Raw genomic sequence first — 115,343 nt, 5'->3', positions numbered from 1 at the left:
AATTCCAGAACTTTGCATGAGATGACGGATTGTTTTTTTTCTTGACTTTAAAATTCGAATTTCCTTTAAGAGCAAAATTAAAGAGTCTTGAAATTTTTTATATTGATTATGATATTCCTTTTTAAGAGATAGGGATTCTTCTATGATGTTTTCCATAAATTTATAATCCTTCTTCTCAATCAAACCAATAGCTCGAACGCAAACCTCGAGATATGGATGCTTTTCTTGAAAGATGAGCCAATTCCTGTCACCTTCATCAGATAATATCTTATGTTTTGGATGTTCTTGATGATATCGAATTAAGGATGGTTCTACAACAAAATTTGCATCAGCTTTATAAAGCCTATAAGCAAATTCAGCATCTTCTGGGCCCCAGCCCTTAAAAGCCTCTTCATAACCTCTGACCCTGTCAAAAAAAGATCTCCTTATCGACAGGTTCCCTAAACAAGCCAGCCATACAAGGGGACTTTTTTCCAAATTATGATCTAAATACGTTAATAAATCATACTCGTTATAACTTCTTTTTACAGTAAATGGCTTTAATTTTCGGAAGCTGTAGATGTCCTCTTTACTAAGCAATTGAATCGGACGCATGAACGTTTTTATTGTTGACCCTATCATTTCACTTATTACCTTTTTGTTAATACTTTTTTCGATCCTTTCCTTTACCACAGGTCTTTTTCTTATTAATCGGGCAATATCCTTCATTTGTTTCTTCCCAAACTCAGGAAAAAGACAGGTGTAAAGTTTCCCGGTAGGTTTTCCCCCTATTACCACAGCATTCTCGCTTTTCAAATGATGGCGGTAGCGATTACGAATATAATTAGGATCAACAATCATTTCAGCGTCTAAAAAAACAATTACTTTTCCTTTTGACATTTTTACTCCTAGGTTTCTTGCCGCCGCAATCCCTATGTTTCGCCTTGTTTTAATATAAATAAATCGGTAAGGAGGTCGATAATTTTTTAAGTCTTCAGTTTGATCTGTCGATGCATCATCAATCAAAATGACTTCCATTTTGGATAAATCAAATGTCTGATTTTCTAACGAATGAAGACTCAAAAGATTAAGGGGATAGCGGTTATACGACGGCATGATAATACTAACTTCCATAATCACACCCCTTCCTTTATTCATATCCAACGGGAAAGATGGATGGAAATAACCTTGCTTTCGTTATTTATTGGTAAGGATGTCAAACAATTTAATTAAATTTGGATACTTACCTAATGATTCGACTTGATCTCGTTCCTTAAATATTTGCTCTCTTTTCAGGGGATTATTTTGAATCCCTGAATGTTTCAATACATTTTTCACCTTCTTATTTTCCGATTTTAGAATGTAAATTTGTTGAAGCATTAAGACAATTGCACGTTTAAACTCTTCAAACTGCCCAGGAAAATCACTGAAAAGAGTATGATCTTCCTGGACAATTTTATTTAAAAAGTCGTAATCTAGTTTTTGAATATATTTTAATGCTCTAATTGAAACATTTAATTCAGGATGCTTTTTTTGTAAAAGGAGCTTATTTGTTTTGCCTTCCTTTTTTTTATTTGACGATTCTAGATGTTCTTGATGATATCTTTTTAAATCTTTATCAACGATAAATAAAGCCCCTTCTTTATACAGACGATACGCAAAATCCCTATCCTCTTCTCCCCATTTTTTAAAGTCAGCATCAAACCCTCCTACTTTTTTTACTAGACTCTTTCTTAGAGAAAGATTTCCAAAACAGGCCATCCATGCAATTGGACTTTTTTCAAAATCAGGTCCTAATTGGGATAATATCCTTGTCAAATCTTTTTTTGGGGTAGAAAACGCCCTTAAGCTTGAAAAATGTTGAATATCTCTTTTGTCCAATATTTGAAGAGGGTGTTTTAAATGATTCACAATGGGACTGATATCCTCTAATTTTGTGTTTTTATCCACCATTGTGGATAGACGTTTTTTAACAATAGCTCTCTTTATTAGAAGGCTATTAACCTCTTTTATTTGTCTCTCGTTAAACCCGGGACAAATAAAAGTATATAGTCTTCTAACTTTGTCCCCTATGACAACAGAATTTTTATTTTTCAAGTGATGGCGATAATTATTTCTTACATAATTCGGATCTACAAGCATTTCTGCATCTAAGAAAATGATGACTCTCCCCTTCGCATTTTCAAGGCCTCTATTTCGTGTTGCAGCTAAACCTGCATTTTTTTTATTTCGTATATATTTAAATGCGTAAGGGGGGTCATAATATTTTAAGAATGGGGTTTGGTCTGAAGATGCATCATCGACTAAAATAACTTCCATTTTGGATAAATCAAAATTCTGATTCTCCAGAGCATAAAGGCTATAAAGAATAAACGGATATCGGTTATATGATGCTAGAATAATACTAACAAGCACTTGAATTCACCTTTCTTTTCATTAAGCGTTTGGACTTTTTCTGGTGATGGGTTTTGCTGGTACACCAGCCACGGTTTCATTTGGATTGACATCCCTAATGACAGCTGCTCCCATACCAACAAGTGCATTCTCGCCAATTGATACCCCCTGCTTTAGAACGACTCCAGGAGCAATCCAGCTATGGCTATTAATTTTTGTGTTTCCTCCAATATGTGTCAGATGTGTAATTATTGCATTTTCATCAATAAATACATCATGCGAAATATGCGATAAATTACCTATCTTTACGTTATTTTTAATCACTGTATCTATTAATTTTCCTCTAACAATGCAGGAGTTAGTGCCAACCTCTACATGATCTTCAATGATTACTCCAGCAATATGCGGTAATTTAAAGATGGAGCCATCCGTATCGTTGTGATAGCCGAATCCATCTTCACCAATTACCACTCCGCTATGAATAATACAATTAGATCCAATAGAAGTAGAATCATGAATCGTCACATTATGATGTATTTGCGTATTGTCCCCTATTTTCACATTATTTCCGATCACAGCATGATGACCTATATAAATATTATTTCCTAATTCACAATTCTCTCCGATCACCGCTGTTTCAGAAATTCCAAAAAGTGAATCTTGCGGATAAAATTTATTCATGACAATAGCAAATGTATCCCTCGGGTTCTCTACTGGAATAAATATGATGCCGGTATTTTCAGGTAAAACAGCATTTCTTGCACAAATAACGACAGAAGATTGAATGGTTGACCAGTCAAACGATTGGTTTTTCATCCATGATAGGGTATTAGGTTTCGAATGAAAGATAGAGGAAAAGCCTTTTATTACGGTCCCTTTAGCGGTTTTATCAATGATATCCGGATGATAAAGCTTTTTTTCTATTAAAAAATCAAGAAGATCATCGAGTTTTAAATGGATATTCATATACTCACTCCCTAGGTTAAATAATAATGATTCAGAACTCCCCTTATTTCAGCCCTAATATTTTTCTAGCATCTGTTGGCGTTGCTATTTCTCTATTTAATTCAGAGGCATATGCAGCAAGTCTTTGTACTAATTGAGCGTTGCTTTTCGCCAGCTCCCGATATTTATAATAGACATTGTCTTCTAGCCCTGTTCGAATATGACCACCCAAAATAATTCCAAGTAGATTCATAGGCAACTGGTCTTTACCGACTGCTGCAATAGACCATGTACTGCCTTGAGGAATACTTTCTGTTAGATGCAGAAAATTTTTCGAATTAGCAGGAATTCCACCAGGTACACCTAAAACAAACTGAAAGTGTAATGGTGCTTTTAAAAATCCTTGCTTTGCTAATTTCACAGCTTGATCAATCATTCCAAAGTCAAAAATTTCAATTTCAGGTTTTACCCCATTTTCATTTGTTTTTTCGGCAAGCTTACGAACAAATGTAGGATGATTAATCATGACGCTATCTTTGCGGTTCATAGAGCCTGGTGTAAAGGTAGACATTTCTGGTTTAGATACGAGATGATTCCATCGGTCTTCTTCTTTCCCGCTCTGCCCCCATCCAGTAGTTGTTAAATTTATGATAATATCGCAACGTTCACGAATTTTAGAGACAATCTCCTGATAAAGTTCTACTCGCTGACTCGGGCTCCCATCATTTTCCCGTGCATGAATATGAGCAATCGATGCACCTGCATTCCAACAATCATAAACCTCCTGAGCAATCTCATCTGGAGTAATGGGCAGATTGGGGTTGTCTTTCCTTGATGTAACTCCTCCTGTGACGGCGGCAGTAATGATAAGCTTTTCCAACTTTTTAGCACCTCAACTTCCTATTAGTATGTTTTTTTCTAAAGTAGTTCATTTCCATACTCTCCTGATGATTTCAAAGGCTTCTCCATACTCGAAACCAACAGTCATCCCTCTTACCCTTGCTAAATATTCCACTCCTTCATATGAACGCGGATGCGGAAACATCCTCATTTCGACATCATATGCAAGGAGTGCATGCTGTTTTTGATCAATCGTGTCACTAATATCCACAAAATAATTAGGTTTAAATGTTTTATCACTCGTATGCTGTGTCCATTCGCTTGAAGACAAGGTTTCAAAACAAATCAATTCAATTGGTTTTTTCCCCGCAATTGGCCGAATAGCAGTCAAAACTGCCTGATAAGTGATTTGATGATCTCGATTTAAATCTCCATAGTGATGAGTAAAAATCATTTCGGGTTTATATTTTTCTATTAATTTTTCAATTTCTTTCGTAATTTTATGAAGTGGAATGGTTTCCATTTCTAGATTAGGATATTGTAGAAAGATTACTTCCTTTACCCCTAACAAATGATTAGCCTTTAGAATATTCTTATGCATATTCAGTTCTTCTTCCTTGCGACCCTTAGCAGTAATGACCGTTATGACTTGATGTCCATTTTCTATTAGTTTTTTAATCGTACCTCCACATCCTAAAATTTCATCATCAGGATGGGAGGCGATAATTAATACATTTTTACTCATAATTTCACCTCATTTGATAGCCTTCAAATATTTATATGAGCGTCATTAATTAATGGAAATGGACAGAAGTGGATTTTGGTAGAATTCGTTTATAGATTTAGAGGAATTAAGAAGCTTTGAATTAGAATGATTTTTTCTATTAGGAATTCCTAAAATTTTATACGTCAACTCGGAAGTATTGATAAACCCATTTTTTAAGATTTTCTCCTTTGGCTTTATATTTTTTTGCAGAAACGAGGTTGCTTTTTTTCCCCTTTAATACGCTCGTATTGTCGCCGTGGCCAAGGACATATGTGACCAATGGATAGTGAACGGTTTTATAGTCCTTATTAATATTTGCTAAGTTTTGCGGAACCTTTTGGTGATTCATGATAGACAAACCAAAGAGCTTCCTTTCTGCATCTTCCAACTTAGAAGTTTTCGGAAAATCTTCGTTTGAAAAATAATACAATGCACTGCTTCCGCATCCGATATAAAATCGGTTTCTTAGCCAAATCTCTTCTAGACTTTGATTAATCATTATCCCTTTCTTAATAAGAAACGCATTGGAGATTGGTTGTGAGCGGATAAATTCTACGAATCTATAGTGTATCCAGTCATCGGCATCGAGGGGCATAAAGTACCCAGAAAACCCAATCTTTCTTAAATATGCGCCTATCACTCTGCGTTTGTGCTTTTTATCTTCAGTAAATTCCGGACCGCTTCCAGGGGGAGGCGGTGGTGGGAAATCGACAGATAACCAGGTAACATGGCTATGATGAAGTTCATCTATATCGGGTTTTTCATGGCCGGCAATAATAATACGAAAGTTTTGATCCGTATTTCTCAGAATTGATTTCAGTGTATAGGATAAATTAGCCTGAACCTGTTCCCAATCACGAGAGAGAGTTCTGCTTTTAAGCGATATGGCAAATGCTATTTCTTTTTTATCTTTCTCTTCATTTGTTTTTTCTGAGACATTCAACTCTAACTCTTTAAAATATTTATCAATTCTTTTCAACTCTTTTCTGACAAGGGAAGAAGAGCCAGTTTTTTTCTTTTTTTTCTTGTCCTTTTGCAAATAAATTTCCTCCTTTTCATCCATTTTCCTTACCTCTTCTTATATTCACCTAGTCCTAAATTCCAATAAGGACGCACCCCATCATACGGGAAAAATCTTGGTTTTACACTGTATTTTGAGTTCGGAAATTGATCAGTCATTCCTTTCCTGAATGAGCGTCGAGGGATAGAAAACCAAATTGGGAAATACCGTTCTAAATCAAACTCATCGGCCTGCTTATATGGCCACTCCTTTCCTGAATGAGACAGCAGCCATTTTGCTCCATTCATCAAACTAGAGCCATTAGAAGCTTTATAAGACCATAAATCCATTCCCCAGCGATTTGCAATTTCACAGAGATAAATCCACCCTTGGAAATTAAAAAAACAATAGTGGGCAGTTGTATTTCGCTTCAGTTCTTTCGGCTGTGAACCATCCTTTGCAAACTGCTCTCGAATTCTCGCCTTTGAACGAGCTAATGTTTTATATAATAGTGAACGATTATTTAGAAATTCTGCTATGGCTGCAACTTGAAGATCATAAAATGTGCCATGATTATTGCTTGATTTTTGTTCCTTCTCCCCTTGAGCCGAATGGACAAGCCATTCTAAATAGCTAGATAACCACTTTTTAAAATCGATTAATGTTTCCTCATCCATACAGCCCGCAGCATGGAAAAGCCGGATAGCATCAAGATAGTAATACATATCCTTCATTTCAATGATGCCAGAATGGGAACCTTTGTTATTGTTTCTTCCTAGCCTAACTTGAGCATATTTTAAGTGAGGTGTCATTCGAGTCTTGGGATTTATAAAGAATCTTTCCAGGATTCGCACACCATGCATTGCGTATTTCTTTTCTTTTGTGAAATACCATGCTAATGCAAGAGTAATAGAGTCATCAAATACATACTGAAGACGGGTTCGATCATACTTTTCACTCTCCAGTTCATACATACGTGTTCCGGGAACCCGTTTGCCATCTCGACGAATATAAGGCATTCCATCCTTCGTCTTTGGGTTAGGCCACCAATATGGAGCTGGATGCCAATAATCGTTGGCATTATGACTAGGCGGAAGCGTCGTTTTATCAATAACTGAATAAGGGCCTTGTGTTAAAGCCTCTTCAGCATCAGCTATGAGTTGATCAATGGGGGCTATTTTTTTTCCAGATTCATATTGGTTTAACTCCTCTTTAAGAACTTCAGTCCTAAAAAATGATAGCATGATGTCTGATCCGCTATCATTCAGGTCCATATTTCGATCAGCATTTATTTCCTTTCGCACTAATTTTTTCCTTGATTTATCCTTTCTTTCCATTAGATTCGAATCACCAACCTTTATACAATAAAGTGAAACTTCCATCAGTGGGGGTTTTCCGACGCACAGGACGTGCTAGTGCCGACGTTGACACAGGACGTGGCGTTCTTAGTCGGCTTTCATCCCCCACTGATGGTTAGTTGCGGCCCACAGGAAGTGGGTCACGCAGACGTTGCCACACGATGTGGCGCTTTTAGTCTGTGTTCATTTTATGGGCCTTTACGGGCAGTTGATCCCCCACTTAGGTTTCTTTAATTCTCTCGCAACCTTTAGTGGGGGTCTTACTGCCCGTTAATCTGCGATGAACTGACTTTACCAATAGGTATGAAGCAGTTGAAATGCTGGTCTATGTTTTGTATATAACGAAATATTTTTATTTTGTATTTTTCAAAAATTGTTTATAGCTTTTTTCCATTCTCTCTAATCTTTTCTGCCACTTAAGACCACAATGGTGCATGATCACCGGACTTTCAGCAACATCTTTACGATTAGGTCTGCTATTCCATTTGAGATCTAATTGACCAATTAGGGGCGTATATTGGGTTGGACCATCATAGGCTCTTATTCTGACATTATGGTTATGGAAGCCTAAAAGATTCAAGAACGCTTGCTGATCCCACCACCCCCTCTTCCGTTGCCTATAATTCCACACCTTTTCTAGAATTTCCATTGATTTTGGATCCCGCTTTACAACAATCACACCTGAATTCGGAAAGAGTGGATCCCTTCCAAAATAACTAGTCATGTACATGACATGATCTGAATTTAGTTCATGACGAATATCTTCCTGGGGATTAACGATGATTGTATCTGAATCCATCCACATCACAATCTCGTAATATTTTAATAGATTAGCAAGTAAAAAAACTTTATTTCTCTTAGCTAGCTTGTTCGGCAAAAAACTTTCGGTAAAAAACAAAGTATCAATATTATGAAGCTTCCCGTAATATGTAACGGTAGGTTTCATAATATTCAGGGCAGCCTCATGGTCCTCACCAGTTCCTAAGCAACAAATAACCATATTACTTTTGGGTGTGATTAAAAAATCATGGGATGGAATCAAATCCTTGCTCCTTTCTATTTTTTAATGGAAAGCATTCTTTGGTTTTTGCTATTTTTAATAAATGCTGTCCATAATCTGTTTTCAGCAGTGGCTCTGCTAGGAATATTAATTGTTCTTTTGTGATTAATCCTTTTTTGAAAGCAATCTCTTCAATGCATCCAATTTTTATTTTTTTTTGTTTTTCTATTTCTTTAATAAAGTTTGCTGCTTCGATTAAAGATAAATGGGTACCTGTATCCATCCAGGAAAATCCATTACCTAATTGCTCTACATGTAATTCACCTTTATTTAGGTACACCTTGTTAATGTCAGTGATTTCTAATTCCCCTCGTTCGGATCGTTCAAGATTTTTTGCTATTTCTATCACTTGATTATCATAGAAATATAACCCTGTTACTGCATGATTTGACTTAGAAATTAAAGGCTTCTCTTCAAGAGAAATAGCCCTCCCATCATGGCTAATACTCACAACGCCAAACCGTTCTGGGGCATCAACAACATAACTAAAGATTGTAGCACCTTCTTTTCTTTCAGATGCTCTATACAAAAGTGAAGTCATTCCCTCGCCATAAAAAATATTGTCACCAAGTATTAAGGCTACCGGACCACTGCCGATAAACTTTTCACCGATGATAAACGCTTGGCCAATTCCTTGCGGTTCTGGCTCCACTTCATAGCTCAACGATATCCCTATTTGTGACCCATCTCCTAATAGCTTGATAAACCGCCCCTTATCCTGAGGGGTGGTAATGATTAGTATTTCATTAATTCCAGCTTGCATCAAAATAGAAAGCGGGTAATAAATCATAGGCTTGTCATAAACCGGCAACAAAGATTTTGATATCATTTTCGTTAATGGTCTAAGTCTTATACCTTTTCCTCCCGCGATTATAATTCCTTTCACTTTCTCCCTCCTCTTTCTTTAAAGTTCTCCGCTCTTTGATAAAGTGAAACTTCCATCAGTGGGGGTTTTTCTTCATCCCCCACTGATGGTTAGTTGAACTAATCGGGCATTTACGGGCAGTTGATCCCCACTTACTCTTCTTTGCATTCGCGAATCCTTGAAGCGGGGGTCTTACTGCCCGTTAATCTGCGATAACACTTTCATGTACATATCTTTTAGCTTTTTCTTGGCCCCTTATACACACGATTTAAAGAGGCTATTTGTCCTATATTATTCTAAATGCGAAATATTGCTTAGGTGTTTACCAGCATTTTTCATCGATAATAGACCATTTTTATAGAAACAAATTAGCCGCAATTAGAGAACTTACACGAATGCACACTCATGTATTGGAATTTCCCATAAGATAAAGAAAATATAAAAAAAGGATGTGATAATTATGAAAGTAATAGTCACTGGAGGAGCAGGCTTTATCGGTTCCTTTGTTGCTGAATTATTAATGCAGACAGGCTATGACGTTGTCATTATTGATACACGTAAAATCATAAAAGAACACGAAGAAAAAAAGATAAAATATTACCCTATTAATATTTTGTCTCCAGAGATTGAAGATGTGTTTATTAAAGAAAAACCAGATATCGTTATTCATCTTGCTGCACAAGTTGATGTAAATGAATCGATTAAATCACCTGTAAAAGATGCAGAAACAAATATTATGGGGACACTTAATCTTCTAAATTACTCTAATAAATATAAGGTGAAAAAATTTATTTTCTCTTCGTCTTCCGCTGTCTATTCCGATATAGAAAAAACGGAAGAAATTACAGAAGAGCATTCCATAAACCCTAGTTCATTCTATGGTCTTGCGAAGTACATTTCTGAATTACACATTCGTATGTTTAATGAAATGTTTGGATTGCCTTTTACTATTTTCCGTTATGGAAATGTTTTTGGCCCTCGTTCCTCAGGAGGAGATGTAATATCCATTTTTTTAAATCAATTCAAGCTTGGAAATGAGATCACGATTTATGGGGATGGGGAGCAAACGAGAGATTTTGTATATGTAAAAGATATAGCAAGAGCTAATTTATTAGCAATCACGAAAGGGGATAATGAAATTCTTAATTTAGGGACTAATTCTAGTATCAGTATTAGTAGCTTATGTACCAACTTAAAAAGTATCTATCAAAAGGATATTCCCATTATTTATAAACCAAATCGTCAAGGTGAGATTAGGAATAGTAAATTGAATGCACAAAAGGCAAAATCGATTTTAAATTGGACCCCAGAATATGAGCTTCAAGCGGCTTTAAAAGAAATCGTATCTGATGCCAATTAACTTTACCTATCCATCATTCAATAAAGTGAAACTTCCATCAGTGGGGGTTTTTCGACGCACAGGGCGTGCTAGTGCCTACGTTGCCACAGGAAATGGCGTTCTTAGTCGGCTTTCATCCCCCACTGATGGTTAGTTGCGGCCCACAGGAAGTGGGTCACGCAGACGTTGCCACACGATGTGGCGCTTTTAGTCTGTGTTCATTTTATGGGCCTTTACGGGCAGTTGATCCCCCACTAGGTTTCTTGATTCTCTCGCAACCTTGTAGTGGGGGTCTTACTGCCCGTTAATCTGCGATAAAAATATTTTTAGTGGGGTGAAAAAGTGGTTTCAATTGTTGCTTGTACGATTAGAGACGACATGATGGACAATGTGTTTAATAATTACTTACGGCAATTATGGCCGGATAAAGAGCTAATTATTATATTGAATAATGACAATATGAAAATGGAAAAATGGCAAGAAAAAGCGGAGAAGTATGAAAATGTTTCGATTTACCAGCTCTCCGAAGATAAAACATTAGGAGAGTGCTTAAACTTCGGAACTGAAAAAGCAAAATATGATATTGTAGCAAAATTTGATGATGATGATTACTATTCGCCTTATTATTTTTCAGAAGCAATGGAGATTTTTCAAACAACTGATGCACAGTTAGTCGGCAAAGGCGTTTCTTTTATGTATTTTGAAAAAAATAAGCTATTAACATTGAGGAAGATTGGAAGTGAAAATAAAGCAGGAAAAAGCAGTCTTAAAGGAGGAACACTCATTTTTAGAAAGGAAATTTATCCAAAAATTAAATTCCCTTCACATATAGGTTCAGGAACTGATGCTAAATTTGTTAGAAAATGCAGAAAAAAAAATATAAAAATATATTCTACTAGCAAATACAATTATGTTTATGTTCGAAGAGCAGATAAAAATTCTCACACATATAAGCAATCCAATGCAAAGCTAAAAAAGAAAAGCAAATTTAAAAAGAAAATGGAAAATTTCGAATCTTATGTAACAAAAGAGTTTGGAAGCTAATACATCCCTACAAGCTAAAATTAATTCACTCCTTCTAGGCAGGAAACTCACTCAAAAAAAAGTGCTCGACCATATGCTGATTCTGACTATATATTCTAAGGAGTGAAAATCATGGGTATGTGTAGCAAGCGCAAAAAGAAAGATCATCACAAAAAGCATGATCATGATAAACATTGGGATGATCACGGCAAAGACGATCATCCTAACCACCATGAAGACCATCATATGAAGCATAAAAAGGATAATTGCAAAGATGACCACCATGAGGATCATCATAAGAAACATAAAAAGGATAAACACAAAGATGATCATCATGATCACCACAAGGACCATTGTAAGAAGAAGAAAAAGGATAAACGCAAAGATGATCATCATGACCATCATGAAGACCATCATAAAAAGCATAAAAAGAAAAAATGCAAAGATCATCATCACAAAGAAAATTGTGTGGAAGAAGTTTTAGAAGCAATTTTAAAAGCACAAAAGAAAGCCAAAAGAGATGACGAATGCAAAGTTTCATGCAAGGAATCCATTAAAGAGCTATTAGGAGAAGAAAAAAAGCCGAAGAAAAATACAATACCTTTCATTCTTTATTGTGATTGTGAACCGTTTAAAGGCACTGGAGTGACGACATTTACTACCCATTCGAAAAAGAAAAAGTTCGCTTGTATTTCTACTTTCATTTTTAAAATCAAGGACCTCGATGATAATTGTGCCGTTCTTGAACTTTTAACATTTAAACCTAAAAAGAGCTGTCATGAAGATTCGGGTAAGAAATGTGACCATAAAGAGCCTTCGTCACCTTGCCGTCAAATCGATCATAAAGATGTAGATGATTTAATGAGAACCGGAATTTGTATCACTGTTGATCTCTCTTGCTTCTGTGCGATCACCTGCTTGCCTGCCATAAAATTATAAATTCGATATAGACCATTCCTAGCCTAGCAACAAAGGCTAGGACTATCAAAATTATATTCTAAATTAAAGGTGAACCCGATTTTTGAGTTCACCATAAATACATATTGCTATCCGCCAAAGACTTCTAGGACGTCCTCTAGGTCTTTCATATCCAAAATATTTGTTGATCCTTGTTTATTATTCAATGGAGCTAATCCTTGGAAATTGTTGATTGGAGGGTAACCATGCTGCATCATTTTTTTAATTTCTGCTAATTGAAATAATATTTCTTCAGTCCCTCCATTAGCCCCCTTGGGATGAAAGTAACTATTAAGGGCTGATAACAATAGGTGTATAAGTGTATTGTTATTTGCATGATATTCTATTTGTTCTTGGATTTTTGATGAAACCAAAAGTGAATCACCCGTTTTTACATCAATGAAACGATCAGGAAGAGTTAAGGCAATATTATTGATGTAATCTGTATATATTCTAGACATTTCCATCATCCTTTAACTTTTTGCACTTATGAGATCATTTGTTTTTTCTTGATCTTTTTTTAATTGCTTCATTTTTGCAAGAACCATCAACCCAAGGACATTCAGTTTTTCCATATTCTCCGGGAATGTTAAATTAATTGGCCTCCCTCTTTCAGACCATCTGACTGCAGCTTCTTGAATCTGCTTTTGGGCCATTTTCGCTGCTCCCCCAACTGCAATATACCGGGTTGCACCCTTTATCTCATTGGAGCTTGAGCGGACACGATCAAAGTGCTCAAGATATTTAATAGCCATTGATTTTAACTGAGGAATAATATACTTACTAATGTCCTTTTTTACTCCAGCAAATGGTTCAACATACCACTCCGAAGGTCCACCCGCTAGTTTTTCTTCTAGCTCTGAACGTGAATCGAATTTATACAATTCATTCTTACTAACCTTTTGAATGATATTATCGAGAAATTGATTGATTCCAAAAGTTTCTCCCTCAACAGAAGCAACAGGTTTATTATTCTTAATACCTACAAAATCTACTGAGTCTCCCCCAAGGTCGCCAATAATAATCCCTTTCCTCGATTCATTTACAAGGGCTTCATCCTTTATTCCTAACGTATCCTGATCACGAGTAAGGCCTAAATATGCACAAGCCCCTTCTGCACCAATAATTACATCCTCTACATGTAATTTAACAACTAATTCTTTTGGTTCTGGGATTCCCGGCACCTTATGAAAGATTACGGTATGTGTACCTATTAATCGCTCTCTAAATCGTTTTTTCTTTACTTTATATTGTGTCGTCGGCAATGAAACAGCTAATTGATCAATAGTAAAATGCAGCTCTGTTTCTCCGGGATTTAAGAATAAAGCATGAAAAGCCGCTAAGCCAAAAAGCAGAATATATGTGCGATCTTCGTCAACCTTTTGATTATTAAAAGCGGTTAAGCTCACATCACGCTGTTTTGCAGCTGCTTTTCCTATATAATATATTTCCCTTTTATCAAGTATTGCCTGACTTTTTACTTCAACAATTAGAGTTTCCTCAAAGTCGACATCATCGTCTTCGTAAGGCTTTTCATAAAACTCCTCATCGAATAGGGCGATTGCATTAGGAATTTGATATTCGCATTCTACCCATTGGTCAGAAGCTATCGCCTTATACCAGCTGTTACCTATATCAACGGCAAGAAAATTTTGTCTCTCCATTTATTCCTCACTCCTCCTTTTGAATCCTATGCAGGATAGGCACTCATTTGTGCTGGTCCATTTCTATATTAATTTGTCTAAGTATCTCCTTAAATTCCACGATTGTACCAATGCATTTATCCTATTGTCCGCATACGATAAATTGAACCTAAAACTTAAGGAGGAAAAAAAATGAACAAAGATAAAAACTGTGTAGATGTAGATATATCCGCCCATGTGGGAGAATGTGAGAATACGCCAACATCTCCAACTACTACACCGGCAGGTCGAAGAATAATCAGAGTACCTGTTACACTGGCGGAATTAACTGTAAGAACGAACTTGGTTGCTAAAATTCATTTTCCTGACCCTGTTCTTGAAATCAAAGATATTAAAAAGAGGGTTAAAATTGTTCAATGTAGACTTCTTCTTCCTGGAGTGGCGGCAGGCTCAGATCCATTCGCAGCAACTGATTTGCGATTATTCTTAAAAGGGTTTGTTCGCAAAAACATCCAATATGCAACCCCTTGTCCTCATTCTACAGCCCAATGCGTATCTTCTGAATTACGATCTCTTACAGCCGATGTGCCTTTTGAATGTGTGACGACAATTGCCGCAGCAGACTTTCTTACTCCGCCAGAGCTGCCGCTATTAAACACTCGTTCTGAATTCGACTTCTTTAGAGCTCAAGATTTAGGTCATGGTTTCCCTGAAAAGGATCACCTGCTTTCAAGTGATCTTTCCCAATTCCATCAAGTAAGCACACAGTTCTACAATCAGCTTCCTTTCTGTGAGTTAATATCAAGTAATATTATTGAATGGGATGAGGCTGTAGACAGGATGCCATTGCCTGGCAATAAGCCTTTTGAAGAGGGAATATTCGAAAATGTAGTTGAAAAGATGTTTTTAGAGTTTACGATTAAAGTATTACAAAACCAGCAAGTTCGTGTTGATGCACATTAATATAATTTTGAATCCTACTTAACTTTGGCGAGTGACGATAGGATTTTAGCGAAGGCAATATCTTAGCAATTCCTTTTGGAGAGCATGGTATTGTCTTTTCCATTTTCTAAATATACCCCTCTCGTAACTATACATATTCGATTTCTTATAAATTGACAGTATTAATAAATATATATTTGTTTTTTCCTATCAATCACTATAGTTACTTACTTCCTTGTCAATTGTCCCATGATATAGACAGAATAATTTTTTTTGTTGATTTCATTGAATCCTCAATGTTTTTAGGCAATCATCATTCTTTTTTACAAATTTCAATAGGCAGAGGCCCAAACATAGACGTATATCCCGCATAGGATGCATTATCTGTTTTTTAAGGAGGAGCCCAAATGTCAGATAAAAATAAAAAAAAGAATGAAGGTAAAGTTTCAACAAACCAAAACGAGTGTGATAGTTATCAGCATCATCCAAATGTAAGCATTGGAAAAATCATTACAAAGGTTCCAGTCGTATTAGCCGAGCTAACGATACAAGTAAATGTAGATGCATTAATTGAATTTCCAGAACCCGTATTAGAAATAAAAGATATAAAAAAGCATGTGAAATTAGTTCAGTGCAGATTGCTTTTACCAACAAACAAATTATTTATTAAAGGATTTGTTCGCAAAAATATTCAGTATGCGAGTCCAAGTATGGAAATAGATCAAAGTACATCAACAACAGTTGCGTCAGATTTGCATTCTCTCACGGTTGATATTCCATTTCAAACTGTAACGGAAATCAAGCGCTTCTTAACAAAACCAGTGAACCCAGAAGTAAACAAACGCAATGAGTTTGACTTCTTCGTATCGAAATCATTACCAACAGGTTTTCCGGAAAAAGATGAATTTCAATCGAGTGACCTTTCACAGTTTCATCAAGAAAGTACCCAGCATTATAATGAACTTCCGTTTTGTGAACTAATTTCTAGTAAAATTATCGAATGGGACGAAGCAATCGATAGAGTTCCCTTCCCTGATTCTGCACCTTTAGGTGAAGGAATCTTTACGAAAATCGAAGAAAAAATGGTGCTTGATATCACCTTAAAGGTTCTCCAAAATCAGCAAATACGTGTTTCTTCTACGACGAATGATGATTGTTATCATGATTGTGATGAGTCTTGTTAGAGCGACCTAAATCAAATAATAGGCAAAGAGCATCTCAAAAACGCAGATCTGCAGCAAGTAATATAGGTGAACAAATATTATCAATGCCTATCATTTTTACTCCACCAAGGGTAGAAGCACAACAGATTAATTCAATGAAAATTATAGAGCAATCTTTGGAATATGAAGATAGGGAAGAAAGAGTTAATTCAATGATGCAGCATTTTTCTTCAATGCTTGAAGATGCTCCTTCTTTGATGGAAGAGTCTTCATCCTCACATGATAAGTCCACTTCTACACTTGAGGAAACTGAGGTCCTTTCAGAGGAAATTCCTCCTCTACCTGAAGAATCCGACTTCCTTCAGGCAGAGGGTACCTCAATGAAGACGGATGACTTTTTAAAACAGGAGGAGTTTAGTTTCTTACTAGAGGAAGCCTCCCCTCTTCAGAGCGAGGAGTCTTCTATCGACGAGGATACATCACTTATGATTGAGTCTTCTTCTATACGGACGGATGATTATTCTAATCAGGATAGATCTTCTTCTAGCTTTGAGAAAGCCGCTTCCTTTCAAGAAGAGGAGTCTTCTATTCACGTGAATCCATCACTTATGAATGAGATTTCCTCTATACTGTCGGATGATTATTTTTATCAAGAGGAGTCTTCTTCTATTCTTGAGAAAGCCGCTTCTCTTCAAGAAGAGGAGTCTTCGATTCTCGAGAATACATCACTTATGAATGAGATTTCCTCTATACTGTCGGATGATCATTTGTATCAAGAGGAGTCTTCTTCTATTCTTGAGAAAGCTGCTTCCCTTCAAGAAGAGGAGTCTTCTTCTGGTTTTGTAGAATCTTCTACCTATGAGAATGCCTTTTTTTCAATACTTGAGGAGTCTTCTCCCTTTCAGAGTGAGTTTTCTACTTTGCTTGCTGAAGCATATTCCAAACGGGAAGAATCCTCTTCACTCCAGGAGGAGATTCATTCTACAATAGTGCCTGCTTATTCCGTAAAGGATGAATCAATGACAGAGGAATCCTCTTCACTCCAGGAGGAGATTCATTCTACACCAGTGGCTGCTTATTCCGTAAAGGATGAATCAGTGACAGAGGAATCCTCTTCACTCCAGGAGGAAATTCATTCTACACCAGTGGCTGCTTATTCCGTAAAGGATGAATCAGTGACAGTGGAATCCTCTTCACTCCAGGAGGAAATTCATTCTACACCAGTGGCTGCTTATTCCGTAAAGGATGAATCAATGACAGAGGAATCCTCTTCACTCCAGGAGGAGATTCATTCTACAATTGTGGCTGCTTATTCCGTAAAAGAGGAATCAATGACAGAGGAATCCTCTTCCTCCCATGAGGAGATGGACTCTATTCTAGAGGATGACTTCTCCATAGAAGATGAATCTTCGTTTGAGGAATCCTCTTCCTCCCATGAGGAGATGGATTCTATTCTAGAGGATGACTTCTCCGTTGAAGATGAATCTTCGTTTGAGGAATCCTCCTCCCATGAAGAGATGGATTCTATTCTGGAGGATGACTTCTCCGTTGAAGATGAATCTTCGTTTGAGGAATCCTCTTCCTCCCATGAGGAGATGGACCCTATTCTAGAGGATGACTTCTCCGTTGAAGATGAATCTTCGTTTGAGGAATCCTCTTCCTCCCACGAGGAGATGGATTCTATTCTGGAGGATGATTTCTCCACAGAAGATGAATCTTCGTTCGAGGAATCCTCTTCCTCCCATGAGGAGATGGATTCTATTCTGGAGGATGACTTCTCCGTTGAAGACGAATCCTCATTCGAGGAATCCTCTTCCTCCCATGAGGAGATGGATTCTATTCTGGAGGATGACTTCTCCGCAGAAGATGAATCTTCGTTCGAGGAATCCTCTTCATTCCAAGAAGAGATGGATTCTATTCTGGAGGATGACTTCTCCGTTGAAGATGAATCTTCATTTGAGGAATCCTCTTCATTCCAAAGTGAGTTTCAATCTCTACTATCAGATGACTTCTCCGTTGAAGATGAATCTTCGTTTGAGGAATCCTCTTCATTCCAAAGTGAGTTTCAATCTCTACTAGCGGATGCCTTTTCCGTGGAAAAGGAATCTTTGATTGATGAATCCTCTTCATTCCAGGAGGAGTCTTCTTCTGAAGAAAGTGGTTTTAAAAGAGAATGGTTCAATGAAAAAGAGAATGAAGACTGTTATCACGATCCTTCCTATACGTATAACATTTCTGATGATTGCCTAAAAAAGAATCATAACCCAATAGTAAAGCTTTCTGTTTTGCTTGCTAAAGTGAACATTGATATCGATATCATTGATTCATTCAATTTGTTTAGTGCATTGAAGAATGTGGAAAAAATTGATTTGTCCCTTCACTCTTTAGATTGCCGTGTACTTCTACCTTCAACGACTGTATTTTTTAAAGGTGTAATGTTAGCAGAAGTTGAATTTATAAACGAATCCAATACTCTTCACACAGTAAAAATCCCTGTTCCATGGCAAAAAGTAACCAATATTCACTGGCTTTTCCCTCCTGTCTTATCAAACAGCAGTCAAAAAGAGTTCATGTTCCAATCACATGACGACAGAGGGACCATTTCACACCACGAATATTATCAGTCACTGGTGAATCAAATTGAGCATCATTTACGCAGTATCAATTTTATATGGCATAAGGAGCAAAATTTGAATGGAAACATCCCTCAGCTTCATATTCAAGGAAGAGCCAATTTATCTATTGATCTACTGCAGCCGCAATATATTGACCTTCAATCCGCAGGACTTTTCCTATAAGCACAAAGACCTTTAATCCTTTACCTTGAAAAAAGAAAGGGTGCCTCCTATTATGAGACACCCTTTCACTGATTTATTAGCCAATCATACCCCTGAATCTGTCAAAAATAGTTTCCTTCTTTTCATGTCCCATAAATCCATGATGAGATTCATGGTCAACAGCTTCAGGTTCAGGGCATTGCTGTTTTTGGAACAATTTAATACCAAGTACTACATCCATTTTTTCAGTGATTTTTCTGAATCTGCCAAAGCTATCGTGTTTTTTGAAAATATCCCATTCATCGATTACAGCAAATAGCAATTTACATTCAACTGGTTCAGTAAATACTTCAAAAGTCAATGAGCCAGTAATACAATCATCAGCACCATGACCATCTTTAGCAATCTCTTTTCTTTCAAGTACGTTTTTCTTAATACTAAACTCTCCAAACGGGAATTGAGCAGGCTTATTAAGATGTACCTTTTTGAAACATCTAAATGGGACACTAACAGAAAAGTCTCTTACCTTATCATCGCAAGACTCAACAAATTGAATGTTTTTATGAACAACACCTTCAATAAATAACTTTACAGACATATGAGTCGGATCGAAGGAATTTTTGACCACTTTACATTGTTTCAGTTTTACATTTTTCTTAACAAGCTTAAGATCTTTTGCGTGCGCTGGAAGCGTAATATCTGCTTCTACTGGAATTTGTATAATTAAATCATTTAATACTACTGTTTGTTCAATTTCACCTGGCGAAAAGAAATCTTCACTCTTACATTCACCAGACACAGATTTTACTGTTCTACACTCCATTTGCGGAGGACAGTGATCGTGACCATGGCAGCCACAAGTATTTTTTCTCATTCATTTTCTCTCCTTTAATATAGTTTCAACAGCAAAGCGCATATCCGTTATTTACGGTTTATGACTTCTTTACTTTTGATACTTATATATATGTCTTAAAGGAGTAACCCGAATGGACAAGTGTCGGTGGACAATAGCCTTTTTATTATATGTTCTTAACCATTTTCCTTTTTACCTTGCCAGATAGTTAATTTAAAAATCCTCCCTTTGCTTAGGTTTACCGTCTACTCATTTTTGTTAATAAAGTCATACACTAAAGTAAAAATCATTTGTTACTAACAAGAAGTTAGCCTATGTAGTAGGACAAATTATTTTTTAAAAAGAAAAGGAGAATGATAAATGAAGATCAATCATTATCCACCTTCTAAAAATCCGAAACCTAAGCATAATCACGATCCCGGCCATGATCGCGAGCACCATCCTTGCCCGCATTGCCATGATCACAAGCACCATCCTTGTCCATTCTGCCATGAGGATCGCCATTGCCGGAAATTTATTTGCGATGATAACTTTAAAATACGATTAGCTGGTTTACGAGAGGGGCTTAATTTCCGCTTGCGTCAGCTGCTTGGGTGTGAAGTGGAAATAGAGTTGGATAACGGGAATAAAGTGAAAGGGACTATCGGCAATGTCGGATCCAATTTTGTTGAAATGCTTGTAGAAAAATACTTACCGCCAGCAAGTAGGAACGCACCGGAAGAGCATATAGACGAGCCTGACAAAGAAGAATCTTCCGAAGAAGATTTGGAAAAAGATTCAGTACAAAAACAACCTGAAGATGAAGAACTTTGTCAAGAGTGTCGAGGAAAGAAACATAAAAATTGCCACATATTAATTTTTCCCATCGATAAAATAGCAAATGTTGAAGTAAAAAGTTCTAATATTCGTCCGTTAGAAGGTATAGGCTAGTTGTTCCCCCCTCTTTTATTGATTCAAAACGATTATGAGGATAAAGAAAACTCGCTAATTGGCGAGCCTTAGAAAGGCGAAGACAGAGGAGTAGTTGCACTTATCGCGCTCATACATGCCATGTCCTCCCAAAAGCTTCTCTTTTGGTTGTGCGATGTTAATCGCTACCTAAGCCTTCCTTGTCCTGTCCGTCGTACTTAATTCCTAAAATTAGCAACTACGTCGAATCATCTTCTGCGCTGGCAATATATACTTTCTTAGAAATAAAAATAAAGTCAGCTCCAATGGCTGACTTTATTTTTTTATTTTATAGCTTTATTGTTATAAGTGTAATCTTATCAAATGATATTATTTGCGATTCTCTTCCTACTTTTAAAACGATTGTTTCTTTATCCACATCTGTTACGAGCCCTTCAACTGTTAAATCGGCCACTTTAACTTGAATACGTTTTGCCTCTAAATATAGTAAATATATATTTAATGGAGTTCTGAAAAATAAGTGTATTAATTCTGGAAATGAAGAAACGACATCACCGAAATGAAATGTTAAATCCCGGCGAAAGCAAGGATCAATGTCAGTTAATTGAGGCTCATGATCAGGCTCTGTAAATCGTCCAAAAGGGTTAATGGTGTCAATTTGACTGAAAGGCAAGATATTCTCTATATGTCCTTCCCTAAGGACGACAAAATTAGATCCTGTCATCATAACTTTTCCTTCGATCGTTTCTCCTAAATGATTTTTGATTTTTACTCGCAAGCCAGCTAATCCGTCTAAAACCTTTTGAAATGTTTCATTTGGCGGCCGGTCATCGGCTAATGCAAGATCAAGAAGCAGTTTATTTGCTTTAATAATGTCTTTTTGAGTTTTTTCAAAAATGTCTGGCGGCTGACAGCCCGTTGGTGAGGGGAGTTGAGGTGAAGGAAATCGGTCTGGACAACATCGCTCTGGTATACAAAAATCAATGATTTGTTTTTGTTTTTGGACTCTCTCATGTTCTTTTTCCAATTTCATCACCACCTTTCTTAAAAGATTAATAGAGAAGAAAAGAAAGTTCTTTTCCTCTCTTCTTTCATCATTTCTTTAGCGGAGGTAAATGGCTTTTCTTATCACCATGCACTCTCATAATCCCCCACATGCCTTGCTCGATGTCCCATTGAATATTTCCTGAACGGTACATAAAATCTCCAAAGAATCCCCCGTAAGCTCCCGCTCCGCCCAGCAATTCTAAATTCCGTTTACCACCGGCAACGTTGAAGCCAACGAATGATTCTGTACGTGAATTGATATCTTTCGAATCAAAACGCCAGCGGTGACCATGCAAATGGAAAGTATGTGATCTGCGTCTCTCTGCCGGTGTCACTAAACGTATCGTTACTGGATCTCCTATATAGCTTTCAAATAGCGGGGTAGCCGGATCACCGAAAACTTGAGAGCTGAATAAATCATGTAGAAATGGATGCTTTTGATAACGGTTGATCAAGCGTTCGCTTCGATAATTAAAGCCCCGAGACCCTTGATCATACGTATCAACCTCATCTTCATTCACATCTGGTGGCGGCAGCAAAATTCCTGCAATTGGATCGTTAATAACTTTTTCATCTTTATCAAGCAATCTCACTCCATCATGCATAACCAAAACAAATTCTCTTATATCCGGTAAAAAAGGGTTGCGCAAAATGACATTCGCTCCCGTTTGAACCGGCTTTAGTGTATAGGGATCCAAATATTTAGTTCCCCTTGGTTCTGCTATAAACGCTCCGAAAGCTCCCTGAGATTTATGGTTACGAATATCCGCCATATCCCACATGCCGCATGCCCCTACTTGAGCATCTACAAACCAGCGGTATGTTCTTTTTTCACCTGGTCCTACGGTTTGATCGCCATTGAATCCGACTGTCTCACCTGAGGAGGTTTTTACATCATAATCAATTAATTGCGGGTGCAGTGAGATTCTTAGAGATGGTGGATAAAAAGCCTGCTCTTTTACAACTGGATACGGATAAATTCCATCTTTAAAAGGGAATAATTCAAATTTCAACAAGCTTGTTAACGTCACTTCTACAGTGTCTCCAACATTTGCCCGAATGATTAACGGCTCAGGCTTCTTTGTTCCTTTTAAAATGGCATCCATATCCTTCCGGAGTGCAAATATAATCGCGTGTGGATCTTGATCTTTAAAGTCATTGTAGATGATTGGAAGTTGAAAAGCGACAATATCAAAATAGCGGACTGGTCCCTTTTCAACAGGAACAGAAGTGGGGTCATCCGCTGGCGGCGGCTTTGTTCCGGTACATTCAGGCAATGGTCGAGTTCGCTTTAACGGCTCTGGGCGATCTGATAAAGGGATTAAATCTGGAACCTTTTCATCATATGCCCGAATCAGCCCCCAAAGTCCGTTCCACAAATCTTCTTCCGTTTCAAACGCCCACAAATAATCTCCAGACCTCGGAATATAGGTTTCCATTGTAAAAGATTCTGAAATACCGATATGCTGCTGACATTCAACCCTAGAATTCAGATCTCCGCGCTCATTCAGCCACCTTAGCCCATGAACATTAAAGCTGTGGGATTCTTCCTGTGATCCTTGAAGCACACGAATGCGAATCGGATCTCCTTCATACGCTCTCAATATGGGGGTGCATGGATCCCCTTTCACGAATGAACTGAAGGTGTAAGCAGGATCGCAATCCGGACCTAAACGGAATTGCAGCGGTTCGTTTTTATAATTCACTCCAAATAAACCTGGGTCATCTTGAGAACCTGGAAATGGAGGCGGCTGCAGCGGTTTTCCATCCTTATCAAATAAAAGGGAGAAATCTTGAACAAATAACGCAAAATCACGATAATCAGGAATCAATGGATTGTTTGCAGTAATTTGCGTTCCGCGAACGACTTTTTCTCCCGATTTTGAGTCGAAAAATTTCGTAAAACGAGGATGAACAACACCCGATCCAAAGACGCCATGATGCTGATGAGAGCCTGGGAATAGATGATCATGAAAGTACCATGCTTTTAATTCGACATCAGCATAATGGGAGTACCGTATCGTTTCACCTGGTAAAACGGAAGAATCATAATTCCACCCGACATTCGCTCCATCATTAACAAGGACATCAAATTTAACAAAGTGGATATGGAAGCCAGCTTCATACGTTCTTGTGACGAGTTGGAACGCATCGCCATCGAGAATATGAGGCAGTCGATTCGTAAGATTAATATGAAAACAAGTATGCGCTGGGGCATGGAATACGAAAGGCTCTGGTTCTTTTTTTCCCGAACAAACGGCTTCTATATCATCATCCAGAATAAACATCCTCCCCTTTGGATCATGCCAGCCTTGTTTGTTGTAGGTGATTGGCAGTTCAATTAAAGAAATGTTAAACTCTCTTACCGTCGCACCCTCAAGACAAGGATCAGTAAAGACTGCACCAGGCCTCGGATTCGCGATCGCTGCATGTCTTTCCAGCTCGGTCATTTCTCTTCCTCCGACAATACCAAGCGGCGGACGCGGCGCCTTGTTTCCTACTTTACCAGGAATAAAATTCGGGAATCCCGGTTTTAGTTTTGTTGGCTTTGGCGGCGGTTCCCTGTCTGGCAATGGCTGCAGAGCTTCAATAGGAACCCCATTCGGATAGCACTGGCTTCCGTCTTGAAGCGTATTAAAAATCCGGTTCAACCCCCACATTCCAGCCACAAAATGCGGGTAAAGATGGCAGTGAACAATCGCATCTCCAAAAGAGCCTTGCAAACTTCCTAAACCGTAAAGCGGCTCAATCGTGTAATGTGCTTGAGGGCTGACCGCTTGAGCATCAAGGATTTCAGACTCGAGGTCTTGCGGATCACTTAACCATTGATGAACATGATAATGAAAGACGTGCGTTTCCTTAACCCCGCCATGAAAGACGCGGATTTTTGCAGGATCACCAACATATCCCCGCAAGATTGGTGTGGATGGATCTCCAAATACCCATGAATCATGGTGGACTTCTTCTCCTTGACAAGTCGGACAAACGACCCCTTCTGCAATGAGCTGAGCGCGCCTGTTTTCCGGTTCAAACCGGTAATTAGCGCCATGAAAAGATTCCTCTTCCTGGTTAGAGATATGATTGATTGGGCGATTCCCCGTTAAATCATCCACCTCCATTTCATCATGAAACATCCAGACATACTCCCGGAAAGAAGGTAAAAGAGGATGATGGACATCAGCATACACTCCACTGTTCATCACCTTCCCTGTTTCGGGATCCGTCCACCATGAAAAACGCTTCTCGACACATAATGCTCCGATCAGACCATTCGAATTGGAACCTTTTTCACTGCTTGAAGGATTGCCTAAATCAGAAAAGAAATAGTTTCCTTCATTTACAGCATGTATTTCGTACTTAATACATTTAAAAGGAGCTGCCGTACTATCTTTGTTTAATCCAACCTTCGCACCATCTGCTTGAGATACATCGTACTCTGCTTCTTGAAAATGAATGCCAGTGTGAAAGGGTAATTTATTCTCAAACAGTATTTCTACCGTGTCTCCTTCATTTGCTCGGATAACAAGCGGCTGAACGAGATCCACTGGAGAGTACGGATTTTTTTTCACCAATTCCTTTACCTTCTGTTCATTTTCCTTTAACACGTACATCATTCCATTTGGATTATGATCACCAAATGAGTTCAAAACGATTCGAATTGGAATAGCAACTACATGATAACTTCTTTTCATGGAGTTTCCTCTTTTCTATTAATCTTTCAAATCAGGTATTTTCGGACCAATACCTGTTTCAATGTAAAAAACTTCAATAGCGTCGATATGCAGGATCCATTCTTTTCCTTCTAAAGCAGGGACAGATGTCGTTTGCACATCCAATACAGCTGTATCATCCAATACTTCTTTAATTTTCCCGATAAACATAAATGGAAAAGATTCCGTTAGTATAAACACTTTTTTGTCTTTATTTTTTCTAAAATGAGTGACAATAGCTTCCTCTCTAATATCATTAATTGCTTTAAATTCACTCTGTTGATTCATTCACATTTCCCCCTCAATTATGCTAATGGAAACACTGCATCACATGGGACTTCTTTTGAAAAAGATACAATTTGCTCAAGAGGAATACTAAGTGGAATAGGGAATTTATAAAATGGAGCATTAACCATTTTAATTATGACTGGTGAGAGTGTTATATGCCCTTTTTGCACTTCCGAAACCGTACCACAAAAAACAGGCCGAAATACTTGACCTAATAAGTCAAGCTGAACAGCCCGTGTAATCACAAGCAATTGTTCCCCTTCCAGCTTTTTTAATTCCCGAAAGAAGTCGTCATCTTTGTGAGCCATCAAAATGCCTCCCTTTTATAAGTAATTTCATGTTTTATTTATTCGAAGAGTCAAACATTAATTTCAGTATTTTTTTCCATAACGGAAACAGCCCCACCGTAGACACATACCGTATGTCGTTAAATGGGATTTTAATATTTTTCTTAAAAAGCTGAAGGATTAGCTCATCTTTTGTCGATTCCGTTATTTTTCCGAAAAATATTTTCTCAGCTGTTTTTACTTCTACCCACATTTCTCTCCATGAATGAAGATTTGTTCGGAGAGTTTCTTCAAAAAACTGACGAACCAGCTCTTCTTTTTTAGCCACTGTCTCACCAAATTTAAGCATCAGCTTTTGCTGCAGTTGATTATCATATATATGATGTTGATGGGGGTTGGAATAAGTAGGAAAACCAAAGGGGATTGTAGCAGATTCAATGGCTATATAAGGAATCCAGATTCGATTCTGTAAATTAGTTACCATAACAAAATCTCTTCCAATTGCTGCGACTTTTCCCTCTGTCTTCACAGTTACATCTTTTTCGATAACAGAGGAAATCACCACTTCTTGATTTCGTTTCATCTTGAAAAATTTCTTAAGTGTAAGGGGCTTCCGGAGTGATTTTTCTTGACTAATTATCTTGAACAAATTTTGCTGATCAATATATTCGGAAAGAATTCTAGTCTCTTCTAAGGACACTGCACTTGTTGGTGAAGAAAATGATTGAGTAGGCTTCGATTTCTGTTCTATTTTTCTCTCCTTCGCCAATTCCTCTAACTCTTTCTGCATGATTGCTATCCTCCAAATAACTCCTTTTTTCCAATCTATGAAAATTAGATAATTTTGTTAATAAGCAAAAAACACAATCTTGTTTCCGTTAATCCATTAGCTGTATTAAATGATCTGCAATTTTCTTGATATTCACTCGTTGATCACCTGTCGCCATATCATGAATGGCTCTTATTTGTTCATTCGAATCCACCACATACATAGTTGTGGAATGAACAACAAACCCATCTTGATTTTTTTCATATATCATATTGAAGTTTTGAGCAAATTTCTTTGTTTCTTCTTCAGAGCCTCTCAAGAACAGCCAATTGGAGCTCGAAATTTCAAAAGCATTTTTATACTCTAAAATTCTCTCTTTCGTATCGTATTCCGGGTCCAATGTCACTGCTAGAATAAGATACTGATCATCAGATATTCCTTTTTCCTTCATTAATTTTTGTAGTTTTTTTAAGTCAATTATTGTGGTAGGACAAACGTCTGGACAATTTGTAAAGAAGAAAGTAATAAGTTTTGGTTTTTTCTGTTTGGAAAATTCCTTTCCGCTCACTTCAGTAAGTGCCGAATCCTTCACATGGCCAATTTTCGGTAAATCTAATGATTGGGGCCAAAAGAAATAGAAAGCCATAAATCCCGCAACCAATAAGATGGCAACAACAAATACCCTCATTTTCTTCTCCTCCTTCATGACGGATTAAGAATTACCTTACACCTTAAAGGAATAACGAATAAAATGAATCACAAGTGTATGAAGGAAGGTAGTAAAGAGAGCAAGACTATACATATTCGTCGCAATCATTGCTTCTGACTCGATCGGTATATTGCATAGCGCAGGATTTTGAAGCACAGCACCGAGCATTGTTCCCATAATTCCTCCCATTGTGCCATTATAGATACTGGTTAGCAGAGCTGGAGCTTTTATGAGTGAACCGAATTTCCAGCCGATTAGTAATCCAAGTATAATCGGGATTAGAAATAGAGCCTTTAGAGAGGAAGGAAGCAATAGTTCAATGTGAAGTGCTAAGATAAAAGAAGAGGTCATTGTTATGGCCATACACATCGTCATCGAAAATCGATCATCAAATAACAAATGTTTCTTTTTGAAAATCCTGTATACAAAACCTAATCCAATAAGATTCCAACTAAATAACATAATGATTAGCACAGTTTACTTCACGACCTTTTAATTGAAATAAGAATAGTGAGTAAACACAAAGCAAAAAAAAGATGAACAAACCATACAAATACCGAGGTCATTTCTAAAACTGTTCCAATCATCGGTGCCATCAATCCAACGATCATTCCATTCGTTAAACCCGTCACAAACGTTTGATAATCGAATAACCGTCCAAACAATGCCCCCGTCACTAACCCTGCTAATGTGGAGATAATCGTTATCCACGTGAAATGAAACGGATATTGCAGTATGAGTAATACACCAAATAGTAAAGCGGTCATTCCTCCCATTACAACACTAATATTCATCCCTAATTGAAACCCGATTAGCTTTTTCATTCTGAATAAATAAACATAGAGTCCAAGAACTATACATACATCCGTGTACATAAAAAGAAGGAATGTAATTTTATCCATAACACCACCTCAGGTTATCATATGAAACAGCTGTTACCCTAAACCCTATCCATTGAAAAAATGATCGAAACTACATAAAGATTATGCAAAATGCTAAGTACCTAGACCAGGAAACAAGAAGTGACAAACCAAAATTGGATAAAAAATACAATAAAAAAGATAGGGTTGTCCCAAAAGCAAAGGTGTCAGGCACCACGAACAATATCTAGTATCAATAAGCGAGTGAGATTCTAGATAAAGTGTATTGTGTGGATGCCAGACACCTTTTGGGGCAACCCCAGGATCTGAAATAATATTTGTTATATTCTTTACTGCTACAAATCAAATTTTCCTACTAATTCATCTAATTCTCCAGCCATTTTATTTAATTTTGTAATGGAGGATGAAATATCAAGAATAAAGTTCTCTTGTTCAACTGTTCGTTCGACAACATATTCTGTCGTTTTAGCTGCTTTATTAGCTAGCATTGTCGTTTCCATAACCCCTGCTGTTATTTCCTCTGAAAAAGCAGACATTTCCTCTGAAGTCAGGGACACATCTTTTATATGAGAAACAACGCTCTGAATGGACTCTAGTATACTTTCAAATGATTTTCCTGCCTCCTCAACAGCTATAATTCCGTCTTCCACATTTCCAGTCACAACATCCATAGACTGAACAGTGCGGTTCGTATCCTCGTTTATTTTAGAAATTAAGATGGATATACTGTTGGCTGATTTCTCTGACTGCTCGGCAAGTTTCCTAACTTCTTCAGCAACCACCGCAAAGCCTTTTCCAGATTCACCCGCTCTAGCCGCTTCAATCGCAGCATTAAGTGCTAGTAAATTCGTTTGTGCAGAGATATCACGAATCATATTAATAATTAATGATATTTCATTTGACTGGCTCTCCAATGTTTTAATCGCATTTGCAGACAATTGGACAGACTGATTAATCACATTCATTTGATGAATTACTTTTTCAATGCTTCTATTTCCTTGGTTTGCATTATCCAAGCTAACAGATGATAATTGCGAAACATTTAAAGATGTTTCTGCAACCTGCTGTATTCCTTTTGACATTTGCTCTAATGTTGCGGCGCTTTCTTCCGAGCTTTTATACTGAGTATAGGCCCCTTCTGAAACTTCTTGAATAGAAGCTGAAATCTGATTACTGACCTCACTTGCTTTTTCACTTTTTATCGATAGTCGTTCAGAAGTCTCGATTAATTGGCTAGAGCTCTTGTTTATTCCTTGTATAACCGTTTTTAATTCGTGAACCATTTGTTGGAAGGTTTTTGTTAATAGACCGATTTCATCCTTTCGATCAGTATCGATAACTACCGTTAAATCTCCTTTTCCAACTTGCTTTACTTGTGATGTTAGTTTTCTTAAAGGCCTCGTTAAATAGTCCGTGAAAAAATAGACGATTATAATTCCTGCTATTAAAACGGCAAGGGTGATAGCAATCATTTTTAATTTATTGGCATCCATTGATTGATAAATTTCCGTAGCATCCATATCTGATCCAATTATCCCGATCACTTCACCTGCATCATTTTTTATCGGTGCATACACAGTAATCAATGCTCCGTATTCTTTATCATTTGATAACTGATATTGGATATGCCCTGTTTCAAATGCCTGCTTCATTTCAGGATAGGAATCAACAAGCTCTTCTTTCTCCCCTAATTTGGATGCCTCATCAGAATCCAATGGCTCCCCGTCAACCATATAATAGTAATCGTACCCTTCACCGTTCTTCACACGTGACATCGTATATAAATAGGTCATACCATTCATTTCTCTGATCGAATTTAATTCTTTGCGTAACTCTCTGTAATAGCCTTCTTCTTTAGAATCAATTGTAAGCTTTTCATAGCGGTCTATATCAATGACCGAAACAGCTTGTTCCACAATATTTGATGCTTGATTACCAACAGCATCCTTTACTAACACTAATGACGATTGATAAATAAGTAAACTAATAATCAAACATGAAACCAAAAGCAAAATTGAAAATACCATTAACATTTGAATCTTTAAGCTTTTTCTCATAGTTGTTCTCCTAAATATTCATTTTTCTACGCAGTTTCTTGCTCTAATCCAATTTTTCCAATAGGAAAATTATATATAATATAGTTTTTTATGTCTATCAATAACCTTTTTTTGGTTAAAAAAAAATACCTAATTCCTATATTGTCTTTTAAGACAGTATTGGGATTAGGTATTTCCATGTTTTGTATACAGATATAATATTAAATTTAATTTGAGGATACTTTAAGCTTCCCTGTTGATTTCCGATGCAGGCACTTAGTGATCGAGGGCGGTCTAGAAGCCTCCTCGTAGCTATCACTCATGCGGGGTCTCCCTTTGACTCTCTTCTCCCGCAGGACATTGAATAAGCTTCCTAGAATAATCACCTCACGAAGAAAATGCGTTAGCATTTTCGAGGAACTCGCGCCTGCATCGAGAATCAACAACTAAATAGCAGTATCAACACTGAGCTTTAACACAGCCTAATTTGAAAATTAATGCTGATTGGTATTGGAAGCGACTGTCTCTTTCAACTGTTCCTCATCCCAACCCTTACAAACATCCACCCACTCTTTAGCAGATGAGTATTCAAATATTTCATCAAGGGTCAACTCAATAGCTGAGTTTGAACTGCCGCAGGCGGGAAAAAGAGTCTCATAGCGTTTCATCGAGATATCTAAATAGACGTCTAATTCATTTGCCAATCCAAATGGACAAACACCGCCAATGATATGACCAGTTTGCTCCACCACTTCATCAGCCGAAAGCATACGCGCTTTTAGGCCAAAAGCTTGGCGGAATTTCTTGTTATCAACCTTGGCATCACCTGCTGCAACTACTAGAATTGCTTGATCGCCCTCACCCTTGAATGATAAAGTTTTTGCAATTCTCGCAGGAATACAGCCAATCGCTTCAGCAGCCAGTTCAACTGTCGCACTTGATGTTTCAAACTCTAAAATGTCTGCCTCACGATTCCATTTTTTAAAATGAGCCTTCACCGTTTCCAAAGACATCGCTTTCTTCCTTTCTTTACATTATTAATAAGATGATAACATCCTTTAATACTGTAAAACAACGAGAACGAATGATTAAGCTAAAAACACCTGTATTCTACCTTGGGCAGTAGATAGCGTTTACTATAAAAATGCCCATATTTTCATAACCTAGCAGCTAAGCGCTGGTTCTTTTTGACGAAGTAGAATGCCAGTTACAGCGAGGGCGCTAACCGCTAATAGAATCAGCATCGTGAAAACTGAATGCAAACTTGATTCTAAAGCATGACCATAAAGTTTATCACTCAACAATAGTCCTGAAACAGCGATCCCAATTGCCTGCCCTAAATTTCTCATTAATGTATGTGAACCCATTGCTGCTCCACGCATATTCCAATCAACAGCTGATTGAACAGCAACGGTAAAGGATGTCATCGCTAAACCGAAACCAAAGCCCAAGATTGCTGTATCTGCCATCATGAACGGAATCGTTGTCCCCGACCTAAAGAAAGTTAATCCAATACATCCGACAATAATTAAAGAGATTCCGATTACAGCCACTCGCCCAATCGGTGATTTTGCAAGCCATCTGCCTGTAAAGACCGCACCAAGCGGCCAAGTAATCGACATAGGCAGCATTGCAATACCAGAATAGGTAGCGTTTAAACCTGTTACACCTTGCACCCATAACGGAATATAAAAGGTGATGGCAACGAGAATAAACCCTAATAAAAAGCCGGCAATATTCGAAATCGTAATAAACTTGATTTTAAATAAGGAAAGCGGCAGCATCGGCTCTTTTCCCTTTGCTTCAATATAGAAAAATAAACAAAAGGTGATCAGTGAAACTGCTAATAAGGCAGAAATACTTGTCGTTAATGATCTATCCTCTTTTAATAATGTTAAAGCGTATAAGAAGGACGACATACAAATCGCAAACGTCGTAATACCTGCATAATCAATAATCTGCTTCTTCTTCTCAAGATTCTCGTGTAAGGATATCGATAATAAAATTAAAGCAATAACTCCAAAAGGCAGGTTCATAAAGAAAATCCAATGCCAAGTAATCGTATCGACGATAAAGCCGCCTGCAAGTGGACCAATTATCCCAGAAATTCCCCAAACACTGCTAATCATGCCTTGAATTTTTGCTCGCTCCTTGAATTCAAACACATCACCGATAATTGTAAACGGAATCGTTGTAAGTGCACCTGCTCCTAGTCCTTGAATCAAACGAAACATGACGAGCTGTTCCATTGTTTGTGAGAGTCCCGAAAGCATTGATCCGATTAGGAAAATAATCGTTCCAATCGTAAACATTCTCTTCCTGCCATATAAATCTGCTAGTTTTCCAAAAATAGGCGTACTAATCACCACAGCTAATAAATAGACAGAAATAACCCATGTATAAAGCTTGCTACCGCCAAGATCCTCTACAATTTTTGGCATCGCCGTGCTGACAATTGTACCTTCGATGGCTGTCAAAAAGGTTGCAATTAATAAGGCGAGAACGACCGATCTCTGTTTTGTTTCTTTTTGCAAATTTTTCACCTCTAATAAGAAAAGCTCAAGTTTAACTATTATAGCATACCATTAACCTGTATACATTGAGAGGTGATAATAGGTGGCACCTGCACATATGGGCAACAGATCGCATATAGTACCTATAAAACGCAGAATAGAAAGGTGTATAATGATGCCTTCGATTGTAATCAATTTATATTATATAAAAGTCAACAGTATTTCGGGTAATGGGTCTATTACGATAGGAGAAGCAACTCATAATAGTCACACGGCCAGTAGCAAATCACAAGGAATTAATTCTTCATATGGTGATACTTCACCGACTGAAGCAATGATGGAAAATATATTTATTGATCCTGATGTGAACGACCAATCTGCAATTGGAAATGCTGATACTGCGAATGTAAATATGCCGGGGCAACCACTGCCACCAATTTAATATAAAGGAGATATTTGACATGCCCAGTGTAATAAATATCTTAAATTTAAAGGTGAATGGAACTACTCAAAACGGAAATATTGATATAGGTCCTACTGTTCATAACAGTCATACTGCTAATAGTAAATTTTTCGGTTCAAACAATTCGTTCGGTGATTTTTCACCAACATGTTCATTTTTAAACACAGGAACTATAGATCCAGATGTTAGTGATCAGGATCAAATAGCTAACCCTTCTTTTCCTATCTCTAATCTATTATAAAGGAGTATTACGATGGACATAGAAAAGATGAGAAAATGGCTAGAGATTACGAATGAATATAGAAATAGTGATTTTTGGTCTAGTGTACTCAAGCAAAAACATCCTGATGAATTTTTTAAAGAAAAGATGCCTAATCCCATATTTGATATGTACCAAAATGAAAACTATAACTTTATTATTTTTGAAATACCGGGAGTGAATCAAGAGGATCTTTCACTCAACTTAATCTCGAATACACATTTAAAAATTAGTGGCAAAATAAATCCTGTATTACCACTAGAAATGGAAATGAAAAGAGAGAGAGTATACGGTGAATTTGAACGAGTCATTGAACTGCCAGAAGCAACACAGGCTCATTTAATGCATATACAAGTTAATAATGGGTTACTTCATATTTCATACCCTCGAAAAGTGGAGTCGATTAGTTTTCCATAAATAATCCTTTAGATTTGAGAATAAAACTATATTATAAGAGATGAAATAAACCTTTTTGCAAGGTGATCAGCCCATTCAAAAAAGGATGCTGGAAACTGTGGTCAAGCCATCGTTTCAAACATCCTTTTCATTTGATTATATTCTTCCAAAGCCTTCTCCAAAAACATCTCGAACATCATGTATAGCAACAAATGCGCTCTTGTCTGCATCGTTAACAATTTTCTTCAGCTTAACGACTTCTTGTTTGCTTATCACAATATATAAAATATCTTTTTGCATTTTTGTATAGTAGCCGCTGCCGGCAAAAACGGTCACACCTCTGTTCATCTTATCATTCACTTGCTGTGCAATTTCGTCCGGCACATCAGATATGATCGTTACAGCCTTTTTAGGATTTAACCCTTCAATAATGAACTCCATGACCTTCGTACCAATATAAAGCATCATAATCGTAAGCATCAGCTTTTCAGCACCGATAATAAAATACGAAGAAAATGCGACAATTAGATCAAAAAATAACAAACCATAGCTTATACTCCAGCCGAGATATTTATGTGTGATTCTTGCTAAGATCGTCGTACCGGCAGTTGTTCCGCCAACACGAATGATTAAGCCTATTCCTATACCTACGAAGAGGCCGCCGAAGATCGCATTCACGACTATTTCATCTGATGGAATGCTCCAGCCCTTCGTTAAATGCAAGAATAGAGAATGAAGTACAACAGCAATAATCGTATAAATCGTTGTCGTTTTACTTAAAAATCTATAGCCAACAATCAACAGAAGTGAATTAAGTACTAAGTTCACTAAACCTGGAGACCATTCAAATAGATAATACGCAATAATGGTGATCCCAGTCACTCCGCCTTCTCCGAGCTCGTTTGGAATAATAAATAGATTAACTCCTAGTGCAAAAATCAATGAGCCTAACGCTATAAAAACAATATCTACTATCCTTTTTTTCATTACACGCCACCCTTTAATATCCAATTATCTGCACATACAGAATCATCCTATTATACTCGTATATTATTCTCGTTTCAACACCACTGAAGAAAGGATTACGGATAAAAGTTTGGTACTATGTGAAAAATATCTTCATCGTGCAAATGTATTTTTCGCATGGATTCAAGTGACAGTCAGTGCCAATACAAGCACAGAGCCTTTTACAATATCAAATGCATTGTCCGCTTATATACAACAATATCCTTCCCTTTTGTCGCTTCATTCCATGAAAATTCCCCCAATAGACTTTTGATATTTTCTATAAATCTTGGATATATAAGAAAAGTTGTCGCAGTCCGGATTTTTGTCACAGAAGAAGGTTGGGTGCCGGTTATTTAGAAAAGCTGGTTTTATATTCTCTTTTTTCAGCTTGTAGTGGTCTCAGGAACTCTTTATGAGACCGCTTTTTCTCTTTTTTCTGCTTGAGATGGTCTCATGAACTCTCTATGAGACCACTTTTTCTCTTTTTTCTGCTTGAGATGGTCTCAGGAACTCACTATGAGACCGCTTTTTCTCTTTTTTCTGCTTGAGATGGTCTCATGGACTCTTTATGAGACCGCTTTTTCTCTTTTTTCTGCTTGTGGTGGTCTCATGAACCCTTTATGAGACCGCTTTTTCTCTTTTTTCAGCTTGAGATAGTCTCATGAGATAGCTGTCGTTACCATTGATTTCCAACTTCGGCTATAACAAAGGAATCTCTATTAACATTTAAGTCTATTAAAGCTCATACAAATGATATAAATTTGTGTCCAAAAGAAAAATGATTAAAATTCATATGAAATAATATGGGAGTTGTCATCATGGCGATTCTTTTTTTTTAGGATTTAAGTTAGAGAAAGTAATAAGAATAGATGGGGGATTTTAATATATGTATATGCAGGAAGAAATTAAGGACAAAAATGGCTCCGCAGGTAGGACTCGAACCTACGACCGATCGGTTAACAGCCGATAGCTCTACCACTGAGCTACTGCGGAATAATTATATAGAAATGGTGGGCCTAAATGGACTCGAACCATCGACCTCACGCTTATCAGGCGTGCGCTCTAACCAGCTGAGCTATAGGCCCACATTATGGAGCGGGTGAAGGGAATCGAACCCTCATCATCAGCTTGGAAGGCTGAGGTTTTACCACTAAACTACACCCGCAAATAAATAATATTCATCTGTATGGAGGCGGCAACCGGATTTGAACCGGTGATAAAGGTTTTGCAGACCTCTGCCTTACCACTTGGCTATGCCGCCAACAAAAAATGGCTGGGCTAGCTGGATTCGAACCAACGCATGACGGAGTCAAAGTCCGTTGCCTTACCGCTTGGCTATAGCCCATTGAAGGTTCATCATGAATATCCTCTTTGAGTTTGCTTCATGAATAATCACCGCAGGAACATTTAATTGCAAATGAATGCGCTACCGTGTAACTACTTCTGTAGTTAAATATTCCGACATCATCTAAATACTTGTACTTATGTCAATAAAAAGTATTATGGGGCGGCTGATGGGAATCGAACCCACGAATGTCGGAACCACAATCCGATGCGTTAACCACTTCGCCACAACCGCCATAATTATTGGCAGGGGTAGTAGGAATCGAACCCACACTGGAGGTTTTGGAGACCTCTGTTCTACCTTTAAACTATACCCCTATAATGGTGGTGGGGGACGGATTCGAACCGCCGAACCCACAGGGAGCGGATTTACAGTCCGCCGCGTTTAGCCACTTCGCTACCCCACCATATTCAGTAAAAAGGTATAAAAATGGTGGCTCAGGACGGAATCGAACCGCCGACACAAGGATTTTCAGTCCTTTGCTCTACCGACTGAGCTACTGAGCCACAAATAAACTATATATCAACAGTAGTTTTTAACTACTGAAAAAAATGGCGGTCCGGACGGGACTCGAACCCGCGACCTCCTGCGTGACAGGCAGGCATTCTAACCAACTGAACTACCGGACCATATTGCGGGGACAGGATTTGAACCTGCGACCTTCGGGTTATGAGCCCGACGAGCTACCGGACTGCTCCACCCCGCGACAATAATATTTATAAGATTTTTCCTATGCTCCTAGAGAGTATTAGGACTGTCCCGATCTCAGAAAGCTGATTCAAGCAGCTACTCGATCGGTACAACTCGCAGTTTATTCAGTGAAGTAACGCTCGTTGCTCCACCCCGCGACAATAATATTTAATAAATGGAGGAGGAAAGGGGATTCGAACCCCTGCGCGGTTTGACCCGCCTGTCGGTTTTCAAGACCGATCCCTTCAGCCGGACTTGGGTATTCCTCCGAATAATAAGATTCTATTAAAGCATGGTAGCGGCAGAGGGGATCGAACCCCCGACCTTACGGGTATGAACCGTACGCTCTAGCCAGCTGAGCTACGCCGCCTAATCAAACTAAAAAGAATTATGTTATATGGTGGAGCCTAGCGGGATCGAACCGCTGACCTCCTGCGTGCAAGGCAGGCGCTCTCCCAGCTGAGCTAAGGCCCCATTATTAAGTAGATAGCATGGTCGGGAAGACAGGATTCGAACCTGCGACCCCTTGGTCCCAAACCAAGTGCTCTACCAAGCTGAGCTACTTCCCGTTTGTAAATGGCGCGCCCGAAAGGAGTCGAACCCATAACCTTCTGATCCGTAGTCAGACGCTCTATCCAATTGAGCTACGGGCGCACGCTTGTATATGTGGTGTCGATGATCTTAAGACCTGTGTCTGTTAGTTCCGCACACCAGCAATAATTGGAGCGGAAGACGGGATTCGAACCCGCGACCCCCACCTTGGCAAGGTGGTGTTCTACCACTGAACTACTTCCGCAAATTATCTGGTGAGCCATGAAGGACTCGAACCTTCGACCCTCTGATTAAAAGTCAGATGCTCTACCGACTGAGCTAATGGCTCGAAAAAAAATGAATTTTCCTAAATTTCGTTTTAAGTCGTAATTGTGCTTCAAATCTCTTTGTGATTTGTCGCAGATTACTACAGCTTACTATTCAAGGATGTATCGCTCTGTACTGCAAGCTTCCGTAATCCTCTACCGACTGAGCTAATGGCTCGTTCTAGAGTGCCGGCCAGAGGACTTGAACCCCCAACCTACTGATTACAAGTCAGTTGCTCTACCAATTGAGCTAGGCCGGCATATAAATTATGGTGGAGGATGACGGGATCGAACCGCCGACCCCCTGCTTGTAAGGCAGGTGCTCTCCCAGCTGAGCTAATCCTCCATATTGGTGACCCGTACGGGATTCGAACCCGTGTTACCGCCGTGAAAGGGCGGTGTCTTAACCGCTTGACCAACGGGCCAACTAATTTTGGCAAAAAAATAACCCTTATTAGGGTTTGGCCTGGCGACGTCCTACTCTCACAAGGGGACAGCCCCTAACTACCATTGGCGCTGAAAAGCTTAACTTCCGTGTTCGGGATGGGAACGGGTGTGACCTTTTCGCTATCGCCACCAGACCATTTTTAGTTAAAAGGATTATTCCTTCAAAACTAGATAACTGACAATCATCATTTAAAATTTTATTGTCCAGCTTCGGCTCCTAACTTCTCGGTCGTTTCGATCCATCTCTACAAATCCAAAACCGGGATTTGCATAGCTGGCTCTCCAACGCCTCTCGAAGCTAAGCAGTCGCCTACGCTTTTCTATTTGGTTAAGTCCTCGACCGATTAGTATTTGTCAGCTCCACGTGTCACCACGCTTCCACCTCAAACCTATCAACCTGATCATCTTTCAGGGGTCTTACTAGCTTGACGCTATGGGAAATCTCATCTCGAGGGGGGCTTCATGCTTAGATGCTTTCAGCACTTATCCCTTCCGCACATAGCTACCCAGCGATGCTCTTGGCAGAACAACTGGTACACCAGCGGTGCGTCCATCCCGGTCCTCTCGTACTAAGGACAGCTCCTCTCAAATTTCCTGCGCCCACGACGGATAGGGACCGAACTGTCTCACGACGTTCTGAACCCAGCTCGCGTACCGCTTTAATGGGCGAACAGCCCAACCCTTGGGACCGACTACAGCCCCAGGATGCGATGAGCCGACATCGAGGTGCCAAACCTCCCCGTCGATGTGGACTCTTGGGGGAGATAAGCCTGTTATCCCCGGGGTAGCTTTTATCCGTTGAGCGATGGCCCTTCCATGCGGAACCACCGGATCACTAAGCCCGACTTTCGTCCCTGCTCGACTTGTAGGTCTCGCAGTCAAGCTCCCTTATGCCTTTACACTCTTCGAATGATTTCCAACCATTCTGAGGGAACCTTTGGGCGCCTCCGTTACTTTTTAGGAGGCGACCGCCCCAGTCAAACTGCCCACCTGACACTGTCTCCCACCCCGATCAGGGGTGCGGGTTAGAATTTCAATACAGCCAGGGTAGTATCCCACCGATGCCTCCACCGAAGCTAGCGCTCCGGCTTCCAAGGCTCCTACCTATCCTGTACAAGCTGTACCGAAATTCAATATCAGGCTACAGTAAAGCTCCACGGGGTCTTTCCGTCCTGTCGCGGGTAACCTGCATCTTCACAGGTACTATAATTTCACCGAGTCTCTCGTTGAGACAGTGCCCAGATCGTTACGCCTTTCGTGCGGGTCGGAACTTACCCGACAAGGAATTTCGCTACCTTAGGACCGTTATAGTTACGGCCGCCGTTTACTGGGGCTTCAATTCAGAGCTTCGCTTGCGCTAACCCCTCCTCTTAACCTTCCAGCACCGGGCAGGCGTCAGCCCCTATACTTCGCCTTACGGCTTCGCAGAGACCTGTGTTTTTGCTAAACAGTCGCCTGGGCCTATTCACTGCGGCTCATCCGGGCTATTCACCCAAATGAGCACCCCTTCTCCCGAAGTTACGGGGTGATTTTGCCGAGTTCCTTAACGAGAGTTCTCTCGCTCACCTTAGGATTCTCTCCTCGCCTACCTGTGTCGGTTTGCGGTACGGGCACCTTTTCCCTCGCTAGAGGCTTTTCTTGGCAGTGTGGATTCAGGAACTTCGGTACTTTATTTCCCTCGCCGTCACAGCTCAGCCTTTATGCAAGCGGGATTTGCCTCGCTTGCAGCCTAACTGCTTGGACGCGCTATTCCAGCAGCGCGCTTACCCTATCCTCCTGCGTCCCCCCATTGCTCAAACGGTAAAGAGGTGGTACAGGAATATCAACCTGTTGTCCATCGCCTACGCTTTTCAGCCTCGGCTTAGGTCCCGACTAACCCTGAGCGGACGAGCCTTCCTCAGGAAACCTTAGGCATTCGGTGGATGGGATTCTCACCCATCTTTCGCTACTCATACCGGCATTCTCACTTCTAAGCGCTCCACCAGTCCTTACGGTCTAGCTTCAACGCCCTTAGAACGCTCTCCTACCACTGACATCGTAGATGTCAATCCACAGCTTCGGTGATACGTTTAGCCCCGGTACATTTTCGGCGCAGAGTCACTCGACCAGTGAGCTATTACGCACTCTTTAAATGGTGGCTGCTTCTAAGCCAACATCCTGGTTGTCTAAGCAACTCCACATCCTTTTCCACTTAACGTATACTTTGGGACCTTAGCTGGTGGTCTGGGCTGTTTCCCTCTTGACTACGGATCTTATCACTCGCAGTCTGACTCCCATGGATAAGTCTTTGGCATTCGGAGTTTGTCTGAATTCGGTAACCCGATGAGGGCCCCTAGTCCAAACAGTGCTCTACCTCCAAGACTCTTACTACATGAGGCTAGCCCTAAAGCTATTTCGGAGAGAACCAGCTATCTCCAAGTTCGATTGGAATTTCTCCGCTACCCACACCTCATCCCCGCACTTTTCAACGTGCGTGGGTTCGGTCCTCCATCCAGTGTTACCTGGACTTCAACCTGGACATGGGTAGGTCACCTGGTTTCGGGTCTACGACCACATACTCATTCGCCCTATTCAGACTCGCTTTCGCTGCGGCTCCGTCTCTTCAACTTAACCTCGCATGTAATCGTAACTCGCCGGTTCATTCTACAAAAGGCACGCCATCACCCGTTAATGGGCTCTGACTACTTGTAGGCACACGGTTTCAGGATCTCTTTCACTCCCCTTCCGGGGTGCTTTTCACCTTTCCCTCACGGTACTGGTTCACTATCGGTCACTAGGGAGTATTTAGCCTTGGGAGATGGTCCTCCCTGCTTCCGACGGGATTTCACGTGTCCCGCCGTACTCAGGATCCACTCTGGAGGGAACGAAGTTTCAACTACAGGGCTTTTACCTTCTATGGCCGGCCTTTCCAGACCTGTTCATTTACCTCGTTCCTTTGTAACTCCGTGTAGAGTGTCCTACAACCCCAAGAGGCAAGCCTCTTGGTTTGGGCTAATCCCGTTTCGCTCGCCGCTACTCAGGGAATCGCGTTTGCTTTCTCTTCCTCCGGGTACTTAGATGTTTCAGTTCCCCGGGTCTGCCTTCAATACCCTATGTATTCAGGTAAAGATCCTATCCCATTACGGATAGGGGGTTCCCCCATTCGGAAATCTCCGGATCAAAGCTTACTTACAGCTCCCCGAAGCATATCGGTGTTAGTCCCGTCCTTCATCGGCTCCTAGTGCCTAGGCATTCACCGTGCGCCCTTTCTAACTTAACCTACTTCGGCCAACGATTAACGTTGTCCTCATGGTTTGTACTCTTACTCAATGAATAAATAAGAGAGAAAACTAAAATGGCGATTACTCGGTTATTCTTCTTCATTTCATTATCTAGTTTTCAAAGAACAAAAGTTTTGAGAGATTATTCTCTCAAAACTGAACGAACAAGAAACGTCTTATTTAAGAAGTATGAAATACTTCTATATATCCTTAGAAAGGAGGTGATCCAGCCGCACCTTCCGATACGGCTACCTTGTTACGACTTCACCCCAATCATCTGTCCCACCTTAGGCGGCTGGCTCCTTACGGTTACCCCACCGACTTCGGGTGTTACAAACTCTCGTGGTGTGACGGGCGGTGTGTACAAGGCCCGGGAACGTATTCACCGCGGCATGCTGATCCGCGATTACTAGCGATTCCGGCTTCATGCAGGCGAGTTGCAGCCTGCAATCCGAACTGAGAATGGTTTTATGGGATTCGCTTAACCTCGCGGTCTCGCAGCCCTTTGTACCATCCATTGTAGCACGTGTGTAGCCCAGGTCATAAGGGGCATGATGATTTGACGTCATCCCCACCTTCCTCCGGTTTGTCACCGGCAGTCACCTTAGAGTGCCCAACTGAATGCTGGCAACTAAGATCAAGGGTTGCGCTCGTTGCGGGACTTAACCCAACATCTCACGACACGAGCTGACGACAACCATGCACCACCTGTCACTCTGTCCCCCGAAGGGGAACGCCCTATCTCTAGGGTTGGCAGAGGATGTCAAGACCTGGTAAGGTTCTTCGCGTTGCTTCGAATTAAACCACATGCTCCACCGCTTGTGCGGGCCCCCGTCAATTCCTTTGAGTTTCAGCCTTGCGGCCGTACTCCCCAGGCGGAGTGCTTAATGCGTTAGCTGCAGCACTAAGGGGCGGAAACCCCCTAACACTTAGCACTCATCGTTTACGGCGTGGACTACCAGGGTATCTAATCCTGTTCGCTCCCCACGCTTTCGCGCCTCAGTGTCAGTTACAGACCAGAAAGTCGCCTTCGCCACTGGTGTTCCTCCACATCTCTACGCATTTCACCGCTACACGTGGAATTCCACTTTCCTCTTCTGCACTCAAGTTCCCCAGTTTCCAATGACCCTCCACGGTTGAGCCGTGGGCTTTCACATCAGACTTAAGGAACCACCTGCGCGCGCTTTACGCCCAATAATTCCGGACAACGCTTGCCACCTACGTATTACCGCGGCTGCTGGCACGTAGTTAGCCGTGGCTTTCTGGTTAGGTACCGTCAAGGTACCGCCCTATTCGAACGGTACTTGTTCTTCCCTAACAACAGAGTTTTACGATCCGAAAACCTTCATCACTCACGCGGCGTTGCTCCGTCAGACTTTCGTCCATTGCGGAAGATTCCCTACTGCTGCCTCCCGTAGGAGTCTGGGCCGTGTCTCAGTCCCAGTGTGGCCGATCACCCTCTCAGGTCGGCTACGCATCGTTGCCTTGGTGAGCCGTTACCTCACCAACTAGCTAATGCGCCGCGGGCCCATCTGTAAGTGATAGCCGAAGCCATCTTTCAGCTTTCCTACATGTGTAGAAAAGAATTATCCGGTATTAGCTCCGGTTTCCCGAAGTTATCCCAGTCTTACAGGCAGGTTGCCCACGTGTTACTCACCCGTCCGCCGCTAACTTGCGAGAGCAAGCTCTCACAAGTCCGCTCGACTTGCATGTATTAGGCACGCCGCCAGCGTTCGTCCTGAGCCAGGATCAAACTCTCCAATAAAGAGTAAGATTAGCTCTTAATAAAATAATAGAATTAACGTTGACGTTTCTGCTTTGTTTAGTTTTCAAAGAACTATTTTTTGAGGATAGGATAATAATATACCATCTCATCTTCAAAGTGTCAAATGCTTTTTTGAAATATCTTCAAAAGCACAGCTGACAAGTTAACACTTTATCAAAAACACTCGCAAAAGTCAACCCTCTGCAAATATTTTTTTAAATAAAATTTTTCTTTTCGCTAATTTTGTTAGCTAGATTTATTATATTACTATATTTTTTTAAAAAGTCAATACCTATTTATACAATAATTTAGACTCTAATAATATTAGATAAAAATAGTTTTAATGCTGAATATCACCGTTATTATCCATTTTTTCTATACCACTAAAGTAGAATAAAAAAACCAGACATTTGTCTCTCATCAGATGCCTTGCTCGTTCCTTGAGATTCGATCTGCAATATAGTCTTTCTATTAATATTTAAGGTGTTTTTCCTTTGTCCCGTTCTGAGGGTCCAGTTTACCCTTTACGGCTGTTTTTTATAAAGTAAACAATTCTTATTTTAAATTGGTATATTTTAGAAAGTATATCAAAACCTATAATCGTAAGTTCTAATATCTATGAAAGGAGTTTTCTGATGGTAAGTGCTTTTGATTTATATGGTTTTGCAGCTATTGTCTTTTATTTTTTTGTTTATTCATTTTTTGGCTGGGTCTTAGAAAACAGCTATAGCCTAGCTACAACGAAGAAATTTTTTAAAGAGGGCTTTTTTCGCGGGCCATTTAAACCGATGTATGGGTTTGCACCTGTCCTACTCGTTTTGCTTATTAGACCAAGTACTCATTGGACAATCATTCTCCTCCTCTGTCTGATCATCCCGACAACTGTGGAATATGCGAGCGGCTTTTTGCTGTATACCTTTTTCCATCGCCGCTGGTGGGACTATTCAAAAATTCCTATGCAGCTCCAAGGGCATATTTGCTTATCATTTTCAGTCTGTTGGGTTCTTCTATCAGTCATTTGTGTAAAATGGATTCATCCATTATTAGCTAGTGGATATGAATTCATTGATTCTTATTGGATTTGGCTCAGTCCCATCGTCATGCTGTACTTCTTCGCTGAGTTGTTTTTTGCCGTTAAAAGACATTCGCCACAGCGTTCTTCGGTAACAAAAGAGCCAAATACTAGTCAGTAGAGCTGAAACCTAGGTCAGAGCCTTATTCAAACGGAGGATATTTTAGAAAAACCTCTTATATAATGTAAGAAGAAATCGGTCCTTTCGCCGATTTCTTCTTACATTTTTCTATATCTAATTCTTGAATTCCATGAAAGCAGTATTTTTAATATCAATAATGCAAGAAGTGCCCCTATTGAATCGATCCCAACATCGATAATGGTTCCTGTTCGGTCCGGAATAAATGCTTGATGGATTTCATCTGTCGCTGCATAAATAGTCGTGCAGAGCCAAGCATATAAAAAACGTCGTTTTTCAAAGCAATTGTAAAACAAAAGGGCCAACACACCAAAGGCTGACAAATGCACAAGCTTCCGAAATACTAAATTAGCTACCTCAGCCTGACTTTCCGATAAATGAAAAAAATCTTTAAGCAGCATTAACGTGTTTCCGCCTGTTGATGAAGGAGAGGCCGTTGTGACAAATATAGCGGCACAATACAACAGAGCTGCCGCGAGCCAAATATGTCGTTTTTTCATATCAGTGTTCCTTTATTAGTTTTCTACTATTATATTCTGTTTACTATTCATTTTCCTAGTGGAATCCCAAATAATCACAATAACTGATTCAAATGAATAATGCCTTTATCAATAGAGGTTTCGATATATCCCACAATCTGTTGAAACGTAAACACTTTGAGTGGTTCCTCCAGATCCTTTTGCTCATATTCCAAATCCTTTAATAAATATGGGATACCTTTATATCCTGATATCTTCCCAGCCATAGACTAACAATGTCAATTGATCATCAGCAATTTTCACCATCGTGCTTTCGACTAATCGAGCTCCCATTGCTTCATAGAAACGACGAGAGTTATTTTCCTCTAACACTTTTACAATAGAAGATCGGAATCCTAAGCTTCTAAATTCCTCAAAGAGTCTGCTTAATAACTCCCTTCCAATTCCTTGTCCTTGACACTTTTCTAAAATATATATACTCGTTACGTCACCATCAAATTCCTGGTATTCTCTCGGTTTTACTCCACTTCCGCTCGTAAAGCCAATAATCTTCCCCTTTTCATCCTCAGCAACAAATACAGAACTATCCTCTCTAGAGATATTATTTGTCCATAGCTTAGTTCTTTGATCATAAGAAAGATTCCTTAGAAATTCTTCTGAGATAATGTCTTTATATGTAGTTCTCCAACAATCCACATGTACCGTTGCTATACCTTCAGCATCAGTAATCCCCGCTTTCCTTATAAGCATCTGCATCTCCCTCATTAAAAAAGATTTCAAGTATTGATTCTATCTCTTCTACCAAATAACCTTCCAATTATGATCGCAGGTCGCATAAATGGTCTTCCTTTGTAAAATGTAATTGGCAATGAGTTCTGTCATGTCGATTTGGATTTCTTTCACAACAGGCTTATTTCTGTACATATTATAATTGCCCCCACCTCCAGCACGGTAGCTGTTCATGACAACCTCATACTCGTGGTCTATTTGAATCAATGTTCCCTGCCTATTTAATTTTACAACCCGTTCACCTATCGGCCTTCTTATATCCAATTCATATTCGATCCCTTCCCACATATCATAGTTATAATGCTGCGGCTTAGGCTCCATGAAAGTAGGATTAACTTGAATGTCGCCATTTTCGTTCAGCATGAAATACGATGCGCATTTCTCGAGGGCATCCTTCATATCCTGGCCTGTTATCCGAATCACCTTTAACGTATTCGGATAAATATAATTGGATACGATGTCTCTCATTGTTACCTGTTCCCGAAAGCCAACTGAATGGTCATCAAATAATGCTGTATTAGAAATCTCAGCTCCTGATGCATCCATCTGCACATAATTAATAAATTCAATGAGTGGATGATCCCCTAATCTAACTTCTCTAGCATCGTGAATCGTCATATCTCCCACAATGGAGCCAATTGGCTGATCAAGCCATACTTGTGTAGCTTTTTCATACACTACTACCTTCTTTAAAATACGATTGTCTGCTATAACTAAATCATTTACCTTCAAAAGCTCCGCAGCCCGGTTCCGAACAGCCCATTTCCCGTCAATCTTTTCAAATTGAACCTCAACTTTCCCTAATGCCTGCCCATTAAACCCAGGTTGAACAACCGTCACACCATTCACAGCATCAGCAATCATACGGTGCTGATGACCTGTTAGCAAAATATCCACGCCCTCTAATTCCTGGCACATTTCATATGCCTGATTTTCGCCAGTTAAATCCTCTTCTGGTTCTCCGGTAGATAAATTCCGTTCAAATCCACCATGATAAGAAACAATCAAAAGATCATATTTTTCATTTGCTTGAATAAACTTAACCCATTTTTTCGCAGTTGCTAATGAATCCTCAAAGGTTAGCCCAACAATATGATTGGGATTTTCCCAATTCGGAATATAATGAGTGGTGATGCCTAAAACAACAACCCGTAGCCCATTGTCGAATTCCTTAATAAAATAAGGAGAACCAAATGCGCAATCCTTTGTTTCTTTATGTAAAATATTGGCCGATAACCAAGGAAATTGTGACTCATTCACTGCCGCTTGTAAAACTTCCATTCCATAATTAAATTCATGATTCCCAATCACAGCACAATCATATTGAAGTTCATTTAAAAGATACACAAGAGGATTGCTTTTTTCTCGAAGGAATTTTGCATAATAATATGTGAAAGGGGTCCCTTGGATGACATCGCCGTTATCAATTAATAAGGAGTATTTATATTTTTCCCTCTCCCTCTTTATCATTGAAGCAATTTTCGCCACCCCACCATTTACTTCTTCATTATCACGATAATTTATCGGAAAAACATGCCCGTGAAGATCACTTGTTTCCAAAATTATTAGCTCACATTGTTCAGGCTTCACTAAACTCACATCCCTCTCTTTGCTATTGTCTTTGATTATAATCGCAATCCTTGTATGTAAACACAATTGACAGTAAACAACATGAAACCTTTACATAATTTAACATTTATTTTACAGAAATATCTATTTACTTTGCTATAATTCGATTCGTAATTCAAATTCATTATCTATTTATTTGGGGGTAAACGAATGTTTAAAAAAATAGCGACTATCGGACTTTCTCTAGCTTTGACGACTAGCATTTTGGGTGCATGTGGCTCGAACAAAGCTTCAGGCGGAGATTATGTACCAGAAAGCTTAACCGTTCAATTCGTACCATCACAAAACGCTGACACTTTAGAAGCGAAGGCAAAGCCTTTAGAAGGTTTACTTAAAGAAGAGCTTGGTATACCTGTGACTGTTAGTGTGTCAACAAACTACAACACCATTGTTGAAGCAATGGCTTCTAAACAGGTTGATGTTGGCTTCTTGCCTCCAACAGCATACGTACAGGCTCATGAAAAAGGCGCAGCGAACGTCATTCTTCAAGCACAACGATTTGGAGTTAACGATGAAACAGGTGCTCCAAATGATCAATTAGTTGATTTCTACAAATCTATGTTCATTGTCAAATCAGATTCAGATATTAAAAGCATTAAAGATTTAAAAGGGAAGAAAATTGCTTTCCAGGATGTGACATCATCAGCAGGCTATGTATGGCCGGCAGCTGCTTTAATGGATGAAAAAATTGACCCACTTACAGATGTTGAGGGAATCACAGTAAAAGGACACGACCAAGCAGTTATTGCCCTATTAAACGGTGATGTGGATGCTGCCGTCACTTTCCAAGATGCACGGAATATTGTTAAAGGAGACTATCCTTCCGTGTTTGAAGATACAAGAGTTCTTCATTTTACTGAACCTATTCCAAACGATACAATTTCAATCCGCTCTGATATGAGCGAGGAATGGGCGAAAAAGATTCAAGATGCATTTATATCCATCGGAAAAGATGAAAAAGGACACGAGATCATTAAAGATATTTACTCTCACGAAGGGTATACACCTTCAGAAGATAAGATGTTCGATATCGTTCGTGATTATGCGGAAAAAGTAAAAACAGAGTAAGAGTTTGTTATGTTTTGAATAAAAACGCCAGCCAGTTAAGGGTTATGAACTGGCTTGGCTTTTTTAATTTGATCTCATTTACATTGATTGAAAAAGACTAATTATAGATGAAAGTTGGAATGTGAGTGATTGAATTTAACAATGTTTCCAAAACCTATCCAAATGGAGTAAAAGGTTTGAATAATATTAATCTAAAAATTGAAGAGGGGGAGTTTGTCGTTATCGTCGGGTTGTCCGGTGCAGGAAAATCAACGCTTTTACGTTCAATCAATCGTTTGATTGAAATCTCTGATGGTGAGATTTTGATTGAGGGTAAATCAATTACAAAGGCGAAAGGCAGCGAACTAAGAAGGATTCGTCGAGATATCGGGATGATTTTTCAAAGCTTTAATTTAGTAAAGCGTTCTTCTGTTCTAAGAAATGTTCTATCCGGCCGTGTCGGCTATCACTCTACGTTGCGCACGATTCTAGGGCTTTTTCCGAAAGAAGATGTGAACTTAGCCTTTGATGCTTTAGAAAGAGTTAATATTCTTGAAAAGGCGTACTCTCGTGCAACAGAGCTTTCAGGCGGACAACAGCAGCGAGTCTCGATTGCACGCGCTTTAGCACAAGAAGCAAAAATCATTTTGGCCGATGAACCTGTTGCCTCGCTAGACCCGTTAACCACGAAGCAAGTAATGAATGACCTCAAGAGAATTAATCAGGAATTAGGGATAACAACGATTGTTAATCTTCATTTTATTGATTTAGCTAGAGAATATGCGACAAGAATTATCGGGCTGCGAGCGGGTGAGGTTGTTTTTGATGGACCTGTTTCAGAAGCGACGGATGAGAAATTCTCTGAAATTTATGGACGCCCGATTATGAAGGATGAGCTGCTAGAGGTAGAAGTATGATGAGCACCCAGCCGCAGAAAAGGGTTATTCCCGATCCTCCTAGTAAACTAAAAACCTATTTTACATTTTTCATTATATTACTGCTCATCTTTGGCAGTGCAATCCAAACAAATACATCTATAACCGAACTAATTATCGGTTTTCCGAATATGATGGATTTGCTCGTACAAATGCTGCCGCCGAACTGGCCCTATTTCGGAAAAATTGTTCCAGCCATGCTTGAAACGATTCGAATGGCCTTATTAGGAACGACATTTGGTGCGATCATCGCAATCCCAATTGCCCTTTTTTCCGCTAGTAATATCGTCAAAAACACTTGGGTATTTTATCCGGTAAGATTTATTCTGAACTTAATTCGGACTATTCCTGATTTACTTTTAGCTGCTATTTTTGTTTCGATTTTTGGCTTAGGACCACTTCCAGGAATACTTGCATTAACGATTTTCTCAATTGGATTAGTTGCAAAATTGACATATGAAGCGATCGAAGCAATTGATCCGGGTCCAATGGAGGCGATGACTTCAGTTGGAGCCAACAAAATCCAATGGATTTTTTTTGGCGTCATTCCGCAAGTATTGCCGCATTATATTTCGTATGTACTTTATACATTTGAGGTCAATATTCGGGCTGCAGCTGTATTAGGATTAGTTGGTGCAGGTGGAATTGGTCTTTATTATGACCGTACCCTTGGATTCTTTGAATACGACAAAACAAGCTCCATCATTATTTTTACATTAGTCGTTGTCTTAATCATCGACTTTATTAGTACAAAATTACGGGAGAAGTTAATATGAGTAATACGACGAGACCTTTGATCAAGCCTAAAAAAAATAAAACCCGTATTTGGCTGATATACATAACATTAGCACTTATTTATATTTGGGCTTTCTCCGGGATGCCTATTGCTGATGTAAAAGAAACAGCTGCACAAGTGTCAAAAGCGATTTTCTCAGGCATCTTTAGCCCTGATTGGGATTATGTGTATTTACCTGATGGTGAAGATTTATTGCGGGGACTCTTAGATACATTAGCGATTGCGATTCTGGGAACATTCATTTCAGCCTTCCTATGCGTACCCTTTGCTTTCTTGGCAGCAACAAATATGAGCAAAGGCAGATCTCTTTCAAATACCGGTAAATTCATCCTTAGCTTAATACGCACATTTCCAGAGATCGTCATGGCCATCATGTTCATTAAAGCCGTTGGTCCAGGATCATTTGCTGGTGTGCTTGCATTAGGCTTACACTCGATCGGTATGCTCGGAAAGCTATTCGCAGAGGAAATTGAAAGCGTGGATCCAGGTCCTTCAGAAGCGTTAACCGCCACAGGGGCAAACCGTTTACAAATCATATGGTTTGCCATCCTGCCACAAGTATTGCCGGGCTTCTTGTCCTATACGCTATATCGTTTTGAAATTAATGTTCGCTCAGCATCGATTCTAGGCGTAATTGGAGCTGGAGGAATTGGAACACCTTTAATTTTTGCATTGAGCTCAAGAGATTGGGATCGAGTAGGAATTATTCTTCTTGGCATTATTGTTATGGTTACCTTTATTGATCTATTATCAGGATATATCCGTAAGAAGATTGTTTAGATATTAATAGAAGCGATGGAGTAAAAGCTCCATCGCTTAATTATTATTCTCTTTCCCTAATAAACACTTGAATACATTTATGGAATTAAAAAATTCCTCATTATAATTGCCGCTTTCCTCAAAGGACCAGCATGTCGCTAGTACAGCATGCGAAAATCCCCAAGACAATACTCTATGCTTATTTAAATGAAGTTCCTTCTCCAAAATATTTATCCGCTTTTCTAGTATTTCTTCTATATTTTCTTTTGGCAATTTATTTAATAAAAATTGGATAACATCGTATTCTCTATCTCCAATCAATCCCTTAGGATCAATAGCCAGCCAGGATTCTCCATTTAGTAAAATATTGTATTGATGCAGGTCACCATGGAGCATGAACGGTGTACCTAGCGTATGATTCATTTCAGTAAAAATCTCCGTTGCTTCTCGTAGAGTTTCTTTCGTTACAGGACCTACACCTTCCGGATATTCATAATAAATCCTTTTCAGTTCTGTTTCCCTATCAAATGTTGTTTGAAAAAGATCAGAGCTTTGCACTGGCTTCCATAATTTCTTCATGATCTGCGCAGCAATGTAAGTAGCTTCTTCATCATTCGTTAATGTAGCTAGTGTGATGCCTGGAACTAATCGTTCGAAAATAAGAATGCCTTTTTCATAATCAACATCCATTATTTTGACCATACCATTCCCATTAAAGACCCGTAGTGCCTCTACTTCCGAATAAAATTCTATACTCGGAATAGCCAGCTTTATGACAACTTCAGATCCATCTCTGCGTAGGGCAGGAGCAACAAAATGATACGATAACTCATATGGGGACAAAATGTTCATTTGCCAGCGCTGTTCACATTCATCTATAAGTCTATCAAAATCCTCCAGCCATTTTTCAGCTTTTTCCTTATGGACGTTTTTTAATGTTTTTACAAATTCGCTTGGTAATTGCATCATCTTTTTCTCCCTATTAGAGTCAGATTTTAACCATTGTTTGAAAGTCCGCTTTTCCATTTGAAAATTCCATTTCTTCTTTGAATCCAACCTTTTCGTAAAGATGGATGGCTCTTTTATTGAATTTTGCTACTGTTAAGCGAATCGAGACGTCTTTATTTGTTTCTTGAATATGGTGAAGAACAAACGAAAAGAACATGTAACCAAGACCTTGACCCGTTAATACCGGTTTCATTCCAATTCCAATATCAATGAAATCCTCTGAGTATGCTCCAAACCGAGAACCAATTGGTACTTGTGCTAAAGCGCCTGTGCAAAAAAAGCCTACTAATTTCTCATACTCATCTACTACCACGCAATATGGGTTTTCTAACATTTCCTTAATAGAATCAGAATTTACTTCATTATTATAAAAGTCATATGGAGTATCGTAATTCCATTTAAGTATTTGTACAGCATATTCTTCACACATATTTTTTATAAAAAACTTCATATTCTCCCCTACCTGCTTCCTTTTAATAATAAATTACTATGAATCAAACAGAATATTCTCGAATAATAACCATTTTAAATGATTAGCTAATCCATTGACAGATATTGTCACATCCTTTATGCTGATATTAATAAAAATACGGAAGGGTGACCCAATTACATGAAGTTCTAATCCTATTTTTCGAAGACAATGGATTGATGGCAATTTTGTTAAGCAGCTAATATTTCTGCTTGATTTGTGATGCCTTCAATCGACGTTTTCAGAATAGGATTGGATGATTGTAGTTGGACATAAAGGGAGTAGTCTCTTTTTGTTGTACACCTATGCCTCCTATTCTGAATGTAGATAGGAGGCTTTTTTTGTCTCCATATTAAAACAAGAATGGGGATGATCGTATGTTATTATTGGAAGCTAATCATTTAGAGCTCTATATAAAAGATCGATTGTTAGTGAATATAGAAAAATTACAAATCCACAAAAATGACCGGATCGGCTTAGTCGGCAGAAATGGCAGCGGCAAAACTACTTTGTTGGAAGTCCTTGCTGGCAAGAAATCTCCTGATATTGGCTCAGTCATCGCTTATTGCACATGCGAGCTTTTGACACAGTTAAAAAAGACCGACACCGTCAAGAGCGGTGGTGAGGTAACACAGGAATACATTAACGAAGCGTTTGCAAACAACCCGGGTATTTTGCTAGCAGACGAACCAACAACACATCTCGATACCGAGCACATTGAATGGCTTGAAAAGAAACTGGCAAACTGGCAAGGAGCATTTGTCCTCGTCTCACATGACCGAGCATTTTTAGATGCTCTATGTACCACGATTTGGGAAGTCAATGAAGGGCAAGTAAAAGAGTACAAGGGAAACTACTCGGAGTATGCGGAACAAAAGGAGCTAGAACATCGTCAACATGAGCTGGCTTATGAAAAGTATGAGAAAAAGAAAAAGCAGCTGGAAGAAGCATTACTATTAAAAGAGAAAAAAGCGGCAAGAGCAACGAAAACACCGAAAAAGGTCAGCTCTATCGAAGCGAGTAAAACCAAGCCCTACTTTGCCCAAAAACAAAAGAAGCTGCAAAAAACAGCGAAAGCCATTGAAACACGATTAGAAAAGCTCGAAAAAGTAGATAAGCTGAAAGAAACACCTGCCATTCAAATGAATTTGCCAAATGAAGAAACCATTAGAGGAAAGATCATTCTTCGTGCAGAGGATGTACAGGGTGTCATCGGGAACCGCACCCTGTGGAACACCGCAAGCTTTAACATTCGAGGAGGAGATAAACTCGCCATCATTGGTCCAAATGGAAGCGGCAAAACAACGCTAATAAAGAAAATCATGGATCAAGAAGAAGGCATCTTCATTTCCCCTTCAATGAAAATAGGCTATTTTAGTCAAAATATTGATATTTTAAATACGGAAAGAACGATATTAGAAAACGTCAGCTCCACTTCAAAGCAAAAGGAAACCTTCATTCGTACTGTCCTGGCAAGGCTGCACTTTTTCAGAGAGGACGTCTATAAACTTGTAGGTGTATTAAGCGGAGGAGAGCGGGTCAAGGTAGCATTAGCTAAATTATTTGTTAGCGATTTGAATACATTAATTTTAGACGAACCAACGAATTTCCTTGATATAGAAGCGGTTGAAGCTTTGGAATCCCTTTTGCAAGCATATCCGGGAACCCTCATCTTTGTTTCCCATGACCGGCGATTTATCAAAAACATTTCTACCCGTATTTTAGAAATAAAAAATGCAGAAATTCACCTTTTTGAAGGAAAATATGATGAATACAAACATTATGTTCCACAGGAAAAACGGAATGTTCAAGAAGATGAAATGCTTATTTTAGAAACGAAAATAACAGAGGTGCTAAGCCGTCTTAGTATCGAGCCATCTGAGGAGCTGGAAAGGGAGTTTCAAAAGCTTTTAGCGGAAAAGCGGAAAAGCGGAAAATGAAGTAGAGGATTAAAAAGCTGTTTTGGTAAAGTGGCCGATATATTATGAAAGAAAGCAGATTGACATATTGTTTAAATAAAACGGGAATCTTTCGTCAAAAAAAGGATCAAGGAAGTCCCTAACGCTCAATGCGTCTGACTTCACTTGATCCTTTACTTTATTCTTAAACTAATTCTAATTGCTTCGTTTTGTTATAGAATTCAACAAAGTTTTTAACAACTGAATCCAGGAATGCAACTGTACGTTGATCCGTTAATTCACCAGCTTCGTTGATTTTCTCATGAACAGAACCGATGTATACTTCATTACCAGGAAGTAAGGAAGGTGCTAAGCCTGGGTTTGATAGGATTTCTCTTAAGTGAATTTGAGCACGTACACTTCCTAATACACCCACTGATGAACCGATGATAAATGCAGGCTTTCCTTTGATTACGAAATCTCCTCCGCGAGATAACCAATCAATTGCATTTTTCATAGAACCAGGAATAGAGAAGTTATATTCAGGGACAGCAAATAATACTGCATCTGAATCCTTTACATCTTCTTTAAATTTCTTCGCATTTTCCGGAGGATTATTCTCTATATCAATTGAATACATTTCAACATCATTGATACGAACAGGTGTAATATCTAATTGATCAGCATAGCGATTTTTCATAAATTCAACTAATTTTAAGTTGAATGATGCTGAGCTCGTGCTGCCAATAATTGCTTTTACTTTAATTGCCATAGTAATTGTCATTCTCCTTTTTCTTAGATGATTTTTAACACTCTCATATCATACTACAGGCAAAATTTAATCTCAAATTAAACACTCTCGAATTCAAGATTCTCTACTTTTTACAAAATTTACATCTAATGCATTTCAAAATTGCAAATTCATGATTATCTCTTTTTTGTGACCGGTTTGGAGCTTTTTTCATTTTTTCGGTCAAATTCAATTACATGTTTTAAAAAACCCTAAAACTTTATTAAATACGCGCTTTCCTCAGCCGCGACTTAAAAAGTAAATTCATAATAAAAAGAATTAGTATCTTTTTCCCATCCATCTGCTTCATAGAGGCGTTGTGCTGTAAAATTATCAACTGCAGTCTGTAGCAATAGCCCTTTCGCTTGTGTATCCATTGCAAATTGCTTTGCAGCCCCAAGCAGCTTTCCACCTACACCTAATTTTCTGCTTCCTCCATCGACAAATAAATCATTTAATATCCAGAGTCGTTTCATAGAAACTGAAGAAAAGGAAGGATATAACTGTGTAAATCCGACATAGTTTTCATTTTCCACAGCTACCAAAATAACCGAGTCCTCTTTTTTAAGTCGCTCCTGAATGAAATCTTTTGCCGCATGGATATTAGATGGCTGATTATAAAATACTCTATATTGATCGAATAATTTAGAAATGCCATCAAGATCATGCAGAGTCGCTTTATAAATTTCCACTCATTTCTCTCCTCTCTCTAAATGACTATCTAATTTATCATACCAATTATTTCAGTAGTTCGCTTAACTCCTCTGTCATTTGTTCGGCAAGCTCTGGTCTTCCATGGAATTGGGCTGGTGTATTTTGAAAAAGCTGAATTTGCCATTTTTCTTCGGCTTTGACAGCAACAAGCGTTTGATGTGCATTAACACTTGGATTGATTTCTGTTTTTCCAATTGGAACCATGCCAGCAATTGCCCGCAATAGAGCAGTCCTAGAATCAAGATAAATTACATTCTTCACCTTACTAATAAATGGGGCAGTTGGATGATTTTCAAAAATCGGCTTTAAATGCGAAAATATTTCCTCGCGACTAGCAGCTATACTTCCATCAAACCCTATCATTTCTCCACCCTCTGCAAATAGCTCCGACATTGCATAGGCGTTACGATTATTCCATGCAGTAATAAGCTGGTGATAAAGTGCTTCTATTTCTTCATAAGCTTTATCCATCGTACATTCTCCTTCATTAGCATATTATTGTTCCCACACATACAAAAGAATTTTGTTTATCACCACAATGATTCCATAAATCCAAGCTAATTTCACCTTTCCTTGACTTAAGAGCAAGACGACAGGGGTTAGAAAGATGAAAATTTCGAGGAGAAAATGTGCAGAGCCCGAGAGCTGGATACTCGCCTTCGGTGACCCAAATATTCCCCATATTGTTGCGATAACGAAAGGAATCAAGAATGCAAGAATCCACTTCATTACCATGGGACCTCCTATTTTAAAACCCCAATACCCATACACAGTAAGCGCACAAAGCTCCAGCATAAATCGAAGGCCTAAATTTGCTAATTTAAAGCTGGATAGAAGCATTCGCCGTTCCCCCTATCACAAATGGAATGGAGACCTTTAATAAATGTATCGATAAGAATGGTTAGGCTCTTATCAGTATCAATTGGCAGCCCAAAACCACCCATTTGTTCAATGGAAGCAAATCCATGCAAAATACTTCTAAAGCCTCTAACCATATGAATGGCTTGCTCCTCTTCAAGCTCATACACTTGCAGAACTTGAATAGCAAGCTGGACAATGGACTGCTGTGCCTGCTGTAAATCTCCATCCTCAGCATTAGGAAATCTTGTTGTTGCATGATAAAGCCCAGGGTGACTTCTTACAAATTGAATGTATGCCTCACCGAGAGCCCTAATGGCGTCATCACCTGAACGTCCTACGGCAGCTTGAAGCATGGCCTCGTAAAGCTTTTCTGTTCCATGGATAGCTAGCTTCTGCTTTAATTCATTTAATCCGTTCACATGGTTATATAAAGAAGGTGGACGAACTTGTAATTCTTCTGCCAACATGCCAATGGTAAGCTGCTCCAACCCATGATTGTCGATTAGCTCTGTCGCTTTAAGCAATATAGTAGATAAATCTATTTTCATTCTACGAGACAACTCTAGCTCACCTCCTGCCTTCTTGTTCTAATGTTACTTCTGCTTGATTAATGGCTTGTTTCATTATTGATAATGGACTTTCAATCATTTTCCCATGTCCTGCAGCAAGTAAATTTGGCTGACAATTGATTAATTTCCTTGCGCTTTCAAGCGCTGTCTCTTTATCCCAAGTTGCTAAAGCTGGAAATGGAAATAATGGCTTAACTGTTCCAGAAACTGCAACTCCACCTCTAGTTTGAAATGCATCCCCGACAATTAAACTGCGATTACGCGTGTCAAGGAGAGCAATCGAACCTGGTGTATGTCCTGGCGAGCTTATTACTTCCAATGAGCCAATCCGGTCTCCTTCTTGAAGCAAAAGATCTGGCTGAGTTTTAATATTTTTAGGAATGCCTCCGCGAATCGGACAGTTTTTTTCATGTGGCAATAGAGAAGTGTCACCAGCCAATAATCGTGAATCCCTAAATGAAATACTTACTTGAGCTTCTGGTAAAAGTTTTTTTAGCTCATCCAATGCACCCACATGGTCAGCGTGAGCATGTGTAAGAATAATATTTCTTATTGGCTTTCCAATTTTCCTGGCGGCATTGAAAATGCCCTTTGTGCTATAAGGTAAGGCCGCATCAATAAGGGTAAGCCCATTCTCCTCTTCTACTAAATAACAATTCACAGGAAACAATCGTGGCATAAAAGCTAATTGAAAAACATTATGAACCTTCGTTATCTTCATAATTTATCATGCCCTCCTACAAAAACTAATCATATTAGTATTTTAACTAATTCGATTAATTTTTAGCAACTCTTTTTTTAAAAATTAGTTACTGACATTCCCGAAATACCCTCTAAATTAAAGGCTATGTTAATCTCCCCTGTTGATTTCCGCTGCAGGCACTTAGCGACCGCGGGCGGTCCGGAAGCCTCCTCGTCGCTATCGCTCCTGCGGGGTCTCCCTTTGACTCGCTTCTCCCGCAGGAGTCTCGCGCCTTCCGCTCCAATCAACAACAAGATAGCATTATTATCAACATTGAGCTTTAACACAGCCAAATTAAAAAAACGGCAATATATCGTCGCCGTTTTTGTTTTTACCTTTAATAATTAAGAGTAAATTATTGCATTTTCTCAGGAAGCCAAAGTGAAAGCTGAGGAAAGATGACAACGATGATGAGCACGAATATCATTAATGCGATAAAAGGAATAACACCACTTACTACTCTTCCAAGCTTTTCTTTCGCAATACCGCTTACAACAAATAGATTCAGTCCTACTGGAGGAGTGATCATCCCTAATTCCATGTTAATAGTCATAATAATAGCAAAGTGAATTAAGTTGATATCAAAATGAACCAGCATTGGAAGCAATATCGGTAATGTAATAAGGATAATTGAAACAGCCTCCAAAAACATTCCCATGATAAAGAATAATATATTAACAATAATGATAAATACCCATTTATTTAGGTTACTTTCTGCTATCCATGCGCCTATTTCCTGTGGTATTTGCGCATTCGTCAGATACAAGCCGAACAAGCTCGCCGCCCCAATGATTAAGAAAATCATAGCCGTTATATTAATGGATTCAACAATAATCGGCCGAACATCCTTCCAGTGAAGTTCACGGTATATAAATGCAGATACAATAATTCCATAAAAAACGGCGATAACTGCAGATTCTGTTGGTGTAACAACTCCACTATAAATACTGCCAAGAATAAGCACAGGTAGAAATGCTCCCCAAATGGCCTTTAGTGAACTTCTTCTCCTCTCTTCCCAGGTTGCTTTCACACCTTTTCCATAGCCTTTTCTCTTAGCATAAAATATGGCTGACGAGACGAGAACTCCTCCTAGCAGCAGACCAGGGATTACACCCGCCATAAAGAGCTTTCCAATTGATTCTTCTGCCGTAATTCCATAAATAATTAAAGGGATACTTGGTGGAATAAGAATCCCTAAGGTACCACCAGCAGCAACAAGCCCCATAGAATATTTCTTATCATAGCCTGCGTTAACCATTGCCGGAATCATAATCGAGCCAATTGCTGCAGCTGTGGCTGGGCTTGAGCCAGAAATTGCCGCAAAAATCATACAAGCAAGAATGGTAACGACCGATAAGCCTCCGGGTAAATGTCCTACCCATGTTTTCAATGCTTCGATTAAGTACTTAGAAATCCCACCGCGGGCTAGTAGGACACCCGCAAGCACAAAGCCTGGAATCGCCATCATTGGATACGAATCGAGTGCTGTGAACACTCTTTGCGGAACCATGGTCATATTAAAATCGCTTAGCATCAGTACAACTATCGTCGACATCGCGAGACTGATGGCAATCGGTACTCTTAAAATCATTAAAACTAAGAAAATACTAAGTAATAGGATTATCATAGTGCACTTCCTTTCCGCGCAACAAATGAACAAGACGTTCAACAAAACGGATTAAAAATAACAATCCAGATATAGGTAAAATTAAATAGACAATCCACATTGGAATGCCAACATCTAGGGACACCATCCCTGAATGATATCTGCTCTCAACGAGAACATAACCGTAATATGTAAAAGCAAAACAGAATAAAATGCTTACGGATGTCGCAAAAATATCAACCATTCGTTTAGCCCGTTTAGATAATTTATCGTATACAATATCAACCTGAATATGCTGGTTGTGCCGCAAAGCAACTGCGAACCCTAAAAAGGTCCCCCAAATGATGAAATATCTAACAACCTCTTCAACCCACGCCTTTGGTTCGTTAAAAAAGTAGCGCATGATTACCCCATAAAAAATGAGTGTAATGCCTACGAAAAAAAATGTTCCCGCTGAAACTTCCTCAAATAAACTCCAAGCTTTATTTAATTTCTTCACTACCGCACACCTTCTTCCGATTATTATCAGTAAAGTGATAGTAAAATACATGGGGCTGTCCCAAAGCAAAGGTGTCAAGCACCACGAACAATATCTAGTATCAATAAGCGAGTGAGATTCTAGATAAAGTGTATTATGTGGATGCCAGACACCTTATGGGACAACCCCATGATTCTTTACTTTAGATTGCGAATGCCATCGATAAGCTCGGATGTAATGACTTCACTGAACTCATCATATACGGGTTGTAAAGCTTCTTCTAAAGCTGCACGTTCTTCATCAGTCAAAGACAGAACTTCAACCTTACCAGAGTTTTTAATATTCTCTAAGCTCGCAGCATTTTCTTCCGCTGCAAGTTTCCATTCAAGCTCAGTAGCCTCCTTCAATGCTTCTTCTACTTGTGCACGAATATCATCAGGCATTTTTTCCCAGAAGGATTTATTAACAAAAACGGCATAATCTAAACGTCCGTGTTCACTTAATGTCATATATTTTTGGACTTCTTGATACTTTTGTGTGTCAATATTATTGTATGTATTTTCTTGTCCGTCTACCGTTCCTTGTTGCAATGCAGCGTATGTTTCACCAAAAGCAATCGTTGCACTTCCAGCTCCAAGAGCTTTAAATTGTGCTTCTAAAACCTTTCCTGCCTGTGCACGAAATTTAAGACCTGCAAAATCTTCAGGCTTTTTTAATGGATGCTTATTATTTGTAAAATGCTTAAATCCATTCTCCCAGAAAGCTAAGCCCATAATATCGTTGCTCGATAATTTATCACTATTTAATAGAGTCTTCGCTATATCACTTTCAAAAAATTTACGTGTATGCTCTTGGTCATTAAATAGGAAAGGCATGTCAACATACTGCCAGCGTGGATCTAATTTAACCATTTTTGTAACAGATGGAGCGATCATATGAACATTCCCAGAAACAAGTGCATCTAATTCATCATTATCTCCATACAACTGGGAGGAAGGATAAACTTCTACCTTGGCTTTTCCACCTGTCTTTTCCGCTACTAGTTCCGCAAAGCGATTGGCTGCCTTGCCCTTAACACTATCAATGGATGTTACATGTGAGAATTTAATTACAATTGGATCGCTTTCTGACACAGTTTTTTGTCCACCTGAACCACCCGAACATGCTGCTGTAACTAGTACAAGCAGACTAACGAGAGCTACCATTACTAATTTTTTCATTCCTTTTCCCCTTTTCTTTTTATTGTCAAAACCTCTATAGTAAAAAGTTATTAACTTTATAACTAAAGCTTTTTACAAAAGTAATAGCCTATTTTTTGTGATACTTTGGAAGCGCTTCAATATATTTGGTTCCAAACCGCTCTTTAAAATAGTCATATACGGGTTTAAACTCCTTTTCCCAAGCTTGTTTCTCTTCTGGTGAAAGGTGATAAATATCAATGCATTTACAAGCTTCCAATTCCGCCAATTTTTCGGCATTTAAATTACGTGCAGTTTCTCTCTCCCATTCGCTTACTTCCTTTAACGTATCCGCAATAAGTACCTGAACATGTTCAGGTAGGTCCTCCCAAAACTGTTTATTCATTAATAGCACATATCCTAAATAGCCATGATTGCTAATAGTTAAATAGTTTTGTAGTAAATATAGATTTTTACTCGTTATATTGGAAAGTGTATTTTCCTGACCGTCAATGTCCCCTCTTTCCAAGTAATGAAAGAGAATATTGAAATCAATCTCCTGTGGGATGGCACCCAGACTAGAAAATTGCTCATAAATAATATCACTCGGCATGATTCTCATTTTTAAATGTTGAAGATTATCAGGATCATAGATTGGATAGTCACGATTGCTTATTTGTTTAAATCCGTTATCCCACACGCCTAACATATGAAGTCCTTGACTATCAAATTTAGAGATAAGATCCTGCCCTGCTGGAGTGGCCAAATAATCATGGATCTCTTCATAACGATCGAAAGCGAAAGGAAGATCAATGACCGACCATTCAGGAATAAGTGTTGTCACTTTCGAAGTCGCAGGAGCAATCATTTGGACATCTCCCTGTAAAAGTGCTTCCATTTCTTCTCCATCTTTATATAAAAAACCATTTGGAAATACCTGCACCTCTACAAGTCCATTACTCCTTTCCTTCACAAGCTGAGCGAACTTTCGGGCTGCCAAACCTTTTGGAGTATCCTCCCCCACTACATGAGAAAAGCGAATAACAATTCGTTCATCTTCACTTAACTGTTCGAAGTCTATTGGATAAGCAGTAGATTGACAGCCAAATAGCACTAATAAAAGTACTGCTCCGATTAATAAAGCGCGCCATTTGAAATTGTTAATTAGGTACAATTGCTTCCTCCAAGCTAACCAATTATCCGATTATTATAATATTACACACTATTTAAACTAATGGAATATTAAGAAAATATTGGACGTTTTGGTTTTTATGGTCTCTGATCTTCCCTGTTTTTAGATAATAAAACGTTCCATAATAAAGTTATTTCAATGAATAATATTTTGTTGGTCTGCCAACATAGCCATATTGCATTTCAATATCGACCTTTTCTTTAATAGCTAGAAAGTCTAAATATTTTCTTACCGTCACTCTTGCCATTCCCAGGTTTTGTCCTAACTGTTCAGCTGTAACAGGCATTGCCGCTCCTCCTAACCCGAGAAGAATTTGTTTCATCGTTAATTCATTCAATCCTTTTGGCAACTCCACTTCATTTTCAGAACTCCCCAGCCATTCATCAATATCTTCTTGTTTTAATAGATTTAGTCCAGTAATCTTTTTTGCCATTTTGTAATAGTCTTGAAGAGATTTTTGAAATCGTTCAAACCGAAAAGGCTTTACCATATAATCGACCGCACCTAATCGCATCACTTCGCGTATTGTGACTGCATCCCGTGCTGCTGTAATCATGATAATGTCACAAGGAATTCTTTCAGTTCTAAGTTCAACTAATATCTCCATACCAGAAATATCCGGTAAAAACATGTCTAATAACACAAGGTTTGGCTTTAGCATTTTTATTTCTGCCACAGCATCTTTGCCATTCGTTGCCGCTCCCATAAGAGTGAAGCCATTCATCTTTTCTAGAAATCCCTTATTTACTTCTAAAACCATAGGATCGTCCTCAACAATATATACGGAAATCTTAGTCATCTTTTTCTTCCATCCCCACTTTTACAGTAATAATCGTTCCAGAATCAATTTGTGAACTCACAAAAATTCTACCTTTGTTGGAATCTACAATCTGTTTAACTAAAGCTAATCCGATCCCTCTTCCATCCTTCTGCTTTGTACTGTATCCATATTCAAAAATTCTCTCTGCTTTGTCTGGCAATCCAATTCCATTATCTTGAACTTCAATAAATAAAAATGTCGCATTACTCTGCAGACATAGGGTAACAGTTCTATCTTCTAAATTTAAACAGGCTTCCATTGCATTATCTAATAGATTTCCTAAAATCGTTACCATGTCACCACTTGAAAGTCCATTCATGATCTCTAATAAAAAGGATTCTTGATCAATAATTAGTGAGACACCCAGTTCTTTTGCACGAGATCTTTTCCCAAGCAAAAGCCCAAGAACTGAATAATCAGAAATATAATCTTTCAAAAACTGAACCACATTCTGTTCATCAGAAATTTCATCAACAATCATGTTCAACGCATCTTCTGTCCGTTCTAACTGAATTAATCCGGCAATACTATGTAATTTATTCATATATTCATGGTTTTGAGCACGCAATGCTTCAACAAGGGTTTTTATACCAGTTAGCTCTTCTGCAAGAATATGAGCTTCTTTTCTATCAGTCATCATAATCAAGGACCCGACTGGACGATCTTTAACCTTAATTGGATAAATCCTTACTAAATACATAACGCCATGGCAAAGTAAAGGACGGTAGATTACTTCATTACTTTTTTGAGATTCCTTAGCCAGCCAAGTTTCAGGAAACAGTTCCCTTAGCATGATGGAATGACCATAAAAGTTCGTGTACTGCTTTGCTAAACGATTCATAAAGATTATTTTTGCCTGCTCATCTGTCGCTAGGATACCTAAATCCATCGCCTGCATCATACTTGAGCGTTCTTCAACTAAACGGGCAATTTCATAAGGCTCAAGGTTTAAAGTTTGTTTCTTTAGATGATTGGCTATAAAAATTGAACCAATAAGACCAATAAACAACCCCCAAAACAACGATAAAAGCATGTCATTACGATATTCGACAATTAAACTTTGAATAGTCGGAGACAAAATACCAACCGTCACAACCCCAACCTGCTTTACTCCTTCATCATTCATAATTGGTACAAATGCCCGAATAGCAAATCCTAACACCCCTTGTGCCTTCGATATATATTCGTGCTCAGATAATGAGGCCTGCTCATCTCCTCCTTCAAAAAGCGTCCCTAGCTTACTTTCAGAAGGATGGGAATACCGAATTCTCTCCATATCAAAAACGACGATATAATCGACATCAGTTGCTAATCGTACTCTCTCTGCAATTGGCTGAATGATTTCTGATCCTCCCTCCTTTCCCACATAACTTTTAATTTCAGGTAATTGTGCTACTGTCCTTGCAATCGCAATCGCCCGTGCCCCAAGCTCCTTCTCAAAAGCTGTAGATATATTTAAAATCATTATCCATCCACTTGTGACAACGGAGAAAACAACTAGAATAAAAGAAAAGATAAACATTTTCATACGCAAAGAAATTCTTTTCATTATCCATCCTCACATCTATTCTACGAAATTATTCTAAACAACCTATTTTTCGGAAAAATACCTCCTCTTAATACAAATTTTAGCATTTAAGGGATATCAATCCTATAAAATTATTATAATATTGTGTTTGTTTCCTGGGAAATATGTCGAAAGTTTTACTTAGTCAGATTATAAAAACGAATGGATTCACATATTCCTTTTAGACATAGAAAAAAACGGCAAAATTGCTTTGCCGTTTTCTTTGTCTAGCTCAAAGATTAAAGTATGTTTAACTCTTCTGAAACAACCTTACATAATCGTTTGGGAGCTGTTCGTAAGTATGCCTCAAGAATATATCCTTCAATTTCTTTCCAGTTTATGTCTTGGTCTATGATAAGAGATGTCCAGCCGTGCTGTCCTATGTATGGAGTCTTGAAAAAGCCATCGAGCAGGAGGAGTATTTCTTGAGTGGTTGGAAGGGTTTTGATTGCTAAAGAAGATTGTCCTTCCTTTTCTCCCATCATCACAAATGGTTTATCCTTTACTCGAAATGAAGTATGACCAAATGAATCAACCTTTTCGTCAACCTCAGGAAATTTCATGCTTATTTCTCGTACCTTTTCAATTCCGTATAAACCTATTTCTGATTGGATCGTTTTCTTTGAGGTCATTTTTAATTCGCAATGATCTTCATTACTTTTACTCGATTTTTTACTCCTCATCTTTAGAACTCCTGATTGAATCAAGCCATTCTCATCGTATTTTTCAAATGACTGCTGCGTTAAATCATGTAATTCTTCAAATAATACTTCATCTATTTTTTTGAAATTAAAGCAAGATTTCCCCTGCATACGTTTTTTCAATTCAGGAGAAATATTGTTTAGTAATTCAGGATACACATAGACAGGCATTAAATAATAGCTAACATAATTCTTTTTGATTTGAGCCGCTCCAAAAAATAAGTTACTTTTATTATGTTCTACAATATGCTTTGTATCTAAATAGTAATGATCAGGACTGTCATTCTTTTTTAAAAGGCTACTTTCATACTTGACCAAAATACTTTTTAGCTTTTCAAATATCTCTTTAAATTTTTCACTCGTATCCATTTTTTCCTCCTTTTACTCATGTATTCCCCTTATCAATTGCTTTTATTAAAGCCTTTACTGCCTTTTTCACAACACCTTTTGGATCATCAATATAATCTTCAGCTATTCCTCGTATCTCAACTGTAAATTCATCTGTTGAATGACATACATTCAGTAAGCCTTTTAATCCCCGCGCCCGATGCTTCCCTTCCCAGACCAGCAAGGATTCTTTCAGTAAGGGAAAAGCAGCCTTGGCCTCAGGTTCTCCTACTGTTGCATAATTGCATAAAGTTTCGATAGCATAATCTCTTACAATCGTACTTTTGTCTGACTTAATAATTTCCCTTAGCTGAAGCAATAGATTAGTAATTTTTGCAGGTATACATACCGCAATTAATGCGGTCGCATGCATGGATTCCCACCGGACTCGTGTCGTTTTATGTGAAAGCAGCGATATGAGGTTTTCTGCAAAAGGCAATATTATTTCAGGATTTACTTCAGCAACTTTTGTAAGAACTTCAGCACAATCCCCAATAAGCGCGGTATCTTTTGAAGCTAATCCTTTCCCGATCTCATTTATTAAGCTAGGATGCTCGAGACATTCCTTTGCTACATTCCGATTTCCCTCTTCCGTTTTATCTCCAATCTGTGATGAAAGCTTAGTAATTAATTTCAAATCGATTCACCTCTATAAAGTATTACATTTTCACTTTTTGACGGTAATTTAAATGTCTTTTTTCCTTGTCATTTATTACCAATTGGAAAACCCATTTTTATAGATTCAGTGAATTCAGCAACACATGTGAAAACGGAATTAGGTTCCACAGTAAAATTCAATGTTTGATATTCAGGCAGCCATTGAACTCCCACTGTATAAACATTCGCTTGAACCCCTGCAAGTATATCAGCATCACTATCTCCGATGAAAATGGCTTCATCTCGTTCCACACCTAAAAGAGACAAAGCTTTTATTACACCTTCTGGATGTGGTTTAGGATTAATAACGTCATCACCAGTTATCATAGCATCAAAGAAACTTTCCATTTGAAGAGCTTTTAAAGAAATATCCAAACTCCTTTTTGCTTTTCCAGTGACAATCCCTAATTTAATTCCTTGTTCCTTTAAATACCTTAATAAATCATCAACTTCATTATTTTTGGCAACTAATTGATCATGATATTGTGAATACCTCTTATAATACAATTCAATTGCTTGCTCCTTATTTGGATTACTAAGATTTTCTCTGATAATGCCCGTTTCTGAAGGTCCAAACATTGCCCTTATTTGATCCGCGGATAAATCTTTTTTATCAAAATCCTTGAAGACATTCTGAAAAGCAAAATAACATATCGGCAGTGTATTCGCTAAAGTTCCATCAAAGTCAAAAATAATTGCCTTAATGACACACACATCCTTTTATTTTTAATTCCACTTCAAAATGGTTCTTCTTTTTAAATACTCTCTTAAACCACCATTCTCCTTCTCTTCTTCAGCTCGTTTATTATGAATGGAATAATTAAATATAATGCATAAGCAAATGACATCCAGGTAGTAAAGGCTATTATTTGTGATTCTCTCAGTTGGGGAAAGATATAGTGGTGGTTAGATAAGGCAAATGTGTCTAATATGAGGCCCATGATTGTTCCAATGACTCCAAATCTTAGTGAGGCATTTTCTGCTTTATCAAACAGTGAATATAGGTATGTAACAGCGAATAAAAGAATTCCGGTTCCAACAATTAATATCAAAATATGAATCACAAAAGATAATGGACCTTAAAAAATTTAGCATTTTTTGGTTGCATTCCTATTCACTTCAATGTATCATATTGATATATCGAAGTGATATATCAATATGATACATTGAAAGGAGACAAATCATTGTCAGTTGAACATACAATACTTTCCATTTTAAGCTTTTGGCCAAGCACAGGGTACGATATTAAGTCTGAATTTGAACATAAGGCTGCAGGACTTTTTTGGGGAATGAGCTATGGCAGTATTTATCCTAAATTGAAAAAGCTCGAGGAAGAAGGATTCATCTACCCTATCGAACAGGAAGAAGATGGCCGAAAAAAGAAACTTTACGAACTTACACCAAAAGGATGGGAGGAATTTGAAAATTGGCTGCAGCTCCCTCCAGCTTATCCTGTCATTAAGGATGAGCTGTTTATGAAAATGGCCACTTGGCACGACGACATGGATTTTTCTATATTAATTGGCCACTTGCAAAAAAGAAAAGAAGAAACTGAAGATCTTTTAAATTTTGTTAAAGAATGGCCAACCAACGGCTATTCTTATGTCAGTAGAACAGCAATGCTTTCTATCCGTTATGCAAAAATTCGTTTGGAAGCTGAGTTGAAATGGATTGAGGAATCTATTTATGCACTAGAGAATGATGACCTGCCAAATGGGCAAGACCCGAACCAGAACACTGAAAAGCTTTTGGAAAGAAGAAGAAAGGCCATTAATGGAGAAAAGGAGACATAATTTATGGGAGCAGGTATGTTTAAGCCGCTTAAAATTCGTGCTTATCGCTCATTATTTGGAGCACAAGTCTTTTCCGACTTAGGGAATTGGTTTGACTTCGTTGCTTTACAGGTAATTGTCGCCTATCACTGGGGACTGGACGAAACGGCCGTTGCGTCTGTCATTATTGCTCTTGGCCTGCCGTGGGTAATCATCGGACCATTTGCCAGTGTATTTGTTGATAGACTGCCTAAAAAGACGGTTATGATTGTCTGTCTAATTTTAAGAATTATTTTTGTTGGTGGTCTCTTCTTTGCACCTAATCTCTACTATTTATTATTATTTGTATTTTTAAAAGGTACTGCTGCAGCACTTTACGACCCAGCAAGACAGAGTACGATACGAATGACAGTACCTGATGAGCAGTTGCCAGAAGCAGTCACACTCAGTCAGCTTTCTGTTAATACAATGAAAATTTTAGGCCCTGCTCTTGGAGGAGGCATCATTGCCTTTTTTGGTGTTAAAAGTCCTTTTCTATTTGAAGCAGCAGGATTTTTGATAGCTATCATTTTCTTAATGATGATGCCCAAGCTAGATGAAACAGCTTATGTTGAAGAAATCAAAACAACGAAAGAAATACCACAAAAAAGCAGCTATTGGAAAGATTTATTTGACGGCCTTAAGCATATAGCAAAAACACCATTATTAAAGATTTCAATTATTCTATCCTCGGTTGCTTTTTTTATTATTTTTCTATATGACGGTCTTTTTGTTTTCCTTGCTCAGGACCTCGGCTTTACAAAAGAAAATTTCGGCCTCCTAATAAGCAGTGTTGGGCTCGGAAGTGTAGTAGGGTCACTTTTATTAGGACAGTGGACGAATTGGAAACACAAACCAATTCATCTAATGTCCACTACCGCCCTATTAAGCGGAACTTTAATAATCGCCGTTGGACTCGGTAGCATGGGTATTCTAAATCTGCCGCAATTAGTTTGGGTAATCGGAGCATTTCTCCTTGGTTTGCTTGGATCGGGCGAAGCAGTTCCATACGGTTATGTACTACAATCAGAAACACCAAAACAGATGATGGGCAGAGTATCAGCAGCAGCTACGTCCATGCAAACCTTTTCGATGCTAATTGCCCCAGCAATCGGAGCACTTTTGGCAAAATTAACGAGTGTTTCAGTTGTCATGATCGGTGCAGGAACAGCTACTTGCTTGTTAGGAATCTTTGTACTTGTATTTATTTTGAGGAAACTCAAAGCTTTACAAACTAATAAGGAAACTGCTCCTGTCCAGAAATCTACCGGATAATTTTAAATTAGAAAATAATAAAAAAACGCAATTGATGGTGAAATACTCTATCACTATCAATTGCGTTTTTTGTGTATAGGCTTCCATATGATTAACGACCAAGCATCACAATCAACCCTGCAATACTTACACATATGAAGAGAAACCACCATGAATCGGTAAAATCTTTTCCACGTCCTGAACTTCTATCTTCCATTTATATTCCCCCTATTAATCTCACTAAAGATGCTCCCTAGTCCGAAGCCCAGCCATCCTGTCACCATTAAAAATCTAATTTTATTTTACATTCAGGAAATAACATCCAAATAACTCAAACATTACCGGAACATTACCTTTCGTTTTTTTACGATGTTGAATGTACAAAATCTTCACACTTATATTGACCTCTCAAACAAAACCGAGGTATACTTAATTTGTATAAAAATGTAAACTCAGCAGAGGAGTTTGTTTTATGAGTGTGAATGTTCTTAACTAAACCGTTATTTTCATACGGCCTTGAATGAAGCAAAAAACTGGTCTAATCACTGGTTTATTAAGTATGTGCTTTTTTAAGGTAGGTTAAGAACACGCATCATAGCATAGAAGATTGGTAAACCAGCTATGGCATGTTTTGTCATAGCTTTTTTGTGTACAAAAAAATCGGATATCGTGTCATTTTCCGTTCTTTTTTGCTGTACTCAAATTTGGGTGCCAATACATGTTTACATCTCTTCTAGCCGTCATGAGCGATTCGTTCATGGCGGTTTTTTTATGAGAAAATCTTCTGCTCTGGAAAAGTTTCATTTTAAAATAAAAAGGAGGATTCAGGATGAATCAGCAAACAATTGGTGTATTAGGATATCAGGAAATATTAGAGGAGATCACTCATTTTGCGAAAACAAACAGAGGGAAGAAGACCCTTCAAGCACTTCGGCCATTGCCGGATAAACGGAGAATGGAGCAGGCTTTAAGGGAGGTTGCTGAAGCGGAAGAAATAATAAAAATCAGCAGCAGCGTCCCGATTCACACACTGGATGAAATGGAGCTTTATTTGAATCAGGCGCGAAAAGGAATCTATATTCGTGCTGATCAGTTTACGTATGTCCTTTCGTTTTTGCAGCATTGTTCAAAGCTGAAGCAATTCATGAAGGATAAGCAATATGCAGCACCTAATGTGAGCTTGTATGCGGAATCGATTGGGGATGTACGGCTGCTGGAAGAAGAAATTAGCCGCTGTATTCGGCACGGACAAGTGGATCATCATGCCTCAAGCGATTTAGCGTATTTACGAAGACAGCTTTCGATTCAATCAGATAAGCTCAAGGAAAAGGCACAACAGCTAGTAAAATCAAAACGATATTCCTCATTTCTGCAGGATACGGTTGTCGTTGAACGAAATGGCCGGATTGCCCTTTCTGTGAAAAGGGAATATCGGACAAAAGTGCAGGGAACGGTTCTTGACACTTCTGCTTCAGGCTCTACCTTGTATATGGAACCGACAGAACTAAGTTCCATTCAGGAAGAGATTGAGCTATTGCGTATGGCTGAAGAGCAGGAAACAGAAAGAATTTTATACGAATTAACGGACAAGGTGCTACAGCATGAACACACAATAGCTATCGCCATAGAAACGATGCATCATTATGATGTCCTGTTTGCCAAAGCATCTTATAGCCGAAAAATTGGCGGTACAATACCTTTATTAAACGAGGATTATATCATTGATTTAAAAGAAGCTCGGCATCCGATGCTTGGTGAGAAGGCCGTTCCTCTATCCATTCGATTTGGTGAAGATCATCGGGCATTAGTGATAACTGGACCTAATACTGGTGGAAAGACGGTCACATTGAAGACAGTTGGCTTACTTACCATGATGGCGCAAACAGGACTTCCTATTCCAGCCAATCATGGAAGTGAGCTCGCCATTTTTCAGCATATTTTCGTCGATATTGGCGATGGTCAAAGCATTGAACAGAACTTGAGCACATTCAGCTCAAGACTCGTTAATATCATTGACATTCTGCGTATTACGAATGACCGCTCGCTAGTTCTGCTTGATGAACTAGGATCAGGGACAGATCCAAGCGAAGGAATGGCGCTGGCAATCGTTATTCTTGAGCAGCTCTACCAAAAGGGAGCAACTTTGTTTGCAACAACCCACTATAGCGAAATGAAGGACTTTGCCGAAAAAACAAGCGGATTTCTCAATGGAATGATGGAATTTGATCTCGAAACACTAAAGCCAACATACAGGCTTCTTCTTGGGCAAAGCGGCAACAGTCAAGCATTTGACATTGCCATCAAGCTCGGCATGCATCCGGAATTGATCGAGAAAGCCCACCAAATCACCTATAAAAATATTCGCAGCTATCGGGAAGAAATCGATGCAAGCATTCTGAAGGCTTCGGATTATCTAAAGCAAATAGCAATCAATAAATATGCAAGGAAATCTACGAAAAAGCAACCCCTTCCTACGGGTACAGAACCATTTGCTCTTTTTGAACAGGGAGATAATGTGCTTGTTACTGAAACCAATGAAACGGGGATTATTTATAAAGGGCCAGACTCACAAGGAAACTATATCGTTCAAATACAAAATGAAAAGCGAACAATCAATCATAAACGATTAAAGCTATATATTAAAGGCAAAGAGCTGTACCCTGACAACTATGACTTTGATATCATCTTCAAATCGAAGGAATACCGGAAAATCAATAAGCAGCAAAAGAAAAAGCATGTTGAGGATGTTTGGTTAGATTGTGAAGATTAATTTCTTCGTTTAAAGGAAATCCTTATCGCTTAAGCGAAATAATAAAAACATTTATTTATAAGTTTAATAAGGAGGGTGTTAGTTGTCACAAGGGCTCATTCATCATGTTGAAATAAATGTTTCTAATTTAAAGAGCACGATTGATTTTTGGAGTTGGTTTTTAGAAGAATTAGGATATAGTCCATATCAGGAATGGGAAAAAGGCCAAAGTTGGAAATTAGGCGAAACTTACATTGTTTTCGTTCAGACGGAGGAAAGGTTTCTTGACATCCCTTATCATAGATGTCGAGTAGGTCTTAACCATTTGGCATTTCATGCAAGTTCACGTAAACAGATTGACGATATTACATCTAAGTTAAAAGAAAAGAACATAAACATCCTTTACACTGATAAGCATCCCTTTGCTGGAGGTAAGGAGCACTACGCCGTCTACTTTGAAGACCCGGATAGGATTAAGGTAGAGTTGGTTGCACCTGAAACATAATCAAAAACCTTTTAAATGAGATCCTAAGAGGTTCAATACCTTTTAGGATCTCCGATTTTACATACTATTCCTTGTTATCCTTTTCTTCGCTGAATCTTGCAATAATGTCTTGAATACTCATTTGCCCAACGTTTCCCACTTGGTGCTTTCTTAAGGCTGCCGATTCATTCTGCACCTCTTGATCCCCGATAATAAGCATATAAGGGACTTTTTGTTTTTCAGCTTCTCTTATTTTTAACCCGACCTTTTCCACCCTGTCATCGACATCAATTCGGAATCCAGCTAATTCTAAATCCCGTTTCATTTGATAAGCATAAGATAGATGGGCATCTGAAATCGGCAAAATCTTCGCTTGCACTGGAGCTAGCCAAAACGGAAAATCACCAGCAAAATGTTCAATTAAAATCGCCATAAACCGTTCGATCGAACCATAAATCGCTCTATGAATCATGATGGGACGGTGAGGTTTATTATCCTCACCGATATATTGGCAATGAAACTTTTCAGGCATTTGGAAATCAAGCTGAACTGTACCACACTGCCAGCTTCTTCCGAGTGAATCCAGTATATGAAAATCAATCTTAGGACCATAAAAAGCTCCATCACCTTGATTGATTTGATAAGGCAATTCTTTTATCTTTAAAACTTTTTCCAGAGCGGATTCAGCCCTATCCCATATTTCTACTGAACCCATAAAATCTTCTGGCCGAGTAGAAAGCTCCATTTTATAACTAAAACCAAATGTCGAATAGAACTCATCAATTAAATCCAGCACTTTCGCTATTTCAGACTCAATCTGGTCTTCCCGAACAAATAGATGTGCATCATCTTGAGTGAAGGAGCGAACTCTTAGCAGGCCATTTAAAGAACCTGAAAGCTCATGTCGATGAACTAACCCAAGTTCCGCAAAACGAATAGGAAGTTCTCGATAGCTCCTTCTCTTACTATTAAAAATGAGTACAGCACCTGGACAATTCATTGGTCTAATCGCATAATTCTGCTCATCAACATGGGAAAAATACATATTCTCGTGGTAATGCTCCCAATGGCCAGACTGTTCCCAAAGCTCTTGCTTCATCATAATCGGCGTTTTTATTTCTTGGTACCCAACCTGTTGATGCCTTTGTTTCCATAAATGTTCAAGCTCATTCCGAATGACCATTCCTTTTGGTAAGAAGAAGGGCATTCCTGGTGCCTCCTCCATTGACATAAACAACTCTAACTGCTGCCCTAATTTTCGATGATTGCGCTTTTCTACTTCCATTTCCATTGACATGTTTATTCCTCCTTATGAATTTTTTATATAAAAAAAACGCACTCATCCCATAGCAAGGGACGAGTGCGGTCGTGGTACCACCCTAATTCCGTAAAGCACAAAATAGACTTTACGCTCAAATAGATAACGGTCTTCCCGATTATGGTTACTAAGGATTTGCTGTTCCCCATAATAGCTCCAAGGTGGTAAACCAATCTTTTTTCTTCAGGGTTTTCAGCCGATGACCCTGATCTCTGGAAAGAAAAGTAAGAAAGATTCATGTCCTTTTCGTCGCATAGTATTTTTTTAGTAAAAGGCTTCCTTTGAAACGTTTGACGGCTTTTTTTGTTTGATGGTAACTTTGAAGCTTTTTTTGTTACCTTTTTCCTCTCTTTTTCTGTTTCGCGGTAACGATTAGGTTTTACTCGCTACCTTCTTCTTCCTTTTTCCAGTTTTACGGTAACATTTACAAAGATAAAATAAAAAACGCACCCATCCCAAAGCAAGGGACGAGTGCGGTCGTGGTGCCACCCTAATTCCGTAAAGCACAAAAATAGACTTTACGCTCAAATAGATAACGGTCTTCCCGATTATGGTTACTAAGGATTAACTTTTCCCCATAATAGCTCCAAGGTGGTAAACCAATCTTTTTTCTTCAGGGCTTTCAGCCGATGACCCTGATCTCTGGAAAGAAAAGTAAGAAAGATTCATGTCCTTATCTTAGCCCTATTCATTTCAATTGGAAAATAATTGTTTTTTTGCATTATAGGATAGAAATAAAGGAACGTCAAGAGATAAAGTGAAACTTCCATCAGTGGGGGTTTTCTTTCATCCCCCACTGATGGTTAGTTGAACCAATCGGGCCTTTACGGGCAGTTGATCCCCCACTTAGGTTTCTTTGATTCTCTCGCAACCTTGTAGTGGGGGTCTTACTGCCCGTTAATCTGCGATAAAATCACTTATGCAAGATTGGCCGTATTATTTAGATTTTCAGCTGATGAAGACACAGTAGACATCGCTTGACCAAATTCATGAATCGTTTCTACAATATGATTGATTTGAACCTTTACATCCGAAACTTGTTTTACACTATTTTTCATTGACGTTGTAATTTGATCAAATGCTTCACTTGTCTTAGCTGATTTACTTCGTCCTTCAACTACCGCAACATTTACATTTCTAAGCGCCGTATCCACCTGATTTGTATAGGTATTAGACAATGAAATTAGCTCCTCAATCGTACCTATCGATTCTTTCGTTCTAACTGCAAGCTTTCTAACTTCATCTGCTACTACAGCAAATCCTTTCCCGTGTTCGCCTGCCCTAGCCGCTTCAATGGCAGAGTTTAAGGCAAGCAAATTAGTCTGGTCTGCAATAGCTTGAACAATATTTATGACATCTTTTATTTGCTGAGAGGAGGACAAAAGATTCTTAACCATTTCATTCATATTCTCAATATCATTGTTAATTGATTGAATTTGGCCCACTAGATGTGTTATTTCCTTTTGACCCTCAGTAACAAATTCCTCCGTTAATAACGATTGATTTTCCGTATGTGTTACTAGCTCGTTTACCTTTTTACTGCTATCTAATAAGCTCCCAACAGATGCAGAAGTTTGCTCGACTGTCGCAACGAGATCTGTGCTCACTTCAATGATTTTATTTTTTATCTCATTCCTAACTTGCTGATGTTCTTGTTCTCTTACGTTCGCTCTTTCTTGCTCATATGATTCTAGTACAATTTGCTGTTCTAAGCTAAAGATTTTTGTAACGGCCGTTAAAATGGTTTTAATTTCCATCCTATCGGGAACATTCTCGAATATGATGTCAAACAATGTTTTTTGAAGGTTTTGAAAAGCTCCCATATAATAAGCGGGCTTTAAACCAATATAATAATGAATTTTTGCTACCTTTAATCTTTTTTCAATAAAATCCGTGTCAATTTTACCGTCAAACAGCTCAATTAAGTGCGTTTTTAAAGTACTTCTTAACCTTTCAACACTGCTATGCTTTTCAATAATTTTTTTCAATTCCTCAACTTGTAATATGGTTTTATAAAAATCACTGACCAATCGATCTATATTTTCTTTTATAAGTCCTTGCATCTGATTAATAATTTGTAAATCTTCAATAGTTAGATCAATCATTTTGATTTTTAAAAGAATATGAGGAACTGTTACTTCAATTTTCCCATCTGCATGATCCATATTTTCTAAGAAGTATTGCCTGGTTTTTTTCTTCCAGAGAATAGCCATATTAACCTCCAATTTATAGGGTCGGTTGCGCTACTCGCTCAATATCCATCCAAGCGCCCAAATTACAGATGAACATTCTTTGCTACCCGATACTTTTTTACTATGATTACATTGATTATATAGTTCTTAATAACTACTAGATATATTCTTTTTATGAAATATTTATGAATTTTTTTTAAAAAAGCCGCGACTATTGTTCTGTCTACTGCCTTGGACTCCAAAGCATGATGGATACTCCAATTAAACATATGACCGCTCCAATCCAATCGAACGTATCAGGTGTTTTTTTATCGACTCCCCATCCCCACAAAACCGAAAGAATAATAAATACGCCACCATAGGCTGCATACACTCTTCCGAATGTAGGGAAATTTTGCAAAGTAGGGATAATCCCATATATAACCAAAATGATCCCACCAATGATCCCGTACCAATATGGCTTTCCTTCACGCAGCCATAGCCAGACTAAATATCCTCCGCCGATTTCAGCGATTCCTGCAAGAATGAATATCAATATCGTATAAATCATGTTACACCTTTTCTAACTTAATTTTACTCCATAGTATCTCATGGCTTTCAAGTTTCCTTCCATTTCAAAAACACCATTTTCTATCAGCTTTCTCACCCGATATTCCAAGAACTCGTCACCTATATATTGATCTAAATGCCCTAACGCTTCTCCAATTAATCTCGCTGATTTCATAAACTCCTCTGACTCTCGTTCGCGTTGAAGCTTTTTCGCCAAATTGATGATGTATTGGTCATAATAGTCAATACAAACACTTTGAATTCTTCCATTCCGCCAAATTCGTAATGATTCCCGATTATCCGATAGATGAAGCCATTCCTGTTCATATTGCTCTCTTTCAAGGTTCGACAAAGAATGCTTCTGCTTACTGTGCTCATAAATGGTTTGGAGTTTTTCAGGTGGTATTTCCCCTGAATGCAATACTGTGTATTTTATATCGGCTCGATTAAAATGTTCTGCATATGCCAATGAGGTGTTAATCACTTTAATTTCATTAGGCTTGTCCTTTAATAAATGCAAAACAAAGCGTAGACCTGTCTGCTCATGCGCATTTTCAGCAGTCCATAGGGTAATAGGGACATCTTTTGGAATGGACAAAATTTGGTGAACTGTCTGATGAAATCTCTGTAAATATTCTCGTAACTCCTCATGTTTATCCTTCAGTGATTCTTTCATCCAAGTAAATCTGGCTCCGATTCCAATCTCTTCATGCAGCTGCCAGATAGGTCCGACCGAAAATATATTCCAGAAGGAGTACACTTTTTCCTTTTCAAACACTCCCATTTCCTTTAATGCTACCTTTAAACTACCCGCAGGGGATCCACCGAAAAGAATATGAATCATTTGACAAGTATCGGCTTGCTTCGATTCCGACCTTTCTTTCGTTATATCCAAAAGCGTTTTATATACCCTTTTCACATCATCCACAAACTCTGTTTCTGAATATTCCTTCTCCTCTATATGATTCACTCTTAAGAGAATATGAAACAATAATGACTTTACTTCCCCTTCTGGCAGTTCTTCGATAGCCTTTTTTAACTGATCTATTTCCATCATCTGTACCTCCGAAGAATAGTCCTTTTTATCATAAATTTGTCATTATTATAGCATTAATCCAATTTTATCAATTTTCCTTTTTTTTATCATTCAATCTGTTTTTCAGAGTTTAGAAAGCAGGACATACGGATTTAATAAAGAATTCATTTATATAATTAGACTATGTTAAACTTCCCTGTTGATTTCCGCTGCAGGCACTCACTTTCCGCGGGTGGTCGGGGAGCCTCCTCGTCGCTAACGCTCCTGCGGGGTCTCCCCTGGACACGCATTTCCCGCAGGACGTTGAATAATCTTTCCCGAATAAACACCGCACGAAGGAAATGCGAATGCATTTTCGAGGATCTCGCGCCTTCCGCTACAATCAACAACAAAATAGCATTCTCAACTCTAAGCTTTAACACAGCTAATATTTATAAAATAGCAAAGGAGCTTTTAAAATGACAAATACTCACAATGAAATATCTTCTGAATATTTAAGGGTGATTAAATTACGGTTTAGAGAGATGAAAAGTACGGCTGAAAAGACATTTGATCAACTTGATGGAGAAATGCTGTTCTGGTTCCCGAATGATAACTCCAATAGCATTTCAATTATTGTGAAGCATATGAGCGGGAATATGGTTTCTCGTTGGACAGATTTTTTAAATTCTGATGGTGAAAAACCTGATCGGGACCGAGATGGAGAGTTTGAGCATACTATTTCAAATCGTAATGAGTTATATGAGGTCTGGGAAAAAGGATGGAATGTATTCCTAAACGCACTTGATTCTATCGAAGAGGATCAGCTGCATCGAAAGATATTCATTCGGAATGAACCTCACACTCTCATTGAGGCAATTGAGAGACAAATGTATCACTACTCCTCTCATGTAGGTCAAATCATTTATATAGCTAAACAGTTGAAATCAGAAGGATGGACAAGCTTAACAATTCCAAAAAAAAATAATAATTAAAGCTAGTAACCTGCGATGCTTCTCATATTTCATCCAAACAAAGTCTGTATATTCTACTAGATTAACAGGAGTGGTCTCATGAGACTTTCATGAGACCGATTTTTGCTAATTTTCTTTGATGAGTGGTCTCATAAGGCTTTCATGAGACCGAGTTTTGTTAATTTGTTTTGGGTAATGGTTTCATGAGACTTTCATGAGACTACTTTTCGATAATTTCCTTTGTTGACTGGTCTCATAAACCTTCCTCTTAACCAAAAAACATCACATAAGTCGATTTTTCCGACTTTGTGATGCCCCATTTTGTCATTCCTACATAGAATACGAACTTAAGTTTTAGGACAGCTCCTGTAATTTCCATTCTATTCGATTAGAGACAAAGTTCAATTAAACCTTAAGATCTATACTTCCTTGAATAAATAAATTCAGTCATCGGCAACACAAGAAATGTTAAACCTACAACGATCACTAAGGGATAATTATCAATTTTGTTGAAATCTCCTGTCCTTTCAGAGATAAATAGGATTAAACCAGATGCAATCATTAGAACAAAATAGCTAATTTTTGCACTTTGAGTTTTAATATGGTTATCCAATTCATCCTTTGCATTTGCCCCTTCATGATCACCCCAAGTAATAGCGTTGAAAAAGAATGACCAAGCCATGAAAATAGCAAATATTAAGAAGCTATCAAGTGTACCAAAACGAAACCATTTAACACAAAGTACGCCGGTCATAAATAATGCAAACAATAAAGTGATAAGGCTAATTACTTTTTTTGTATTATTTTCTCCCATGTTAATTCTCCTTTTTTTTCGGAATGAATAAATCTTCCATGGACGTGGACAAATGCCTAGAAATATCAAAAGCTAGCTGAAGACTTGGATCATATTTATTATTTTCAATCGCATTAATGGTTTGCCGACTGACACCACAAAGCTCTGCCAGTCTCCCTTGAGATATTCCCTTTTGTTCTCTTAAAACTTTAATATGATTTTCCATGTCACCACCTCCATTAGTCTGTTAGGTGTCAAATATGTTTTACATCCAAATTATACTAACTCACAAGCAGTGTGTCAAACATCTTTTACAACCCTATGGGTGTTGAGAGAAATGATTCATTCAAATAAATCACTCCTATATCATTCTTCTTGTTCCACTAAGGAAGCTTATATAGAATAATGTTTACTAGGCAAACAGAGCAGGACGTGCAAGATGTTATGATTGAATGGGTGAAATTATTTATAAAAGGAGACAAAGGTTTTGGAAGCTAATTGTATAAAATTATACGAATTTGGAGATCCAGAGAGCGTTTTAAAGATTGAACGTACAATGATTCAACGACCTAAAAATGCAGAGGTACTTGTGCGTATGAAAGTTCGGCCTATAAATCCATCTGATTTAATTCCTATTAAAGGAGCTTACTCCAATCGCATTTCATTACCCTATATTCCGGGATATGAAGGAGTTGGCATTGTGGAAGATGTAGGCCCTTCTGTTTCGCAAAAACTTATTGGCAAGCGTGTTTTGCCTTTGCGTGGTGATGGTACTTGGCAAGAATATGTGAAAACAAATGCAGATTTAGCCGTTCCTATTCCAGATACAATTGATGATTACACCGCTTCACAATTATACATAAATCCGTTAACTGCCTGGATTATTTGCACAGAGATACTGAGATTGGGACCAGGGGATATATTGCTGGTAAATGCTTGCGGATCTTCTATTGGTCGTATTTTTGCACAATTATCTAATATTCTCGGTTTCCGCCTGATTGCTGTAACGAGAAATCATCTTTATACAAAAGAGCTACTACAATTAGGTGCTTCCTATGTAATCAATACATCAGAGACATCATTACAAAGTACTGTTATGGAATTAACAAATGGATGCGGTGCATCGGCAGCAATTGATTCCATAGGAGGTGCAGATGGTACTGAATTAGCCTTTTCTGTTCGACCTAATGGGAATTTTGTAACAATTGGTTTATTATCAGGAGTACCAGTTGATTGGAAAAACATTTCACTCCAGACAAAAGTAAATGTTAAATTATTTCATCTACGCCATTGGAATCAACAAGTATCTGTGCAGACTTGGCAAGATGCATTTCATCATTTAATTACACTTATAAAAGAAAAAAAATTAACACTCATGGTAGCTGCTTCTCATTATGACTTGTTAAAGATAAAGGAAGCCGTTCGAGATGCTAATTCAACAAAAGAGAATAAGGGAAAAGTCTTTTTAACAAGCTGATCAATTAAGAAGGTGGCTAAGAACATGAAGAAATACGTTCATCATATATGTATACAAACCAATACGTATCTGGAAACATTAAAGTTCTATACGGAAGCTTTAGGATTTGAAATCGTTCAAGAATCTCCCGACTTTCATGGAAGAGAGTTTAATAGTTGGCTAAAACTCGATCATTTTTATATCGAGCTGCAAACTGGTAAAAAAAATGAAGTTCTTGCTGATAATAGTCCTAACAGCCAAGGAATTGTTCACTTTTGCATATGGGTTGAAAACCTCGACCAGGAAGTGAAACGCTTAAAAGCGATGAATGCAAATTTTATTTGTAAAAATGGGGAGATTATTTACCGTGTTGAAAATGGTTCCCTTTGTAAAATAAAAGCTCCAGAAGGTACAATTGTGGAATTGCGTGATAACAGAGGTATATAAGGAGACGGTTTGTTGAATATTCGACATATGAATGATATGTAGTGTAGTGCTTTAAGAAAAAATAATTGAGACAAAATAATCCCTCCTTTTGAAACAAAAAGAAGGGATTATTGGCAAATGAATGAACCTAGGAGAGTAGCCTTTCCTAATGAAATAATCTCTTTTTACCAAATAAACAGATTCAAAAATTATTTTATCCTTTTAACAATATATTAACTTCAATATGCAACCAAAATACCTTTACATTAATCCAAGTTGAATATTTTCCCTGGATTTAACAAGCCTTCTGGATCGAACATTTTCTTCAATTGCTTCATAATAATTGTCGCTTCCCCGTGCTCAATCTCTTGAAATTTCATTTTCCCAAGCCCGACTCCATGTTCGCCTGTGCATGTGCCGCCTACTTCAATCGCTCTTAATGCAAGCGCTTCATTCGTATACTCGGCCTTTTCTTTTTCACCCGCTACACTTGGATCATAAAGGACAATTGTATGAAAATTCCCATCGCCGACATGCCCCAAAACACCACCGGTCAAACCGCTTTCATCAATTAACTTTCTTGCATATACGACAAGCTCTGGCAATCGCGATATTGGGACACACACATCTGCTCCTGTATTGGCCATTCCTTTAATATGGCGGTAAGCATACGCCATTTCATGACGGGCTTTCCACAACTCCATCCGTTCCTTCGATCCACCTGCGACTTCCCAATTTCCACAACCAAGCTCGCGCATTAATTGCTCTGCTATTTTTACCTCTTCCAGAGCAGCTGTCCTCGTGCCTGCAAATTCAAAAAACAAAGAATGACGAATCGGAAAATGATAGCCTCCATATGCATTCACTTGTGAAATACTCTCTGCATCAACTAGCTCCATTCGCATCACCGGAATACCGCTAAGTAAAACCGTCTTAGCTGCTTCTGCACATGCTTCTGGAGTGTCAAACGTGCATCGCGCAGCCACCGTATGTTCAGGAATCCCATGAAGTCTTAATGTTATTTCTGTAATGATGCCTAACGTACCTTCTGAACCAGCAAACAGCCCTGTCAAATGGTAGCCAGAAGATGATTTTTTAGCATACGACCCTGAGTGAATGACTGTTCCGTTAGCTAATACAACTTCTAAATCAAGCAGCTGATCCCGTGTTGAACCGTAACGAACTGCTGTCGTACCGCTCGCATTCGTTGCTACCATCCCGCCAATCGTTGCATCCGCTCCTGGGTCAATTGGGAACATCAAACCGTGCCGATTGACCAGTTTATTCAATTGTAAGCGTGTCATTCCCGGCTGCACAGTAATCATTAAATCTTCTGGTGAAAAATTAACTACATTATTCATTTTTTCAAAGTTAATGGAAATCCCTTTTTTAACAGGAATAGCTTGTCCTTCTAAGCCTGATCCTGCACCAAAGGGAGTTACAGGAACTTTATACTCACGTGCTACATCCATAATCATTTCAACATCTTTCCGACTCTCAGGAAAACAAACTACATCCGGCTCAACTGCCTTATGAAAAGATTCATCATGGCTATGACGGAACAATTCAGTTTCACTTTGGCTAACTTTATCACTTCCAAGAAGCTTTATTAGTTGTTGAATAAACACAATAAACACCTTCTGTTTTTTGAAATTATTTAATTATTTGAATATTCCTATTTACAAATAGATTAACATAATTTAATATTCCTGTATACAGTATACTGAATACTGAATAATGATAGGAGGAGTGATTTTGAGAAAAATTACTCAAAATGTTTCATTAGCTGATCAAGCTTATAACTTATTAAAGAAAGCAATTATCTCGGCTGAACTTGCACCAGAGGAAGAATTACCGGAGGAAAGGCTTGCAACTGATCTCGGCATTAGCCGTACTCCTCTTCGGGAAGCACTAAGACGGTTAGCAATGGAAGGGCTCATCGTTCTGCAAAAAGGACGTCCAGCTATCGTCGCCACCTTTACTAAGGAAGATTCACTTGAATATATGGAATTGCGGCGCGTGCTCGAAATTCATAATATTGAGAAAATTACTTTTAAATCAGACGAGGATTTATTGAGTGAATTAAAGAAAAACTTAACACTTCAATTGGAAGCGATATCAAATAATAATTACCATGAATTTATCGAACTAGACCGCGAATTCCACTTGATTCTTGCATCGAAAAACGGAAATAAGAAATTCAAAGAAATGATCCATCAGATGAACACTGGAGTCAACCGTGCATTCCTCGTACTATCGAACACACTGCATGTGAGCGCGCACGATGCATACCAAGAACACGTAAAACTAACCGAGGCTCTTGAAGAAAAAAATGTATCGTCTGCAAAAGAGAAAATGCTTGAACATTTGCAAAACGTTGAAAAACGATTCTTAAGCTATTTCCAAAAGGAGGAAAATAAATGAAAAAATTGCTTGCACTACTACTCATCAGCTTGCTAGTCATCGCAGGCTGTGGACGTCCGAAGGAAAGCTCCTCAAGTGAGGGTGGAAATGATAAAGTTCACAAAATCCGTATTGCTTACTTAGTATCCGAAGAACAATCCACACATCTTGCTGCTGTTACGTTTAAAGAAAAACTTGAGAAAGAATCAAACGGCCGTTTGAAAGTAGAACTGTATCCAAATGGACAACTTTACGGATCAGATCGTGAAGCTATTGAAGCTGTACAGCTTGGAAATATCGAAATGACTATCCCAGCTCTAGCACCACTTGCTTCATTCAACAAAAAATTCTTAGTGTTTGACCTGCCATTCCTATTCAATGATCATGAAGCTGCCTACAAAACTCTTGATGGGGAACTTGGACAAGAATTACTAAGTGATTTAGAGAAAAATGATTTAAAGGGTCTTGTTTTTGCTGAAAACGGCTTCCGCCATATGTCAAATAATAATGGACCGATTGAGTCACCTGCAGACTTAAAAGGCTTGAAATTTAGAACTTTAGAAAACCCAGTTCATACAGATACATTTTTATCATTCGGAGCAAACGCATCACCATTTGCATTTGGTGAACTTTATACTGCATTACAGCAAAAAACATATGATGCGATGGAGTCTCCAATCTCTTTATATTACACAAATAAATTCTACGAAGTACAAAATTACTTAACATTGAGTGGACATGTTTATGCATCCACAATTCTTCTTATGAACAATAATTTTTATAATAGCCTGCCAAACGATCTTCAAGAATTAGTCGTTAAGGTTTCTGAAGAATACCGTACTGAACAGCGTAATCTTGCTCGAAAACAAGATGTTGAATTTTTGGAAAAGTTAAAAGAAAACGGCATGAAAGTAAATGAACTGACAGCTGAGCAGCGAGAGCAATTCCGCGAAGCTGCAAAAGTAGTTTATGACAAATATGTACCAGAAATTGGTGAAGATTTAGTAAATAAAGCATTAGCAGGAAATAAGTAATGAAATCAAGGGAGGAATCAAGATTACACATCTTGATTCCTCCTTAATTAAAGGATGTGTAATGCATGGCAAAAAGATTTGCTCGATTCGAAGAAATCTTTTTAGTATTGACTCTCGCACTTATGGTTTTGCTTATTTTCGGCCAAGTAGTCGGCCGATACGTATTTCAATCAGCACCAAGCTGGACGGAAGAACTTGCCCGCTACATCCACATTTTCCAAGTGTGGATTGGAGCTAGCTACGCTGTAAAGCTTCGCCAGCATATACGAGTTGAAGCGTTTATCACGCGTTTACATGGTACTCCTCGCAAAATTTTAGAAGGTCTAGGCGTTCTTATTTGGTTTTTGATTTCTTTATTTTTGGCGGTATACGGCACAAAATTAGTTTTGGTTAGTTTTCATCACGGACAGATTACTCCAGCACTACAAATTCCGATTTGGATCCCCTTCTTGGCCATACCGCTTGGCGGTACTGGAATGGCTATACGGTTAATTCAGCAATTAGGTGAAATTTGGAAAGGCAACTATGAGAAGCCAGAAAGTGAGGAGATCATCGGATGACGGTCATATTATTATTCGGAACACTATTCGTTTGTTTATTGATTGGGGTACCGATTGCCATTTCATTAGGTGTGTCCGCCCTCGTCGCCATTTACTTTGGATCAACTTTACCACTTGATATTATTACACAAAAAGCGTTCACTTCACTTGACTCCTTCCCACTTTTGGCTATCCCTTTTTTCATGCTTTCAGGGATATTAATGGGAAAAGGCGGGGTGTCAAAACGCCTGCTTGACTTAGCAACAACAATGGTTGGATGGATGACAGGCGGATTATCGATGGTCACGATCGTTGCTTGTATGTTCTTTGCGGCAATTTCAGGCTCGGGTCCTGCAACCGTAGCAGCAATCGGCGGGTTCATGATACCAGCGATGGTTGCCAGGAAATATGATGGCGGTTTTGCAGCAGCAATTTCAGCATCTGCAGGCTCTATTGGCGTTATTATTCCACCAAGCATCCCATTCGTTTTATACGGGGTCATCGGAAGTGTATCTGTAGGAAGCTTATTCCTGGCTGGAATTATTCCAGGACTGCTTATTGGACTCGGATTAATGATTACTTCTTATATCATCTCGAAAAAACAAGGATATAAACCCGAACAAGTAAAGGTATTCGATTTTAAAAGCGTATGGAAAGCGACATATGATGCAAAATGGGCGCTCTTAATTCCCGTCATAATCTTAGGAGGCATTTACGGCGGAGTTTTCTCTCCAACAGAGGCGGCCGTAGTTGCTGTTGTGTATTCATTAATTATTGGGAAATTTGTCTATAAAGAATTAAGCTGGCAGAGTATTTTCGAAAGCTTCCGTGAGGCGGTTGTTATTAATGCGACAACGATGATTATCATTGGATTATCCGTATCATTCGCCTATTTCATGACGCTCGAACAGATTCCGAATGACATTTCTGCCTTCCTTACTGAGCTTTCAACGAATCCAGTCATCATATTACTCGCTATAAATATTTTATTATTAATTGTCGGAATGTTTATTGACACAATCTCTGCCCTAGTTGTTTTAACACCAATTTTATTACCAATTGTTATTGGTGTTGGTATCGATCCAATTCATTTTGGAGTAATACTTGTCGCAAACTTAGCAATTGGCTTTATCACACCTCCGCTTGGCGTCAATCTATTCGTGGCTTCTAGTGTTGGAAAAGTTAAGTTCGAACGTATTGTCTCTGCAATTGTTCCTTTCCTGGTGTCTATGATTATTTGTCTGCTTGTCATTACTTACGTACCTGCACTATCCCTATGGCTGCCAGGCTTATTTAAATAAGATTGATTTCAGATTGCAGCATCAAATAAAACCCTTTCCCTGGTTGTTCACAAAGTGTCAAGTACTTGTCCAGATATGATCAACCATATTAATATAAGATTCCATCAAGAAAGGTGAAATACATGTCATTATCTATTAATCATAAAGCAAGAGTATTGGAAGTCCCTGGTATCCGCCAATTTGCCAATCAACTCGTTCGTTTTCCAAACGCGGTCAATTTGACAATTGGTCAGCCAGATTTCCCAACCCCCAGTTCTGTTAAAGAAGCGGGAATTCGTGCGATAACAAACAATCAAACAAGCTATTCCCATAATGCTGGAATGTTGGAATTAAGACAAGCAACAGCTTCTTTTTTCAAAGATACGTATAATTTTTCATATGATCCTGAAACAGAAATTGTTATTACAAACGGTGCAAGTGAAGGAATTGACTCAGTTTTTCGAACCATTCTCGAAGAAGGTGACGAAGTAATTATTCCCGCTCCGATCTATTCTGGATACGAGCCAATAATTGAACTGTGCGGGGCAAAAGTAGTTTATTTAAATACAGCAGATACGGGCTTTCTTCCATCTCCAGAACGATTGAAAGCAATGGTAACACAAAAAACAAAAGCAATTCTATTAAACTACCCATCTAATCCAATAGGCGTTATCATCCAGCCGGAATTAATGGATGAGCTCGTTGCATTACTAGAAAACCAAGATATTTATATCGTGTCTGACGAAATATATAGTGAAAACACTTTCGGCAGTAAACACTGCTCAATCGCATCCTATCCACAGCTGCGTGATCGTCTGTTTCTGATCCATGGTTTATCGAAGTCGCATTCCATGACAGGATGGCGAATTGGTTTCATTTTAGGACCAAAAAAGCTTATGGAACACGTCTTAAATGTACACTTATATAACTCGATTTGTGCGTCTTTGCCGAGTCAGTACGCAGGTATTGAAGCATTGACAAATTGCCGGGAAGTTCCTGCAACGATGAATGTTGAATATATAAAGCGCAGAGACTTTGTCTTCGAGCGCCTCACAAGTATGGGACTTGATGTAGTCAAGCCAAATGGAGCTTTCTACATCTTCCCTTCGATTAAACAGTTCGGAATGCCTTCATATGAGTTTGCAACAAGACTATTACACGAAAATGGAGTAGCAGTCGTTCCAGGTAGCGCGTTCACTGAACATGGTGAAGGCTATATTCGTATCTCGTACGCTTATGCTATGCCAATGCTAGAAAAGGGAATGAAACGGCTCGAGCAATTTATTACGGCATTAGGAAAGCATCCTATTAGCACTAAATTAGTATCAAGCTCTAGCGCTGACAAGTAAAGAAAACTCGCCGATTGGCGAGCCTTGGAATGGCGAAGACAGAGGCGTAGTTGCACTTATCGCGCTCATATATGCCACGTCCTCCCAAAAGCTTCTCTTTTGGTCGTCCGATGTATCTCTGACGAAGCTTTCCTTGTCCTGTGGCATTCGCCCGACTAGGACATCCTGTCCGTCGTACTTAATTCCTAAAATCGGCAAATGCGTCGAATGACCTTCTACGCTGACAATTTATACTTTCTTAACGTGTAAAAATAGACAATAATACTTGTACAATTTAAAAATTTTGATTGAAATAAAGGAGCTATTGAAATGAGTAATGTAAAATGGGGTACTCCACAATCATTGCGCGCCTTACTTTGCGACCTCGTTAGCTGGCAAAGCAGGACTCTTACAGATGGTGAACTTGAATTCGCTTATCTTGTAAAATCAAAGCTAATGGAGCTAGACTACTTCAAAGAAAACCCGTCTTACACGGCACTTCATGACGCTGGATTAGGACGCAATGTCGTTACCGCTTTATATAAAAATCCAGATGTGGCAGAAACAATCGTTCTAATTAGCCATTTCGACACGGTCCACACGGAAGAATACGGTGATCTCGAGCCATTAGCGTTCCAACCAGAAGAGCTTACGAAAATGTTGAAAGATCGTTCAGACGAGCTTCCAGAAGAGGCACGGATTGACCTAGATTCTGGAAAATACTTATTCGGACGCGGAACGATGGACATGAAAGCAGGGCTCGCTCTTCAAATGGCTCTAATTGAAAAGGCCAGTATCGAAAAGTGGCCCATCAATTTACTGCTAGTCACTGTACCGGATGAAGAAGTAAACTCAGCCGGCATGCGTGCCGCAGTCCCAGAGCTAGTCCGTTTACAGAAAGAACACCAATTAACATACAAATTATTTCTTAATAGTGAACCGACTTTTTCACAGGAGCCTGGAGATCCGAACTATTATATTTATTCTGGTACCATCGGAAAAATCATGCCAGCTGTTTTATTCTATGGAAAGGAAACACATGTTGGAGAGCCCATGAGCGGCATGACAGCAAACTTTATGGCCTCCTTTCTAACACAGCACATGGAATGGAATCCATTATTCCGCGAGTCTGACCTTGGCGAAAACACGCCTTTACCAGTTTCGCTCCAGCAAAAAGACTTAAAAATGGAATATTCAACCCAAACGCCATATCGGGCTGCGGCTCTTTATAACGTCTTCCTTATGAAGCGCAGCGCAGCTGAAGTGATGGATATTTTCACGAAAGTGGCTTGGAAAGCTGCGAAAGCTTGTAATGAGGCTTATTTGCAAATATGTGAGAGCGAAGGCGTTAGACCAGTTGGTAAAGTGAACGTCCTACGGTATGAAGAGCTGCTCCAGCATGCTGAAAAAAAATTAGGGGGTGAAGCCATCTCAAAAATAAAATCAAATGCATTAGCCAACACAAATTGGGATGACCGTGAAAAATCGATTCGTATCGTTGACTCACTTATGATCCAGTGTCAAGAACTTGGGCCTACTATGGTTCTGCTGTATGCACCTCCATACTACCCAGCTGTCAATACTTCAAAGAATCCACTCGTCATCAAAGCTATCGATTTAATGAAAAAAACTGGCATAGAACAGTTTAATTTAGAAGTAAACCAAATCCATTATTTTAATGGAATCTGTGATCTTAGCTACGTCTCTTACGAGGACGAGGCTGAAGGCTGGACAACTTTCGAAAAAAACACACCAGTTTGGGGAGACACTTACAGTATTCCATTTGCTGAAATGAAGCAATTGCAAGCACCAGTATTAAATGTTGGCCCTTTCGGAAAGGACGCACATAAGCGTACAGAACGGCTTCATATCGAAAGTGCATTTGTACAGCTTCCGGTCATGTTAGAAACATTAGTCCGAAGTTTATTCTCAGAAATAGTCCCTTACTGCGATAAAAGGCAAATCAGCTGAATTTATTCACGTGAATTAAACTGATTAACTATGATTGATTAGAAAAGCGCAAGCGCCTTCAGAACAATCATAGTTCAGATTGTTCTTGCGATGATTATTCGGAGGAGCTTTCCTTAGTGCTCACCCCCGACAAGCATAAGACAGGCCGACGGGAAAGTTGTTCTTTAACTTTCTTGGAGGACTGACTTATGACCTCGAGGTCGACAAAAGCGCGACGTCCTGTCGCATTGTCGACACTAGTACGTCCTGTACGTCAGGGGTAGGCGCTGGAGCTAGACAATTCTCAAACTCAAGAAAAGTTATACTTTCTTATTTTTTAGAAAAACTTGGCATTCCCCAAGTCCTTTTTGGTGAATGCCTTAGTTTTTCTTACACGTTAAGAAAGTATAAATTGTCAACGCAGAAGATGATCCGACGTAGTTGCCAATTTTAGGAATTAAGTATAAGTGCAACTACGCCTCTGTCTTCGCCTTTCCAAGGCTCGCCAATCGGCGAGTTTTCTTTATGCGATCTTATTAGCAGATATTTTATTGAAAACACACTTTACTTTAATACGTTAATAAACTTAAACTTTCCGATTAGATAAGATAAACAAGCAGGATATTCCAAACTAAATAAGTTAATTGGAAATCCTGCTTGTCTTTTTTATCGGATGGATAAGCATAATAAAGCGGAAAGAACAGGAGGGCCGACTTGGTATTGATAATATACATATTTACTTGCTTAAACCTTTTCATATCACTTCAATCGGCACCCATCCTACGAGTCCATTATTCTTTTTAATTAAGATATAGCCTGCTTGCTGAGCATCCAGTACCTTTACAACCTCATCTTGCTGAACGGAGAGAAATGTTGTGCTTAAATCATCTTTACAATACACACGTTCATCTTTTTCTACTAAATACTCATTTTTAATCCATTGCTTGATTCCAAGTTTTACATTTTCACAAAGCGTAAAATAAGGCTCTCTACGAATAATGGCCATTTCATAATTCGGATAGGTTACAGTACCAACTCGATTCGTTTGATCAATATATTCATTTTTTACTTTTCGTTCCTCGGCAATCTCATCAACAAACTGAAACGAGAATTGATTTTGTTCGAAAATAAGAGCATTCAGTTGGCCATCACTTTTAATCTGATTACCGCCATCAATGGCGATGATTCTTTTTTCGTGATCAATAATCGGATTGTTCGAGCTTTCGGCTTGAAAACGATAATTGATAGCCGGCCAGTGCCCGACGATGACCATTTTATTTACTTGATGCCCTTTTTCATAAAAAGAATCCACGGACAGGGCATACTCTTCCGTACTTTTCTCCCAGTCTGGCCGATTCTCAATACCTGCATGAACGATCAGAAAACGCTCAGTATCATAAGCGACAGGCAATGCCTCCAGCCATGCCAATTCCTCCTTATAATGAAGCTCATATACGTTCGCGACCTGGTGGACATCACTGAGGTTTTCTAAAGATTGATGCTGTTCCTCCAGCATTTCATTTAATAGTGAATTCCTTCTCACCTTCATATACTGAAGAATCTTTTCATTCCCTGCTAAGGCATATCGATACAAAACATCACAGTTTCCTTTCGTGACAAAAATATTTGAAGATTGTTCCGTCATCTTTTTCACATAGCGAACAAGCTCCAAACTGTTTTGTCCCTTTTCGCATAGGTCACCATTAATAAATAAATAATCATCTTCCGTATAATGGACCTTTTCTAGAAGCTTTATAAATAAAGATAATTTCGCATGAATATCCGAAATAATAATGACTCGTTTTTGGGGATTTAAGTTTAGTTTACATACATTTAACATAGGATTCTCCTACACGAAATAATAGATTTGAATTTTAAAATAATTCATTCATTATTGTTATATTATACCATATTTATCATGAACTGAATGTTCTGAGCAGATTTCCCCCAAGCAAACCACCTCCGCAAATTACCTATTACTTTAGAACTACAATATAGGTAAAAAGTTTCTTTTTTTAAAAAAAGACTATTTTGAGATAATTTTACATGTTATTATGATACGCATATTGAAATTTTTTCTTTAAATAGAAAAATAAGGAGAGAGATTATGAAACTTAAAATACGAATAGTGTTTAGTGCTATTCTTGTTATTCTAGTATTAGGAGCATGTGGAAAAGAAAAGGAAAACAAGCCTGCAGCAACAGAAGAGAAAGTAGAACAAACAGACAATAAAAAAGAAGATGAGAAAGCTGCAAATGAAGAAAAAGAGGAGGAGAATGCTGACACAGACAGTGAAAATCTGAATCCCTATCTTGCAGAGGAAACTGGCGGAGATGTCGAGATCATTTTTACAAATAAAACTCCAAATCTAAAGCATTCCTACAGCGATAAAGTTACCGTTGAAATCAATGAATATCAAATCGTTCATGTGACAAATATGAATGAGTCAGCTAAAGTTGATTTTAATGATGAGGATGAAGGATATGTACTTACATATAAATTAACACTAGATAACCAATCCGATGAAGATGTTTATTATGCTGGAGGCTCATCACTTCTATCGGACGACGGAATGGATCATATTATGAAAAAATCACATTTTGTTGACCGTGATAAGTGGTTAAAAGATAAAGAGACAGACGATGTTTCACAATACTCAAAAGAAAAATCGTTTTCTGGGCTAGTAGCCTATGCCATGACGAAAGAACAATTCGAAAAGCTTGAAACGCCCACTTTAAAAATTGACGCATTATGGTTAAATAACAATGTAAGTGACCGATTAGGCACAGAAGCAGTATTTGTCCTCCCCTTTAACGAAGAGGGAGTAAAAAAAGCAGAAGCCACTGCAGGTCTATATGCAGATAAAATGCTCACAGATACTATCGCGGATAAGGAGCTATTCTTCGCAAAAGAGGATATAAATGAAACAAAAGAAATTGATAAAGTGAAAGTAACGCTAAATGGAGTTCAGTACACGAATGTTACTCCAACTGCTGCAAATAAAGAAAGATTTACAAATTTTGGAGATGGCCCTCTTGTTGCATTGACTGCAAAATTAACTGTTGAAAATGGCAGTGATGTTGCAATCGAAAAATTCTTAATGGATAAGAGATTGATTATCGATGATACACGCGGAACAATGCTTTCACAAGGAATGCTTGAGCCAACAGCAAGAGGAACACTAGATCCTGGTAAAACGGAAGAAGTATTAGCCGTATTCCTGTTCAGAGAAGATGAATTTCAAATTTATAAAAAATTAGACTTACAATTTGGTCCTCTATCTGATAGTAATATGAAAAAGCTGTTTAAAGAAAAATCAGTTACGTTCACATTGCCGATGAAGGAATAAAATTAAATCTTCTGCTAAGACACGATATGGTCATAGCAGAAGATTTTTTTGCATTCCTTCGAGTTTATCGCAGATTAACGGTCAGTAAGACCCCCAACTTCAAGTTTGCGAGAGAATCGAAGAAACCTAAGTGGGGGATCAACTGCCCGTAAAGGCCCGATTGGTTCAACTAACCATCAGTGGGGGATGAAAGAAAACCCCCACTGATGGAAGTTTCACTTTATTGACGAGAATCTCCTTAATTACGTTTCACTTCGAAAGGTTTTACCAAGCTACTGACCAAGACCGAAATAATGACGGAAATTATAGATAAGAGGACTCCATTTACTTGGGTCAATATGGTTTTCTCCAATAATGATTTCCTTATGAGCATGGATTTGAATCACTTTTGTTTCCACTATTGCAAAATCAGGAGAATGCTCTGGAATTCGAATATTTACCACCCTCGCTTCAATTTGTAATGGACATTCTGCAATTCTTGTTGGCTTTACTGCTATAGAATCAATAGGAGTTAATTTACTAATTTCATATTTTTCTTTTTGATAGATAAATCCATTCCTTTTCTTATAATCTGGTACTGGATTTTTCCCTGTATAGGGAGCTAATTTTTCAACATTCTCCCATAATGAAGGATCCGGAACATTAATGACACATTCAGGATCCCGCTCTAAATTCTCAATCGCCTTCCCACCTAGACCAATGCCTAATACAATACAGTCTCCTAATGCCCATGATGAGGACATCGGGCTAATATTGACTGTCCCGTCGCCATTGAGTGTGTTTAGTAAAATCACCGGAGTTCCGTAATATAGAATTTTAGGTTTTATGATTTCTGTGATTGGCAGTTGCTTCATTTTTACCTTCCTCCCATTCTTGTATTCCTAAAAAATTGTAATATATATACATTTCGATTATCATCGAAATATGGATTACATATGAGAGGTGTTAATACATGCCGAATTCAAATGTCGCTTTGATTGCCAGTCTTGTAAGTGAAGCCTCCCGTGCAGCCATTTTGACAGTATTATTAGATGGAAGATTTCATCCAGCAAGTGAATTAGCCTATATGGCAGGAATTAAACCACAAACGGCAAGTTTCCATTTAGCAAAAATGGTTGAAGCTAAAGTAGTTACTGTCGAAAAGCAAGGGAGACATCGCTATTATGGAATTAATAATCAAGAAGTAGCTCATGTGATGGAGTCCTTATTATCAATTACTCCTCCCATCGAAATTAAGTCCTTTAAACAAGCTTCAGAAAATAAAGCGCTACGTAAAGCAAGAACTTGCTATGACCATCTAGCAGGAAATTTAGGAGTCCAATTAACAGATGCTTTACTAAAACAAGGAGTTATTTATGAAGAAAAGGAAGGGTTTACTGTTTCTGAAAAAGGCAAAATGTTCTTTACAGAATTTCAAATTGACCTAAGAAAAACGAAAAGTAAACGGCGCTCGTTTGCACATAAATGTTTGGATTGGAGCGAACGTCGCCACCATCTGGCTGGCGCATTAGGAAACGCTCTGCTCGAAAGACTTTTAGAATTAAATTGGATTCAACGATTACCTGCTACACGGGCAATAAAAATTACGAATGCTGGGAAGAAAGGCTTTAAGGAGAAGTTTTCTATAGATGTGCAGTAAGCTCGTTTAAGTTAGAAAACAAAGGGAAAAGGGCGAGTACCACCCTTTCCCTTGTGAAAAACCACCTCTATACATTTCTTTCAAAAAAGGGAATAACCTCCTGCCAAAACTTTAGATCTGTTTCTGAGCTTCTATGCCCCTTACTTTCGACAAAAAGAAATTCAATTGTTTCACTATGTGCTGGCTGGTTTTCAATAAGATAAGTCAACTCTGAAGGAGGAACATAATGATCATTCTTTGAATGGATCATTAGAATAGGTGTCTTTTGCTCATTCAAAGCCTGTCGAGCATCAAAACCCTTTAATTCATCTGATTTTATTCCTGCCCTGATAAACATTAGTTTAGTTAAAATAGGACCTAGAGGAAAATAAGGCAATTTATATTTTTTTAAAGCTGTTTCCATAATGGTACGGAATTGTGTAGGAATAGAATCCGTGACTAAAGCTTTTATTCCTAGCCGCCTTTTATTTGCTAGTAAACTACCAAAGCCACCGAAGGAGTGTGCTAAGATACCGATTCTATAGGGATCAACTTCTTTACGCTTTTGTGCATAAATCACAGCAGATACAACATCGTCTCGAAAGGTTTTTACAGTTAGAGCCTTTACCCCATCACTATCTCCATGACCTCGTATATCAAAAAGCAGTAAAGAATAGCCTGCTATGTATAGAGGTTCAACATACCGCAGCATTCTAGATCTGCTTGATCCCCAGCCATGTACAATCATAATAAGAGGGCTTTTCTCCACTCCCCTATTAACTGAAGGAATAAACCAGCCCTTTAGCTTTCCAGTCTTTCCAGGAATTGAAACATCTTCGAATGGCATTTTAGGTGTTTCTGTTAGTTCTACCCTTTTCGGGGTTTGGCTTTTTACCCCAATGGTCCAAACTCCATATGCAGCTAAAAGAAAGAATCCTAATAAACATAGAATAAAGATAGTCATTTGTTAACCTCCCATACATTTTTAAAACCAATCGGTCTGTTTTTTGTATAAAAAAATTTAAGTGCTCAAACCTTCGATAAATTCACTTAGATGCTTCAACATTTGCTGCATATAGTGGCTATCATTATATAATTTACTCATCATTACCGCACCCTCCATAGCAGATGCAATAAAAACGGAAACAGATTGCGGGTCGATTGTGGATTTAATATCCCCCCTCCTTATTCCCCTATTTATTACAATGCGAATAAATTTGAGAAATTCCTCCATCGCTTCCCTAGCCTTATCACGTAATGCAGGGTGTGCATCATCACTTTCAATCGCAGTATTTAATAGTGGGCATCCACCTTTAAGTGGCGGGTTTTCGATAATATTATGGTAGATTGAAACAATGGATATTAATTGTTCTACCGCCGATTTTGTTCCCTTTATTGCCTCAATATATCTCTTTCTATAAATACTTACAGCATAATCAAAAGCTTCAAGAGCCAATTCATCTTTGCTTCCAAAATGGTTATAAACCCCTCCTTTACGAAGCCCTGTCACACGCATAATATCAGAGATAGACGAACCAAAATATCCTTGTTGATTAAATAGTTCTGCTGCCCTCATAATAATAAACTCGCGGGTTTTTTCACCTTTACGCATAAGTCACACCTTCTTTATTTTAAGAAAAGCGCAAGCGCCTTGCTCACCTTAAGGCAAGCATAAGACAGGGCGACGGGAAAGTTGTTCTTTAACTTTCTTGGCGGACTGGCTTATGACCTCGAGGTCGACAAAAGCGCGACGTCCTGTCGCATTGTCGACACTAATACGTCCTGTACGTCGGGGGTAGGCGCTGGAGCTAGACAATTCTCAAACTCGAGAAAAGTTATACTTTCTTGTTTTTTAAAAAAGACCAATCAGTCTTAAAATTATATATTAAATAGAATTATTTAACAAGTGGCACTATAAGGTGCAAATTAAAAAAAGAATGGATAAAGGAGAAATTAATGATCATTAGCCGCTTTAAAGGATAAATTTTATATAATACATATCTCCTATAGGCATAAAGAAAAAAACACCTTGTAAGGTGTTTTGATTCTAGGCTTACTATACTACTTTTCATTTTAAATACGATTATTGGAAGATTTCTCCTAATTTTTATCTCTGCGATACAAATCCATGCTCTTGTAGCCTGCAGCAAGGATCATTTTCATTTCATTTCGCCGTTTCGCTTTTGTTGCCTCTTGTTTAGCACTATACACATATCGAGCCCAATCTTTTTGATACCCTGGGGTAAGCGATTGATAAATAGCAAGTACATCTGGTGTATCTTGTAAATCCTTTTCCACACTTGGAATCATCTCGATATAATCATCCACGCATTGGCTTGCTTTTGTAGAAGTTTTTTCTTTACCTTTAGAATCGATTTTTAGACCAACAACCGTAAAGACATCATCCAGCCCTACCATTCGGGCAAACTTAAGATTGCTTGTCCCAATATAGCCATCTTCATCGGCACCCAACCCACTTAGTAAATCATCACGATGAATAAAAGTTGGATATACTTTATTTCCTTTCTTCGGGTAAGCCACAAAAATATATCCATTTTTATTTAAGTAATTTTTTTCAATCACTTTGCTGATTAGTTCTTTTAAAGACGCCATATCTAACACGAAAGCAAAAATAAGGTCATACGTACTATCCATAAGTTCTGTATCAAAATCCGTTAACTCTGCTAAGTAATCTGCACCTTCAGGCAAGCCCAAAACCGCTGCTTTTTTGTATTTCTTTAAATTTAGTTTTTCTACTATTGTTTTCGTCATCATTACCCACCTGTTTCTCTTTTTTCTATTCTCCTTTTAGAGTACAGACTTCCCTTTTTGTTCGCAACTTTTCAATTCTAGAAATGTTTTTATCATGTGGTTTGTCAGCTAATTCGCAGGGGTTAACAGCCAATTACTAGCTCAGCTTAAAAAAGACGTTTTGTCCAGGACAAAACGTCTTTTTTTATACTTTATAAACTCTTGCCTCATATGGGGCAAGCTGTATGGTTGCCCTATTTTCATGATGCTTCACTTCTAGGTTCGCTAATAATAAATTCGAATGCTTAAAGAGAATGCCGTCTACTTTGTCTACCGTTACTGACTGTTGCGATAAATTACATAAAACAATAACCTTCTGCTTCCCGATCGTACGGGTATACGCATACAGCGACGAATGTTCCTCTAATACCAAGTCATATGTCCCATATATGAAAACCTGATCCGTTTTCCGCAAGTGAATCATTTTTTTATAATAATGTAATATGGAGTTTGGATCTTTTTTCTGGGCTTCTACATTTATTTCTCTATAGTTCGGATTAATACCTAACCATGGTTTTCCTGTAGTAAATCCAGCATTTTCATCGGTTGACCATTGCATCGGTGTTCTAGAATTATCACGGCTCGTTGCCATAATCGTTTCCATCACACTCTTATGTGAATCGCCTTGTTCTAATCGATTTTTGTATAAATTTTTCGTTGCCACGTCATTGTAATCTTCAATCGAAGAGTACTTGACATTGGTCATTCCCAATTCTTGGCCTTGGTAAATAAACGGTGTCCCCTGCATGAAGAAGTACATCGTCGCTAAAGCCGTCGCACTTTCTCGCCAATACGGCCCGTCATTCCCCCAAGTTGAGACACTGCGAGCCTTATCGTGATTCTCGATAAATAAAGCATTCCATCCGCTACCTTCTAATGCTTTTTGCCATTGGGTCAAAACACGTTTAAGCTCGAGAATATCCAGCTTCTTTGTCTCTTCATCCCACAGGCTCAAATGCTCGAATTGAAAAATCATATTGAATTTCCCTTGTTTTTCATCAACCCATTCATGAATTTCATCGATGCTGACCCCATTTGCTTCACCGACCGTCATGATGTCGTATTTTGCAAATGTTTCTTGCTTTAATTCTTCCAAAAGGGGCATGATGCCTTGAACATTCATATACTTTTTCCATGCCGGAACGTATGGGAGCCCAGCTGGATTCGGCATATCAGAAAACGAAATATCCTTTTTAATATGACTAATCGCATCCACTCGAAAGCCATCGACACCTTTATCAAGCCACCAATTCACCATCATGAATAAAGCATGTCGAACATCCTTGTTTTCCCAATTCAAATCAGGCTGTTTTCTTGAAAATAAATGTAAAAAGTATTGATTCGTTTCCTTATCGAGCTCCCAGGCAGATCCTCCAAAAATACTTCCCCAATTATTCGGTTCTTTTCCATTTACACCATCTCGCCAAATATACCAGTCGCGCTTGCTATTTTCTTTTGAGGAGCGTGATTCAATAAACCAGGGATGTTCATCACTCGTATGATTAATAACTAAATCGATTATGAGTTTCATACCACGGCGATGGACATCTTTAAGCAACTCATTAAAATCTTCCATTGTGCCGAATTCTTCCATAATCTCTTGGTAATGACTAATATCATATCCATTATCATCATTAGGCGATCGATACATTGGACAAATCCATATAACATCGACACCTAAGTCTTGTAAGTAATCTAATCTAGAAAGCATTCCTTGCAAGTCCCCAATTCCATCACCATCGGAATCTTGAAAGCTACGGGGATAAACTTGATAAGCAACCGCTTCCTTCCACCATGCTTTATCCATATCTTCCCTCTTTTTCTGTTTGCATAATAAAGTGAAACTTCCAGCAGTGGGGGTTTTTCGACGCACAGGACGTGCTAGTGCCGACGTTGCCACAGGACGTGGCGTTCTTAGTCGGCTTTCATCCCCCACTAATGGTTAGTTGCAGCCCACAGGAAGTGGGTCACGCAGACGTTGCCACACGATGTGGAGCTTTTAGTCTGTGTTCATTTTATGGGCCTTTACGGGCAGTTGATCCCCCACTTAGGTTTCTTTGATTCTCTCGTAACCTTGAAGTAGGGGTCTTACTGCCCGTTAATCTGCGATAAAGTGAAACTGTGTAAGGCTCTAGCTTATATTCATATTAGAATCATTCGTTAAAAATATTAATTCTTTTGCATGATTCTCGTTCTACGAGGGTAGTTGGTACAAAATGATGCTTTACAGCCGCATTTGAATCCTGTACCTTTTCTAATAAAAAGTTTGCTGCTTCGAAACCCAGCTCAAATATCGAAATATCGACAGAAGTTAACGGAGGCTTCACATACGCTGATAAGGAATGGTTATTGAAGCTCACAATTGAGATGTCATTTGGCACCTGAACTGAAAGCTCTTCTAGATACCGAATGATTTCATAAGCTACTAAATCATCATGCGCCACGATCGCTGTTGGTGGCTCATCAAGCATCATTAACTTATTGATTCTGCTTTTTCCATTTGATTTAAAGTCCTCATCATGAATAAAATACGCATCTGAATAAGGGAGACCTACATTTATTAATGCTTGCTGATAACCTTCTAAGCGGTCTTTTGAAACAACAAAATCTAGATTTCCTCCAATAAAAGCAATCTGCCGATGGCCTAAATGGTAAAGATAGTCCACTACATCATGAGCAATTTTCCGATTATCATTATCTATATACGTAATTTCATTTTCATATTTATAGGGGCGGCCTACCATTGTAAATGGGAACTGCACATCCTTTAAATAGGCCATCGTTCGATCATCCACACGTGAATAAAGAAGGATAATCCCATCGACCTTTTTTCCTTGTACCATTGATACAACTTCCTCATAGATTTCTTTCTCTGTACCGCCAGTCGATAAATAAATGCCATATTGACTAGCATGGGCACTCGTACAAATTCCACGAATAACTTCTGGAAAGAACGGATTTTGAAACGCTAAAGAAGTGGAATTTGACATGATAACACCAATTGTTTTTGTGCTTTTTGCAGCTAGATTTCGCGCTTGAAAGTTAGGATGGTAATCTAACCGTTCCATTACTTCCCTTACTTTGCGCTTCGTTTTTTCACTAATTCTTGGATTGTCCGCAATTACACGGGAGACGGTAGATGGTGAAACATTTGCTTCTTTGGCCACATCGAAGATAGTAACAGGCAATGGGACATCCTCCCTTCAACATTTTATTTTACCGCAGATTAACGGGCTGTAAGACCCCCACTTCAAGAAGTGGAGTTAAGAATAAATCTAAGTGGGGGATTAACAGCCCGTAAATGCCCGACGACGGACACGATGTCCTAGTCAGGCGAAAGCCACAGGACGTGGCGTTTTGAGCGTGATTAGTTCAACTAACAATCAGTGGTGGATGAAGCCCCCCACTGATTGAAGTTTCACTTTACTGCTCCTTCAGACACACCTTTTATAATTTCTCGCTGTGCAAAGAAATACAGAACGATGACTGGAATAATGGCCAATGTAAGTCCAGCTAATGCTAGATGCCACTGTTTTGTGTATTCCCCGAAGAAAAAGAACATCTTTAATGGTATCGTTTCCATACCTTGCTTGTTAATGACTAAAGACGGAAGCAAGTAATCATTCCAAATCCAAATCGTATTTAAAATACCTACTGTCACCGTAATCGGCTTTAGTATTGGAAAGATAACATACCAAAAAATTTGGAATCGATTCGCTCCATCAATTGTAGCAGCTTCATCCAAGGAGCGGGGAATTGAGCTTAAAGCACCATGATATAAGAAAATCGATAAGCTCGCACCAAATCCTAGATACATAAATATTAATCCAAAACGGTTTAGCATCTCAATCTTGCCGAAAATCGTAATGAGTGGAAGCATCACAGATTGAAACGGGATCAGCATCGCCGCTATGAAAACAAAAAGTAAAATGGTACTAAAGCGACTCTTTGTACGTGAAAGAGCGTACGCCGCCATGGATGAAAAAATAATAATAACAACCACACTAATGACAGTAATGATTAAAGAATTTGCAAATGTTTTTAGAAAGTCTAATTCCACAAATGCCTGCACGTAGTTATCGAATGTCAGTGAACTCGGAGGTTTTAATGTATCCTCAAATATCTCTCGTTTTGTTTTTAATGAGTTTACAATCATTAAATAGAATGGGGCTAACCAAATAATCGCTAAAGTTATTCCTAATATCTCGAGTGGAATCAAATACTTTTTCCGCATTACATTTCCACCTCACGCTTTTTGTTGATATAAACTTGCACTAAAGCAATGACCGCAACAATCACGAAAAAAACAACCGCTTTTGCTTGTGCATATCCCATATCGTACCGACCAAATGCTGTATTAAAAATTTCCATCGCCACCATTTGAGTCGATTCATACGGACCGCCGCCCGTTAAACTAAGGTTTTGATCATATAGCTTGAATGAATTTGAAAGGGTTAAAAACATACTAACTGTAAAGGCTGGTGCCACTAGCGGAAACACTACATAGCGAAATCTTTGGAATGCGTTAGCGCCATCCATTTCAGCTGCTTCAATCAATTCCTTTGAAACGCCTTCCAAATAAGCAATATAGATCACCATGATATACCCTGCCATTTGCCAACTCATTACAATCACGAGTCCCCAGAAGCCAGTACTAGAAGTAGATAGCCACCCTTGTAAACTCTCGATACCGAACATTGCCCCAAAACCTGCAAAGGCTTTTGTAAAAATAAACTGCCAGATAAACCCGAGGATAAGACCTCCGATTAAATTGGGCATAAAGAAAACAGTGCGCAATACTTTACTTGTTTTTAATTTGGCTGTTACAAGAAGTGCAAGTGACAAACCAATAAAATTAATCAGAATGACAGACACAACGGAAAACTTCGTCGTGAACCAAAGGGAATCGAGGAACCGTTTATCTTGGAACAATGCTATATAATGATCGAAGCCGACGAAGCCTTTCGTTTCAATCCCATTCCAATCTGTAAAAGAGTAATAGATACCAAGTAAAAAAGGTGCTACTACTACAAATATAAAAGCAGCCAATACAGGCATTAAAAATAACCAATAAGCTAGATCACGTGTCCGCATTTGCTCACCTCCAATTAGAAAAACTTTGGCGTTCGCCAAGTCTTTTTTTGGCGAATGCCTTAGTTTTTATTATGCGATCTTATTAGCAGATATTTAATTGAACACACTCTTTACTTTAGTACGTTAATAGACTTAAACTTTCCTTTTAGCTTAGAAAAGCGCATGGCGCCTGAAGTTAGACACTCATCTAACTCGGAATTTAATCTTTCTTATTTAGCAAAACAAAGTAGCACGAAGGCTACTTTGTTTCAAATCATTCTGTTTCTTATTTACGTGCGTCTTCCCAAGCTTTTTTCGTTGCATCGACAACTTCTTCCCAGCTTGCTTTATCACTTAAGTACTTCTGAATTTGAACGCCCAACTCGTCTTGCCCCCAGCCAGTAGGATATCCCATAAATGTCCAGCCGATTGTTTTGCCTTTCTCTGCATATTCATAAACAGCCTTTGAAAGTGGATCAGAGATTTTAGTAGAATCATAGCCTTCATATGCTGGAATAAATTTAAAATCATTTAACACGGTTTCCTTACCTTTATCTGAAGTGTATAGCCAGTCTAGGAATTTTTTCGCTTCTTTAACTACCGCTTCATCTGCATTGCTATTTACGCCCCAATACATTGGAATCCCAACTGGTATATGATCACCTTTATAACCTTCTACTGGAATTGGTAACATTCCAATGCCGTTGTTAGCAAATTCTTCATCAATTCCTGCAATTGAACCATACACCCAATTTCCTTGTTGAATCATGGCAACTTTTTGAAGAGAGAATAGCTCTTCTACTTGTTTTGAATAATCAAGACTTACAGTCGGCTGCACAGAGTAGTCATTTTGAAGATCTAAAACTTTTTTGAATGCATCACTATATTTGAATTCAACACTTTTTGAATCAAATGCCGTTAAGACATTGTTATCAAATTCAGGAGCTAAGAAAGCATTTGATAAATGCAATCCCGTCACCCATGTTTCCTTTCCTGGCAAAGCAAATACAGCTTCTAGACCTAATTCTCCTTTTTGGCTATCCAATTCTTTTACTGCTGCTTCTAAAGAAGCAAAATCTGTAATGGAAGCTGGATCGATTCCTGCCTTTTCAAATACATTTTTGTTATAAATTAAGCCATAGCCCTCTTGATTGTATGGAACACCTAATACTTTTCCATCTACAGTAACCCCATCGAGGGTACCCTTTAATGCAGCCTTAGCTGCTGCAGAATCAGATAAATCAGCTAATTTTTTCTCCCAGTCTGCCACATCTTGTGGTCCACCGATGTTATAAATAGCTGGCTCATTACCAGATGAAAATTTTGATCGAAGAGCTGCACCGTAATCCTCTCCGCCCCCAACTGTCGTAATGTTGATTTTCATGTTTTTATTTTCCTCTTCATAAGCTTTTGCAACGGTCTCAAACTGATCTTTAAACTCTACTTTGAATTGGAAAATGTCTAAAGTTACTTGCTCTTCTTTCGATTTATTGTCCGATGAACCTGCCTTATCTGAATTGCAACCTGCTAAAATTCCGGCTAATCCTAGTGAAACTGCTAGTAAGCCTGCTCTCCATTTTGCTCTCATAGGTTCTCCCCCACATTATTATTTTTTGTTGCGAAAACGCTTGCACAAATACTTAAAAAAATAAAGACAAGTTTGCGAAAGCGCTTGCACAAAATTGAATTAAATTTATCCTATCACACCGCCCATGCGATAACAAGTCTTAATTTATAGACAATTTTGTATTTTTATCGACTTGTTTGGATTGTCTTTCGAAAAGCGTTTTCGCATTGCAAAAACGCTTTTTAATAATCCTTTATATTTTTTACGAGTTATTTGAAGGGTCTGTCACGAGCATAGCTGCACCAATCATCCCTGCTTCATTTCCAAATGCAGCACGCCTCAATTCTAAAGGCTTAAGTTTCAGCGGTTCGACTTTCGCAAGAAGGTTTTCCCACCAATCATCTGCTGATTCGGAAACACCTCCGCCGACTACAACGCAGTCCATATCTAATACGGCTTGAAGAGTGGAAATGACAACAGCGAAATCTGAAAGAAAGCGGTCCCGTACTGTTTGGGCACTTGTAAGCCCCTCTGCCGCCAATCGAAACAGCTCCTGTGGTATTGCTAATTCACCCGTCTTTGGATTAACGACATTTTCCTCTTGAATCATTCTTCTCAATGCGGTTCCAGATACGTATTCCTCACTGCAACCCCGTCTTCCACAGCCACAAACAAGTCCGTTTGGATACAGAATCATGTGACCAACCTCACCAGCACCGCCATGGGTACCATTTATCACTTGCTCATCAAAAACGAGACCTCCACCTAGCTTTGTCCCCACTGTCAAGCAAACAACCCTTTGGAAGCCAAGTGCTGCACCAAGCCGTACTTCCGTAAGTGCTGCGCAATTGGCATCATTATTAATCTCAACACGAAGGCCAGTCGCTGCTTCTAGTTGTGCTTTGACCGGTGTCCCTTCCCAGCCCTCCAGCTCTTTTTCAAAAGTGACAACTCCCGTTTTCGCATCTACCATTCCTCGCGTACCAATTCCAATCCCTTTAAGGTCAGGAAACTTTTCTATTACTTTTAAAACCTGTTCTTCTAAATAGGGATATAATGGTAACTTTGTAGGAATCGTGATATCTTCTAAAACCTCACCAGTCTCATTCACAACACCCATCCGTATTTTTGTTCCCCCAATATCAATACCTAGTACCTTCTTCAATTTGCCATCTCCTTTCTAAAGCTGAGCACAAACGCCTCATAAGGTCTTACTTCCATAATATCACCGTCTAATTGATGAGTTTCATAGTTTGCTATCATGATTTTTCCGTTTTTATTCTGCACGTCAATTTCATCCCATTTCATTTTTTCCGTCTGTTTTGAAAAATTGGTTACGATTAACCACTCTTCATCCTCTGTTTGCCGTTTATACACAAAGAGGTTTGGATGATCAGGCATTAATAATTGAAAGCTTCCGTACGTGATGATGTCAAATTCTTTTCTCAAACGTATAAGCTTTTGATACGTATAAAAAATCGACGAAGGATCGGCAAGAGCTTGGTCTGCGTTAATTCTAGAAGTATTGTGATTCATCCGAATCCAAGGAGTTCCTGTTGTGAACCCGCCATCCGATGTCCATTGCATCGGGGTTCTAGCATTATCTCGGCCTTTCGCATAAATACCCGACATGATCTTATCATGCGCGATTCCCTGCTGGCGTTTTTCTTTGTACATATTTAGGGTTTCGATGTCACGATATTCATGAATGTCATCAAACCTCACATTCGTCATGCCTAGCTCTTCACCCTGATAGATATATGGCGTTCCTTGGAGTAGATGAAGACAAATGGCTAGCATTTTAGCGGACAGCTCACGATACACTTCATCATTACCAAAACGTGATACGATTCGCGGCTGATCATGGTTATTCCAATAAAGACTATTCCAGCCAACATGATGGAGAGCATGCTGCCACTTTTCAAGATTGCGTTTTAGCTTAACCAAATCCAACGGCTGAACATCCCATTTTTCGTAGGGTCCACTGTCTAGGTTCATGTGCTCAAATGTAAAAATCATATTCACTTCTTGATTGCCGGGATTCGTAAAGATTTGTGCGTCCTCTGTTGAAGCGCCCGGCATTTCTCCTACAGTTACCACATCATAATGTTGCAAAACCTTTTCATTCATTTCTTGTAGATAGGTGTGAATTTTCGGCCCATTGATAAAATAGGGACTCCCATCCCCATACAATTGTCCAAGATGAATCTCTCCATCAGGTAATTGGTCCTCTTTTGAAATAAAATTAATAACATCCATGCGAAAGCCGCCAATTCCTTTATCTAGCCAATACTTCATAAGATCAAAGATTTCTTTCCGAAGAGGTTCGTGTTCCCAATTCAAATCAGGCTGCTTTTTGGAGAAAAGATGCAAATAAAAGGAATCCGTTGCCTTATCCTTTTCCCATGCAGACCCGGAAAATATGGAACCCCAATTATTAGGTGGATCCCCCTCATTCCCATCTCGCCAAATATAATAGTCGCGGTACTTGGAATCCTTAGAAGAACGCGAATGAACAAACCAGTGATGTTCGTCCGAAGTATGATTGACCACAAGATCCATCACAATTCGAATCCCTCGCTGCTTCGCTTCATCAATCAATTGTTCAAAATCATCCATTGTCCCAAATTCATTCATAATCGCGCGATAATCGCGAATGTCATATCCGTTATCATCATTAGGAGAATCATAGATTGGGCTTAACCAGATGACATCCACTCCTAATTTTTTCAAATAATCCAGTTTAGAAATGATGCCTTGCAAATCCCCGATGCCGTCTCCATTAGAATCCATAAAGCTCCGCGGATAAATTTGATAGACAACACTTCTTTTCCACCAAGGCTCTTTGAAACGAACCATTTTTGTCACTCCTTATGAACCCTATATTAGGAATTATTTTAATCTTTCTACAATCACGATGCAAGCGTTTGCACATTTAGATTAAAAGTGTAATTAACTTATTCTTTCGAACTAAACTTAAAGGGAAGATACTACATTACTACAATATTTTTACTTGACTATTCAGAATATAGTAAATATAATAAATTTTAACTTTAGCAACTTAATATTGATTTAATGCAATGAAGAGGGAAAGTAAGATTTAGCGATTTTTCACAGAGAGCTTCGGTAGCTGAAAAGAAGCAAAATTCGAATCTGAACAATGGCCTCAGAGCTTCGTGCCGAATAGATTGACCTTCCTTTTAGGCAATATTAGTAGGTACCGACGAGATTTGGTACTCGTTATCAATACCACAGTATATAGAGCATCAGGTCCGCTCTCGTACTTGCAGAGGCTGTATTGCGTGAGCATACAGTAAATTAAGGTGGTACCACGTGAGATATAACCACGTCCTTATCTATTATTTATATAGATAAAGACGTGGTTTTTTTGGCTAAAAGGAAAGTTTAAGTTTAATTAACATACTAAAGTAAGGTGTGTGTTCAATTAAATATCTGCTAAAAAGATCGCATAAGTAAAACTAAGGCATTCGCCAAGTTTTTCTAATGTATTGAGGACTAGGAGGATTGATAGAGGAGAACTAAGTCTAATTTTCATTCATACTAAATAAAATAATCATAGTGGAGGTATGAAAATGAATAGTCACTTAATTTTACAATCAGATTTTGGTATTAGCGACGGGGCCGTAAGTGCGATGTACGGTGTGGCTATTTCTGTAAATCCATCGCTTAAAGTGTATGATTTAACCCACGATATTCCTCAATACAATATTTGGGAGGCATCTTATCGGTTATATCAAACGATTTCCTATTGGCCTGAAGAGTCTGTTTTTGTATCAGTCGTTGATCCAGGTGTAGGCTCTGAACGAAGAAGCATTGTTGTCAAAACGGCAAAAAATCAATACATTGTCACCCCTGACAATGGGACACTTACTCATATTAAAGAAAGCATCGGTATTGTGAAAGCAAGAATGATTGATGAAACTGTCAATCGTTTGCCAAATTCAGGAGAATCATACACATTCCACGGCCGTGACGTCTATGCATTTACAGGTGCCAGACTTGCTTCAAACATCATCACTTTTGAACAAGTAGGTCCAGAGGTTCCAGTAGATTCTATCATTGAGCTGCCAAAAACAAATGCAAGCATTGAACAGGGCTCACTTCAAGGAAATATTGACATTCTCGATGTAAGATTTGGAAATCTATGGACAAATATTGATCGTACTCTCTTTAAAAAATTAGATGTGGATTACGGAGATTCATTTGAAGTAACGATTGAAAACGATACACGACAAGTATACAAAAATATTATGACCTATGGCCGTTCTTTTGCCGATAGCCATCTTGGAGAGCCATTACTATTTGTAAATTCTCTGGACAAAATCGGCGTAGCTATTAATCAAGGGTCATTTGCAAAAGCGTATCATATCGAAACCGGTGCCCAATGGAAAATTTCTATCCGTAAAGCACCAAAAACTATTTAAAGTTCATTTTCAACTATTCATTTTGGAGGCTGATGTTATGCAAAGAAAACACTTATCCATCAAAACCATCGTTGCGATCGGCATTGGAGCTGCCGTATTCGTTATTTTAGGCAGATTCGCATCCATTCCTACTGGAATTCCGAACACACAAATTGAAACATCCTACGGCTTTTTAGCACTTATGTCTATTATTTTTGGACCGATTGCGGGTGCATTAATTGGCTTAATCGGTCACGCCCTAAAGGATCTTATTTTCTACGGTTCCATTTGGTGGAGCTGGGTTATCGTATCGGGACTTGTCGGCTTGTTAATTGGGCTCGTATGGAGAAAAATTGATATTGAATCAGGCATTTTTAATATGAAGAAAATCATTACATTTAATGTTGTTCAAGTTATCGTTCAAGCATTTGGGTGGTTTGCAGTTGCTCCATTTTTGGATGTACAAATTTATGCAGAGCCTGCTAACAAGGTATATTTGCAGGGTGTAGTTGCTGGGGCTGCCAATATCGTGACTGTCGGAGTAATTGGTACGCTTTTATTATTAGCCTACGCAAAAACTCGCAGTCAAAGTGACAGTCTGAATAAAGATATCTAAATCAAAGTGCACTTATTTCTAGGAGATCATAAATGAAAAAAACTGTTATTCAATTCGAGAACTTTTCTTTTAAATATCGAAGTCAAGCGAAGCCAACCTTAAATGATATAAACTTAACCATTTATGAAGGCGAAAAGGTTTTGATTGTGGGTCCTTCAGGTTCTGGAAAAAGTACACTCGGCCATTGTCTCAATGGCCTTGTTCCATTTTCCTATAAAGGCGAGATTTCAGGAAGCCTTGAAATAATGGGTGAAGAATCGAGAAATTTAGATATCTTCGCTCTTTCTAAAAAAGTCGGTACTGTTCTGCAGGACCCTGATGGACAGTTTATCGGCTTAACCGTTGCTGAGGACATTGCTTTTGCATTAGAAAATGATTGTATACCGCAAAAACAAATGGTAGATACCGTTATAGAGGTTTCAAGAATGGTAGATATGGAGAATTTTTTAGATTCATCTCTTCACCGTCTATCTGGAGGGCAAAAGCAGAGAGTCTCCCTTGCCGGGGTAATGGTTGATCAAGTCGATATTCTATTATTTGACGAACCGCTTGCAAATCTTGATCCTGCAACAGGCAAGCACGCGATCGAGTTAATTGATCGGATTCAAAAAGAAACTGAAACGACCGTTGTCATTATTGAGCACCGCTTAGAGGATGTTCTCCATTGTCATGTTGATCGAATTATTGTCATCGATGAAGGCAGAATCGTCAGTGATCAAACACCTGACGAGCTGTTAGCTTCAAATGTTTTAGAAGATTGTTATATTCGTGAGCCTCTTTATTTGAAAGCCGCAAAGTATGCTGGCTGTGAAGTGACAGCTGAAATGAAGCCCTCTCACCTGTCTTCCTTTGCCATCAATGGGTGCAAAGATAAGCTGGTTAGCTGGTTTGAAAAGACAGCTCCACCAGAGAAAAAAGCTGAAACTCCCCCCATTTTAGAACTGTGTGATGTTTCTTTTGGCTATCATCCGGATCACCTGACGATTCTGGGTATATCCTTTTCTATCAAAAGAGGTGAGATGGTCAGTATTGTTGGAAAAAATGGGGCGGGAAAATCGACTCTTTCAAAGTTAATTTGTGGTTTTGAGAAGCTTTCTTTTGGTCGAATCCTTTATAGTGGACAAGACATTACAAAAGATACGATAAAAGAACGCTCACTAAGAATTGGAATGGTCCTTCAAAACCCTAATCAAATGATTTCTAAGCATATGATATATGATGAAGTAGCATTAGGCCTTATCATTCGTGGAGTTCCAGAGCATGAAGTGAAGGAGCGAGTGGAAAGAACCTTAAAAATTTGCGGGCTCTATCCATTCCGAAATTGGCCAATATCTGCCTTAAGCTTTGGACAGAAGAAACGGGTAACCATTGCCTCAATTCTAGCATTAGAACCAGAGGTTATTATTCTTGATGAGCCTACGGCAGGACAGGATTTCCGACATTACACAGAAATGATGGAGTTTCTCTGTGAATTAAATCGCCAGGGCATTACCGTTATAATGATTACCCATGATATGCATTTAATGCTTGAATACACGCCTCGAACGATCGTTATTGCAGGTGGAAAAAAAATAGCCGATGATTCAGCGGTGAATGTATTAACCAATTCCGAGATTATTAGAAATGCAAACCTAAAAGAAACCTCCTTATTTGAGTTGGCCTTATTTGCCGAAATAAGTGAACCAAGAGAGTTTGTTGAACGCTTTATCGCGTTTGATAGGGAGGTAAGACAGAAATGGCTGTAGAAATGCTATCGTATATTGAGCGGCAATCACCTGTTCATCGACTAACAGGTGGAACTAAGCTGCTTTGTCTCCTATTTTGGTCATCTGCTGCTATGATGACATATGATACTCGGATTCTTATTTTCCTTGTTCTTGCTAGTGTATGGATTTTTGCAATTTCAAATATAAAGCTAAAAGAAATCGCATTCGTGCTTATCTTTATTATGCTGTTTTTATTAATTAATAGCATTGCCGTATACGTTTTCTCCCCTCAAGAAGGGGTAGAAATCTATGGCACGAGCCATGTTCTATTTGAATTGGGAGGAAGGTATAACGTCACACTTGAAGAACTGTTTTACCTATTTAATGTAAATATGAAATACTTCGCAGTTATACCAGCTGCTATTCTTTTTATCGTAACGACAAATCCAAGTGAATTTGCGGCATCACTGAACCGCATTGGCATTAGCTACCGTATTTCCTATTCTGTCGCTCTAGCTTTGCGCTATATTCCCGATATACAGCGTGATTTCCGTAATATCGCTCTCGCTCAGCAAGCAAGAGGAATCGATCTGTCACGTAAAGAGAAATTGACAAAGCGAATCAAGAATGCCGGATCCATCATTGTTCCATTAATTTTATCAAGTCTCGACAAAATTGAAATTATCAGCAATGCCATGGAGCTCCGCGCCTTTGGAAAAAACAATAAACGAACATGGTACCGCGCTCGTCCTTTTCAAAAAATAGACTACGTCACGCTCACCCTGTTCGTTATCATGCTGCTGATCACGATATTTATAACCTTTCACGATGGAAATCGGTTTTATAATCCGTTTGTTTAGGGACAGGCTTTTTGTCCCTAACATTTCCTAAAGCATTATTGTCTCTCAATCCTTACATTTATTTCTTCCAGTTTATAATATAAGAGAGGAATCACCTCCTGAAAATATCTATTCGCTTTAAACATTACATGATTCCCATCTTTAAACAAAAACTCATATTCCGGAAAATCACCGTCTTCCGCTTTATAATGAATGACTCTCTCTATTTCGTCCCAAGAATAGGAATATTCCCTTTTGGAAAAAAGAGCTCTGTATGAAAGGGATTCTTCTGATATGGATTTATAGGATTGTGATGCTATAAAAAATGGAATGGCGCTCAAACATACACAAGCAATACTTAGAATAATAGAGACTTTCTTTATATCTAACAGGGAAAGAAGCATAGCAGCTAAGAATAAAAATAGAAAACCTACCCCGTAAACAACATAATTTTCCTTTGGTACGAAAATCTGACCAATTCCTTCTGTATAATATATAATGTCTGCAATAGTTTGAGGAACAAATACGAGGAGAAATGGTGAGGAAATGGCTATACATATCCCAATCGCCAAAAAAATATGCTTAGTCCTATAATACTTTTCCAATAAACTCCCCCCTTTTGCACATATTGAATTCCTGCTTCGTTTTTCCATAATTGTTTATATTTTGAATATTTAACATCAATTATATATTAACATATAAATCTATTTTTAGTGAAAAATCACGTAGCTTTTATTAAAGAAAAAAGCTGCTGTTATGCGTTAGTCATAACAACAGCTTTTCGGACTGGAAGGTCCCCACTAATTGAAGCTTCACTTTATCCCTTTTTAACAAATTCTGATTTTAGCTTCATCGCACCGAAACCATCAATTTTACAATCAATATCATGATCCCCATCAACCAAACGGATATTTTTTACTTTTGTTCCTATTTTTAAGACAGATGAACTTCCTTTTACCTTAAGGTCTTTGATAACTGTTACGGTATCACCATCATTTAAGATATTTCCATTTGCATCTTTAATAATTCTTTGATCTTCGCTATTTTCATTTCCTGATTCTAGCGACCACTCATGTGCACATTCTGGACAAACGAAAAGACTGCCATCCTCATACGTATATTCTGAATTACATTTTGGGCAATTTGGTAATTTTGACATAATTCTATTTCCTCCGCTCGCAATTGTTTATTCTACTTTCTCCATTAAATGAGGTCATTATATCCTTATATACTGACATAGTCCTCTCAGCTTGACAAGCCTATCACTATCCTTCACTTTTTTCTGCTGACTATATAGATTTCATACTGTTTTTTAATTAAATATAAAAAACACCGTTTTCGATAGAAAACAGTGTTGATAAAAATTTTAAGCTACTTGTTTTTTACTCAACATCAGACCAGTGTGCTGGGCGAGAAAGCAAGTGCGGCAATTTTGTACGTGAATCGCCCTTCGCCGAATTTATTTGAACTTGAGTGAGAAAAATACTCCCAGTGAGATCTGCTCCTCTAAGATCGGCGTCTCGAAAGTCAGCCCCTATAAGATCAGCTGCTCTCAAGTCGGCATCTCTTAGATCAGCAGCAATAAGATATGCCCCTCTTAAGTTGGCTCCTTTGAAATCTGCTCCTCTAAGATTTGCACCCATAAGATTGGCTCTTGATCTATCAACTTTCTTACCATTTTTTGCTCCCTTATGCTGACGATGTGACACAGTACGCACTAGCTCACTTGTCCTTAAAAGCAAAGCATTTACTTGGGCTCGGTGTGATGGAACATCTAGTTCCATGAGTGAGTTGGGACTAAGCTGAGTAAGCCTTTCCGTCTCGTCGAGCATGAAGCCAAGCTCTTTATGAATCGTACGAGTCGCTTTCAATGTCAACGCTTCGGTCAAATACCAGAGCATTTCATGAAGCTGTTGCATAATCGGAAACACATCAAACATTTTCTTCGCTGTTTCGGGACCTTCTCGCCAATCGCTCCCATCAAATGTGACTTTGGAAACCTTTTGCCCAGCACCGAAGCAGTCAAAGACAGTACACCCTTTAAACCCCTGCTGTCTGAGGTTATTGTGAATACCACAGCGAAAGTCCGATTGCAGATTGGGACAGGGCTTACCACTGTCTTTATTAATTGCAAAATCTGCCGAAGCTGCAAAAGGCAACGCAACACAACACAATCCGAAGCAATTCACACAGTCAGCATGCAGGTTGCTGCGGCTAATATCGCGGTTTGAATTTGGATTATCCTGATTCTCAAACAATGAACGCACCTCCTTTTCATCCATTTATTTGACCTACAATATCACTTTTTCGTTACCGCTAGTCGGTTAAATAAACCTCTTCGGGCACGATTATCAATAATCTAGCATTTATTTACTCTAATAAACTTTTAACCACCCTGCATAAAGCAAGGTGGTCCTCAAGTAAAGCAATTATGATTAAAAGTACACTATCCTTTTTTATAATAATCCTGAGAATGGTAAGATGTAAACCCACAGGATTCATATAGCTTTAATGCATGAGCATTCTTAGCTTCAACTTCTAGAAAAATCGGAAAGCCATCCTTATGTTCTTTTATGATGACGTTGGTTAATGCTTTTCGTCCGATTCCTTTTCCTTGGCATTCAGGGAATATAGCAAACCCGTATATCCATGCCTCCCCGTCCGAATGGGAAATACGCATTTTTCCGACTGGCTTTCCCGCTGACTCAATGATATAGAATTGTTCCATGATTTCACGTTTGATTCTAACATTATAATCACGAGCCTCGTCTTCTTCAAAATGAAAGCATTGAACATCTAATTGAATTTCAGTTTCTAAGTCATTTGGAGTGGAACGCCTCAAATTAACCTCTTCCTTATGGATTAACTCTGTTTCTTCCCATCTCATCTGATGTTCCGAGAAAGAATAAGAACAAGGAATCGATTGCAAAAACCCTTTTCCCGAATCTGAGCTTGATGGA

The 115,343-nt window shown here is 38.6% G+C and carries 103 protein-coding genes, 21 tRNA genes, 3 rRNA genes, 1 riboswitch and 3 other annotated features (2 of these 131 cut by a window edge); of the genes, 35 read left to right on the top strand and 92 right to left on the bottom strand.

From position 1 onward, the window contains the following. The 9 genes from FSZ17_RS02395 to rfbA form a co-directional block, all read right to left on the bottom strand. A protein-coding gene (locus FSZ17_RS02395; RefSeq protein WP_057775510.1) for a glycosyltransferase crosses the window boundary here: on the bottom strand, positions 1–1,113 show its 5' portion. Its footprint begins 111 nt before the window's first position; the window shows 1,113 of its 1,224 coding nt (coding positions 1–1,113); the start codon lies at positions 1,111–1,113; its stop codon lies beyond the left edge, outside the window. A gap of 63 nt (positions 1,114–1,176) precedes the next feature. Further along, on the bottom strand, positions 1,177–2,394 hold the full coding sequence (locus FSZ17_RS02390; RefSeq protein WP_057775508.1) for a glycosyltransferase family 2 protein: 1,218 nt from the start codon (positions 2,392–2,394) through the stop codon (positions 1,177–1,179). Positions 2,395–2,415: 21 nt separating this feature from the next. After that, entirely contained in the window at positions 2,416–3,339 is a 924-nt protein-coding gene (locus FSZ17_RS02385; protein WP_057775506.1) for a DapH/DapD/GlmU-related protein, read from the bottom strand. A 43-nt stretch (positions 3,340–3,382) separates the two neighbouring features. After that, positions 3,383–4,198, bottom strand: a complete 816-nt coding sequence (locus FSZ17_RS02380) for a beta-keto acid cleavage family enzyme (protein WP_057775504.1) — start codon at positions 4,196–4,198, stop codon at positions 3,383–3,385. Between the two features lie 48 nt (positions 4,199–4,246). Then, positions 4,247–4,903, bottom strand: a complete 657-nt coding sequence (locus tag FSZ17_RS02375) for a PIG-L deacetylase family protein (RefSeq protein ID WP_057775502.1) — start codon at positions 4,901–4,903, stop codon at positions 4,247–4,249. Positions 4,904–5,060: 157 nt separating this feature from the next. Beyond that, positions 5,061–5,987, bottom strand: a complete 927-nt coding sequence (locus tag FSZ17_RS02370) for a hypothetical protein (RefSeq protein ID WP_057775500.1) — start codon at positions 5,985–5,987, stop codon at positions 5,061–5,063. A gap of 5 nt (positions 5,988–5,992) precedes the next feature. After that, entirely contained in the window at positions 5,993–7,261 is a 1,269-nt protein-coding gene (locus tag FSZ17_RS02365; RefSeq protein WP_057775498.1) for an alginate lyase family protein, read from the bottom strand. Positions 7,262–7,634: 373 nt separating this feature from the next. Beyond that, a complete protein-coding gene (locus tag FSZ17_RS02360; protein ID WP_082625359.1) occupies positions 7,635–8,324 on the bottom strand; it encodes a putative nucleotide-diphospho-sugar transferase in 690 nt (229 codons plus the stop codon). Then, a complete protein-coding gene (gene rfbA / locus FSZ17_RS02355; RefSeq protein WP_057775495.1) occupies positions 8,308–9,228 on the bottom strand; it encodes a glucose-1-phosphate thymidylyltransferase RfbA in 921 nt (306 codons plus the stop codon). Before rfbA ends, FSZ17_RS02360 begins: the two co-directional genes overlap by 17 nt. 439 nt (positions 9,229–9,667) lie before the next feature. Between rfbA and FSZ17_RS02350 the strand changes: the two genes are divergently transcribed. The 3 genes from FSZ17_RS02350 (at position 9,668) to FSZ17_RS02340 (ending at position 12,508) form a co-directional block, all read left to right on the top strand. Beyond that, the gene (locus FSZ17_RS02350; RefSeq protein ID WP_057775493.1) at positions 9,668–10,567 is read left to right on the top strand and encodes an NAD-dependent epimerase/dehydratase family protein; all 900 of its coding nucleotides are present in this window, start codon (positions 9,668–9,670) and stop codon (positions 10,565–10,567) included. A gap of 321 nt (positions 10,568–10,888) precedes the next feature. Continuing rightward, positions 10,889–11,590 carry a glycosyltransferase gene (locus FSZ17_RS02345; protein ID WP_057775491.1) on the top strand — a complete coding sequence of 234 codons (702 nt, stop codon included), beginning with the start codon at positions 10,889–10,891 and terminating at the stop codon, positions 11,588–11,590. Between the two features lie 111 nt (positions 11,591–11,701). Then, entirely contained in the window at positions 11,702–12,508 is an 807-nt protein-coding gene (locus FSZ17_RS02340) for a CotY/CotZ family spore coat protein (RefSeq protein ID WP_228460269.1), read from the top strand. 107 nt (positions 12,509–12,615) lie between these two features. On the opposite strand, the gene FSZ17_RS02335 is transcribed toward FSZ17_RS02340, so the two are convergent. After that, entirely contained in the window at positions 12,616–12,987 is a 372-nt protein-coding gene (locus FSZ17_RS02335; RefSeq protein WP_082625358.1) for a hypothetical protein, read from the bottom strand. 12 nt (positions 12,988–12,999) lie between these two features. Further along, on the bottom strand, positions 13,000–14,190 hold the full coding sequence (locus tag FSZ17_RS02330) for a ParM/StbA family protein (RefSeq protein WP_057775487.1): 1,191 nt from the start codon (positions 14,188–14,190) through the stop codon (positions 13,000–13,002). 171 nt (positions 14,191–14,361) lie between these two features. On the opposite strand from FSZ17_RS02330, the gene FSZ17_RS02325 reads away from it, so the two are divergent. The 3 genes from FSZ17_RS02325 (at position 14,362) to FSZ17_RS02315 (ending at position 19,072) form a co-directional block, all read left to right on the top strand. Beyond that, complete coding sequence (locus tag FSZ17_RS02325; protein ID WP_057775485.1) at positions 14,362–15,132, top strand: CsxC family protein; 771 nt, start codon at positions 14,362–14,364, stop codon at positions 15,130–15,132. 386 nt (positions 15,133–15,518) lie between these two features. Then, a complete protein-coding gene (locus tag FSZ17_RS02320; RefSeq protein WP_057775483.1) occupies positions 15,519–16,295 on the top strand; it encodes a CsxC family protein in 777 nt (258 codons plus the stop codon). Further along, positions 16,289–19,072: a hypothetical protein gene (locus tag FSZ17_RS02315; protein ID WP_146846342.1), complete on the top strand. Its 2,784-nt coding sequence runs from the start codon at positions 16,289–16,291 to the stop codon at positions 19,070–19,072. Before FSZ17_RS02320 ends, FSZ17_RS02315 begins: the two co-directional genes overlap by 7 nt. A gap of 76 nt (positions 19,073–19,148) precedes the next feature. Here the strand turns inward: FSZ17_RS02315 and FSZ17_RS02310 are convergent, their stop codons facing one another. Further along, positions 19,149–19,925 carry a CsxC family protein gene (locus tag FSZ17_RS02310; RefSeq protein WP_057775474.1) on the bottom strand — a complete coding sequence of 259 codons (777 nt, stop codon included), beginning with the start codon at positions 19,923–19,925 and terminating at the stop codon, positions 19,149–19,151. A 339-nt stretch (positions 19,926–20,264) separates the two neighbouring features. On the opposite strand from FSZ17_RS02310, the gene FSZ17_RS02305 reads away from it, so the two are divergent. Continuing rightward, entirely contained in the window at positions 20,265–20,834 is a 570-nt protein-coding gene (locus tag FSZ17_RS02305) for a hypothetical protein (protein ID WP_057775471.1), read from the top strand. 307 nt (positions 20,835–21,141) lie between these two features. On the opposite strand, the gene FSZ17_RS02300 is transcribed toward FSZ17_RS02305, so the two are convergent. From FSZ17_RS02300 to FSZ17_RS02245, 11 genes are all read right to left on the bottom strand, one after another. Further along, positions 21,142–21,846, bottom strand: coding sequence for a hypothetical protein (locus FSZ17_RS02300; protein ID WP_057775469.1), 705 nt, complete (start codon positions 21,844–21,846; stop codon positions 21,142–21,144). Positions 21,847–21,907: 61 nt separating this feature from the next. After that, the gene (locus FSZ17_RS02295; RefSeq protein WP_057775467.1) at positions 21,908–25,552 is read right to left on the bottom strand and encodes a cupredoxin domain-containing protein; all 3,645 of its coding nucleotides are present in this window, start codon (positions 25,550–25,552) and stop codon (positions 21,908–21,910) included. 18 nt (positions 25,553–25,570) lie between these two features. Then, the gene (locus FSZ17_RS02290) at positions 25,571–25,858 is read right to left on the bottom strand and encodes a hypothetical protein (protein ID WP_057775465.1); all 288 of its coding nucleotides are present in this window, start codon (positions 25,856–25,858) and stop codon (positions 25,571–25,573) included. A 17-nt stretch (positions 25,859–25,875) separates the two neighbouring features. Continuing rightward, positions 25,876–26,166, bottom strand: a complete 291-nt coding sequence (locus FSZ17_RS02285; protein ID WP_057775463.1) for a hypothetical protein — start codon at positions 26,164–26,166, stop codon at positions 25,876–25,878. 34 nt (positions 26,167–26,200) lie between these two features. After that, positions 26,201–26,935, bottom strand: a complete 735-nt coding sequence (locus tag FSZ17_RS02280; RefSeq protein ID WP_057775460.1) for a hypothetical protein — start codon at positions 26,933–26,935, stop codon at positions 26,201–26,203. Between the two features lie 88 nt (positions 26,936–27,023). Further along, positions 27,024–27,602, bottom strand: coding sequence for an SCO family protein (locus FSZ17_RS02275; RefSeq protein ID WP_057775457.1), 579 nt, complete (start codon positions 27,600–27,602; stop codon positions 27,024–27,026). 36 nt (positions 27,603–27,638) lie between these two features. Continuing rightward, on the bottom strand, positions 27,639–28,097 hold the full coding sequence (locus FSZ17_RS02270) for a hypothetical protein (RefSeq protein WP_228460268.1): 459 nt from the start codon (positions 28,095–28,097) through the stop codon (positions 27,639–27,641). Between the two features lie 8 nt (positions 28,098–28,105). Beyond that, complete coding sequence (locus FSZ17_RS02265) at positions 28,106–28,525, bottom strand: hypothetical protein (RefSeq protein WP_057775455.1); 420 nt, start codon at positions 28,523–28,525, stop codon at positions 28,106–28,108. A 314-nt stretch (positions 28,526–28,839) separates the two neighbouring features. Next, positions 28,840–30,561, bottom strand: a complete 1,722-nt coding sequence (locus FSZ17_RS02260; RefSeq protein WP_057775453.1) for a methyl-accepting chemotaxis protein — start codon at positions 30,559–30,561, stop codon at positions 28,840–28,842. Positions 30,562–31,034: 473 nt separating this feature from the next. Further along, positions 31,035–31,553 (bottom strand): YbaK/EbsC family protein, encoded by a 519-nt coding sequence (locus tag FSZ17_RS02250; protein WP_057775452.1) that lies wholly within the window; start codon positions 31,551–31,553, stop codon positions 31,035–31,037. A 150-nt stretch (positions 31,554–31,703) separates the two neighbouring features. Beyond that, positions 31,704–33,074, bottom strand: a complete 1,371-nt coding sequence (locus FSZ17_RS02245) for an MDR family MFS transporter (RefSeq protein ID WP_057775450.1) — start codon at positions 33,072–33,074, stop codon at positions 31,704–31,706. A 154-nt stretch (positions 33,075–33,228) separates the two neighbouring features. Here FSZ17_RS02245 and FSZ17_RS02240 point away from each other — a divergent pair, with 154 nt between their 5' ends. From FSZ17_RS02240 to FSZ17_RS02230, 3 genes are read left to right on the top strand one after another with little or no spacing between them, the layout of a single operon-like run. Continuing rightward, positions 33,229–33,495, top strand: a complete 267-nt coding sequence (locus FSZ17_RS02240; RefSeq protein WP_057775448.1) for a spore germination protein — start codon at positions 33,229–33,231, stop codon at positions 33,493–33,495. A gap of 19 nt (positions 33,496–33,514) precedes the next feature. Then, on the top strand, positions 33,515–33,757 hold the full coding sequence (locus FSZ17_RS02235; RefSeq protein WP_057775446.1) for a spore germination protein: 243 nt from the start codon (positions 33,515–33,517) through the stop codon (positions 33,755–33,757). A gap of 12 nt (positions 33,758–33,769) precedes the next feature. After that, on the top strand, positions 33,770–34,192 hold the full coding sequence (locus tag FSZ17_RS02230; RefSeq protein ID WP_057775444.1) for an Hsp20/alpha crystallin family protein: 423 nt from the start codon (positions 33,770–33,772) through the stop codon (positions 34,190–34,192). Between the two features lie 135 nt (positions 34,193–34,327). Here the strand turns inward: FSZ17_RS02230 and FSZ17_RS02225 are convergent, their stop codons facing one another. From FSZ17_RS02225 to FSZ17_RS02105, 25 genes are all read right to left on the bottom strand, one after another. Next, on the bottom strand, positions 34,328–35,158 hold the full coding sequence (locus FSZ17_RS02225; RefSeq protein WP_057775442.1) for a YitT family protein: 831 nt from the start codon (positions 35,156–35,158) through the stop codon (positions 34,328–34,330). 939 nt (positions 35,159–36,097) lie between these two features. Continuing rightward, positions 36,098–36,172: transfer RNA gene (locus FSZ17_RS02220), tRNA-Asn, on the bottom strand. Positions 36,173–36,187: 15 nt separating this feature from the next. Further along, positions 36,188–36,264: transfer RNA gene (locus FSZ17_RS02215), tRNA-Ile, on the bottom strand. A gap of 6 nt (positions 36,265–36,270) precedes the next feature. Further along, positions 36,271–36,344 (bottom strand) — tRNA-Gly (locus FSZ17_RS02210). A 22-nt stretch (positions 36,345–36,366) separates the two neighbouring features. Continuing rightward, positions 36,367–36,440, bottom strand: a tRNA-Cys gene (locus FSZ17_RS02205). 9 nt (positions 36,441–36,449) lie between these two features. Continuing rightward, positions 36,450–36,524 (bottom strand) — tRNA-Gln (locus tag FSZ17_RS02200). 158 nt (positions 36,525–36,682) lie between these two features. Continuing rightward, positions 36,683–36,758 (bottom strand) — tRNA-His (locus FSZ17_RS02195). Between the two features lie 9 nt (positions 36,759–36,767). Next, positions 36,768–36,841, bottom strand: a tRNA-Trp gene (locus tag FSZ17_RS02190). 4 nt (positions 36,842–36,845) lie between these two features. Then, positions 36,846–36,930, bottom strand: a tRNA-Tyr gene (locus FSZ17_RS02185). Between the two features lie 24 nt (positions 36,931–36,954). Next, a tRNA-Phe gene (locus FSZ17_RS02180) sits at positions 36,955–37,030 on the bottom strand. 46 nt (positions 37,031–37,076) lie between these two features. Then, positions 37,077–37,153, bottom strand: a tRNA-Asp gene (locus tag FSZ17_RS02175). 3 nt (positions 37,154–37,156) lie between these two features. Then, positions 37,157–37,230 (bottom strand) — tRNA-Met (locus FSZ17_RS02170). 160 nt (positions 37,231–37,390) lie between these two features. Then, a tRNA-Ser gene (locus FSZ17_RS02165) sits at positions 37,391–37,483 on the bottom strand. 24 nt (positions 37,484–37,507) lie between these two features. Continuing rightward, positions 37,508–37,584, bottom strand: a tRNA-Met gene (locus tag FSZ17_RS02160). Between the two features lie 28 nt (positions 37,585–37,612). Further along, positions 37,613–37,688, bottom strand: a tRNA-Ala gene (locus tag FSZ17_RS02155). Between the two features lie 18 nt (positions 37,689–37,706). Then, a tRNA-Pro gene (locus tag FSZ17_RS02150) sits at positions 37,707–37,783 on the bottom strand. 8 nt (positions 37,784–37,791) lie between these two features. Beyond that, a tRNA-Arg gene (locus tag FSZ17_RS02145) sits at positions 37,792–37,868 on the bottom strand. A 67-nt stretch (positions 37,869–37,935) separates the two neighbouring features. Then, positions 37,936–38,010 (bottom strand) — tRNA-Gly (locus FSZ17_RS02140). Positions 38,011–38,018: 8 nt separating this feature from the next. After that, positions 38,019–38,094, bottom strand: a tRNA-Lys gene (locus FSZ17_RS02135). 164 nt (positions 38,095–38,258) lie between these two features. Beyond that, positions 38,259–38,331: transfer RNA gene (locus FSZ17_RS02130), tRNA-Thr, on the bottom strand. A 10-nt stretch (positions 38,332–38,341) separates the two neighbouring features. Then, positions 38,342–38,417, bottom strand: a tRNA-Val gene (locus FSZ17_RS02125). Positions 38,418–38,421: 4 nt separating this feature from the next. Then, positions 38,422–38,496 (bottom strand) — tRNA-Glu (locus FSZ17_RS02120). A gap of 39 nt (positions 38,497–38,535) precedes the next feature. Further along, positions 38,536–38,652, bottom strand: a 5S ribosomal RNA gene (rrf, locus tag FSZ17_RS02115). Positions 38,653–38,842: 190 nt separating this feature from the next. Next, positions 38,843–41,777: ribosomal RNA gene (locus tag FSZ17_RS02110) — 23S ribosomal RNA — on the bottom strand. Between the two features lie 215 nt (positions 41,778–41,992). Next, positions 41,993–43,543: ribosomal RNA gene (locus FSZ17_RS02105) — 16S ribosomal RNA — on the bottom strand. The 16S, 23S and 5S rRNA genes sit together here with 21 tRNA genes alongside, the layout of an rRNA operon. Before the next feature lie 635 nt (positions 43,544–44,178). Here FSZ17_RS02105 and FSZ17_RS02100 point away from each other — a divergent pair. Continuing rightward, complete coding sequence (locus FSZ17_RS02100) at positions 44,179–44,736, top strand: putative ABC transporter permease (protein WP_057776246.1); 558 nt, start codon at positions 44,179–44,181, stop codon at positions 44,734–44,736. Between the two features lie 98 nt (positions 44,737–44,834). Here the strand turns inward: FSZ17_RS02100 and FSZ17_RS02095 are convergent, their stop codons facing one another. From FSZ17_RS02095 to FSZ17_RS02085, 3 genes are all read right to left on the bottom strand, one after another. Then, positions 44,835–45,254, bottom strand: a complete 420-nt coding sequence (locus FSZ17_RS02095) for a VanZ family protein (protein WP_057776245.1) — start codon at positions 45,252–45,254, stop codon at positions 44,835–44,837. Positions 45,255–45,473: 219 nt separating this feature from the next. Continuing rightward, positions 45,474–45,983, bottom strand: a complete 510-nt coding sequence (locus FSZ17_RS02090; RefSeq protein WP_057776244.1) for a GNAT family N-acetyltransferase — start codon at positions 45,981–45,983, stop codon at positions 45,474–45,476. Between the two features lie 48 nt (positions 45,984–46,031). Then, positions 46,032–47,612, bottom strand: a complete 1,581-nt coding sequence (locus FSZ17_RS02085) for a bifunctional metallophosphatase/5'-nucleotidase (RefSeq protein WP_057776243.1) — start codon at positions 47,610–47,612, stop codon at positions 46,032–46,034. Between the two features lie 189 nt (positions 47,613–47,801). Here FSZ17_RS02085 and FSZ17_RS02080 point away from each other — a divergent pair, with 189 nt between their 5' ends. The 4 genes from FSZ17_RS02080 to phnE (FSZ17_RS02065) all read left to right on the top strand — a co-directional run bounded on the left by FSZ17_RS02080 (position 47,802) and on the right by phnE (FSZ17_RS02065) (position 51,209). Beyond that, positions 47,802–48,719, top strand: coding sequence for a phosphate/phosphite/phosphonate ABC transporter substrate-binding protein (locus FSZ17_RS02080; protein ID WP_057776242.1), 918 nt, complete (start codon positions 47,802–47,804; stop codon positions 48,717–48,719). Positions 48,720–48,844: 125 nt separating this feature from the next. After that, complete coding sequence (gene phnC, locus FSZ17_RS02075; RefSeq protein WP_057776241.1) at positions 48,845–49,615, top strand: phosphonate ABC transporter ATP-binding protein; 771 nt, start codon at positions 48,845–48,847, stop codon at positions 49,613–49,615. Beyond that, positions 49,612–50,409, top strand: coding sequence for a phosphonate ABC transporter, permease protein PhnE (phnE, locus tag FSZ17_RS02070; protein WP_057776240.1), 798 nt, complete (start codon positions 49,612–49,614; stop codon positions 50,407–50,409). Before phnC ends, phnE (FSZ17_RS02070) begins: the two co-directional genes overlap by 4 nt. After that, complete coding sequence (phnE, locus tag FSZ17_RS02065; protein WP_057776239.1) at positions 50,406–51,209, top strand: phosphonate ABC transporter, permease protein PhnE; 804 nt, start codon at positions 50,406–50,408, stop codon at positions 51,207–51,209. Before phnE (FSZ17_RS02070) ends, phnE (FSZ17_RS02065) begins: the two co-directional genes overlap by 4 nt. A 36-nt stretch (positions 51,210–51,245) precedes the next feature. On the opposite strand, the gene FSZ17_RS02060 is transcribed toward phnE (FSZ17_RS02065), so the two are convergent. Both FSZ17_RS02060 and FSZ17_RS02055 read right to left on the bottom strand, forming a co-directional pair. Further along, positions 51,246–52,157: an aminoglycoside phosphotransferase family protein gene (locus FSZ17_RS02060; RefSeq protein ID WP_185150657.1), complete on the bottom strand. Its 912-nt coding sequence runs from the start codon at positions 52,155–52,157 to the stop codon at positions 51,246–51,248. Between the two features lie 19 nt (positions 52,158–52,176). Next, positions 52,177–52,647 carry a GNAT family N-acetyltransferase gene (locus tag FSZ17_RS02055; protein ID WP_057776237.1) on the bottom strand — a complete coding sequence of 157 codons (471 nt, stop codon included), beginning with the start codon at positions 52,645–52,647 and terminating at the stop codon, positions 52,177–52,179. A gap of 395 nt (positions 52,648–53,042) precedes the next feature. On the opposite strand from FSZ17_RS02055, the gene FSZ17_RS02050 reads away from it, so the two are divergent. Beyond that, positions 53,043–54,605, top strand: a complete 1,563-nt coding sequence (locus tag FSZ17_RS02050) for a Vga family ABC-F type ribosomal protection protein (RefSeq protein WP_057776236.1) — start codon at positions 53,043–53,045, stop codon at positions 54,603–54,605. A 163-nt stretch (positions 54,606–54,768) separates the two neighbouring features. On the opposite strand, the gene FSZ17_RS02045 is transcribed toward FSZ17_RS02050, so the two are convergent. From FSZ17_RS02045 to FSZ17_RS23250, 16 genes are all read right to left on the bottom strand, one after another. Continuing rightward, positions 54,769–55,335, bottom strand: a complete 567-nt coding sequence (locus tag FSZ17_RS02045; protein ID WP_082625417.1) for an NADPH-dependent FMN reductase — start codon at positions 55,333–55,335, stop codon at positions 54,769–54,771. A gap of 269 nt (positions 55,336–55,604) precedes the next feature. After that, positions 55,605–56,045 carry a GNAT family N-acetyltransferase gene (locus FSZ17_RS02040; protein ID WP_057776235.1) on the bottom strand — a complete coding sequence of 147 codons (441 nt, stop codon included), beginning with the start codon at positions 56,043–56,045 and terminating at the stop codon, positions 55,605–55,607. A gap of 46 nt (positions 56,046–56,091) precedes the next feature. Next, the gene (locus tag FSZ17_RS02035; RefSeq protein WP_057776234.1) at positions 56,092–56,538 is read right to left on the bottom strand and encodes an SgcJ/EcaC family oxidoreductase; all 447 of its coding nucleotides are present in this window, start codon (positions 56,536–56,538) and stop codon (positions 56,092–56,094) included. A 24-nt stretch (positions 56,539–56,562) separates the two neighbouring features. After that, complete coding sequence (locus tag FSZ17_RS02030; RefSeq protein ID WP_228460326.1) at positions 56,563–56,862, bottom strand: YrdB family protein; 300 nt, start codon at positions 56,860–56,862, stop codon at positions 56,563–56,565. A gap of 20 nt (positions 56,863–56,882) precedes the next feature. Continuing rightward, positions 56,883–57,488, bottom strand: coding sequence for a TetR/AcrR family transcriptional regulator (locus FSZ17_RS02025; RefSeq protein ID WP_057776232.1), 606 nt, complete (start codon positions 57,486–57,488; stop codon positions 56,883–56,885). Positions 57,489–57,495: 7 nt separating this feature from the next. Continuing rightward, positions 57,496–58,218, bottom strand: a complete 723-nt coding sequence (locus FSZ17_RS02020) for an MBL fold metallo-hydrolase (RefSeq protein ID WP_057776231.1) — start codon at positions 58,216–58,218, stop codon at positions 57,496–57,498. A gap of 376 nt (positions 58,219–58,594) precedes the next feature. Then, positions 58,595–59,866 (bottom strand): TRAP transporter large permease, encoded by a 1,272-nt coding sequence (locus FSZ17_RS02010; RefSeq protein ID WP_057776230.1) that lies wholly within the window; start codon positions 59,864–59,866, stop codon positions 58,595–58,597. Beyond that, a complete protein-coding gene (locus tag FSZ17_RS02005; RefSeq protein ID WP_057776229.1) occupies positions 59,847–60,344 on the bottom strand; it encodes a TRAP transporter small permease in 498 nt (165 codons plus the stop codon). The genes FSZ17_RS02010 and FSZ17_RS02005 overlap by 20 nt, the downstream gene beginning before the upstream one ends. A gap of 176 nt (positions 60,345–60,520) precedes the next feature. Next, positions 60,521–61,543, bottom strand: a complete 1,023-nt coding sequence (locus tag FSZ17_RS02000) for a TRAP transporter substrate-binding protein (RefSeq protein WP_057776228.1) — start codon at positions 61,541–61,543, stop codon at positions 60,521–60,523. 88 nt (positions 61,544–61,631) lie between these two features. Next, positions 61,632–62,675, bottom strand: a complete 1,044-nt coding sequence (locus FSZ17_RS01995) for a DctP family TRAP transporter solute-binding subunit (protein ID WP_228460267.1) — start codon at positions 62,673–62,675, stop codon at positions 61,632–61,634. Positions 62,676–62,823: 148 nt separating this feature from the next. Further along, entirely contained in the window at positions 62,824–63,492 is a 669-nt protein-coding gene (locus tag FSZ17_RS01990) for a response regulator (RefSeq protein WP_057776227.1), read from the bottom strand. Next, positions 63,485–65,062 (bottom strand): ATP-binding protein, encoded by a 1,578-nt coding sequence (locus tag FSZ17_RS01985; protein ID WP_082625416.1) that lies wholly within the window; start codon positions 65,060–65,062, stop codon positions 63,485–63,487. The genes FSZ17_RS01990 and FSZ17_RS01985 overlap by 8 nt, the downstream gene beginning before the upstream one ends. A gap of 257 nt (positions 65,063–65,319) precedes the next feature. Then, the gene (locus FSZ17_RS23985) at positions 65,320–66,150 is read right to left on the bottom strand and encodes an MmcQ/YjbR family DNA-binding protein (RefSeq protein WP_322107597.1); all 831 of its coding nucleotides are present in this window, start codon (positions 66,148–66,150) and stop codon (positions 65,320–65,322) included. A gap of 16 nt (positions 66,151–66,166) precedes the next feature. Continuing rightward, complete coding sequence (locus tag FSZ17_RS01970; protein ID WP_057776226.1) at positions 66,167–66,805, bottom strand: HEAT repeat domain-containing protein; 639 nt, start codon at positions 66,803–66,805, stop codon at positions 66,167–66,169. 68 nt (positions 66,806–66,873) lie between these two features. Continuing rightward, positions 66,874–67,530 carry an HAD family hydrolase gene (locus FSZ17_RS01965; protein ID WP_057776249.1) on the bottom strand — a complete coding sequence of 219 codons (657 nt, stop codon included), beginning with the start codon at positions 67,528–67,530 and terminating at the stop codon, positions 66,874–66,876. A gap of 62 nt (positions 67,531–67,592) precedes the next feature. Beyond that, positions 67,593–67,889, bottom strand: coding sequence for a DUF5367 family protein (locus FSZ17_RS23250; RefSeq protein WP_156416278.1), 297 nt, complete (start codon positions 67,887–67,889; stop codon positions 67,593–67,595). A 120-nt stretch (positions 67,890–68,009) separates the two neighbouring features. Here FSZ17_RS23250 and FSZ17_RS01960 point away from each other — a divergent pair, with 120 nt between their 5' ends. The 4 genes from FSZ17_RS01960 to FSZ17_RS01945 all read left to right on the top strand — a co-directional run bounded on the left by FSZ17_RS01960 (position 68,010) and on the right by FSZ17_RS01945 (position 73,144). After that, a complete protein-coding gene (locus FSZ17_RS01960) occupies positions 68,010–68,618 on the top strand; it encodes a PadR family transcriptional regulator (protein WP_057776225.1) in 609 nt (202 codons plus the stop codon). Between the two features lie 3 nt (positions 68,619–68,621). Continuing rightward, positions 68,622–69,911: an MFS transporter gene (locus FSZ17_RS01955; RefSeq protein WP_057776224.1), complete on the top strand. Its 1,290-nt coding sequence runs from the start codon at positions 68,622–68,624 to the stop codon at positions 69,909–69,911. 808 nt (positions 69,912–70,719) lie between these two features. After that, on the top strand, positions 70,720–72,660 hold the full coding sequence (locus tag FSZ17_RS01950) for an endonuclease MutS2 (RefSeq protein ID WP_057776223.1): 1,941 nt from the start codon (positions 70,720–70,722) through the stop codon (positions 72,658–72,660). An 82-nt stretch (positions 72,661–72,742) separates the two neighbouring features. Further along, a complete protein-coding gene (locus FSZ17_RS01945) occupies positions 72,743–73,144 on the top strand; it encodes a VOC family protein (protein WP_057776222.1) in 402 nt (133 codons plus the stop codon). A gap of 64 nt (positions 73,145–73,208) precedes the next feature. Here FSZ17_RS01945 and thrS read toward each other — a convergent pair whose 3' ends face one another. From thrS to FSZ17_RS01925, 4 genes are all read right to left on the bottom strand, one after another. Beyond that, positions 73,209–74,420 (bottom strand): threonine--tRNA ligase, encoded by a 1,212-nt coding sequence (thrS, locus tag FSZ17_RS01940; protein WP_057776221.1) that lies wholly within the window; start codon positions 74,418–74,420, stop codon positions 73,209–73,211. Between the two features lie 52 nt (positions 74,421–74,472). After that, positions 74,473–74,700: a binding site (T-box leader), on the bottom strand. Between the two features lie 201 nt (positions 74,701–74,901). Further along, positions 74,902–75,130: a binding site (T-box leader), on the bottom strand. 228 nt (positions 75,131–75,358) lie between these two features. Next, positions 75,359–76,654: a globin-coupled sensor protein gene (locus FSZ17_RS23605; protein WP_057776220.1), complete on the bottom strand. Its 1,296-nt coding sequence runs from the start codon at positions 76,652–76,654 to the stop codon at positions 75,359–75,361. A 10-nt stretch (positions 76,655–76,664) separates the two neighbouring features. Further along, positions 76,665–76,750, bottom strand: a riboswitch (cyclic di-GMP riboswitch). 106 nt (positions 76,751–76,856) lie between these two features. Next, a complete protein-coding gene (locus FSZ17_RS01930; protein WP_057776219.1) occupies positions 76,857–77,183 on the bottom strand; it encodes a YnfA family protein in 327 nt (108 codons plus the stop codon). Positions 77,184–77,195: 12 nt separating this feature from the next. Next, complete coding sequence (locus FSZ17_RS01925) at positions 77,196–78,239, bottom strand: DUF1835 domain-containing protein (RefSeq protein ID WP_228460266.1); 1,044 nt, start codon at positions 78,237–78,239, stop codon at positions 77,196–77,198. A 437-nt stretch (positions 78,240–78,676) separates the two neighbouring features. Here FSZ17_RS01925 and FSZ17_RS01915 point away from each other — a divergent pair, with 437 nt between their 5' ends. Continuing rightward, complete coding sequence (locus FSZ17_RS01915) at positions 78,677–79,192, top strand: DUF1572 family protein (RefSeq protein WP_057776218.1); 516 nt, start codon at positions 78,677–78,679, stop codon at positions 79,190–79,192. Between the two features lie 391 nt (positions 79,193–79,583). On the opposite strand, the gene FSZ17_RS01910 is transcribed toward FSZ17_RS01915, so the two are convergent. Beyond that, a complete protein-coding gene (locus FSZ17_RS01910; protein WP_057776217.1) occupies positions 79,584–79,985 on the bottom strand; it encodes a DUF2178 domain-containing protein in 402 nt (133 codons plus the stop codon). Position 79,986: 1 nt separating this feature from the next. Then, positions 79,987–80,190 carry a helix-turn-helix transcriptional regulator gene (locus tag FSZ17_RS01905; RefSeq protein WP_057776216.1) on the bottom strand — a complete coding sequence of 68 codons (204 nt, stop codon included), beginning with the start codon at positions 80,188–80,190 and terminating at the stop codon, positions 79,987–79,989. A 261-nt stretch (positions 80,191–80,451) separates the two neighbouring features. On the opposite strand from FSZ17_RS01905, the gene FSZ17_RS01900 reads away from it, so the two are divergent. After that, positions 80,452–81,441, top strand: a complete 990-nt coding sequence (locus FSZ17_RS01900) for a zinc-dependent alcohol dehydrogenase family protein (RefSeq protein ID WP_057776215.1) — start codon at positions 80,452–80,454, stop codon at positions 81,439–81,441. 24 nt (positions 81,442–81,465) lie between these two features. Next, positions 81,466–81,867: a VOC family protein gene (locus FSZ17_RS01895; RefSeq protein ID WP_057776214.1), complete on the top strand. Its 402-nt coding sequence runs from the start codon at positions 81,466–81,468 to the stop codon at positions 81,865–81,867. Between the two features lie 245 nt (positions 81,868–82,112). Here the strand turns inward: FSZ17_RS01895 and FSZ17_RS01890 are convergent, their stop codons facing one another. After that, positions 82,113–83,474, bottom strand: coding sequence for an FAD-binding oxidoreductase (locus FSZ17_RS01890; RefSeq protein ID WP_057776213.1), 1,362 nt, complete (start codon positions 83,472–83,474; stop codon positions 82,113–82,115). 127 nt (positions 83,475–83,601) lie between these two features. Here FSZ17_RS01890 and FSZ17_RS01885 point away from each other — a divergent pair, with 127 nt between their 5' ends. From FSZ17_RS01885 to FSZ17_RS01860, 6 genes are all read left to right on the top strand, one after another. After that, on the top strand, positions 83,602–84,270 hold the full coding sequence (locus tag FSZ17_RS01885) for a GntR family transcriptional regulator (protein ID WP_057776212.1): 669 nt from the start codon (positions 83,602–83,604) through the stop codon (positions 84,268–84,270). Next, positions 84,267–85,283, top strand: a complete 1,017-nt coding sequence (locus tag FSZ17_RS01880) for a TRAP transporter substrate-binding protein (RefSeq protein ID WP_057776211.1) — start codon at positions 84,267–84,269, stop codon at positions 85,281–85,283. The genes FSZ17_RS01885 and FSZ17_RS01880 overlap by 4 nt, the downstream gene beginning before the upstream one ends. Positions 85,284–85,348: 65 nt before the next feature. After that, complete coding sequence (locus tag FSZ17_RS01875; protein ID WP_057776210.1) at positions 85,349–85,843, top strand: TRAP transporter small permease; 495 nt, start codon at positions 85,349–85,351, stop codon at positions 85,841–85,843. After that, positions 85,840–87,123, top strand: a complete 1,284-nt coding sequence (locus tag FSZ17_RS01870; protein WP_057776209.1) for a TRAP transporter large permease — start codon at positions 85,840–85,842, stop codon at positions 87,121–87,123. Before FSZ17_RS01875 ends, FSZ17_RS01870 begins: the two co-directional genes overlap by 4 nt. Before the next feature lie 122 nt (positions 87,124–87,245). Next, positions 87,246–88,451: an aminotransferase class I/II-fold pyridoxal phosphate-dependent enzyme gene (locus FSZ17_RS01865; RefSeq protein WP_057776208.1), complete on the top strand. Its 1,206-nt coding sequence runs from the start codon at positions 87,246–87,248 to the stop codon at positions 88,449–88,451. Between the two features lie 309 nt (positions 88,452–88,760). Then, complete coding sequence (locus tag FSZ17_RS01860; RefSeq protein WP_057776207.1) at positions 88,761–90,401, top strand: M20/M25/M40 family metallo-hydrolase; 1,641 nt, start codon at positions 88,761–88,763, stop codon at positions 90,399–90,401. 733 nt (positions 90,402–91,134) lie between these two features. On the opposite strand, the gene FSZ17_RS01855 is transcribed toward FSZ17_RS01860, so the two are convergent. Next, entirely contained in the window at positions 91,135–92,220 is a 1,086-nt protein-coding gene (locus tag FSZ17_RS01855) for a metallophosphoesterase (RefSeq protein WP_057776206.1), read from the bottom strand. Positions 92,221–92,487: 267 nt separating this feature from the next. Between FSZ17_RS01855 and FSZ17_RS01850 the strand changes: the two genes are divergently transcribed. After that, a complete protein-coding gene (locus tag FSZ17_RS01850) occupies positions 92,488–93,729 on the top strand; it encodes a DUF5068 domain-containing protein (RefSeq protein ID WP_057776205.1) in 1,242 nt (413 codons plus the stop codon). A 272-nt stretch (positions 93,730–94,001) separates the two neighbouring features. Here FSZ17_RS01850 and FSZ17_RS01845 read toward each other — a convergent pair whose 3' ends face one another. Then, the gene (locus tag FSZ17_RS01845) at positions 94,002–94,583 is read right to left on the bottom strand and encodes a flavin reductase family protein (RefSeq protein ID WP_057776204.1); all 582 of its coding nucleotides are present in this window, start codon (positions 94,581–94,583) and stop codon (positions 94,002–94,004) included. Positions 94,584–94,681: 98 nt separating this feature from the next. On the opposite strand from FSZ17_RS01845, the gene FSZ17_RS01840 reads away from it, so the two are divergent. Further along, positions 94,682–95,368: an ArsR/SmtB family transcription factor gene (locus FSZ17_RS01840; protein ID WP_057776203.1), complete on the top strand. Its 687-nt coding sequence runs from the start codon at positions 94,682–94,684 to the stop codon at positions 95,366–95,368. A 67-nt stretch (positions 95,369–95,435) separates the two neighbouring features. Here the strand turns inward: FSZ17_RS01840 and FSZ17_RS01835 are convergent, their stop codons facing one another. From FSZ17_RS01835 to FSZ17_RS01790, 10 genes are all read right to left on the bottom strand, one after another. Beyond that, positions 95,436–96,311: an alpha/beta hydrolase gene (locus tag FSZ17_RS01835; RefSeq protein ID WP_057776202.1), complete on the bottom strand. Its 876-nt coding sequence runs from the start codon at positions 96,309–96,311 to the stop codon at positions 95,436–95,438. Between the two features lie 57 nt (positions 96,312–96,368). Next, a complete protein-coding gene (locus FSZ17_RS01830; RefSeq protein WP_057776201.1) occupies positions 96,369–96,959 on the bottom strand; it encodes a TetR/AcrR family transcriptional regulator in 591 nt (196 codons plus the stop codon). A gap of 488 nt (positions 96,960–97,447) precedes the next feature. Next, complete coding sequence (locus FSZ17_RS01825) at positions 97,448–98,122, bottom strand: YdeI/OmpD-associated family protein (RefSeq protein ID WP_057776200.1); 675 nt, start codon at positions 98,120–98,122, stop codon at positions 97,448–97,450. Positions 98,123–98,303: 181 nt separating this feature from the next. Further along, positions 98,304–99,965, bottom strand: coding sequence for a glycoside hydrolase family 13 protein (locus FSZ17_RS01820; RefSeq protein WP_057776199.1), 1,662 nt, complete (start codon positions 99,963–99,965; stop codon positions 98,304–98,306). Positions 99,966–100,311: 346 nt separating this feature from the next. Beyond that, positions 100,312–101,346, bottom strand: a complete 1,035-nt coding sequence (locus tag FSZ17_RS01815; protein ID WP_057776198.1) for a LacI family DNA-binding transcriptional regulator — start codon at positions 101,344–101,346, stop codon at positions 100,312–100,314. 230 nt (positions 101,347–101,576) lie between these two features. Further along, entirely contained in the window at positions 101,577–102,392 is an 816-nt protein-coding gene (locus tag FSZ17_RS01810) for a carbohydrate ABC transporter permease (protein ID WP_057776197.1), read from the bottom strand. Beyond that, a complete protein-coding gene (locus FSZ17_RS01805; RefSeq protein WP_057776196.1) occupies positions 102,392–103,252 on the bottom strand; it encodes a carbohydrate ABC transporter permease in 861 nt (286 codons plus the stop codon). Before FSZ17_RS01805 ends, FSZ17_RS01810 begins: the two co-directional genes overlap by 1 nt. A 265-nt stretch (positions 103,253–103,517) precedes the next feature. Continuing rightward, positions 103,518–104,819 (bottom strand): ABC transporter substrate-binding protein, encoded by a 1,302-nt coding sequence (locus FSZ17_RS01800; RefSeq protein ID WP_146846332.1) that lies wholly within the window; start codon positions 104,817–104,819, stop codon positions 103,518–103,520. A 241-nt stretch (positions 104,820–105,060) separates the two neighbouring features. Then, entirely contained in the window at positions 105,061–105,963 is a 903-nt protein-coding gene (locus FSZ17_RS01795) for an ROK family protein (protein WP_057776194.1), read from the bottom strand. Beyond that, positions 105,960–107,657, bottom strand: a complete 1,698-nt coding sequence (locus FSZ17_RS01790) for a glycoside hydrolase family 13 protein (protein ID WP_057776193.1) — start codon at positions 107,655–107,657, stop codon at positions 105,960–105,962. Before FSZ17_RS01790 ends, FSZ17_RS01795 begins: the two co-directional genes overlap by 4 nt. Before the next feature lie 212 nt (positions 107,658–107,869). Beyond that, positions 107,870–108,155: a binding site (T-box leader), on the top strand. 236 nt (positions 108,156–108,391) lie between these two features. Between FSZ17_RS01790 and FSZ17_RS01785 the strand changes: the two genes are divergently transcribed. The 4 genes from FSZ17_RS01785 to FSZ17_RS01770 are packed head-to-tail and all read left to right on the top strand — an operon-like array spanning position 108,392 to position 112,404. Then, the gene (locus tag FSZ17_RS01785; protein ID WP_057776192.1) at positions 108,392–109,243 is read left to right on the top strand and encodes an SAM hydrolase/SAM-dependent halogenase family protein; all 852 of its coding nucleotides are present in this window, start codon (positions 108,392–108,394) and stop codon (positions 109,241–109,243) included. A gap of 37 nt (positions 109,244–109,280) precedes the next feature. After that, positions 109,281–109,838 carry an ECF-type riboflavin transporter substrate-binding protein gene (locus tag FSZ17_RS01780; protein WP_057776191.1) on the top strand — a complete coding sequence of 186 codons (558 nt, stop codon included), beginning with the start codon at positions 109,281–109,283 and terminating at the stop codon, positions 109,836–109,838. Positions 109,839–109,870: 32 nt separating this feature from the next. Further along, positions 109,871–111,583, top strand: a complete 1,713-nt coding sequence (locus tag FSZ17_RS01775; protein ID WP_057776190.1) for an ABC transporter ATP-binding protein — start codon at positions 109,871–109,873, stop codon at positions 111,581–111,583. Beyond that, entirely contained in the window at positions 111,574–112,404 is an 831-nt protein-coding gene (locus tag FSZ17_RS01770) for an energy-coupling factor transporter transmembrane component T family protein (RefSeq protein WP_057776189.1), read from the top strand. Before FSZ17_RS01775 ends, FSZ17_RS01770 begins: the two co-directional genes overlap by 10 nt. A 35-nt stretch (positions 112,405–112,439) precedes the next feature. On the opposite strand, the gene FSZ17_RS01765 is transcribed toward FSZ17_RS01770, so the two are convergent. The 4 genes from FSZ17_RS01765 to FSZ17_RS01750 all read right to left on the bottom strand — a co-directional run. Further along, positions 112,440–112,988: a hypothetical protein gene (locus FSZ17_RS01765; protein WP_057776188.1), complete on the bottom strand. Its 549-nt coding sequence runs from the start codon at positions 112,986–112,988 to the stop codon at positions 112,440–112,442. A gap of 212 nt (positions 112,989–113,200) precedes the next feature. Beyond that, positions 113,201–113,542, bottom strand: coding sequence for a zinc ribbon domain-containing protein YjdM (locus tag FSZ17_RS01760; RefSeq protein WP_057776187.1), 342 nt, complete (start codon positions 113,540–113,542; stop codon positions 113,201–113,203). A 223-nt stretch (positions 113,543–113,765) separates the two neighbouring features. Beyond that, on the bottom strand, positions 113,766–114,641 hold the full coding sequence (locus FSZ17_RS01755) for a pentapeptide repeat-containing protein (protein WP_057776186.1): 876 nt from the start codon (positions 114,639–114,641) through the stop codon (positions 113,766–113,768). Between the two features lie 188 nt (positions 114,642–114,829). Beyond that, positions 114,830–115,343, bottom strand: the 3' portion of a protein-coding gene (locus FSZ17_RS01750; protein ID WP_057776185.1) for a GNAT family N-acetyltransferase. The gene runs 308 nt beyond the window's last position; only the last 514 of its 822 coding nucleotides appear in the window; the start codon falls outside the window, past its right edge; it ends in the stop codon at positions 114,830–114,832.

The sequence above is a fragment of the Cytobacillus dafuensis genome, assembly GCF_007995155.1.
GTDB classification, from domain to species: Bacteria; Bacillota; Bacilli; order Bacillales; family Cytobacillaceae; genus Cytobacillus; species Cytobacillus dafuensis.
The sequence above is the reverse complement of the archived record's forward strand: the minus strand, read 5'-3'. Positions and strand labels throughout refer to the sequence as shown.

What these genes read in the sequence shown, in the direction of transcription:
- FSZ17_RS01860 (WP_057776207.1), top strand. Translation starts at nt 88,761, where the DNA reads ATGAGTAATGTAAAATGGGGTACTCCACAATCATTGCGCGCCTTACTT.
- FSZ17_RS01910 (WP_057776217.1), bottom strand. Translation starts at nt 79,985, where the DNA reads ATGGGAGAAAATAATACAAAAAAAGTAATTAGCCTTATCACTTTATTG.
- FSZ17_RS01845 (WP_057776204.1), bottom strand. Translation starts at nt 94,583, where the DNA reads ATGAAGCAACTGCCAATCACAGAAATCATAAAACCTAAAATTCTATAT.
- FSZ17_RS01930 (WP_057776219.1), bottom strand. Translation starts at nt 77,183, where the DNA reads ATGATTTATACGATATTGATATTCATTCTTGCAGGAATCGCTGAAATC.
- FSZ17_RS02280 (WP_057775460.1), bottom strand. Translation starts at nt 26,935, where the DNA reads ATGCAGAAAGAGTTAGAGGAATTGGCGAAGGAGAGAAAAATAGAACAG.
- FSZ17_RS01870 (WP_057776209.1), top strand. Translation starts at nt 85,840, where the DNA reads ATGACGGTCATATTATTATTCGGAACACTATTCGTTTGTTTATTGATT.
- FSZ17_RS23985 (WP_322107597.1), bottom strand. Translation starts at nt 66,150, where the DNA reads ATGGATACGAGTGAAAAATTTAAAGAGATATTTGAAAAGCTAAAAAGT.
- FSZ17_RS02320 (WP_057775483.1), top strand. Translation starts at nt 15,519, where the DNA reads ATGTCAGATAAAAATAAAAAAAAGAATGAAGGTAAAGTTTCAACAAAC.
- FSZ17_RS02035 (WP_057776234.1), bottom strand. Translation starts at nt 56,538, where the DNA reads ATGGATAAAGCTTATGAAGAAATAGAAGCACTTTATCACCAGCTTATT.
- FSZ17_RS01840 (WP_057776203.1), top strand. Translation starts at nt 94,682, where the DNA reads ATGCCGAATTCAAATGTCGCTTTGATTGCCAGTCTTGTAAGTGAAGCC.
- FSZ17_RS01950 (WP_057776223.1), top strand. Translation starts at nt 70,720, where the DNA reads ATGAATCAGCAAACAATTGGTGTATTAGGATATCAGGAAATATTAGAG.
- FSZ17_RS02305 (WP_057775471.1), top strand. Translation starts at nt 20,265, where the DNA reads ATGAAGATCAATCATTATCCACCTTCTAAAAATCCGAAACCTAAGCAT.
- FSZ17_RS02240 (WP_057775448.1), top strand. Translation starts at nt 33,229, where the DNA reads ATGCCTTCGATTGTAATCAATTTATATTATATAAAAGTCAACAGTATT.
- FSZ17_RS02230 (WP_057775444.1), top strand. Translation starts at nt 33,770, where the DNA reads ATGGACATAGAAAAGATGAGAAAATGGCTAGAGATTACGAATGAATAT.
- thrS (WP_057776221.1), bottom strand. Translation starts at nt 74,420, where the DNA reads ATGTCAATGGAAATGGAAGTAGAAAAGCGCAATCATCGAAAATTAGGG.
- FSZ17_RS01760 (WP_057776187.1), bottom strand. Translation starts at nt 113,542, where the DNA reads ATGTCAAAATTACCAAATTGCCCAAAATGTAATTCAGAATATACGTAT.
- FSZ17_RS02250 (WP_057775452.1), bottom strand. Translation starts at nt 31,553, where the DNA reads ATGTCTTTGGAAACGGTGAAGGCTCATTTTAAAAAATGGAATCGTGAG.
- FSZ17_RS02045 (WP_082625417.1), bottom strand. Translation starts at nt 55,335, where the DNA reads ATGGCAATTAAAGTAAAAGCAATTATTGGCAGCACGAGCTCAGCATCA.
- FSZ17_RS01835 (WP_057776202.1), bottom strand. Translation starts at nt 96,311, where the DNA reads ATGACTATCTTTATTCTATGTTTATTAGGATTCTTTCTTTTAGCTGCA.
- FSZ17_RS01875 (WP_057776210.1), top strand. Translation starts at nt 85,349, where the DNA reads ATGGCAAAAAGATTTGCTCGATTCGAAGAAATCTTTTTAGTATTGACT.
- FSZ17_RS02030 (WP_228460326.1), bottom strand. Translation starts at nt 56,862, where the DNA reads ATGCTGGAGCTTTGTGCGCTTACTGTGTATGGGTATTGGGGTTTTAAA.
- FSZ17_RS02340 (WP_228460269.1), top strand. Translation starts at nt 11,702, where the DNA reads ATGGGTATGTGTAGCAAGCGCAAAAAGAAAGATCATCACAAAAAGCAT.
- FSZ17_RS02095 (WP_057776245.1), bottom strand. Translation starts at nt 45,254, where the DNA reads ATGAAAAAACGACATATTTGGCTCGCGGCAGCTCTGTTGTATTGTGCC.
- FSZ17_RS02055 (WP_057776237.1), bottom strand. Translation starts at nt 52,647, where the DNA reads ATGAAGTTTTTTATAAAAAATATGTGTGAAGAATATGCTGTACAAATA.
- FSZ17_RS02385 (WP_057775506.1), bottom strand. Translation starts at nt 3,339, where the DNA reads ATGAATATCCATTTAAAACTCGATGATCTTCTTGATTTTTTAATAGAA.
- FSZ17_RS02010 (WP_057776230.1), bottom strand. Translation starts at nt 59,866, where the DNA reads ATGATAATCCTATTACTTAGTATTTTCTTAGTTTTAATGATTTTAAGA.
- FSZ17_RS02080 (WP_057776242.1), top strand. Translation starts at nt 47,802, where the DNA reads ATGTTTAAAAAAATAGCGACTATCGGACTTTCTCTAGCTTTGACGACT.
- FSZ17_RS02290 (WP_057775465.1), bottom strand. Translation starts at nt 25,858, where the DNA reads ATGAATCAACAGAGTGAATTTAAAGCAATTAATGATATTAGAGAGGAA.
- FSZ17_RS02090 (WP_057776244.1), bottom strand. Translation starts at nt 45,983, where the DNA reads ATGCTTATAAGGAAAGCGGGGATTACTGATGCTGAAGGTATAGCAACG.
- FSZ17_RS02350 (WP_057775493.1), top strand. Translation starts at nt 9,668, where the DNA reads ATGAAAGTAATAGTCACTGGAGGAGCAGGCTTTATCGGTTCCTTTGTT.
- FSZ17_RS01985 (WP_082625416.1), bottom strand. Translation starts at nt 65,062, where the DNA reads ATGAAAAGAATTTCTTTGCGTATGAAAATGTTTATCTTTTCTTTTATT.
- FSZ17_RS01865 (WP_057776208.1), top strand. Translation starts at nt 87,246, where the DNA reads ATGTCATTATCTATTAATCATAAAGCAAGAGTATTGGAAGTCCCTGGT.
- FSZ17_RS01785 (WP_057776192.1), top strand. Translation starts at nt 108,392, where the DNA reads ATGAATAGTCACTTAATTTTACAATCAGATTTTGGTATTAGCGACGGG.
- FSZ17_RS01855 (WP_057776206.1), bottom strand. Translation starts at nt 92,220, where the DNA reads ATGTTAAATGTATGTAAACTAAACTTAAATCCCCAAAAACGAGTCATT.
- FSZ17_RS02325 (WP_057775485.1), top strand. Translation starts at nt 14,362, where the DNA reads ATGAACAAAGATAAAAACTGTGTAGATGTAGATATATCCGCCCATGTG.
- FSZ17_RS01880 (WP_057776211.1), top strand. Translation starts at nt 84,267, where the DNA reads ATGAAAAAATTGCTTGCACTACTACTCATCAGCTTGCTAGTCATCGCA.
- FSZ17_RS02285 (WP_057775463.1), bottom strand. Translation starts at nt 26,166, where the DNA reads ATGGCTCACAAAGATGACGACTTCTTTCGGGAATTAAAAAAGCTGGAA.
- FSZ17_RS01775 (WP_057776190.1), top strand. Translation starts at nt 109,871, where the DNA reads ATGAAAAAAACTGTTATTCAATTCGAGAACTTTTCTTTTAAATATCGA.
- FSZ17_RS01830 (WP_057776201.1), bottom strand. Translation starts at nt 96,959, where the DNA reads ATGCGTAAAGGTGAAAAAACCCGCGAGTTTATTATTATGAGGGCAGCA.
- FSZ17_RS01810 (WP_057776197.1), bottom strand. Translation starts at nt 102,392, where the DNA reads ATGCGGAAAAAGTATTTGATTCCACTCGAGATATTAGGAATAACTTTA.
- FSZ17_RS01780 (WP_057776191.1), top strand. Translation starts at nt 109,281, where the DNA reads ATGCAAAGAAAACACTTATCCATCAAAACCATCGTTGCGATCGGCATT.
- FSZ17_RS02260 (WP_057775453.1), bottom strand. Translation starts at nt 30,561, where the DNA reads ATGAGAAAAAGCTTAAAGATTCAAATGTTAATGGTATTTTCAATTTTG.
- FSZ17_RS02100 (WP_057776246.1), top strand. Translation starts at nt 44,179, where the DNA reads ATGGTAAGTGCTTTTGATTTATATGGTTTTGCAGCTATTGTCTTTTAT.
- FSZ17_RS01850 (WP_057776205.1), top strand. Translation starts at nt 92,488, where the DNA reads ATGAAACTTAAAATACGAATAGTGTTTAGTGCTATTCTTGTTATTCTA.
- FSZ17_RS02225 (WP_057775442.1), bottom strand. Translation starts at nt 35,158, where the DNA reads ATGAAAAAAAGGATAGTAGATATTGTTTTTATAGCGTTAGGCTCATTG.
- phnE (WP_057776240.1), top strand. Translation starts at nt 49,612, where the DNA reads ATGATGAGCACCCAGCCGCAGAAAAGGGTTATTCCCGATCCTCCTAGT.
- FSZ17_RS01805 (WP_057776196.1), bottom strand. Translation starts at nt 103,252, where the DNA reads ATGCGGACACGTGATCTAGCTTATTGGTTATTTTTAATGCCTGTATTG.
- FSZ17_RS02265 (WP_057775455.1), bottom strand. Translation starts at nt 28,525, where the DNA reads ATGGATAAAATTACATTCCTTCTTTTTATGTACACGGATGTATGTATA.
- FSZ17_RS02370 (WP_057775500.1), bottom strand. Translation starts at nt 5,987, where the DNA reads ATGGATGAAAAGGAGGAAATTTATTTGCAAAAGGACAAGAAAAAAAAG.
- FSZ17_RS01825 (WP_057776200.1), bottom strand. Translation starts at nt 98,122, where the DNA reads ATGATGACGAAAACAATAGTAGAAAAACTAAATTTAAAGAAATACAAA.
- FSZ17_RS01770 (WP_057776189.1), top strand. Translation starts at nt 111,574, where the DNA reads ATGGCTGTAGAAATGCTATCGTATATTGAGCGGCAATCACCTGTTCAT.
- FSZ17_RS01925 (WP_228460266.1), bottom strand. Translation starts at nt 78,239, where the DNA reads ATGATGGAAATAGATCAGTTAAAAAAGGCTATCGAAGAACTGCCAGAA.
- FSZ17_RS02375 (WP_057775502.1), bottom strand. Translation starts at nt 4,903, where the DNA reads ATGAGTAAAAATGTATTAATTATCGCCTCCCATCCTGATGATGAAATT.
- FSZ17_RS23605 (WP_057776220.1), bottom strand. Translation starts at nt 76,654, where the DNA reads ATGGCTATTCTCTGGAAGAAAAAAACCAGGCAATACTTCTTAGAAAAT.
- FSZ17_RS02310 (WP_057775474.1), bottom strand. Translation starts at nt 19,925, where the DNA reads ATGAGAAAAAATACTTGTGGCTGCCATGGTCACGATCACTGTCCTCCG.
- FSZ17_RS02295 (WP_057775467.1), bottom strand. Translation starts at nt 25,552, where the DNA reads ATGAAAAGAAGTTATCATGTAGTTGCTATTCCAATTCGAATCGTTTTG.
- FSZ17_RS02020 (WP_057776231.1), bottom strand. Translation starts at nt 58,218, where the DNA reads ATGAAGATAACGAAGGTTCATAATGTTTTTCAATTAGCTTTTATGCCA.
- FSZ17_RS01790 (WP_057776193.1), bottom strand. Translation starts at nt 107,657, where the DNA reads ATGGTTCGTTTCAAAGAGCCTTGGTGGAAAAGAAGTGTTGTCTATCAA.
- FSZ17_RS02235 (WP_057775446.1), top strand. Translation starts at nt 33,515, where the DNA reads ATGCCCAGTGTAATAAATATCTTAAATTTAAAGGTGAATGGAACTACT.
- FSZ17_RS01895 (WP_057776214.1), top strand. Translation starts at nt 81,466, where the DNA reads ATGAAGAAATACGTTCATCATATATGTATACAAACCAATACGTATCTG.
- FSZ17_RS02275 (WP_057775457.1), bottom strand. Translation starts at nt 27,602, where the DNA reads ATGAGGGTATTTGTTGTTGCCATCTTATTGGTTGCGGGATTTATGGCT.
- FSZ17_RS01915 (WP_057776218.1), top strand. Translation starts at nt 78,677, where the DNA reads ATGACAAATACTCACAATGAAATATCTTCTGAATATTTAAGGGTGATT.
- FSZ17_RS01905 (WP_057776216.1), bottom strand. Translation starts at nt 80,190, where the DNA reads ATGGAAAATCATATTAAAGTTTTAAGAGAACAAAAGGGAATATCTCAA.
- FSZ17_RS01820 (WP_057776199.1), bottom strand. Translation starts at nt 99,965, where the DNA reads ATGGATAAAGCATGGTGGAAGGAAGCGGTTGCTTATCAAGTTTATCCC.
- phnE (WP_057776239.1), top strand. Translation starts at nt 50,406, where the DNA reads ATGAGTAATACGACGAGACCTTTGATCAAGCCTAAAAAAAATAAAACC.
- FSZ17_RS02050 (WP_057776236.1), top strand. Translation starts at nt 53,043, where the DNA reads ATGTTATTATTGGAAGCTAATCATTTAGAGCTCTATATAAAAGATCGA.
- FSZ17_RS01800 (WP_146846332.1), bottom strand. Translation starts at nt 104,819, where the DNA reads ATGAGAGCAAAATGGAGAGCAGGCTTACTAGCAGTTTCACTAGGATTA.
- FSZ17_RS02300 (WP_057775469.1), bottom strand. Translation starts at nt 21,846, where the DNA reads ATGAAATTGGAAAAAGAACATGAGAGAGTCCAAAAACAAAAACAAATC.
- FSZ17_RS02060 (WP_185150657.1), bottom strand. Translation starts at nt 52,157, where the DNA reads ATGATGCAATTACCAAGCGAATTTGTAAAAACATTAAAAAACGTCCAT.
- FSZ17_RS02000 (WP_057776228.1), bottom strand. Translation starts at nt 61,543, where the DNA reads ATGAAAAAATTAGTAATGGTAGCTCTCGTTAGTCTGCTTGTACTAGTT.
- FSZ17_RS02365 (WP_057775498.1), bottom strand. Translation starts at nt 7,261, where the DNA reads ATGGAAAGAAAGGATAAATCAAGGAAAAAATTAGTGCGAAAGGAAATA.
- FSZ17_RS01990 (WP_057776227.1), bottom strand. Translation starts at nt 63,492, where the DNA reads ATGACTAAGATTTCCGTATATATTGTTGAGGACGATCCTATGGTTTTA.
- FSZ17_RS02335 (WP_082625358.1), bottom strand. Translation starts at nt 12,987, where the DNA reads ATGTCTAGAATATATACAGATTACATCAATAATATTGCCTTAACTCTT.
- FSZ17_RS02330 (WP_057775487.1), bottom strand. Translation starts at nt 14,190, where the DNA reads ATGGAGAGACAAAATTTTCTTGCCGTTGATATAGGTAACAGCTGGTAT.
- FSZ17_RS01955 (WP_057776224.1), top strand. Translation starts at nt 68,622, where the DNA reads ATGGGAGCAGGTATGTTTAAGCCGCTTAAAATTCGTGCTTATCGCTCA.